112 protein-coding genes and 1 pseudogene (1 of these 113 cut by a window edge) are annotated in these 111,517 nt (G+C 62.9%); 44 read left to right on the forward strand and 69 right to left on the reverse strand.

Annotated features, from left to right (window positions below; translation table 11 throughout):
- The first annotated feature begins 219 nt into the window (after window positions 1-219).
- The 6 genes from QZV93_RS03290 to QZV93_RS03315 all read left to right on the forward strand — a co-directional run bounded on the left by QZV93_RS03290 (window position 220) and on the right by QZV93_RS03315 (window position 4,527).
- Complete coding sequence (locus tag QZV93_RS03290; protein WP_295555939.1) at window positions 220-426, forward strand: hypothetical protein; 207 nt, start codon at window positions 220-222, stop codon at window positions 424-426.
- 120 nt (window positions 427-546) lie between these two features.
- The gene (locus tag QZV93_RS03295; RefSeq protein WP_295555940.1) at window positions 547-969 is read left to right on the forward strand and encodes a c-type cytochrome; all 423 of its coding nucleotides are present in this window, start codon (window positions 547-549) and stop codon (window positions 967-969) included.
- A 337-nt stretch (window positions 970-1,306) separates the two neighbouring features.
- Window positions 1,307-1,984, forward strand: coding sequence for a response regulator transcription factor (locus tag QZV93_RS03300; RefSeq protein ID WP_295555942.1), 678 nt, complete (start codon window positions 1,307-1,309; stop codon window positions 1,982-1,984).
- Window positions 1,971-3,371 (forward strand): HAMP domain-containing sensor histidine kinase, encoded by a 1,401-nt coding sequence (locus QZV93_RS03305; RefSeq protein ID WP_295555943.1) that lies wholly within the window; start codon window positions 1,971-1,973, stop codon window positions 3,369-3,371. Before QZV93_RS03300 ends, QZV93_RS03305 begins: the two co-directional genes overlap by 14 nt.
- 7 nt (window positions 3,372-3,378) lie before the next feature.
- Window positions 3,379-3,768, forward strand: coding sequence for a DUF4186 domain-containing protein (locus tag QZV93_RS03310; protein ID WP_295555945.1), 390 nt, complete (start codon window positions 3,379-3,381; stop codon window positions 3,766-3,768).
- A 156-nt stretch (window positions 3,769-3,924) separates the two neighbouring features.
- On the forward strand, window positions 3,925-4,527 hold the full coding sequence (locus QZV93_RS03315) for a L,D-transpeptidase (RefSeq protein ID WP_295555947.1): 603 nt from the start codon (window positions 3,925-3,927) through the stop codon (window positions 4,525-4,527).
- A gap of 120 nt (window positions 4,528-4,647) precedes the next feature.
- Here QZV93_RS03315 and QZV93_RS03320 read toward each other — a convergent pair whose 3' ends face one another.
- Window positions 4,648-6,576: an acyltransferase family protein gene (locus QZV93_RS03320; RefSeq protein WP_363156477.1), complete on the reverse strand. Its 1,929-nt coding sequence runs from the start codon at window positions 6,574-6,576 to the stop codon at window positions 4,648-4,650.
- Window positions 6,577-7,117: 541 nt separating this feature from the next.
- On the opposite strand from QZV93_RS03320, the gene QZV93_RS03325 reads away from it, so the two are divergent.
- Window positions 7,118-7,717: a hypothetical protein gene (locus QZV93_RS03325; RefSeq protein WP_295555950.1), complete on the forward strand. Its 600-nt coding sequence runs from the start codon at window positions 7,118-7,120 to the stop codon at window positions 7,715-7,717.
- Between the two features lie 143 nt (window positions 7,718-7,860).
- Here the strand turns inward: QZV93_RS03325 and QZV93_RS03330 are convergent, their stop codons facing one another.
- The 7 genes from QZV93_RS03330 to QZV93_RS03360 form a co-directional block, all read right to left on the reverse strand.
- Window positions 7,861-9,486 carry a methyltransferase domain-containing protein gene (locus QZV93_RS03330; protein ID WP_295555952.1) on the reverse strand — a complete coding sequence of 542 codons (1,626 nt, stop codon included), beginning with the start codon at window positions 9,484-9,486 and terminating at the stop codon, window positions 7,861-7,863.
- Window positions 9,487-11,262, reverse strand: coding sequence for an ABC transporter ATP-binding protein (locus tag QZV93_RS03335; protein ID WP_295555954.1), 1,776 nt, complete (start codon window positions 11,260-11,262; stop codon window positions 9,487-9,489).
- Window positions 11,255-12,052 (reverse strand): ABC transporter permease, encoded by a 798-nt coding sequence (locus tag QZV93_RS03340; RefSeq protein WP_295555956.1) that lies wholly within the window; start codon window positions 12,050-12,052, stop codon window positions 11,255-11,257. The genes QZV93_RS03335 and QZV93_RS03340 overlap by 8 nt, the downstream gene beginning before the upstream one ends.
- Window positions 12,053-12,060: 8 nt before the next feature.
- Window positions 12,061-13,281: a glycosyltransferase gene (locus QZV93_RS03345; protein ID WP_295555958.1), complete on the reverse strand. Its 1,221-nt coding sequence runs from the start codon at window positions 13,279-13,281 to the stop codon at window positions 12,061-12,063.
- Between the two features lie 47 nt (window positions 13,282-13,328).
- The gene (locus QZV93_RS03350) at window positions 13,329-14,528 is read right to left on the reverse strand and encodes a glycosyltransferase (protein ID WP_295555959.1); all 1,200 of its coding nucleotides are present in this window, start codon (window positions 14,526-14,528) and stop codon (window positions 13,329-13,331) included.
- A gap of 265 nt (window positions 14,529-14,793) precedes the next feature.
- The gene (locus QZV93_RS03355) at window positions 14,794-15,837 is read right to left on the reverse strand and encodes an NAD-dependent epimerase (protein WP_295555961.1); all 1,044 of its coding nucleotides are present in this window, start codon (window positions 15,835-15,837) and stop codon (window positions 14,794-14,796) included.
- Between the two features lie 203 nt (window positions 15,838-16,040).
- Window positions 16,041-16,247, reverse strand: coding sequence for a hypothetical protein (locus QZV93_RS03360; RefSeq protein ID WP_295555963.1), 207 nt, complete (start codon window positions 16,245-16,247; stop codon window positions 16,041-16,043).
- Window positions 16,248-16,827: 580 nt separating this feature from the next.
- On the opposite strand from QZV93_RS03360, the gene QZV93_RS03365 reads away from it, so the two are divergent.
- Genes QZV93_RS03365 through QZV93_RS03380 form a run of 4 tightly spaced genes read left to right on the forward strand, consistent with a single transcriptional unit; the run spans window position 16,828 to window position 20,932 of the window.
- Window positions 16,828-18,123: a nucleotide sugar dehydrogenase gene (locus QZV93_RS03365; protein WP_295555965.1), complete on the forward strand. Its 1,296-nt coding sequence runs from the start codon at window positions 16,828-16,830 to the stop codon at window positions 18,121-18,123.
- An 11-nt stretch (window positions 18,124-18,134) separates the two neighbouring features.
- Complete coding sequence (locus QZV93_RS03370) at window positions 18,135-19,190, forward strand: Gfo/Idh/MocA family oxidoreductase (RefSeq protein WP_295555967.1); 1,056 nt, start codon at window positions 18,135-18,137, stop codon at window positions 19,188-19,190.
- A 4-nt stretch (window positions 19,191-19,194) separates the two neighbouring features.
- A complete protein-coding gene (locus QZV93_RS03375; RefSeq protein ID WP_295555969.1) occupies window positions 19,195-19,779 on the forward strand; it encodes an acyltransferase in 585 nt (194 codons plus the stop codon).
- Between the two features lie 7 nt (window positions 19,780-19,786).
- The gene (locus tag QZV93_RS03380; RefSeq protein WP_295555971.1) at window positions 19,787-20,932 is read left to right on the forward strand and encodes a DegT/DnrJ/EryC1/StrS family aminotransferase; all 1,146 of its coding nucleotides are present in this window, start codon (window positions 19,787-19,789) and stop codon (window positions 20,930-20,932) included.
- A 25-nt stretch (window positions 20,933-20,957) separates the two neighbouring features.
- On the opposite strand, the gene QZV93_RS03385 is transcribed toward QZV93_RS03380, so the two are convergent.
- Complete coding sequence (locus QZV93_RS03385) at window positions 20,958-22,253, reverse strand: D-glucuronyl C5-epimerase family protein (protein ID WP_295555973.1); 1,296 nt, start codon at window positions 22,251-22,253, stop codon at window positions 20,958-20,960.
- Window positions 22,254-22,461: 208 nt separating this feature from the next.
- Here QZV93_RS03385 and QZV93_RS03390 point away from each other — a divergent pair, with 208 nt between their 5' ends.
- Window positions 22,462-23,595 carry a glycosyltransferase family 4 protein gene (locus tag QZV93_RS03390; RefSeq protein ID WP_295555974.1) on the forward strand — a complete coding sequence of 378 codons (1,134 nt, stop codon included), beginning with the start codon at window positions 22,462-22,464 and terminating at the stop codon, window positions 23,593-23,595.
- A 13-nt stretch (window positions 23,596-23,608) separates the two neighbouring features.
- On the opposite strand, the gene QZV93_RS03395 is transcribed toward QZV93_RS03390, so the two are convergent.
- The 4 genes from QZV93_RS03395 to QZV93_RS03410 are packed head-to-tail and all read right to left on the reverse strand — an operon-like array spanning window position 23,609 to window position 27,270.
- Window positions 23,609-24,784 (reverse strand): DegT/DnrJ/EryC1/StrS family aminotransferase, encoded by a 1,176-nt coding sequence (locus tag QZV93_RS03395; protein ID WP_295555975.1) that lies wholly within the window; start codon window positions 24,782-24,784, stop codon window positions 23,609-23,611.
- A gap of 4 nt (window positions 24,785-24,788) precedes the next feature.
- Window positions 24,789-25,448 (reverse strand): NeuD/PglB/VioB family sugar acetyltransferase, encoded by a 660-nt coding sequence (locus tag QZV93_RS03400; RefSeq protein ID WP_295555977.1) that lies wholly within the window; start codon window positions 25,446-25,448, stop codon window positions 24,789-24,791.
- On the reverse strand, window positions 25,445-26,050 hold the full coding sequence (locus tag QZV93_RS03405; protein ID WP_295555979.1) for a sugar transferase: 606 nt from the start codon (window positions 26,048-26,050) through the stop codon (window positions 25,445-25,447). The genes QZV93_RS03400 and QZV93_RS03405 overlap by 4 nt, the downstream gene beginning before the upstream one ends.
- Entirely contained in the window at window positions 26,044-27,270 is a 1,227-nt protein-coding gene (locus tag QZV93_RS03410) for a glycosyltransferase family 4 protein (RefSeq protein ID WP_295555981.1), read from the reverse strand. Before QZV93_RS03410 ends, QZV93_RS03405 begins: the two co-directional genes overlap by 7 nt.
- 466 nt (window positions 27,271-27,736) lie before the next feature.
- Here QZV93_RS03410 and QZV93_RS03415 point away from each other — a divergent pair, with 466 nt between their 5' ends.
- From QZV93_RS03415 to QZV93_RS03445, 7 genes are all read left to right on the forward strand, one after another.
- Window positions 27,737-28,780, forward strand: a complete 1,044-nt coding sequence (locus QZV93_RS03415; RefSeq protein WP_295555983.1) for a FliG C-terminal domain-containing protein — start codon at window positions 27,737-27,739, stop codon at window positions 28,778-28,780.
- Window positions 28,780-29,736 carry a flagellar motor switch protein FliM gene (locus QZV93_RS03420; protein ID WP_295555985.1) on the forward strand — a complete coding sequence of 319 codons (957 nt, stop codon included), beginning with the start codon at window positions 28,780-28,782 and terminating at the stop codon, window positions 29,734-29,736. Before QZV93_RS03415 ends, QZV93_RS03420 begins: the two co-directional genes overlap by 1 nt.
- A gap of 440 nt (window positions 29,737-30,176) precedes the next feature.
- Complete coding sequence (locus tag QZV93_RS03425; RefSeq protein ID WP_295555987.1) at window positions 30,177-30,479, forward strand: hypothetical protein; 303 nt, start codon at window positions 30,177-30,179, stop codon at window positions 30,477-30,479.
- 39 nt (window positions 30,480-30,518) lie between these two features.
- The gene (locus tag QZV93_RS03430; RefSeq protein WP_295555988.1) at window positions 30,519-33,152 is read left to right on the forward strand and encodes a chemotaxis protein CheW; all 2,634 of its coding nucleotides are present in this window, start codon (window positions 30,519-30,521) and stop codon (window positions 33,150-33,152) included.
- A complete protein-coding gene (locus QZV93_RS03435; protein ID WP_295555990.1) occupies window positions 33,149-33,649 on the forward strand; it encodes a chemotaxis protein CheW in 501 nt (166 codons plus the stop codon). The genes QZV93_RS03430 and QZV93_RS03435 overlap by 4 nt, the downstream gene beginning before the upstream one ends.
- An 18-nt stretch (window positions 33,650-33,667) precedes the next feature.
- The gene (locus QZV93_RS03440) at window positions 33,668-34,033 is read left to right on the forward strand and encodes a response regulator (protein WP_295555992.1); all 366 of its coding nucleotides are present in this window, start codon (window positions 33,668-33,670) and stop codon (window positions 34,031-34,033) included.
- A gap of 69 nt (window positions 34,034-34,102) precedes the next feature.
- Complete coding sequence (locus QZV93_RS03445; protein WP_295555994.1) at window positions 34,103-35,026, forward strand: protein-glutamate O-methyltransferase CheR; 924 nt, start codon at window positions 34,103-34,105, stop codon at window positions 35,024-35,026.
- Window positions 35,027-35,064: 38 nt separating this feature from the next.
- Here QZV93_RS03445 and QZV93_RS03450 read toward each other — a convergent pair whose 3' ends face one another.
- Complete coding sequence (locus QZV93_RS03450) at window positions 35,065-35,856, reverse strand: lysozyme (RefSeq protein ID WP_295555996.1); 792 nt, start codon at window positions 35,854-35,856, stop codon at window positions 35,065-35,067.
- Between the two features lie 150 nt (window positions 35,857-36,006).
- On the opposite strand from QZV93_RS03450, the gene QZV93_RS03455 reads away from it, so the two are divergent.
- Together QZV93_RS03455 and QZV93_RS03460 are read left to right on the forward strand one after the other, a co-directional pair.
- Window positions 36,007-36,279, forward strand: a complete 273-nt coding sequence (locus QZV93_RS03455) for a hypothetical protein (protein ID WP_295555997.1) — start codon at window positions 36,007-36,009, stop codon at window positions 36,277-36,279.
- Window positions 36,280-36,487: 208 nt separating this feature from the next.
- Entirely contained in the window at window positions 36,488-36,712 is a 225-nt protein-coding gene (locus tag QZV93_RS03460; protein WP_295555999.1) for a hypothetical protein, read from the forward strand.
- A 387-nt stretch (window positions 36,713-37,099) separates the two neighbouring features.
- On the opposite strand, the gene QZV93_RS03465 is transcribed toward QZV93_RS03460, so the two are convergent.
- The 19 genes from QZV93_RS03465 to QZV93_RS03555 all read right to left on the reverse strand — a co-directional run bounded on the left by QZV93_RS03465 (window position 37,100) and on the right by QZV93_RS03555 (window position 54,569).
- Window positions 37,100-38,635, reverse strand: a complete 1,536-nt coding sequence (locus tag QZV93_RS03465) for a flagellar hook-length control protein FliK (protein ID WP_295556000.1) — start codon at window positions 38,633-38,635, stop codon at window positions 37,100-37,102.
- Window positions 38,632-39,945, reverse strand: coding sequence for a hypothetical protein (locus QZV93_RS03470; RefSeq protein ID WP_295556002.1), 1,314 nt, complete (start codon window positions 39,943-39,945; stop codon window positions 38,632-38,634). Before QZV93_RS03470 ends, QZV93_RS03465 begins: the two co-directional genes overlap by 4 nt.
- Complete coding sequence (locus tag QZV93_RS03475) at window positions 39,942-41,162, reverse strand: MotB family protein (RefSeq protein WP_295556003.1); 1,221 nt, start codon at window positions 41,160-41,162, stop codon at window positions 39,942-39,944. The genes QZV93_RS03470 and QZV93_RS03475 overlap by 4 nt, the downstream gene beginning before the upstream one ends.
- Window positions 41,159-41,767, reverse strand: a complete 609-nt coding sequence (locus QZV93_RS03480) for a hypothetical protein (RefSeq protein WP_295556005.1) — start codon at window positions 41,765-41,767, stop codon at window positions 41,159-41,161. The genes QZV93_RS03475 and QZV93_RS03480 overlap by 4 nt, the downstream gene beginning before the upstream one ends.
- Window positions 41,764-43,461, reverse strand: a complete 1,698-nt coding sequence (fliF, locus tag QZV93_RS03485; protein ID WP_295556007.1) for a flagellar basal-body MS-ring/collar protein FliF — start codon at window positions 43,459-43,461, stop codon at window positions 41,764-41,766. Before fliF ends, QZV93_RS03480 begins: the two co-directional genes overlap by 4 nt.
- 161 nt (window positions 43,462-43,622) lie before the next feature.
- Window positions 43,623-44,573 (reverse strand): flagellin, encoded by a 951-nt coding sequence (locus QZV93_RS03490; protein ID WP_295556008.1) that lies wholly within the window; start codon window positions 44,571-44,573, stop codon window positions 43,623-43,625.
- 178 nt (window positions 44,574-44,751) lie between these two features.
- Entirely contained in the window at window positions 44,752-45,678 is a 927-nt protein-coding gene (locus tag QZV93_RS03495; RefSeq protein ID WP_295556010.1) for a flagellin, read from the reverse strand.
- Between the two features lie 244 nt (window positions 45,679-45,922).
- Entirely contained in the window at window positions 45,923-46,843 is a 921-nt protein-coding gene (locus QZV93_RS03500; protein WP_295556012.1) for a flagellin, read from the reverse strand.
- Window positions 46,844-47,074: 231 nt separating this feature from the next.
- Window positions 47,075-47,818 (reverse strand): flagellar type III secretion system pore protein FliP, encoded by a 744-nt coding sequence (gene fliP, locus QZV93_RS03505; RefSeq protein WP_295556014.1) that lies wholly within the window; start codon window positions 47,816-47,818, stop codon window positions 47,075-47,077.
- Window positions 47,815-48,312 carry a flagellar basal body-associated FliL family protein gene (locus QZV93_RS03510; RefSeq protein WP_295556016.1) on the reverse strand — a complete coding sequence of 166 codons (498 nt, stop codon included), beginning with the start codon at window positions 48,310-48,312 and terminating at the stop codon, window positions 47,815-47,817. The genes fliP and QZV93_RS03510 overlap by 4 nt, the downstream gene beginning before the upstream one ends.
- Before the next feature lie 10 nt (window positions 48,313-48,322).
- The gene (gene flgH, locus QZV93_RS03515) at window positions 48,323-49,096 is read right to left on the reverse strand and encodes a flagellar basal body L-ring protein FlgH (protein ID WP_295556018.1); all 774 of its coding nucleotides are present in this window, start codon (window positions 49,094-49,096) and stop codon (window positions 48,323-48,325) included.
- A complete protein-coding gene (locus QZV93_RS03520; protein ID WP_295556020.1) occupies window positions 49,093-49,767 on the reverse strand; it encodes a MotE family protein in 675 nt (224 codons plus the stop codon). The genes flgH and QZV93_RS03520 overlap by 4 nt, the downstream gene beginning before the upstream one ends.
- A 347-nt stretch (window positions 49,768-50,114) precedes the next feature.
- Window positions 50,115-51,227: a flagellar basal body P-ring protein FlgI gene (gene flgI, locus QZV93_RS03525; RefSeq protein ID WP_295556021.1), complete on the reverse strand. Its 1,113-nt coding sequence runs from the start codon at window positions 51,225-51,227 to the stop codon at window positions 50,115-50,117.
- The gene (gene flgA, locus QZV93_RS03530; protein WP_295556023.1) at window positions 51,224-51,703 is read right to left on the reverse strand and encodes a flagellar basal body P-ring formation chaperone FlgA; all 480 of its coding nucleotides are present in this window, start codon (window positions 51,701-51,703) and stop codon (window positions 51,224-51,226) included. Before flgA ends, flgI begins: the two co-directional genes overlap by 4 nt.
- A gap of 65 nt (window positions 51,704-51,768) precedes the next feature.
- Entirely contained in the window at window positions 51,769-52,557 is a 789-nt protein-coding gene (gene flgG, locus QZV93_RS03535) for a flagellar basal-body rod protein FlgG (RefSeq protein WP_295556025.1), read from the reverse strand.
- A gap of 19 nt (window positions 52,558-52,576) precedes the next feature.
- The gene (locus tag QZV93_RS03540) at window positions 52,577-52,918 is read right to left on the reverse strand and encodes a flagellar hook-basal body complex protein FliE (RefSeq protein ID WP_295556027.1); all 342 of its coding nucleotides are present in this window, start codon (window positions 52,916-52,918) and stop codon (window positions 52,577-52,579) included.
- Entirely contained in the window at window positions 52,918-53,337 is a 420-nt protein-coding gene (gene flgC, locus QZV93_RS03545; protein ID WP_295556029.1) for a flagellar basal body rod protein FlgC, read from the reverse strand. Before flgC ends, QZV93_RS03540 begins: the two co-directional genes overlap by 1 nt.
- A gap of 3 nt (window positions 53,338-53,340) precedes the next feature.
- Window positions 53,341-53,721, reverse strand: a complete 381-nt coding sequence (gene flgB / locus QZV93_RS03550) for a flagellar basal body rod protein FlgB (protein WP_295556031.1) — start codon at window positions 53,719-53,721, stop codon at window positions 53,341-53,343.
- A 209-nt stretch (window positions 53,722-53,930) separates the two neighbouring features.
- The gene (locus tag QZV93_RS03555; RefSeq protein WP_295556033.1) at window positions 53,931-54,569 is read right to left on the reverse strand and encodes a MarC family protein; all 639 of its coding nucleotides are present in this window, start codon (window positions 54,567-54,569) and stop codon (window positions 53,931-53,933) included.
- Between the two features lie 208 nt (window positions 54,570-54,777).
- Here QZV93_RS03555 and QZV93_RS03560 point away from each other — a divergent pair, with 208 nt between their 5' ends.
- Entirely contained in the window at window positions 54,778-55,023 is a 246-nt protein-coding gene (locus tag QZV93_RS03560) for a protein usg (RefSeq protein ID WP_295556177.1), read from the forward strand.
- A gap of 27 nt (window positions 55,024-55,050) precedes the next feature.
- On the opposite strand, the gene QZV93_RS03565 is transcribed toward QZV93_RS03560, so the two are convergent.
- From QZV93_RS03565 to motA, 4 genes are all read right to left on the reverse strand, one after another.
- Window positions 55,051-55,524, reverse strand: a complete 474-nt coding sequence (locus tag QZV93_RS03565) for a hypothetical protein (RefSeq protein ID WP_295556035.1) — start codon at window positions 55,522-55,524, stop codon at window positions 55,051-55,053.
- Window positions 55,525-55,534: 10 nt separating this feature from the next.
- Entirely contained in the window at window positions 55,535-56,617 is a 1,083-nt protein-coding gene (gene flhB, locus QZV93_RS03570) for a flagellar biosynthesis protein FlhB (RefSeq protein ID WP_295556036.1), read from the reverse strand.
- Window positions 56,618-56,697: 80 nt separating this feature from the next.
- Window positions 56,698-57,075: a flagellar motor switch protein FliN gene (gene fliN / locus QZV93_RS03575; RefSeq protein ID WP_295556038.1), complete on the reverse strand. Its 378-nt coding sequence runs from the start codon at window positions 57,073-57,075 to the stop codon at window positions 56,698-56,700.
- 54 nt (window positions 57,076-57,129) lie between these two features.
- Window positions 57,130-58,008 carry a flagellar motor stator protein MotA gene (gene motA / locus QZV93_RS03580; protein WP_295556039.1) on the reverse strand — a complete coding sequence of 293 codons (879 nt, stop codon included), beginning with the start codon at window positions 58,006-58,008 and terminating at the stop codon, window positions 57,130-57,132.
- 231 nt (window positions 58,009-58,239) lie between these two features.
- Between motA and flgF the strand changes: the two genes are divergently transcribed.
- The 3 genes from flgF to QZV93_RS03595 all read left to right on the forward strand — a co-directional run bounded on the left by flgF (window position 58,240) and on the right by QZV93_RS03595 (window position 60,798).
- On the forward strand, window positions 58,240-58,965 hold the full coding sequence (flgF, locus tag QZV93_RS03585) for a flagellar basal-body rod protein FlgF (RefSeq protein ID WP_295556041.1): 726 nt from the start codon (window positions 58,240-58,242) through the stop codon (window positions 58,963-58,965).
- Window positions 58,966-59,008: 43 nt separating this feature from the next.
- Complete coding sequence (fliI, locus tag QZV93_RS03590; RefSeq protein WP_295556043.1) at window positions 59,009-60,421, forward strand: flagellar protein export ATPase FliI; 1,413 nt, start codon at window positions 59,009-59,011, stop codon at window positions 60,419-60,421.
- Between the two features lie 74 nt (window positions 60,422-60,495).
- Window positions 60,496-60,798, forward strand: coding sequence for a hypothetical protein (locus QZV93_RS03595; RefSeq protein ID WP_295556045.1), 303 nt, complete (start codon window positions 60,496-60,498; stop codon window positions 60,796-60,798).
- 32 nt (window positions 60,799-60,830) lie between these two features.
- Here QZV93_RS03595 and QZV93_RS03600 read toward each other — a convergent pair whose 3' ends face one another.
- The 14 genes and pseudogenes from QZV93_RS03600 to QZV93_RS03665 all read right to left on the reverse strand — a co-directional run.
- Window positions 60,831-61,289 (reverse strand): hypothetical protein, encoded by a 459-nt coding sequence (locus tag QZV93_RS03600; protein WP_295556047.1) that lies wholly within the window; start codon window positions 61,287-61,289, stop codon window positions 60,831-60,833.
- Window positions 61,286-61,687, reverse strand: coding sequence for a flagellar protein FlgN (locus tag QZV93_RS03605; RefSeq protein WP_295556048.1), 402 nt, complete (start codon window positions 61,685-61,687; stop codon window positions 61,286-61,288). The genes QZV93_RS03600 and QZV93_RS03605 overlap by 4 nt, the downstream gene beginning before the upstream one ends.
- A 3-nt stretch (window positions 61,688-61,690) precedes the next feature.
- Window positions 61,691-62,089 (reverse strand): rod-binding protein, encoded by a 399-nt coding sequence (locus tag QZV93_RS03610; protein ID WP_295556050.1) that lies wholly within the window; start codon window positions 62,087-62,089, stop codon window positions 61,691-61,693.
- 41 nt (window positions 62,090-62,130) lie between these two features.
- Window positions 62,131-62,538, reverse strand: a complete 408-nt coding sequence (locus tag QZV93_RS03615) for a hypothetical protein (protein WP_295556052.1) — start codon at window positions 62,536-62,538, stop codon at window positions 62,131-62,133.
- Between the two features lie 6 nt (window positions 62,539-62,544).
- A complete protein-coding gene (locus QZV93_RS03620) occupies window positions 62,545-63,300 on the reverse strand; it encodes a flagellar biosynthetic protein FliR (protein WP_295556054.1) in 756 nt (251 codons plus the stop codon).
- Window positions 63,297-65,384 (reverse strand): flagellar biosynthesis protein FlhA, encoded by a 2,088-nt coding sequence (flhA, locus tag QZV93_RS03625; protein ID WP_295556055.1) that lies wholly within the window; start codon window positions 65,382-65,384, stop codon window positions 63,297-63,299. Before flhA ends, QZV93_RS03620 begins: the two co-directional genes overlap by 4 nt.
- Before the next feature lie 141 nt (window positions 65,385-65,525).
- Complete coding sequence (locus tag QZV93_RS03630) at window positions 65,526-65,792, reverse strand: flagellar biosynthetic protein FliQ (protein WP_295556057.1); 267 nt, start codon at window positions 65,790-65,792, stop codon at window positions 65,526-65,528.
- Window positions 65,789-66,226, reverse strand: coding sequence for a flagellar hook assembly protein FlgD (flgD, locus tag QZV93_RS03635; protein ID WP_295556058.1), 438 nt, complete (start codon window positions 66,224-66,226; stop codon window positions 65,789-65,791). The genes QZV93_RS03630 and flgD overlap by 4 nt, the downstream gene beginning before the upstream one ends.
- A complete protein-coding gene (locus QZV93_RS03640; RefSeq protein ID WP_363156497.1) occupies window positions 66,223-66,750 on the reverse strand; it encodes a flagellar biosynthesis repressor FlbT in 528 nt (175 codons plus the stop codon). The genes flgD and QZV93_RS03640 overlap by 4 nt, the downstream gene beginning before the upstream one ends.
- Window positions 66,651-66,998 carry a flagellar biosynthesis regulator FlaF gene (gene flaF / locus QZV93_RS03645; protein ID WP_295556060.1) on the reverse strand — a complete coding sequence of 116 codons (348 nt, stop codon included), beginning with the start codon at window positions 66,996-66,998 and terminating at the stop codon, window positions 66,651-66,653. Before flaF ends, QZV93_RS03640 begins: the two co-directional genes overlap by 100 nt.
- Before the next feature lie 34 nt (window positions 66,999-67,032).
- The gene (locus tag QZV93_RS03650) at window positions 67,033-68,076 is read right to left on the reverse strand and encodes a flagellar hook-associated family protein (RefSeq protein ID WP_295556062.1); all 1,044 of its coding nucleotides are present in this window, start codon (window positions 68,074-68,076) and stop codon (window positions 67,033-67,035) included.
- An 11-nt stretch (window positions 68,077-68,087) separates the two neighbouring features.
- Window positions 68,088-69,554: a flagellar hook-associated protein FlgK gene (gene flgK, locus QZV93_RS03655; protein WP_295556064.1), complete on the reverse strand. Its 1,467-nt coding sequence runs from the start codon at window positions 69,552-69,554 to the stop codon at window positions 68,088-68,090.
- A gap of 31 nt (window positions 69,555-69,585) precedes the next feature.
- Complete coding sequence (locus QZV93_RS03660) at window positions 69,586-70,875, reverse strand: flagellar hook protein FlgE (protein WP_295556065.1); 1,290 nt, start codon at window positions 70,873-70,875, stop codon at window positions 69,586-69,588.
- Window positions 70,876-70,985: 110 nt separating this feature from the next.
- Window positions 70,986-71,651 (reverse strand): annotated as a pseudogene (locus QZV93_RS03665) (response regulator transcription factor); the annotation flags it as partial.
- Between the two features lie 357 nt (window positions 71,652-72,008).
- Here QZV93_RS03665 and QZV93_RS03670 point away from each other — a divergent pair.
- On the forward strand, window positions 72,009-72,419 hold the full coding sequence (locus QZV93_RS03670) for a hypothetical protein (RefSeq protein ID WP_295556067.1): 411 nt from the start codon (window positions 72,009-72,011) through the stop codon (window positions 72,417-72,419).
- A 5-nt stretch (window positions 72,420-72,424) separates the two neighbouring features.
- On the opposite strand, the gene QZV93_RS03675 is transcribed toward QZV93_RS03670, so the two are convergent.
- The 4 genes from QZV93_RS03675 to QZV93_RS03690 form a co-directional block, all read right to left on the reverse strand.
- Entirely contained in the window at window positions 72,425-72,868 is a 444-nt protein-coding gene (locus QZV93_RS03675; protein WP_295556068.1) for a hypothetical protein, read from the reverse strand.
- Between the two features lie 90 nt (window positions 72,869-72,958).
- Complete coding sequence (locus tag QZV93_RS03680; RefSeq protein ID WP_295556069.1) at window positions 72,959-73,804, reverse strand: protein phosphatase 2C domain-containing protein; 846 nt, start codon at window positions 73,802-73,804, stop codon at window positions 72,959-72,961.
- A 13-nt stretch (window positions 73,805-73,817) separates the two neighbouring features.
- Window positions 73,818-74,591 (reverse strand): FHA domain-containing protein, encoded by a 774-nt coding sequence (locus QZV93_RS03685; protein ID WP_295556071.1) that lies wholly within the window; start codon window positions 74,589-74,591, stop codon window positions 73,818-73,820.
- 67 nt (window positions 74,592-74,658) lie between these two features.
- Complete coding sequence (locus QZV93_RS03690; RefSeq protein WP_295556073.1) at window positions 74,659-75,318, reverse strand: FHA domain-containing protein; 660 nt, start codon at window positions 75,316-75,318, stop codon at window positions 74,659-74,661.
- Window positions 75,319-75,610: 292 nt separating this feature from the next.
- Between QZV93_RS03690 and QZV93_RS03695 the strand changes: the two genes are divergently transcribed.
- Window positions 75,611-77,992: a serine/threonine-protein kinase gene (locus QZV93_RS03695; RefSeq protein ID WP_295556075.1), complete on the forward strand. Its 2,382-nt coding sequence runs from the start codon at window positions 75,611-75,613 to the stop codon at window positions 77,990-77,992.
- A gap of 70 nt (window positions 77,993-78,062) precedes the next feature.
- Here QZV93_RS03695 and QZV93_RS03700 read toward each other — a convergent pair whose 3' ends face one another.
- Complete coding sequence (locus tag QZV93_RS03700) at window positions 78,063-78,620, reverse strand: tetratricopeptide repeat protein (RefSeq protein WP_295556077.1); 558 nt, start codon at window positions 78,618-78,620, stop codon at window positions 78,063-78,065.
- A 70-nt stretch (window positions 78,621-78,690) separates the two neighbouring features.
- A complete protein-coding gene (locus QZV93_RS03705) occupies window positions 78,691-79,236 on the reverse strand; it encodes a tetratricopeptide repeat protein (RefSeq protein ID WP_295556078.1) in 546 nt (181 codons plus the stop codon).
- A gap of 276 nt (window positions 79,237-79,512) precedes the next feature.
- Between QZV93_RS03705 and QZV93_RS03710 the strand changes: the two genes are divergently transcribed.
- The gene (locus tag QZV93_RS03710) at window positions 79,513-80,868 is read left to right on the forward strand and encodes a thermonuclease family protein (protein WP_295556080.1); all 1,356 of its coding nucleotides are present in this window, start codon (window positions 79,513-79,515) and stop codon (window positions 80,866-80,868) included.
- A 317-nt stretch (window positions 80,869-81,185) separates the two neighbouring features.
- Here the strand turns inward: QZV93_RS03710 and QZV93_RS03715 are convergent, their stop codons facing one another.
- Window positions 81,186-82,580: an FAD-linked oxidase C-terminal domain-containing protein gene (locus tag QZV93_RS03715; protein WP_295556081.1), complete on the reverse strand. Its 1,395-nt coding sequence runs from the start codon at window positions 82,578-82,580 to the stop codon at window positions 81,186-81,188.
- Between the two features lie 136 nt (window positions 82,581-82,716).
- Between QZV93_RS03715 and QZV93_RS03720 the strand changes: the two genes are divergently transcribed.
- The 3 genes from QZV93_RS03720 (at window position 82,717) to mutL (ending at window position 85,903) form a co-directional block, all read left to right on the forward strand.
- Window positions 82,717-83,517: a hypothetical protein gene (locus tag QZV93_RS03720; RefSeq protein WP_295556083.1), complete on the forward strand. Its 801-nt coding sequence runs from the start codon at window positions 82,717-82,719 to the stop codon at window positions 83,515-83,517.
- An 83-nt stretch (window positions 83,518-83,600) separates the two neighbouring features.
- Complete coding sequence (locus tag QZV93_RS03725) at window positions 83,601-83,960, forward strand: hypothetical protein (RefSeq protein WP_295556084.1); 360 nt, start codon at window positions 83,601-83,603, stop codon at window positions 83,958-83,960.
- Window positions 83,961-84,100: 140 nt separating this feature from the next.
- Window positions 84,101-85,903, forward strand: coding sequence for a DNA mismatch repair endonuclease MutL (gene mutL, locus QZV93_RS03730; protein ID WP_295556085.1), 1,803 nt, complete (start codon window positions 84,101-84,103; stop codon window positions 85,901-85,903).
- A gap of 3 nt (window positions 85,904-85,906) precedes the next feature.
- Here the strand turns inward: mutL and rsmD are convergent, their stop codons facing one another.
- Window positions 85,907-86,476 carry a 16S rRNA (guanine(966)-N(2))-methyltransferase RsmD gene (gene rsmD / locus QZV93_RS03735; RefSeq protein WP_295556086.1) on the reverse strand — a complete coding sequence of 190 codons (570 nt, stop codon included), beginning with the start codon at window positions 86,474-86,476 and terminating at the stop codon, window positions 85,907-85,909.
- Complete coding sequence (locus tag QZV93_RS03740) at window positions 86,476-87,318, reverse strand: pseudouridine synthase (RefSeq protein ID WP_363156505.1); 843 nt, start codon at window positions 87,316-87,318, stop codon at window positions 86,476-86,478. Before QZV93_RS03740 ends, rsmD begins: the two co-directional genes overlap by 1 nt.
- Window positions 87,319-87,590: 272 nt before the next feature.
- On the opposite strand from QZV93_RS03740, the gene QZV93_RS03745 reads away from it, so the two are divergent.
- Window positions 87,591-88,055, forward strand: coding sequence for a nucleoside deaminase (locus QZV93_RS03745; protein ID WP_295556088.1), 465 nt, complete (start codon window positions 87,591-87,593; stop codon window positions 88,053-88,055).
- Here QZV93_RS03745 and QZV93_RS03750 read toward each other — a convergent pair.
- Window positions 88,052-88,969, reverse strand: a complete 918-nt coding sequence (locus tag QZV93_RS03750) for a patatin-like phospholipase family protein (protein WP_295556090.1) — start codon at window positions 88,967-88,969, stop codon at window positions 88,052-88,054. The two genes, QZV93_RS03745 and QZV93_RS03750, sit on opposite strands and share 4 nt — an antisense overlap.
- A gap of 174 nt (window positions 88,970-89,143) precedes the next feature.
- On the opposite strand from QZV93_RS03750, the gene QZV93_RS03755 reads away from it, so the two are divergent.
- Entirely contained in the window at window positions 89,144-89,554 is a 411-nt protein-coding gene (locus tag QZV93_RS03755; protein ID WP_295556092.1) for a hypothetical protein, read from the forward strand.
- Between the two features lie 84 nt (window positions 89,555-89,638).
- Here the strand turns inward: QZV93_RS03755 and QZV93_RS03760 are convergent, their stop codons facing one another.
- Complete coding sequence (locus QZV93_RS03760; protein ID WP_295556093.1) at window positions 89,639-90,607, reverse strand: D-glycerate dehydrogenase; 969 nt, start codon at window positions 90,605-90,607, stop codon at window positions 89,639-89,641.
- 283 nt (window positions 90,608-90,890) lie between these two features.
- On the opposite strand from QZV93_RS03760, the gene QZV93_RS03765 reads away from it, so the two are divergent.
- A complete protein-coding gene (locus QZV93_RS03765; protein ID WP_295556095.1) occupies window positions 90,891-91,250 on the forward strand; it encodes a hypothetical protein in 360 nt (119 codons plus the stop codon).
- Between the two features lie 117 nt (window positions 91,251-91,367).
- On the opposite strand, the gene QZV93_RS03770 is transcribed toward QZV93_RS03765, so the two are convergent.
- Window positions 91,368-93,818, reverse strand: coding sequence for a TonB-dependent receptor (locus QZV93_RS03770; RefSeq protein WP_295556097.1), 2,451 nt, complete (start codon window positions 93,816-93,818; stop codon window positions 91,368-91,370).
- 732 nt (window positions 93,819-94,550) lie between these two features.
- On the opposite strand from QZV93_RS03770, the gene QZV93_RS03775 reads away from it, so the two are divergent.
- The 5 genes from QZV93_RS03775 to QZV93_RS03795 all read left to right on the forward strand — a co-directional run bounded on the left by QZV93_RS03775 (window position 94,551) and on the right by QZV93_RS03795 (window position 97,259).
- On the forward strand, window positions 94,551-94,991 hold the full coding sequence (locus QZV93_RS03775; RefSeq protein ID WP_295556099.1) for a hypothetical protein: 441 nt from the start codon (window positions 94,551-94,553) through the stop codon (window positions 94,989-94,991).
- 15 nt (window positions 94,992-95,006) lie between these two features.
- On the forward strand, window positions 95,007-95,717 hold the full coding sequence (locus QZV93_RS03780) for a MotA/TolQ/ExbB proton channel family protein (RefSeq protein WP_295556100.1): 711 nt from the start codon (window positions 95,007-95,009) through the stop codon (window positions 95,715-95,717).
- Window positions 95,717-96,160, forward strand: a complete 444-nt coding sequence (locus QZV93_RS03785; protein ID WP_295556101.1) for an ExbD/TolR family protein — start codon at window positions 95,717-95,719, stop codon at window positions 96,158-96,160. Before QZV93_RS03780 ends, QZV93_RS03785 begins: the two co-directional genes overlap by 1 nt.
- Window positions 96,161-96,185: 25 nt before the next feature.
- Window positions 96,186-96,866 carry an energy transducer TonB gene (locus QZV93_RS03790; RefSeq protein WP_295556102.1) on the forward strand — a complete coding sequence of 227 codons (681 nt, stop codon included), beginning with the start codon at window positions 96,186-96,188 and terminating at the stop codon, window positions 96,864-96,866.
- Between the two features lie 240 nt (window positions 96,867-97,106).
- On the forward strand, window positions 97,107-97,259 hold the full coding sequence (locus QZV93_RS03795; protein WP_295556103.1) for a hypothetical protein: 153 nt from the start codon (window positions 97,107-97,109) through the stop codon (window positions 97,257-97,259).
- A gap of 62 nt (window positions 97,260-97,321) precedes the next feature.
- Here the strand turns inward: QZV93_RS03795 and QZV93_RS03800 are convergent, their stop codons facing one another.
- The 3 genes from QZV93_RS03800 to QZV93_RS03810 form a co-directional block, all read right to left on the reverse strand.
- The gene (locus tag QZV93_RS03800) at window positions 97,322-100,813 is read right to left on the reverse strand and encodes a mechanosensitive ion channel domain-containing protein (RefSeq protein WP_295556104.1); all 3,492 of its coding nucleotides are present in this window, start codon (window positions 100,811-100,813) and stop codon (window positions 97,322-97,324) included.
- A gap of 253 nt (window positions 100,814-101,066) precedes the next feature.
- Complete coding sequence (locus tag QZV93_RS03805) at window positions 101,067-101,849, reverse strand: hypothetical protein (protein WP_295556105.1); 783 nt, start codon at window positions 101,847-101,849, stop codon at window positions 101,067-101,069.
- 65 nt (window positions 101,850-101,914) lie between these two features.
- Window positions 101,915-102,763 (reverse strand): fumarylacetoacetate hydrolase family protein, encoded by an 849-nt coding sequence (locus QZV93_RS03810; RefSeq protein ID WP_295556106.1) that lies wholly within the window; start codon window positions 102,761-102,763, stop codon window positions 101,915-101,917.
- A gap of 56 nt (window positions 102,764-102,819) precedes the next feature.
- On the opposite strand from QZV93_RS03810, the gene QZV93_RS03815 reads away from it, so the two are divergent.
- The 4 genes from QZV93_RS03815 (at window position 102,820) to QZV93_RS03830 (ending at window position 106,755) form a co-directional block, all read left to right on the forward strand.
- The gene (locus QZV93_RS03815; protein WP_295556107.1) at window positions 102,820-103,698 is read left to right on the forward strand and encodes an alpha/beta hydrolase; all 879 of its coding nucleotides are present in this window, start codon (window positions 102,820-102,822) and stop codon (window positions 103,696-103,698) included.
- Window positions 103,699-103,795: 97 nt separating this feature from the next.
- A complete protein-coding gene (locus tag QZV93_RS03820; protein ID WP_295556108.1) occupies window positions 103,796-105,259 on the forward strand; it encodes a DUF4332 domain-containing protein in 1,464 nt (487 codons plus the stop codon).
- 151 nt (window positions 105,260-105,410) lie between these two features.
- On the forward strand, window positions 105,411-105,971 hold the full coding sequence (locus QZV93_RS03825) for a hypothetical protein (protein WP_295556110.1): 561 nt from the start codon (window positions 105,411-105,413) through the stop codon (window positions 105,969-105,971).
- Window positions 105,972-105,975: 4 nt separating this feature from the next.
- A complete protein-coding gene (locus QZV93_RS03830) occupies window positions 105,976-106,755 on the forward strand; it encodes a cobalamin-binding protein (protein ID WP_295556111.1) in 780 nt (259 codons plus the stop codon).
- A gap of 21 nt (window positions 106,756-106,776) precedes the next feature.
- Here the strand turns inward: QZV93_RS03830 and QZV93_RS03835 are convergent, their stop codons facing one another.
- Both QZV93_RS03835 and QZV93_RS03840 read right to left on the reverse strand, forming a co-directional pair.
- On the reverse strand, window positions 106,777-107,970 hold the full coding sequence (locus QZV93_RS03835) for a L,D-transpeptidase family protein (protein ID WP_295556113.1): 1,194 nt from the start codon (window positions 107,968-107,970) through the stop codon (window positions 106,777-106,779).
- An 80-nt stretch (window positions 107,971-108,050) separates the two neighbouring features.
- Window positions 108,051-109,436 (reverse strand): amino acid ABC transporter substrate-binding protein, encoded by a 1,386-nt coding sequence (locus QZV93_RS03840; protein ID WP_295556115.1) that lies wholly within the window; start codon window positions 109,434-109,436, stop codon window positions 108,051-108,053.
- A gap of 151 nt (window positions 109,437-109,587) precedes the next feature.
- Between QZV93_RS03840 and QZV93_RS03845 the strand changes: the two genes are divergently transcribed.
- Window positions 109,588-110,895 carry an MFS transporter gene (locus QZV93_RS03845; RefSeq protein WP_295556116.1) on the forward strand — a complete coding sequence of 436 codons (1,308 nt, stop codon included), beginning with the start codon at window positions 109,588-109,590 and terminating at the stop codon, window positions 110,893-110,895.
- A 14-nt stretch (window positions 110,896-110,909) separates the two neighbouring features.
- On the opposite strand, the gene QZV93_RS03850 is transcribed toward QZV93_RS03845, so the two are convergent.
- Window positions 110,910-111,517 carry the final stretch of a VIT domain-containing protein gene (locus QZV93_RS03850; RefSeq protein ID WP_295556118.1) on the reverse strand. It continues 1,558 nt past the right edge of the window, so the window shows 608 of its 2,166 coding nt (coding positions 1,559-2,166); the start codon falls outside the window, past its right edge — the gene reads right to left on this strand; the stop codon is at window positions 110,910-110,912.

Below are 111,517 nucleotides of genomic sequence, written 5' to 3' on the forward strand. Positions count from 1 at the left end.
TCCTAGCGCAACGTGCGCCGGCGTCGATCGATAGAGCCATAACGACTTGTCGGTGCGCATCACCTACGCCTCCGTTTGCAACGTTCTCCTTTGCAAACAACCGGTCATCCGCGTGGCGCGTTCCATCAATTGCACGCGGCGCGCGTTTTCGGGCCTCGGAACAAACATCAGCGTTCGGAATTCTTAAGACAAGAAGAACAACAAAACCGGAGCCGTCTGATGTATGAGCTCATTTTCACGGTCTGCTCGGTTGTAGCCGGCGCCGCGTGTCGCGAAGCCAACCCCATTCCTCTCGAACAGCATGTCGGATTGATGGGGTGCCTCATCGCCTCTCAAGTCGAAGGCGCGAAATGGGTCGAGACGCATCCAAACTTCTACGTCTCGAAATATACCTGCCAGCCGGCCAGGACATTCGCCCGCATTTGATGTCCGCGCGCTTCGCGAAGACCCGGGTTACCCGTCCACCTCGGTAATCGGTTCCCGGGAACTGGTCCCGGACGGTAGCGTTTCAGCGCCAAGCTCCTCTCTTAGAAAAGGACGCCGCGAATGAAACATCACACGACTAAGCACCACGCCGTTCGTTCGGCTGTAGCCGCAGGATGTCTCGCACTCCTCCCGCTGCCGGCGGCGGCTGGAGGCGCTGCTCCGACTGACAACGGCGAAGACGCCGGGCAGGTCGCATTCAACACCCACTGCCGCAGCTGCCACTCCGTGAAACCCGAAGACAATCGCCTGGGTCCAACGCTGCATGGCATTTTCGGCGCATCCGCGGGACAAGTAAAAGGTTTTGCCAATTACTCCGGAGGCCTGACGCCCGAGATCAAATGGGACGAGGCAACCCTCGACAAATTCCTGACCGACCCCAAGGCCCTAGCGTCGAATACCACCATGACGCCGTTCGGCGGTATCAAGGACGCCGATCAGAGAAAACTGATCATCGACTATTTGAAGACACAGGGCGCATCCTGACCTCGAAGGTCCGCGTCCCCGCTCGGGTGAATTCCGTCGCCTGTTGATGCTTACCGCAATTGTAAGGAAGCGGACATGCGCAGGTAATCTTGCGTGCCTAGGGTGCGACTCGGACAGTCAATGAGAGTGTGCGTCGCTCGCGGCGCTCACAGCCAGCTCCTGAACAATGGTCCCCCCTCAAGGGCTGTCCCTGGTTGGTACCCACCCCTTGCTGGGTATCTGGAGCCCGAACGCCTCGTGCGTTCGGGCTCTTTTCACCTTCGCCATCCGATCTCGGGGCGTGATTTTGGTGCTATAGACCGATAAACCGGATCATGGGCCTGAAGGGAGCCAAGGCATGCGCCTGCTGCTCGTCGAGGACGACAAGGAGACCGCGAAATTCATCGCCAAAGGCCTCGTCCAAGCCGGGCATACCATCGACGTCGTGGCGGATGGTAAAGACGGGCTCGCCCTCGCGATCCGCGAGGACTACGACATCGTCATTCTCGACCGCATGCTGCCCGGATTGGACGGGCTTTCCCTTGCACGCACGCTGAGGACCGCCGGCAGCCGCGTTTCGATCCTCTTCCTGACGTCGCTCGGCGGCGTCAACGACCGCGTGCAAGGCCTCGACGTCGGCGGCGACGACTACCTCGTAAAGCCGTTCGCCTTCGCCGAGCTTCTGGCGCGCGTCAACGCGCTCGGCCGCCGCTCGCCTCTGCGTTCGGACGGCGACATCCTGCGCGCCGGCGATCTCGAGCTCGACATCGAGAACCGCAAGGTCACCCGCGGGCACGAGCGCATAGAGCTGCAACCCAAGGAATTCGTCCTCCTCGAAACGCTGATGCGCAACAAGGGCCGCATCGTCACCCGCACCATGCTGCTCGAGCGCGTCTGGGGATTTCACTTCGATCCGCGGACCAGCGTCGTCGAAACGCACATCTCGCGCCTGCGCGCAAAAATAGACCGGCCATTTGCAAAGGCGCTGATCCATACGGTTCGCGGCAGCGGCTACTCCATCCATGACAGTCCGTGACCTGTTCAGGCGCACGCAGGTCCGCTCTGCGCTCGCATTCACGCTAATCATCACGGTGGCCGTCTCTGCGCTCTTCGCTGTCCTCATCGTACGCCTTGCAGATGGCATCGAGGACGGCGCACGCGCCCGCGTCATCAACACGCGTGACGCGCTCCTCGCCATCGACCGCCGCTATGGCTTCGACGAGCTCGTAAGCGTCGTCACCGACGAGGCCGAATCCGTGCGCGATGCCGACAGCATCTTCGCCGTCGTCGATGCGAAAGGTGCCTTTGTGGCCGGCAACATCCGCACCGAGCACCCCTTTGAAGGATGGCGGGAGCTGAAGCGGTCCAAGCTGCCGGACATTGCCGACGACGGCACCGGCCGCGACCGCTTTTTCGCCGTTTGGACTCCCGTCTCCAAAGGCATGCTGCTGATCGGCCGTTCGGATCGCGAGGTGCGTCAGGCGCGCCTCATCCTCACGCGCTCGCTGGGATGGGGACTTCTTGCAACGGCCATTCTTGGCGTAGGATCGGGCATCTACCTCGCCCGCGGCGCCCAGAGGCGCATCGACGACATCGCCGGCACATTGTCGGCCGTCTCCGCCGGAGAGCTCGACCGCCGCATTCCCGTTGTCCAGCTCCCCCATCACGACCTCGACGAGGTGGCCGAGCGCATCAATGCCATGCTGACTCAGCTCGAACGGCTGGTCCAGAACGCCAACCAATCCTCGACCGACATCGCCCACGATTTGAAACGCCCCATGACGCGCTTGCGCCAGCAGCTCGAAAGCGCAAACGAGATCGCCGATAAAAATCCGGACATCAAGGAGGTGCTTGAGGACGCCATCGGGGAGGTCGACAGCATCGTATCGACGTTCGAAGCGCTGCTCAATATCGGCCAGCTCGAGGCCGGCGACAGACGCGCCCGCTTCGTCGATATCGATCTCGCCAAGGCCCTGTCCGACACCGTCGAAGCCTATGCCCCCGTCATAGAGGACAGCGGCTTTTCGCTGGTCTGGAACGCAACGCAGGCATCCTCACTCGTCGTGCGCGGCGATCACGAGCTTCTGGTGCAGCTCTTCGCCAATCTCATCGAGAACGCGCTCCAGCATTGTCCGGCCGGCACATCGATCGAGCTGACGCTCTCCGGATCGACGCGTGGCCCCGTCGCCAGCATCGCCGACAACGGTCCCGGGATCCCCGAGCACGAGCGCGAGAACGTATTCCGCAGGTTCTATCGCCTCGAACGCGAACGTTCGAGCCCCGGGCACGGCCTCGGCTTGAGCCTCGTACGCGCCATCGCCGATCTTCACGGCGCGAGCGCCACCCTGGCGGACAACCAGCCGGGCCTTAAAGTATCGATCGGGTTTCCGCAGCGCCTCGCCGTTCCCCGTCACAGCGCCTGAGCGTCCGATGAAGAATATCGACGATGTGCTGACGGCACTTTCCAGATCGGCGTTTCGTCGTCGTTTCACGCTCTCGGAAAATGACCGCGCCTACGTGGCGGCGAAGGGTTTGGACACGGTTCTCGCCCACGCCCGCGGATTTATCGGCCAGCGCCTTGGTCCAGCCGAACCCGCACGCGATGGCAAGCAGACTCCGTTTCGCGGTCACCCGGTGTTCGTCGCCCAACACGCCACCGCCACCTGCTGCCGCGGATGCCTCTCGAAATGGCATGGAATCGCCCGTGGCGCGCCCCTCGACTCGGCCGAGCAGGATTACGTCGCAGCCGTCATCGAGCGCTGGTTGAGGCGCGAGATCGGTACCGACGACATTGACCCTCAGGAGCCGCGCCTTTTTTGAAGCGCAATTGCTTGTTTGTCTCAAAGCGAGCGATGCAGAAAGGCAACAGTTATTAACCGTCTCGTCGCGTTACGGAACAGCCCGAGCTTGCGCGGGACGGGCGTCGAATGCACCTTACCGCCAACGACGCAATCGAAAATTCTGGGGGCTTCTCGCATGACGATCGAGCGTTCCATCAAGCGCAGTGCGCGTAAGCTGGAGCCTAGTCGCGGGATCGCGCTCGCCCTTTTGGCGACGATTTTTGCCGCGATTGCTCCGCTCAAGGCGTGCGCACAGGAAGACCTCTTCTCCTTCCTGTGGGATGGCGGATCGCGCTCCGTGATCAGCTTCAGCTCGAAATATACCCCGCGCCAGATCATCGTCTCGTTCGGTGACCGCAAGCTCTACTGGATTCATAAGAAAGGCGAAGCGATCAGCTATCCCATCGCCGTGCCGAGAGAGCAAAGCCGCTGGGCCGGCGTGACGAGCGTCTCCGACAAGCGCGTCAACCCGGCTTGGACCCCGACGCCGACCATGTTGCGCGAGAACCCGCGGCTCCCAAGCTGGGTGCCGGGTGGCCATCCCATGAACCCGCTCGGCGTGCGCGCCCTCTACCTCGGCTCGTCGGCGTACCGCATCCACGGCACCGACGCCCCCTGGACCATCGGCACCGCCGCCTCCAAGGGCTGCATCCGCATGTATAACGAGGATGTGCTAGACCTTTATCCGCGCGTTCCGGTGGGCACCAAGGTGACCGTCACCTGGCAGCGTTTCAGCTAATCCGAAGCTCGCCGCGCACCCCGAGCCGTGAAGCTCGTCCGCAATCATCGCGACAAACTGCAGCGCAGAGGTGCGGCTGGCGAACGCGCATTGCACACATGCAGCATCCGAAACGTCCGATCATCGAAAAGGAGGCGGTAAGCGACCTGCCTCGCTGAGAATGTCGAAAACCTTCTTCGCGCCGTCGTAGCTGAGATGACCGCTGTCTCGATAGAGAATGACGCCATCAATGAGAGTGTGGCAGACCGTCTCGTTACACGTAACGTCGGAAAGCCTGACAACCGCGGCTCCGGCTTTCGAAGCCGAATCCATGAGGCGGCCGACTCCGACTGAGCCGGCGAAATACAATTCGGCCGACTGCTCGCATTGATTGGCGTAGGACGCCACTCGCTTCGTCGCCAGACGTTCGTTGCAGACAAGGTTCTCCTCATCGACTCCGGGCGGAGGCGCAACAACGACCACGTGCTTGCCCGCAAGGCGCAAGCGATGAATCTCGTCGACCAGAATTCTTTCCGTCGTATCGAGATCGGATGCTTCAACACGCGCGGTTCCGGCGCCGTCGCGGCGCATCATCTTGAAGCCGGGAACGGTGTATTGCCAGAAGGAAGCAGCGATGATCACGGTTCGGATCGAGCGCTCCTGAAGCACGAACTTCTCGACGCCATCGTTGAAGGCAATGCAATATTTCGAGACGAGATCGGCGTCATCGCGCGCTGGCGCGTACGGCGCATATCCAATGAACGGCGGGCATGCGCTATATGTCGCCTGCACGAGTCCGTCGGGCAGATGATACCTCGCGCCGGAGGCGACCGCCATCGCGTATGAATCGCCCCAGATCAGCGCCGTCGGCGCGGCCGATGTTCGACACTCATTTCGGTTTTCAAAGATGTAATTGTCGCACGCAATATCAAGCCCGTAATTGGGTCGCTTGAGGTGCGCCAGATCTACGCGTCCACGGGCATATGCTTGCGCCGCAATCTGGACAGCCGCCGCCATCAAGCCAATCAGCATGGCCGTAGAAGCAAGGCGCAGTCGCCGCAGACTCAGCCGTCTGCCTGGCTCCTCAACTGCCAAATGGAGGCCGGTCGCCAGCGCGATCGACACCACCAGGCCCGAGGCTCGAATTGCAATCGGGGGCTCCATGCCAAACGCGTTGTTCAGGAAAGCGACAACCGGCCAATGAACGAGATAGAGCGAGTATGAGATGTCGCCCAGCTTCTGGAGGGTCATTCTGCTCGGATAGGTCTCGACGATTTTCCCCCTCTCCGCCAGGATGATGACCAGGGTCGCGAGGCATACGAGAGCGGCGTCGATGCCCGGGTGCGGCATGCCTGTGCCGACGATCGGCACCGCAACAAGGACACCGAGGGCTGGCCAGTAGGCCACGGACGTCCACCTGGGCCGCGTGGCAATGAGGGCGCCGAATGCACCCAGCATCAATTCCCATGCTCGCGTCGGGAGCAGATAGAACGCGGTCGTTGGACTGAACGATACGACGCAGAGGCAGGCGATGAAGCTCAAGGCTGCCGCAAGCGCAATCGCGCGGTGCCGATGCCTCTTGGGAACCAGAACCAGGAAAGCTGGAAATATGATGTAAAACTGCTCTTCGACCGCGAGCGACCAGAGATGGAGCAGTGGCTTGAGACCGGCGGCAACGTCGAAGTAGCCGACCTGGCTCCAGAGCACGAAGTTGATAGTGTATGTGATCGCGCCCCATGTTTGAGCCGTGAGAGACGCCATCTCGACGGAATCGAGAAACCAGATCGAGGCGACGGACGTCAGGATGATCGTGACATACACCGCGGGCAGAAGGCGTTTGGCACGGCGGCTATAGAACTCCGCGAACGAAAATTTACCGGCGTCGATCTCGCTCGTGACAATCCTGGTGATCAAGAATCCGGATATGACAAAGAATATATCGACGCCGAGAAAGCCCTGGTGAAACGGGCCGATCTTGAAATGGTCCAGCACGACGAGGCCGACCGCGATCCCGCGGAGCGCCTGAATATCTGCGCGAATTTTGGTCCTCGCCCCCATTTGGCTGAGCATAAAATCTCAACCTGCGCCGGCCCGCAAGTGGACCGCCGGCGCGGCAGCCGTCAAGGTTATTCTCGGATCGCCCCCTATTGCACGGCGGAAGCTGGAGTTCCGCATCGATGACCTTCGACGGATGCCATATGCATAGTGCCATAATGGCTTTTCGGCAAAAGGCCCACCCGTGCGCTCAGGCACCACTGAAATAGGATCGTTTGCGATGCACTTGGCCAAGGCACGGAAGAGATCAACCGATCTATCCCTGCTCATTTGCGTGTGCGCATCCGCATGTGCGATGGCAAGCGCTGCACCTCTCGCCGATGACATCGAACGTCGTCTCGAGCCGGCCATTCTCGGTGTCGGTAACGAGCAGATCCCGCTCCGAGCTATTTCAGAGACGCTCGCAGCAAGGCAATAGGCAAATACTTCTCGCGTACACAGGAGTTGAGTGGCGACCTTGCCGAACATTGATCACCGATCTGTATTCTGTGGATTTGTCGCTCGGGACATTTGCCGATCAGTCGCTGCGGCGCCAATCTCTAAGCTGACGAAAACCATGGATCGCGCGATGTTCAGATTCTTGCGGGAAGCCAAGTGCCGGATGCAGATCCGGCCATTGATCGAACAGGCAAAATATCTCCTGGCCCACCATGCGATCCAAGCGTCACCAGGCGACTGGGACGATCCCTATTTGCTGGGCTACTACAATGGGGCAACGTTAGGCCTGCTTCAGGCAGGGTCTGAAGGCCTCGTGGACGCCAAAAGCATCGGAGTCGTTCAAGCTTGGGGTTGGGAAGAGCTGACGACTTTGCCGAGAGACCGGTTCCTCGTGCTCACCGCGAGTTTGTTCCGTACGCACCCCGATGAATGGAACGCCGGGTTTCAGGCTGGCATTCTGTGGTCGACGCTATCGACCGAAGGCATTGACCAATCGGCTCCGAAGGTTCGGGAAGCACTCGAAGCGAGCCGGACATTGGCAATTCTATCCAGAGCGGGTGGCGATGAACTGCGCAACGCCGCAGCCTTCGTGTTTCAGAGAGATTGGTTTGGTTACCTTGCAAACAAGGTGGGGGAGTCGGCTCTCTCCGTAGACCTGTTCAAGGGCGAACGGGGCCACGCTCCAATTCCGTTGCCCAGGCCTGCGGCTCGCGCTTAGGGGTGGTGGCGGCCACGGTTTGTACCTGGCAACCTGTGAAGTATTCCGTCGCCGGTCAAGCGGCGCCGACACCGCCGAAAGCAGCCGACACAAGATCCTTTCGTGGCGTCACAACCCATGTGATGGGTCCGCATCTCCGATGCTCAAGACGAGCGGTCGCGCTCACTAAGTGCCTTGAGATACTTTTCCTCTGCGTTTGAACGCTTTTCTTCCAGCGTTCGGTTCTCTTGCATGAGTTGCGCAATGCGCAGCTCATAGTCTGAACGACGCGCCTCGAGATCTTCGCTCAGCGCCAGTAAGTCGGCAATGCGTGCTCCATCACTCTGTTGACGGGCCTCATAAGATCCGACTTGCTGCTCCAGCCGAAAAATTTGCTCTTCGTGAGACGCGCGACACGTTTCAAGCCTTTGGGTCAAAGCCAGCAACTCGTGGATGCGCCGCTCGCCAGCGGCCCTCGCCGTCTCCAGGGACTCATTTGTCTCTAGCAGCTCGCCGGTGCGCGTTTCAGCCCGAGCACGCTTTTCCTCGAGCAAGTTCGCAAGCTCGCTCAGCGATTCAACACGCATGACTTCTTGCGCCCCTATAGAAGCGGAAGGTTTGGCGAGCCTTCTCCAGACCGCGTCTCCTTCTCCTTCAAGTTCGACCTGCTTGATGTCGTGCAGGGGAGAGTGAACACGAACAGCAAAGCCGAATTTCGCCGGAGCGAGCGCGGGCAGGGTGGCCCAGCCATCGTCGTCCCATCGCAGAGCAATGCTCTCCTGCGAAAGAAAATCGTACGCAGCAGCATCAGCGTTGGGCGTCACGCGAAATCTTCGTGGTAGCCGCGGAAGCAGGAAGACTGTCGAGCCTGATGGCTCCGAGATTACGCGCACGTCACGCCCATAAGCGTCAGGATCGACGAGTACGGGCAAAGCAGAGACCGCCAACGCTTGCTGGGGCTCATGCGGTGGAGCCGAAGCGTCCTCTTCCGCCAACATTGGCGCCCGGGACGACAACTGCTTGTCGAACAGCACGACAATCTCGGAACGCTTCGGCCACTTGATGCGTCCTTCGATTGCAAGACCATAGTGCATGGCCTCGAACAGGCGCTCTATCGCGCCATCCATGCGGGCCGGAGAAGGGCGATGGGCAGTTCCGCAACGCGGACATAGTGCATGCTCAAAGGCATAGTTTCGTCCATTGGCGAGATGAAGCAGCGCAACCACTTGCTCCGAGCTGAAGACCCATCGTCTGCCGCAGAATGCGTGAGCTGCCACACCGGCACGCCCTTCCCACAAGCGGGCGACGCTGGCCGCGGAGAATGCGCGCTGATGCCAGTGGACGTGATAGCAATGACCGCAACCCGAACACTCGACGGTCGCTACGTCGAGGATTTCATCGTACGGAACCGCGACCAGCAGCCAACGCGAAGAAACCCTGAACAGTTCATCGAGAGCCTTCCCGTACATGGCGTCCGGAAGGTGCTCCAGCACGTCGGTTGCCAACACCAAGTCGAATTCTTCATCTTCAAATGGAAGATCATGCAGGCTTGATATGCGCGTCTCGCGGCGGACGTGCTTGAGGGCTTCTTCTGAGATGTCGCAGCCGACCACGCGGCGATCGGAGGGAAGGATATTCGTTATGAAGCCGTTGCCGCAGCCCGCGTCGAGAATGCTTTGAGCGCCTGCCGGCAGAAGGCCGATCACCTTGTCGCGCATCTCCACGCTGGAGGAGTCGACCTGGGCGTCGTCCCACAGACTGGACTGCTCATAGTAGGTGCTCGAGTTCATTCAGGAAAGTCGCCTCCAGTTGGCCTCGTGCAAGTAATCGCCGGTCTCCGTGAAAAAATCCGGCGGCTGGACAACTTTCAAACGAAATCGCCGATCCAAAACGTGCAATGGCTCTGTTCCGTTTCGATGTTCGTTTTGCAGATTACGGAAGATGCCAACCGAAATAATATAGTCTTTCGGACCGAGGCGTACAGGCTTGAGATCGACCCGATCGAGATGGGGCCCGCGGTCTCTCGATGACACCGGACTGATGAGTTGTGCGGCACAGCGGCCGTCCATTGTGTAGATGGCGACCACCAGGCGGCAATGGACAATCCGTTCCTCGGCCGTCCACTGAACCTCGATTGACAGAGGTTCGCCACAAACAACAACTCTTTGCTCGCTCTTACTCGCATCATCCGGCGCGAAGAACCGGACACTTCCGATCTGAACCGCCCCCTCTCCGTAAGCATCGCCTTCGACCAAATTGTCTTCAGGGTGTGGGGAAGGAGCATGGGGAGGCCCAAACACCTCAGCCAATTGCTCAGGGAGATGGAACGTCTCGACCCGCCAATTCCCGGCCTCCGTAGGCGCCAGGACGCCAGCGCAAAAATACGCCTCGCCCGTCGAGAATTCTATGCGAACTTGATCATCGATCGTGGCGCCGTGCTCAATTTCGACTGTCAATGCCCTGTAGTTGTTGAGCAGCTTCGGCAACCTTATGGCAAACGGTGCGTGATGGTACGCGCCCCCCTCATCCCTAAATTCTCTCCACGACGGGCTGTCGTTCGAGGACTGGGACGCAGACCAATTTGTGTAACCTGACACGGCTATCGCGTGGAGGTCCTCCTCGGGATCGTTGTCGCGGGCATCGCCTAAGCGAACGCTCGCTCTTTCCTCGTCGTTGTGCAGCAGCCTCAGCGACCTGATCGGATGCCTTCCCTTCGGCGGAGAAGGTGCGCCCGTCACAAGCCGCCCGGTAAGGGTTATGAATTCTCCATCTGATTGAGGTATGCCATGCCCAAAACCCGTTTCCGATGCTTGAAGGCGAATGTTCTCCTGTTTCCGCGTGGCGGCGACGTACGCCTTGCACACGCTCAACGTATCGCCCTCATCGACAATTCGACCCCGATCAATCCATATCGCGCGATCGCACATCATCTGGACTGAGGCCAGATCATGGGAAACGAACAGCAGCGTTATTCCATTGTCGGTCAAGGCCCTCATCCGGGCCACGGCCTTGAGTGAAAAATACGCGTCACCGGCACCAAGTATCTCGTCGACGATGAGGATCTCAGGCTCAATAGTCGTGGCAACGGTAAAGGCCAATCGGGCCTGCATGCCCGAGGAATACGTGCGGAACGGCTGCTCGATGAACTCGCCCAACTCCGCGAACTCCAGCACCTCCCGGGTTTTGACCTGCGCTGCAGCCCCGGTTACGCCCAGATAAGCCAGCGCTGCCCTTACATTCTGCAGTCCCGTAAGATCGGGATGGAAACCCGTTCCCAGTTCCATCAGGGCTGTCACGCGGCCATTGGCCTGAAACTCGCCGCAAGTTGGACGCACCAAACCTGCGACAATCTTCAGTAGCGTGCTTTTGCCGGCGCCGTTGCGCCCGATGAGGCCGACGCGCTCTCCCCGCCGGACCACCAGATCAATGTCCTTGAGAGCCCAGAAATCCGAGCTCACGTTGTTGGGTACTGGCAAGCCCAACGCTTCCGCAACGCGCCAGCCCTGAGATCGAAACAAGCGGTATCGCTTGCCCAAGCCGCGCATCGCTATGGCATTGTCAGACATAATCTGCCGCCAGCGTCTTCAATCGGGAAATGAGATGGAAGCCGGCAACAAATAATAGCAGTGAGAATGACCCAAACAGGAAGCCGTACTCCCAAGGTATGACCCCGTGGTGGATCACGTCGCGATAAATCGAAATCATGTAATATAAGGGATTCACCGCAAGAATAGGCATCATGCTGTCCGGCACCATGTCCTTGGTATAGCCGATAGGGGACACGAGCATCAAAAACAGGATGAGCGGCGACACCAGATTGCCGAGATCGCGAAAAAATACGTTCAAGATCGACAGCGCCCACACCAGACCTATCGAAAAGAGCCATTGTATTGCAATGGCAAAAGGCAGCGCGACGATCGAAAGGTGCAACTCGCCGCGAACGCCCAAAATCAAGATCAAAATGCAAAGACCGACCACCATCGTCACGGAGGACACGATCACCGTTTTTACTGCGATGAGCTCGACAGGGAATATCGCGCCCTTCAAGAACGACCTATTCTCTATCAGGCTGCCTACGCCCGAGGAAAGAGACTCCGTAAACCCAAGAAACGGAATGAGTCCCGAGAAAATAATAAGAGTGTACTCGAATGAGCTCTTTTCCGGCACGCGAACTTGCAGAATGAGCGTAAAAACCAGACTATAAAGTCCCAAAAAAATCAGCGGAAAGAGGAACGTCCACAGCAATCCGAACGTGCTGGCTTGATACCTTTGGCGCAAGTCGTGAAGACTTGTGGCGACCACAACTCCGCGCTTGTCCCAAATGAGCCGAAAGGGCATCGCGATCGCCATAATCATATGCCGCATCAGTGCACCCGCTCGCCACGCCGAATATTGCCGTACGCCGTAACAAGCTTTCGACCTTCCACGCCCCAATTTAACAGCTCTGCCGCACGCCGGGCGGCGGCACGCAGCTCGGAAATGCGCTGATCGTCCCTCACCACATTGACGATCGCGGCCGCCGCTGATTCAGGCGTGCTGAGATCAGCGATAGCTCCGAAGCCGTACGTATCGACGACTTCTCTCAGGTAGGGCAGATCGTTGGCCAGGAACGGAAGCTCGGCGACCGCATATTCGAAAAGCTTGTTGGGACTGCAATAGAGATGGTTCAGATCGACGGCTTTGTAGGGAATGATCCCCAGATCGGCCTGCGCCGTGAGAACCGACAACTCCTTCGGTTCCATTCGCCCCAAAAATAGAACGCGCCCGTCGTCCGTTCCTTGTTGTCGACTGATCGACACCAAATCCGCTTCGCAAGCACCGTAGCCGACAAGCACCAATCGGACGTCATCGGGAAAATGCCTGGCCGACTTCACGAGAACGTCGATACCGCGCTCAGGTGACATCCAGCCCTGATAGAGCACGACACGATCGGTAGACCGAATTCCGAAGTGCTGCCTCAACTCGGCATCTCGCTTGCCGATTTTGGGAGCTTGAGGAGCCGCGTTTAAAATGACCATCGGCGCCTTGCATGCATAGTCGCGCGCCATGATGCCCGCAATGTAGGGGTTCACCGTTATCGATAGGTCCGCAGCCCCTATGAACTTGCGCTCCAAGCGCCGATACCGTCGGCGGATGGCAGATGGAAGCTGGGCTTGCGCATGATAAAGTTCGTGAGCATCGTAGACAAGGGCACACCCACGCCGCTTTTTGACCTCCGCCCCAACGCGCAACAACGGAAAATCATGCACGTGGAGAATGTCGAACTCTCGCCGCATGACGTGGCTCAGGACAAAGTGTTCAAAGCTTGAGATGCCCGTCGCCAACGAGACCGCCCGACGCGTACCGCGCCAGAGATATGGCCACCACCAAGCGGTTCGCGCGGTAATAGAGTGTAAGATGCGGGCGACGCGGGCATCGCTCCAATCGAACACAAAGCGGGAGATTGGGATGCCGTGATGGTCATAGCCGGAACTCTGCGCGCATTCGAAGCCAGCAAGAATCTCGACAACGAAACCCGCGTCTCGCAGGCTTTCTGCTTCTTGAAGGATTCGCCGATCGATCATGAGGTGATCGGTCGTGATCATTAGGACCTTCAAGCGACACCTATCGGACCGTTCTGCAGACCGTGGCATTACGACAATAACAACTCAGCGTAGATCTGGAATAGACGCTCAGCAACCGCGTCCCAAGTGCGACTCTGCAAGACCTCCTCTGCGATCGAGCGCCCATCATAGCCAGAATAGGTCTGGCTCATTCTTAGTATTCCGTCGAGCAGGCCGCCTTCGGTGTTGCCGACAATCATGCCGTTGTGCCCTGACACCACGTAATCCTCGGGGCCCCCGCAAGTCGTTGTCAACACAGGGCGCCCGCACGCCAGAGACTCGAGCCCGGACAAGCTGAAGGTTTCCTTGTAGCTCGCCACAACGATAAAATCGTGATCGGAAATCGCCGCTGAAATACCTTTCCTATCAGCCATGGGAAGGAAATGAATGGTACCCGCGGCTCCTCCCAGCTTTTCAAATTCGACAGCGACCTCCCGATGCACGGACGGCGATCCAAGAACACTTAATTCAACCGATGCTCCTTGTTTGAGTGCAGCAGCGAAAGCTGCAACCAGCCTTTTCCCGCCCTTGACTTCGCCTCCCGCGCCGGCGAGCCAAAGCATCTGTGCCGGGCGATGGACCCGGACGGGATGAGTCCGGAGTTGAAAAATCTGCGGGTCGAACCCGTTGCCGAGAATTTGCACCTGCTCGGCGTCCGATCCAAGCTCGGCCAGCATGTCCCTTTTGAGGGCGTGGCTCACTGCGAGAACACGGTCGGCTGAACGAACAGACTTTCTCGTGAAATGTTTCAGGATCCCATTGCGCGTGAGTAGAGAAAATGGGCCCATGTGCTCGGTCAAGACAACCCTGCGGCCGAATTTCTTCCCGAGTTTTATTGCCGAGTACCCGTCCAGAAAAGATGTGTGGGCGTGAACGATATCGAACGGAAATCGAGCCCTTATCATCTCGATGACGCGTCGGACCCCGTGCCAATAACTCAGCGCATGAAGGGGATGACGAAAGTAACCGCCTACGCAGTAAGGGAAGTAGACGATTGGAACGCCCTCTCTCACCCGCCAACGAAATGGTTCTTCCAAATAAGCTTGAAGAGCCCGCGACACCTTCCGGAAATCATATGTCGATATCCAGAACGGCTCGCCACTCAGAACTGCAACACTTGCGCCTCGCCTTATGAGAGCTTTGGCTTGTTCTTGAACAAAAACCCCACCCGCTGGGTAATATTCGCGCGGATACATGTGCGAAAGCACGAGCACTCGCAGGCCGTCCATCTAATACTCCACGTCCCCCGTCCCCGCGCCAATCCGCACAGAATGGTTTGGCCAGCGAGAGTCGCCGCTTGCCCACAGCCTTTCCTTCAAGACCAATGGTTGCAAGTGCAGCGCACTGACGAAGTCCTATTAGGTGAGATGCAGGAATGTCAACTAGTTGAATGAAACTGTAAAGGTTCGCTACGAGGACGGTCAGACTCGCGCGTCCTGCCCCGGAAAGTATTCGCTCCATGGCCGATTTTAGCTGCCAAGATTAGACGCCGGGTCAAACGCGATAGTAGTCGCGATACCATTTGACGAACCGGCGCACGCCCTCCTCGATCGGCGTTTGCGGCTTGAAGCCCACGTCGCGCACGAGATCGTCCACATCTGCGCACGTTTCCGGCACATCTCCCGGCTGCAACGGCAGCATGACTTTCTGCGCCTCCCGGCCGAGCTCCGCCTCGAGGCAGCCGATCAGGCTCATGAGTTCGACGGAGTTGTTGTTGCCGATGTTGTAGATCCGATAAGGCGCGGAGCTCGTGCCCGGATCGGGCTCTTCACCATCCCAATGCGGGTTCGCATCCGGGATCGTATCGCTCGTCCTCAGCACGCCCTCGACGATGTCATCGATGTACGTGAAATCCCGCCGCATCTTGCCGTGATTGAAGACGTCGATCGGCTTCCCTTCGAGGATCGCTTTCGTGAACAGGAAAAGCGCCATATCCGGACGACCCCAGGGGCCATAGACAGTAAAAAACCTGAGACCGGTGGTCGGCAGTCCGTAGAGGTGGCTGTAGCTATGCGCCATCAGCTCGTTGGCTTTCTTTGACGCCGCATAGAGGCTGACGGGATGATCGACGTTCTGGTGCACCGAGAACGGCATGCTCGTATTGGCGCCGTAGACGGAACTCGAAGAAGCGTATGTGAGATGCCGGACACCGTTGTGCCGGCACCCCTCCAGAACGTTCAGAAACCCGACGAGATTGGCATCTGCATAGGAATGCGGATTGATGATCGAGTAGCGCACACCGGCTTGAGCAGCGAGGTGGATGACGTAAGCCGGCTTCAGCCGCGCGAACAGCTCGGACATGTCGTCCCGCGCGGCGATATCGATCTTTTCGAAGGAGAACCCGTTGCGCCCCGAAAGCTGCGCGAGACGCGCCTCCTTGAGCGCCAGGTCGTAATAGTCGTTGAGGTTATCGATGCCGTAGACTTGGCTCCCGCGGTCCAGGAGAGCGCAAACCACATGAAAGCCGATAAACCCGGCAACGCCTGTTACGAGAACGGGACCGGAGCCCGGCGATTGCGCCATGTCTGTCAAAACCATCCACCCGGATCATCGGGTTCGATGATCCCCGCTGCACGGATGTGAAGACAAACCGGTGCGAGCCGCTGAAGATCAAGTCGCATCCGCCGGTCCCATCAGGACAGCGGCCACTTGGCATCGGCCGTACGCCGGCCGCGCAAAGATGCAACATCCTCCGCACGGATTGCAAACGCTTTATCGGGCAGGCGACCCGCCGGAGCAGCTCAGGCCCGGCTGGTCTTTTTGACTCTGATCATCTCGTTGGCGCGATCCACGAACAAACGGAAGCCGTTCTCCTCCGCCCATCGATCGAGCACAGCAGCGCCGGAATCGCTATCGACATTAATCAAAGTAAACATCTGCAGATCTTCGAAGGACAGCACGCCGACTCCAGCGTCGTTGATCAATTGCTCCAATTCGATGAGATCCATCTTTACCCCCCAAAACATCGCACAACTGAAACACGGTCTTTTTTGGCGGATCGTAGTGTCAATCTGACTCGAGGAAACTGACGACGAGCAGCCTCCGTCACATGGGAAAAAGAAAATTACATCCGCACAATTCTTCAAAATGATCTCGCGAGAGTACAACTTCTGCCGACGAACAGCTGATGGCGTCGTGCTGGCGAAGCCAATTGAACTCCCACTGTGTCGTCCGGAGCACACGCCACGGACGATGTCTTTCAAGCTACGTCGACGACGTACGACTCTCGGCCTCAGTATTATCAGAATACGGCCGAGAATATATGGGCAGCATCCAGCCTCGTCCCCAAAAGAATGGGATATGGGTTCGTCACCAATCACGGCTGCAGTTTGCTCGGCGCATCGTGAGCGGTTCGGATCTTCCGGCGACACCAAACCGACGCCGGCCACCGATTCCCCAGGCCGCACGCAGGGTTACGGCAAAGGGGCTGGATCGCGGCCCACGCCCTTGCTATGAAGCCCTGCCGCAACGGGAAATTGCGCTCGGAGGCGGGCTTGGGGACCCAAGCGGGAGGACCGCGATATCGTCATGAATTTGGACAAAGAAGTAATTTCCGTCATTGGCCTCGGCTATGTCGGACTGCCCCTGGCTGTTGAGTTCGGCAAAAAACGCCCTGTCGTAGGATTCGACATCAACACGGCACGCGTCGCAGAGCTTAAGAGCGGTCACGATCGCACGCTCGAAGTGGAGGACGCCGAGCTGTCCGCCGCCGGTCAGCTCACCTATACGAGCGACCCCAAAGACCTCGGCCGCTGCAAGGTGTTCATCGTCACCGTGCCGACGCCGATTGACGAGGCGAACCGGCCGGATCTCACGCCCCTCATCAAGGCTTCCGAAGCCATCGGATCCGTGATGCCCAAGGGATCGGTCGTGATCTACGAATCGACGGTTTACCCCGGCGCAACCGAGGAAGTCTGCGTGCCCGCCCTCGCTCGGGCATCGGGCCTCACCTTCAACAAGGACTTCTTCTGCGGCTACAGCCCGGAGCGCATCAATCCTGCCGACAAACAGCACAAGCTGCCGACCATCAAGAAGGTGACGAGCGGTTCGACGCCTGATGTGGCAGAAGCAGTCGACAAGCTCTACCGCGAGATCATCACCGCCGGCACCCACAAGGCCAGCAGCATCAAGGTCGCCGAAGCCTCGAAGGTGATCGAGAATACCCAGCGCGATCTCAACATCGCACTGATGAACGAGCTGGCGGTCGTATTCGCCCGCATCGGCATCGATACGGCCGAAGTGCTGGCAGCCGCCGGCACCAAATGGAACTTCCTGAACTTCCGGCCCGGCCTCGTCGGCGGCCACTGCATTGGCGTCGACCCCTACTATCTGACCCACAAGGCCGAGCAGCTTGGCTACATCCCGCAGGTCATCCTCGCCGGACGGCGCATCAACGACAACATGGGCCGCTACGTGGCGCGCAACACCGTGAAGCTCATGCTGAAGCAGGGCATTGACGTCGCGCGCAGCCGCATCGGCGTCATGGGCATCACCTTCAAGGAGAACTGCCCGGACATCCGCAATTCCAAAGCCGTCGACATCGTGAAGGAGCTTCGCGACCACGGCGCCGAGGTGTGCGTCACCGACCCGAAGGCAGATCCCGACGAAGTAAAGCACGAGTACGACATCGCCCTTGGTGAGATTTCCGCCAAGGCGCCAGTCGATGCGCTCATCGTCGCCGTCGGCCACGACGAATATCGCCGCATGACGCCTGACGAGCTGCGCCGGCTGGTTCAGGGCGAAAAGCCGCTGCTCGTCGACGTGAAAAGTCTGTTCGATCGCCATGCCTGCACCGACGCGGGCTTCAAGGTCTTCCGGCTATAGAGGCAACAACCATGACCCATCCGGCCATCAGTGGACGAAAGGTGAGGTTTGCATTGGTCGGCGCCGGCCGAATTGCAGCCAACCATTTCGGGGCCATCGAGAAGCATGCGGACCGCTGCGAGCTTGTCGACGTCTGCGATGTTGTGCCCGACGCTCTCAAGGCCGCCACAGAGCGCACGAAAGCGACCGCTCACACGTCGCTCGCCGGGTTGCTTGAGAAGACCACCGCCGACTGCGTCATCCTGACGACCCCCAGCGGCTTGCACCCGAGCCAGGCCGTTCAGGTCGCGAGAAGCGGGCGCCACGTGATGACTGAAAAGCCGATGGCGACCCGCTGGAAAGACGGTCTCGCCATGGTGGAAGCCTGCGACGCCGCGGGCGTGCACCTCTTCGTCGTCAAGCAGAACCGCCGCAACGCCACGCTACAGCTCGTCAAGCGCGCCATCGAGCAGGGCCGCTTCGGCCGCATCTATTCCGTCGCCATCAACGTCTTCTGGACGCGCCCACAGGACTACTACGACAGCGCCAAGTGGCGCGGCACATGGGAGTTCGACGGCGGCGCCTTCATGAACCAGGCCAGCCACTACATCGATCTGCTCGATTGGCTGATCGGCCCCGTGGAAAGCGTGATGGCCTTCACCGCCACGTTGGCGCGCAATATCGAGGTTGAGGACACGGGCGTGGCGGCGTTGCGCTGGCGCAGCGGAGCGGTGGGAACGCTCAACGTGACCATGCTCACCTATCCGAAGAACCTCGAGGGCAGCGTCACCATCCTCGGTGAAAAAGGCACCGTCCGCATCGGCGGCCTCGCTGTCAACGAGATCCAGCATTGGGAGTTCGCCGACAAGCGCCCCGAGGACGAAAGCGTAAAGCAGGCCAACTACGAGACGACCAGCGTCTATGGTTTCGGCCACCCGCTCTACTACGACAACGTCATCAAGACGCTGCGGGGCGAGGCGGAAGCCGAAACCGACGGCCGTGAAGGCTTGAAGTCGCTCGAGTTGCTGATCGCCATGTATCTCTCGGCGCGAGACGGCACGCGCATCTCTCTTCCGTTGGAGTATTGAGGTCGTGACCGCCGCAACCGTTCACCCGACCGCGATCGTCGATGCTGGCGCCACGATCGGCGACGGCACGCGCATCTGGCATTGGGTCCACGTAAGCGGCGGCGCTCGCATCGGACGCGACTGCTCGCTCGGACAGAACGTTTTCGTGGGCAACAAGGTCACCATCGGCAACAACGTCAAGATCCAGAACAACGTCTCCGTCTACGACAACGTCACGCTCGAGGACGACGTGTTTTGCGGCCCGAGCATGGTCTTCACCAACGTCTACAATCCGCGCTCTCACGTCTCGCGCAAGAGCGAGTACCGGGACACGCTTGTGAAACGCGGTGCCACGCTCGGCGCCAACAGCACCATCGTTTGCGGCGTCACCATCGGCGAGTTTGCCTTCATCGGCGCCGGCTCCGTCGTCAATCGCGACGTTCCCGCCTACGCGCTGATGATCGGCGTTCCAGCTCAACGCATCGGCTGGATGAGCGAGCACGGCGAGCGCTTGAACCTGCCCGCTGAGGGCAACGGCGAAGCCACCTGCCCGGCCACCGGCCGGCGCTACGTTCTCGAAAACGACATCTGCCGTCCCCATTCGGACTAGGGATCCAATGCAGTTCATCGATCTGAAGGTGCAGCAAGCGGCCATCAAGCCGGATCTGGACAGGCGCATCGCTGCCGTGCTCGCACACGGCCAGTACATCATGGGGCCGGAGGTCGCCGAGCTCGAGGCGGCACTCGCCGCCTATGTCGGCGCCAGGCACTGCGTCACGGTCGCGAGCGGAACCGAAGCACTTCTCATAGCGCTGATGGCGCTCGGCGTCGGACCAGGTGACGAGATCATCACCACGCCCTTCACGTTCGTCGCCACCGTCGAGGTCATCGCACTGCTCGGTGCCACGCCCGTGTTCGTCGATATCGAGCCCGCAACGACCAACATCGATCCGGCCCTGATCGAGGCCCGGATTACACCGCGCACGAAGGCCATCATTCCGGTCAGCCTTTACGGTCAGGTAGCGGATATCGAGGCCATCAATGCGGTCGCAGCCCGCCACGGCAACATTCCCGTGATCGAGGACGGCGCACAGAGCTTCGGCGCCACGGCCGATGGGCGGCAGAGCTGCGGGCTCTCGACCTTCGGCTGCACGAGCTTCTTCCCGTCGAAGCCCCTCGGCTGCTACGGCGACGGCGGCGCGCTCTTCACCAACGACGATGATCTGGCGCGCGCCTGCCGCGAGATCCGCGTGCACGGCCAGAGCAAGCGCTACGTGCACACGCGCATCGGCGTCGGTGGGCGTATGGACACGCTCCAGTGCGCGATCGTGCTCGCCAAGCTGACGCGCTTCCCTTGGGAAGCCACCCAGCGCAGCGCAATCGGCGGCCGCTATACGACGCTCATCCATGAACGCGTTCCCGGCGCGAAGCCGGTCGAGACCCGCGATGTCGGCCAGCCTCTCAGCGGCGTGAGAACGCTCATCCTCAGGCCGGAACGAACGAGTGTATACGCCCAGTACACCGTGCTCGTGCCGCAGCGGGAGAATGTGCAGGCCAAGCTGCAAGCAGCCGGCATCCCGACCGCTGTTCACTACCCTGTGCCGCTCAACCAGCAGCCTGCCTACAAGGATCTGGCGCCGGGCGACGCCACCCCGATCTCCGCATGGGCGGCAGAGCACGTCATGAGCCTGCCCATGGGACCTGATCTCTCGGAGAGCGACCAGGACCGCGTCGTCGCCGCCTTGGCGACCGCCGTCGCCTAGACCCGAACGACCGCAACATCGGCGATCAGTTTCGGATGATGGACAACGCCTTCATCGCATCCCTGTAGGTCGATCGATGATGGGCCGGGATATGGCCCTTCGTCGCCTTGAGCGAGATCGCCCCGGCGTCCGTGGAGAAGGACACGCGAACGAAACGCGCGAAGGGAAGAGATACGGTGCCGCTACCCTTGATGGTGCCGATTTGGCGCCAATCGCCGAAACGATCGGACACGGACACATCGAGCGCACCCGGGCCTGTGGCCGAGAACGCCACCTCCGTGGCGGTTCCGCGCGCGAAAATGAGCCAGCCGTCGCAGGACACGCGAAATTCGCCCTCGCCCCTGACCGCGGCGACATGTGTAAGCGCGCTTCCGAGATTGCAGCGGTTCACGATCGGCGCGTATCGCGCCGAATCCGACCTGTTGATCGGATCGATGAGATTGAACAGGAAGCGCGAAGCCCACTTGACGAAGATCTCGTCGCCGGTCGTATCCGCGAGCCACAAGAGCTGGTTGATGTGCCCGAAATGGTAGCTGTCGCGACGCGCACGCAACGGCGCGTGCACATATCCCAGCGCATAGAGCGACGTATAGCCGATATCGAAGTCGGCGATATCCTGGCGGACCGCCTCGACGCCACGATCGAAGATATCCTTCCACACGGCAGCGCCGGTGATCTGATAGAAATCGAGGATACCGGCCAGTCCCGAGATATGGCCGTTCAGGATCTTGAACGAATGGCCTGAGGGATCCGGCGCCTCCTCGATCCAGATCGTATGGCCGACCGGCGTGGCCACGCCGCCCTGCTCGAGAGGCTTGAGATACACGCCCATCGCCTTTTCGGCAGCGTCGCGGAACTCCTCGCGGCCCGTCAAGGCATGCGCCCGCGCCAGCACACCGGCAATCCACGATTGGCCAATCCCCGAAATCCATCCCTCCGCCAGGTCGTACTCCTTGTTACGAAAGGGATAGGTCCAAACTAGCGTATCCCCGCGCTTGGTCGCGGAATGCAGCAGAAAATCCGCCTGAATGAGAAAGAGGCGCTTCTTGTCGTCGTCCTTGCTTCTCAGCCATTCGCCGTAAAGAAAATGCGCATACTTGGAAATGAAATACGGATTAGGCCACTTGCCGAGGCCGCCGTATTTTTTTCCGTAGTCATAGACAAGGACGCCATCCTCACGCACGGAAAAGCTTTTCGATTTCGCGAAGGCTTCGGCGGATTGCTGCCCGAGATAGGGATGAACACCAATATCGGCAGCGCTGGCGCATTCGGTCAACATGCATAGAGAGAGCAAGAGGGCGGAGATATGACGCCAAGCCACTGCAAATACCTTCTGCTGAGAATGACGCCCCATCATTCAGGACCGCCATGGAAAAATCAACGACAACCCGTCCCTCGGGCTCCCACGCCGGGAACACCTAATACCTAGGGCGCATGAGCAAACGCCCTTGTGACGGCATGACGTTTTCGGATACCCATCGGCAGCGGAGGCCCGGAGCCGAGCGGCACCGCAAGCTAACGAGCACGGAATGCGCACACCTCAACCCTTCGTTCACGTGACGACCGTCCATCAGCGACGCGACGTCCGGATCTTTCACAAGGAAGCCCAATCGCTGCGCGCGCTCGGCCAGCGTGTGATTCTTGTCGTTGCCGACGGCATGGGCGACGAGACCGACGCGCCCGACGGCGTAAGCTTTATCGATATAGGACCCTTTCGGGGGCGCTTGGCGCGTGCCGTGCTCGGAAACTGGCGCGCGATGAGAACCGCGCTGCGGATCGATCCGGAGATCGTCCACTTCCACGATCCGGAGTTGATCCCCATGGGGTTGCTCCTCAAGCTCCTCGGCCGCAAGGTCGTCTACGACGTGCACGAGGACCTTCCGCGCCAGATCATGAACAAGCACTGGATCGCGCCGCCGCTGAGGTTCGCTGTTTCCCGGGCCGTCTCGGCGGTCGAGCGCATTGCGAAATGGTCGTTCGACGCCTTCGTCGTCGCCACGCCTTACATCGGCACGAACTTTCCCCCAGGCTCCACTGCAGTCGTCCAGAACTTTCCGATCCCGTCGGAGATGATCTCGCCGCAACAGACCACCTACGCGAGCCGACCCCAGAGCTTCGCTTATGTTGGAGGGCTCTCCGAGGCGCGCGGCGCACGCGAGATGGTCGCCGCCGTGGCCCTGCTTACCGATCGACCGGACGCGCGCTTGCACATCGCCGGCAGCATCTCACCGAGCGCCCTCGAGACCGAGCTCAAACGGCGGCCGGCCTGGTCCCGCGTCGTCTTTCACGGCCAGGTCGGAAGGCCGGCGGTGGCCCAGCTTCTGGGATCTGCCCGCGCCGGAATGGTGGTCTTCGGTCCGGCGCCCAACCACTTGGAAGCCCAGCCCAACAAACTGTTCGAATACATGGCGGCAGGCCTTCCGGTCATCGCATCGGATTTTCCGCTGTGGCGGGAGATCGTCGCGAAAGCGCAATGCGGACTGCTGGTCGACCCGCGCGACCCGGCTGCCATCGCCGATGCCATGCGATGGATCCTCGATCACCCCGAGGACGCCCAAGCCATGGGGACCGCTGGACAGCACGCAGTCGCCACCACCTATTCCTGGCAGAGCGAAGCCGAAAAACTTCTAAAGCTCTATAGGACGCTGCAATCCACGCCGTGAGAGCAACAGCGCCCTAGCGCACGGCGCGTCGCATGACGGCGCGCAATGCGGCGCACGTGCGCGAAATGTGCTCGGCCTCGAGCGAAGGGTGCACCAGAAATGCGAGACTGGTCTCTCCGAGTTCCTTGGCAACGGGCAAGCGCTGTACCGGCCGCCATGGCGTGCCATCGAACGCCTTCTCGAGATAGATCTCACTGCACGACCCGACGAAGCACGGCACTCCCTCCGCTCGGATCTCATGAATGATGCGGTCACGCGTCCAGCCCTCGGCGAGTGCGTCCGGCTGTACGAAGACGTACGAGCGATAGGCGGCCGGCTCTGCCCAGTTCGGCACGCCCGGCACACGCAACCCGGAAATGTCGCGCGCCGCCGCGCTGATCTCGTCGGCATGGCGGCGTCGCAACGCCGTCCACGCCTCGATCTTGCCGAGCTGAATGCGGCCGACAATCGCCTGCATCTCCAGCATCCGGCCATTGGTGCCGAACCCCTCGTGCACCCAGCGAAAAGTGGCCTGCGGCTCTTCGAGAGCCATGGCCGCTTCGCTCTTGCCGTGATCCTTGAACGACCACATCCGACGCGCGAGCTCCGGGTCGTTGGTCGTGACCATGCCGCCCTCGCCGCCCGTCGTCATGATCTTGTCCTGACAGAACGACCACGCCCCGATATCGCCGATGACGCCAACCGAGCGGCCCTTATAACGCGCGCCGTGCGCCTGCGCGCAATCCTCGATGATGGCGATCCCATGAGAGCGCGCCAATGCCATCAACGGATCCATATCCGCCGGCATGCCGCCCAGGTGCACGACGACGATCGCTTTGGTTCGGGACGTGACAAGAGGCGCCACCGTATCCGCGGAGAGAGCCTGCGTCTCGCGATCCACGTCGGCGAACACCGGCGTCGCGCCCGCCGTGACCACACTCGACACGGACGCGATAAAGGATCGCGGCGTCACGATCACCTCGTCTCCCGGACCGATATCGAGCGCCCGCAACGCAACCTCGAGCGCAACCGTGCCGTTCGACAGAGCAATGCCATGGTTCGCCCCCGACCACGCCGCGAACTCACGCTCGAAAGCGCGCCCTTCTCCTCCCGTCCAATAGTTCACCTTGTTCGAGGCGAGAACGCGCGCCACGGCCTCCGCTTCCTCCGGCGAAAAGGACGGCCAAATCGGAAACGGCGCGCTCACCACGGCGTCAATCCTTGTCCAATGTGCGCGCCGGATTGCCGGCGACCGTTACACCCGGTAGCACGTCGCGCGTCACCACGGCTCCCATGCCGACCACCGCGCCGCGCCCGATCGTCAGCGGCGCACCCGGCCGCCCCTGGCGCAGCATTGCCCCGGCACCGATGTAGGCGTGATCCTCGATGCGCACGTTTCCATTGCAGATGACGCCGGGCGCGAAGGTCACGAAATCCCCGATGACGCAATCATGCTCGACGATGCTGCCGATGTTGGCGTGAAACTGGCGGCCGATGCGGATGTTGGATGTGATGGTTACGGTCGGACTGAGAAGTGCGCCGTCACCGAGAACGACGTCGTCCATGATGACGACACTGCTCGCACGCACCGACCACGGTTGCACATCGTCCGCTTGGCACTTGTCCGCGAGTTTCTCCCGCACGCCGCTGTCGGCGACGGCGAGCGCCGCGAAGCGCTCCGGCGCCGGAATCGCCAGGAACGCCTGGTACGTCAGAACACGATGGCCATTCAGCACTTCGGCCGGCGGCTTGTCGTCGATGAACACCAGACGATCGGCTGACACGCCGGCCGCGGCAAGCATCTCGCGCGCGAGCGGAAGGATGCCTCGCCCACAACCACTCGCGCCGTAAATGCCATAAAAAGGACCCGTCATGCGGTCGTACCGTCATTTCCCCCGAAGCGCCCCACCGTGGCCTCGCCGTCTCCCGTGATCCCTTTGCGCGACAGGACCGCAAGCACGGTCATGAACAGGATGCGCACGTCCAGCCACAACGACTGATGGTCCACATACCACACATCGTAGCGAAACTTGTCAGCCCATGTCAGCGCGTTGCGGCCGTTAACCTGAGCCCACCCGGTCACGCCGGGCCGCACATCGTGACGGCGCGCCTGCTCGCGCGAATAGAGCGGAAGGTATTCCATCAGCAGTGGACGCGGGCCAACGAGGCTCATGTCGCCCCTGAGGACGTTCCACAGTTCCGGCAGCTCGTCGAGGCTGGTCGATCTCAAGAACCGGCCGAATGCCGTGAGCCGCTCGGCGTCGGGAAGCAGCGCTCCATCGGCACCGGTTGCAGTCGTCATGGTGCGAAATTTGACGAGATCGAACGGAGCGCCGTGGAGACCAGGGCGCGTCTGCACGAAGAAAACGGGAGACCCGAGCTTCGTGCGCACGACAAGCGCAACCAGCGCCAGAAGCGGCAGCCACACGACGGCGCTCACGAGAACGAGCACGATATCGAAAGCACGCTTTACCACGGCTCCCCCGACGAATTGAGCACGCCCGCGAGGCGTCCGGCGAGCGTATCGAAGTCGTAGTGCGCGGACACGTGCTGACGCGCCGCCGCGCCCATACGCACACGCTCGTCATGCGGAAGCCGCGCCATGGCGACGATGGCATCTGCGAGCAGCTCCGGACTTTCAGGCGCCACCGTGAGCCCAGCCCCGGCTTCGGCGACCGGATTGTTGAATGCTGCAGCTGCCATAATGATCGGTCGTCCCGCCGCCATGTAGTCGAACAGCTTGTTCGAGCTGATCCCGTACTTGAACACGGCAACATCAGCGAGATTGAATACGAACGCATCGGCCTCGGCCGCCAGCGCCGGAATGGCCGACTTGGCCACCGGATTCTCGAACTCTACGCTGGAAAGCTGCCAATCGCGCGCCATGGCCTGGAGCGACGCCTTCAACGGACCGTCTCCGATCAGCCGCAGGCGGATGGCGCCGGCTTCGCGGCGGTCCTTGAGGAGGCGCATGGCACGCAGCACGTTCTCGAGCCCGTTCGCCGCGCCATGGGCACCGAAATACATGAGCGTGAAGGTCTCCGACGGCACGGCCGGCCCGACGGACCGGTAGGTATCGAGATCGACTCCGTTGGGAATCCAGATGACCTTGTCCCGCGGAATCCCGAGGCTCTCGATGTAGTCTCCGGCCTTCGGAAGCAGAACCACAATGCTCTTGGCTTCGCGATAGAGCCGGGTCTCGAGACCGCGCAGAGCGCGCGTCACCGTGCTGTTCGGCTTGAGCCGCCCCATATCCACCAGCGTCTCAGGCCAGAGATCGCGCACTTCGAAAAAAAACGGCACGCGATAGCGCCGCGCAAGACGCGCTCCCGCCCAGGCAGCCAGAGGGTGCACGCTCGAGCCGATGATGGCATCGGGCGGCGCAAGCGCCTCCACAGCCGACCGATCCAGCGCACGTCGCGTGTAATCGAGCATGTTACGGACGCGCGCGATGCCATTGCCCGCGTAAGGCGTCGTCCTGAGCCACAGGAAAGGCGTCCCGGCGATCACGTCGAGGCGCTGCTTGACACCTGCGGGCAGCCGGTCTCGTCCGGTTCCGTGTTCGACGCTCGCAGCAATGATGGTCGCCTGCCAACCGTGCTTGGTTAACTTCTGGGCCAGCGAAAAATGCCGTGTCCCGCCCGGACCACCGGGCTCCTGGGCATAATGGTTGAGAATCCAGACAGTGCGCATCATCGGCGGTTTGCGCTTGAAGCGGCCACGGCAAGCCGAGCGGGGCGGGCTGACATGCCCCAGCAGTGACGTTGACCTGCCGTCTTTGTCAAGTCGGACGCCCGCCGAACCTGGATCCGCAAGGATGGCCGCGATCTTGCGGTGGCATGTCCATGACATCGCCCACAAGATGGCAATGCGCGAGCCCCTCGCGCGCCTACCCAGCACCAAGGCGTTGCCCCGCCCGAATGGGTGCAGCAACCATACGGTGGGGGATACCGGCCACAGAACGCCACGGATCGGTGTCCCCAAGTTGTAGCACACCTACATGCACAAGCTTCGCTCAAGGCAAATCGCGGAAGCCTTTAGGCTGGCCTTCAAGCGCAAAAAGCATTGGCAGCACATTGCGTTGTATGGCCCTGAAGCGATTTGAGCGACCGTACGCAGGCGGACCCGGCGACGTCTCCAACAATGGCACCTTGAGCGACGGATGACCCAGGCGCAGGCCGAGAGACGACCGAGCAGGGGCTCGGAGCCGCAAGAGCCGTTGGAGCTGAGCGGCCCCAAGAAGGTGGCCGCGCTCCTCCTCTCCATGGACAAAAAGGTCGCCTCCCGCATTCTGAAGCACTTCGACGAAGACGACATCAAGCTCATCGCACAGACGGCGACCGATCTCGGAGCAGTCACGAAGGACACGCTCGACGGCCTCATCGAGGAATTCGCTCAGCACCTGCGCACCGGCGGTGATCTCGTCGCGACCGCCCATGAGGTTGAGGCGCTTCTCGCCGGCGTCGTGCCGCCCGAGCAGATCGCCGAGATCATGACGCAGGTCCGCTCGAAGTCCCTGCAATCGATCTGGATCAAGCTCGGAGAGGTCCCCGAGCTCAGCACCGCCCAATACCTGACGAAAGAGCACCCACAAGTCTCGGCGCTGGTGTTGTCGCGCACGCCGCCGGCTTACGCCGCCGCAACTCTCAAGATGCTGCCCGCACCGCTGCGCAACGAGATCATGCGCCGCATGCTGGCGCTCAAGGTGGTGCTCGAACGGCCCATCCAGCTGCTGGAAGGCGCCGTCAAGGAGGAGCTGCTTTACAAGAGCGCCAAGAACACCGGCCCGACCATCCACGCGCGCCTCGCCGACATCATCAACAAGATGGAACGCAGGCAGATGGACGAGATCCTGACCGATCTCGATCAGCATCGGCCGAAGGAGGCGGAGCTTGTCCGCAGCCTCCTGTTCACGTTCGACGACCTCCAGCGCCTCTCGCAGCCCGCTCTTGTCACGCTGTTCGACGGCGTGCCGGCAGATCGCACGATCAATGCGCTGTTCGGCGCCGAGCCGAGAATGATCGACTTAATTCTCGAGGCGACCCCGGCCCGCGCGCGGCGCATGATCGAGCAGGAACTCGCGACCGGCAAAAAGCCGAGCACGAAAGAGGTTCAGAAGGCGCGGCGCGCCATTGCCGATGCGGCCATGGAGATGATCGAGAAGGGCATCATCGAGATCGGCAACAACGAGGAGGATGAGGAGTGATGCGCGAGGAGTATGCGGAAATCCGCGACTCCGGCGGACAGCCGGCGACAGACAAGCTCCTCGAGCCCCCGAAGCTCGAGGTGGAGCGCCTTCACGTGCTCAAGGGCGTTCTCGAACGCCTGGTTACAACATTGTCCGAGCGGTTCCGCGACTATTGCAACGTGCCGTCCTCCTTCTTCGTCAACCAGATGGAGAGCGGCAATTCCTGGGATGTGCTTGAGTCGTACGAAGACAGCATCGCCGGCATCTATTATTGCCGCCAATGGGACAGCAAGATCGTCGTCGGCCTCGACCGCCGCTTCATCTTCTCGCTGATCGATGCCGCCTTCGGCGGCGACGGCAGTATGCCGCCGTTCGAATCCGACCGCCCGTTTACATCCCTCGAAGCCCGTTTGGCGCGCAGTGTCTTTAGCATCGTCATTCCCGAGTTCGAAGATCTTCTCACTCCGATCACTCCGGTGAACTTCGATCTGGAAAAACTCGAAACCAAGCTCGATTTCCAGATTCTCGGCCAGACCGATATCCCCGTCATCGCCGTTCAGATTCTGTTTCAGATTCTCGACAACGGCGGACGCATGTTCATGATCATCCCGCAATCCGCGTTGCATCCGATCCGCAAGCAGCTCGAGAGAACGCGCGCTCTGGACGGCACGACCGTCGACCCGGAGTGGCAGAAGAAGATGCAGGATGGCCTCGCGTCATCGGACATGATGCTCAAGGGCACCCTGGAGGGACCCGAGATGACGCTGGACCAGATCGCCGCCCTTGAGCCCGGCCAGATTCTCCGGCTGAACCTCGATACCAAGAGCCTGATTGCTCTTGAATGCCAGGACGAGCGCATCTTCATGTGCCGCTTGGCCCAGTCGAAGAGCCAGTTCGCACTGGTCGTAGAGCATCCTGTCGATCGCCAGAAAGAGCTCGTCGCCGACCTCATATCCGGCTCTCAGACGCGCTGAATTAGGATCTCGTTAAAAATTGCCGCCACAACTCCGCGTCGGCGTCACGCCGAGCGAAGGGCTGTATCTCATCTCAGTCCAGAAGAGCGAGGCGCACCGGAAGTGGCGAAATAGCCAGGGGCTGGTCTTTTGTACCGACCGTAAACTGATTTTTAGCCAACGCCGTAGAGTATCGTCCATTAATTCGACGAAACTTCAAGCGCGGGCGGCAAAAAATGACAACCAATCAAGCGGGTATAGCATCACAAGAAAGCGGCAGCTTGGAAGAGCGTGCGGCGAGCTTGGTGAACCCAGCGTCCGGCATTGCAAACGACTATCTGAATCACTTCAACGAGGTCCTCCTTCTGATCGAGAACCTTCCGACCCTGCTGCCCGAAATGCTCGACGAGCTGCTCGAATAGCGCCCCGTCACCTATCGCGAATACTTCGCAAAGTCACTGTTGCCCGGCAGCGCGGCAGCGCTCGAGATCTACGAAGGCCTCGATGACGGCTTCCGTCGCGACTTCGAAAGCATCATCGACGGCGTCAACGCCATGGCCACCGCCTCGATCGATGTCATCCGCGCCCACCGTGGCCCCGATGGTGAGGTCGACCCGTCCCGCGTTTCCGACTTCTGCGAGAACGCCTCGTGCGCCATCCGGAGTGCTCTCAACCGCGCATCCGATCTCGTCAACAACGGACGGGAAACGGTAGGCGAAACGCCTCAGGGAATGGCCGATCGCCTGATTCCGTGCGTCGCGTAATGAAAGCAACGGACCGCTGGACGCCGAGGGGGACTTCCAATGGATGAGCTGCTGAGAGATTTTCTCACAGAAACGACGGAACATATCGAAGGCGCGGAGACGCAGCTCGTTCATTTCGAGCGCAACCCGAGCGACGCTTCGCTGATCACCAGCATTTTCCGTCTCGTTCACACGATCAAAGGTACATCGAGCTTCTTGGGTCTCGAACGCCTCGAGCGCGTCGGCCACGCGGCCGAATCTGTGATGGGCATGCTGCGCGACGGCGTCCCGCCGACGCAGCATTCGGTCAGCATCATTCTCGCCGCAATCGACCGCATCAAAACCATTATTGAGGAAATCGGCCGCCACGGTTCCGAACCGCCCGGCGACGACAGCGCCATCATCAACGCGCTCGAAGCTTATTACGCGGCGGGCTCTGAAGCCGCGACCGCAGCAGCGGCCGCAGAAGCCAGCGCGAAAGCCCCGGTGGCAGCCGCCCCCAGCCAGCCCGAAGCCCCGGCACCTGCCGTGCCGGCTCCGGCCGCACCTACCGCATCCGCTCCCGCTGTCGAGGCTCCCGCCAAAGCCGAGCCCGTCGCATCCAAAGAGCCTGCCAAATCCGCAGAGCCCGCTCAGCAATCCAAGTCTCAGGGCGGCTCGACCTCGAACCAGGAATCCATTCGCGTCTCGGTCGATACCATCGAGCGCATGATGCAGCTCGTGTCCGAGCTTGTCCTCTCTCGCAATCAGCTGCTCGAGCTTGCGCGCCATCGCGAAGACGACTCCATCAAGACACCGCTTCAGCACCTCTCGACGCTGACCAGCGACCTCCAGGACGCCGTCATGCGCGCCCGCATGCAACCCGTGGGCCGCCTCTACGCCAACCTGCCCCGCCTCGTACGCGAGCTTTCGACGAGCCTCGGCAAGAGCATCGATCTCGTGACCGAAGGCGCCGACACCGAGCTCGATCGCCAGCTCATCGAGGTCATTCGCGATCCGCTGACCCACCTCATCCGCAACTGCGCCGATCACGGCATTGAAAGGCCGGAAGAACGCGTCGCTAAGGGCAAGCCCGAGCGCGGCGAGATCCGCGTCTCTGCCGCCCACGAAGCTGGCCAGATCACCATCGACATCGCCGACGACGGCAAGGGCCTCGACACCGAGCGCATTAAGCAGAAGATCGTCTCCCAGGGGCTTGCAACGGAGCAGGATCTCCGTGCGATGAGCAACGAGGAGATCTATCGCTACATCTTCGAGCCCGGCTTCTCCACGGCCCAGGTCGTGTCCAACGTCTCCGGGCGCGGCGTCGGCATGGACGTCGTCCGCTCCAATATCGAGGCCATCGGTGGTTCCGTTTCGCTCTCCTCCATAGAGGGCAAGGGCAGCCGCTTCTCGCTCCGCATTCCGCTGACACTGGCAATCGCACCCGCCCTCATCATTGAGGTTGCAGGCCAGCGCTTCGCCCTGCCGCAGACGTCCGTTGTCGAGGCGGTGAGCCTCGGCACCAGCTACAAGGATCTCATCCAGAACGTCCAGAACGCCCTTGTCCTCAAGCTTCGCGAGGAGGTCATTCCGGCCGTCGAGCTGCGCGAAATGGTCGGCCTTGCTGCCGAAGGCGACGAGACGAGCGAGAAGCTGGCCGTCGTCATGCGCGTTGGCACGGAATCTTTCTGCATCATCGTCGACGGCGTCGCCGACATCCAGGAAATCGTGGTCAAGCCGCTCTCCGCCTCGCTGGCGCACCTCAAGGTGTTTAGCGGACACACGATCCTCGGCGACGGATCGGTCGTGCTCATCCTCGATCCCTCGGGCCTCGCCGCCAACCTCGGCATCGAGAAATCCACCGACAAGAAGCGCTCCGAGGCCCGCGATCAGAACGCTCTCGAGCGTCGCCGCCTTGTCATGTTCAAAGCCGGCTCCGGCGCCTCGAAGGTTCTGCCGCTGTCCCTCGTCTCGCGCATCGAAATGGTCGAGACCAATCGCATCGAGAGCTCGGATGGCCGCTTGATGGTCCTTCTCCAGGGCCGCCTGATGCCCATCGTTCCGATCTCCCCCGAGATCGACATGTCGCGCCCCGCATATCCGGTGCTCGTCGTTGCCAACGAAAGCCGCGCCATCGGCCTCATGGCCGACGAGATCGTCGACATTCTGGAAGAGAAGCTCGAGATCCAGCTCGCCAGCTCCAATTCCGAGCTGGTCGGCTCCGCGGAAATTCGCGGCGAGGCGGTCGAGCTCATCGACGTTTCGCACTTCATCCGCCTCGCCGATCCCGGCAAGGGCAGCGCGACGCCGCAACGGATCCTTTTCGCCGCCGACGACCAGCTTGTCCGCGATATGTTGTGTCCCGCTCTCTCGGCCGCCAGCTACAACCTGGTCGCTACAGCGATCCCCGACGATATCGGCGAACTGATCACTCAGATCGCATCGTTCGACGCAGTGATCCTCGATGCCGACGCTCCGGCCCTGTCGTCACCCGCCTTCCTTCGCGCTCTGAAGGAGAGAAAGGACGCGGCGCGCATACCCGCTATCGGCGTCAGCAGAAACCCGACACCGCGCACGTCTCGCCTCGCGACGGAGAACGGTATGACTTCGCTCGTCAGCAAGCATGACCGCCATACTCTGCTCGAAACCATCGCCTACGCCCTCGACGCCGCGGCTGACGCCAAAGCCCAGAGCATGGAGCTCGCCGCATGACCAGCATGCCGAACATGAACAGCATGAGCTCTGCGGTTTCCATTCAGTCGGCCTCCGACGTCCCGACCGCCGGCGAGGAAAGCTACTTCACGGTTTTTGCCGGAGGCGAAGCTTTCGGCCTTTCGGTCTTGCACACGCAAACGATTTTCCGCATCGCCAGCGTGACCCCGATTCCGCTCGGACCGGCCGACATCGTCGGCCTGGTTAACCTTCGCGGCAAGATCGTGACGGCAGTCAGCCTGCGCCGTCGTCTCGGCATCCCCGTCGACGAGGTGCAGAACTCTCTCGCCATCGGAATCGAGCACAAGGGCGAGAACTTCGCACTCATCGTCGATGAGGTAGGCGATGTTCTCACGCTTGACGCTTCGATGAAGGTTCCGATCCCGGCCCACTTCGATGCGACGCGCTCGCGTTTCATGGCCGGCCTCTACAAAGTCGGCAATCTTCTCGTCCCTGCTCTCAACATCGGTGCTCTCTTCGACTTTGGTGTCCATTAAGCGTAATAGGTGAGTGACATGAAAAAAGCGCTCGTCGTGGATGACTCTGCTTTCATCCGCAAGATCGCACGGCAGATCCTCGAGAACATGGGCTTCGAGGTCACCGAAGGCAAAGACGGGGCCCACGCGCTCGAGCAGTGCGAGCTCGGCCTCCCGGATCTTGTTCTGCTCGACTGGAACATGCCCGTCATGAGCGGGCTCGAGTTTCTGACCAAGCTTCGAAAGATGCCGGGCGGAGAAGAGCCTCAAGTGGTCTTCTGCACCACCGAGAACACGCGCGACAAGATTATGACCGCGCTTGAGGCCGGTGCCACCGAGTACATCATGAAGCCCTTCGACCAAGAGATCATCCGCTCGAAACTCGAGCAGATCGGAATGGTCTAAGTACTTCGAGGCTCGGCGGGCGTTTTTCGCCGCAATCGGCCCAACCATTTTTAGGTAGTGACCTGTATCATGTCCCAAGCGTTCGATACACTTTGCGAATACCTGCGCCGCAACTCCGGCCTCGTAATGGAGCAAAGCAAGAAATATCTAGTCGAAAGCCGCGTCATGCCGATCGTCAGGCGCGAGAAGCTATCTGGGCTCGAAGAGCTCGTCGCTCTGCTTCAGAAGGGACAGTCCCCGAAGCTCGCCAAGGACGTCATCGAAGCGATGACGATCAACGAGACCTACTTCTTCCGTGACAAGTCGCCCTTCGACCAGTTCCGCACTGTCATGCTGCCGGCTATGCTGGCCGCGCGCCAGAACGAGAAGCGTCTTCGCATCTGGTCGGCCGCTGCCTCGACCGGTCAGGAGGCTTACTCCATCGCCATGATCCTCGACGACTTCGCCGCCCGCATACCGGGGTGGAAAGTCGAGATCGTTGGTACCGATCTTTCCGAGCAAGTGCTCGAGAAGGCGCGCAAAGCCACCTACTCGCAGTTCGAGGTCCAGCGCGGCCTGCCCGCGCCCATGCTGCTTCGCCATTTCAACCAGATCGGCGAAAGCTGGCAGCTCTCGGACCACATCCGCTCCAAGGTCACCTTCCGCCCGCTCAATCTGCTCGCGGACTTCACGACCCTCGGCCGCTTCGACATCATCTTCTGCCGCAACGTGCTGATCTACTTCGACGCCGTCCGCAAGACGGATATCCTCGCGCGCATGACGCGTGTCCTTGCCCCCGATGGCTTCGTGACCCTCGGCGCGTCCGAAAGCCTGATCGGCCTCAAAACCGACCTGGTGGGCCACGGCGAGCACAGGGGCATCTTCATGCGGGCAGGGGCTGCACCCGCGGTTGAGCAATCAGCCATGCGCGTGGCACCACAGCCGAGTGCGACATTGCCGATCGGCTTTGGCGCGGCCGCCATGTCGGCCAGCCGTCTCCGGACGACGGGTTAGCCGGAAAATCTCTATGACCGGGACGGACGCGCGGCGGCTCACACCCGCCGCGTTTCGTTATCCGCCCTATCCCTGTCGGACCGGGCGAGCTCGCTGCCACGCCCGAGTTGGGCCAGCCGCACGACCTCCGCGGCCGCGGCACCCTTGAGATCGGCATCGACGAGAGCAGCCAGCGTTTCGCTCGCCAGCCGGCTGGAGAGCCCGCCGGAGAGTGTGGAGCGCTCCGTTGGCGGTCCCCGCTCGAACACCGCAGCTTCGCGTACGCCAGGCGCATTGACCGATGAGGGTGCCCCGCGCGCACGGATCATCTCGGCCACCTCGCGCACACTCTGATCCCGGTCGACGACAACCGGCGGCATCGCTACCCCGCCACCCTCGGAAGCGGCGGCGACAGCGAAAGTGTTTCCCGATCCGACAGCGTCCGGGTTGCCGATCCACTGCGCTTCCTGCGCACGCCTGTTGACAAGTCCGGGCAGCACCTCGCCACCCGCCTTGTTGTATTTCTGGAAGATGTCGCGGGCGGCATCGATATCGCCCCGCCGGACCGCGTCTCCAAGACCGCTCTCGATCCAGGACGTCCCGGCGTTGTATGTGAGCGATGTCAGCGCCGCCTTGGTACCGTCATCGACGTTTGGCGCCGCCTTCTCCACGATCGAGCGCGCAGCCGAGACCTCGTGCTGAAACCGGCGCTCCGCTTCGACTTGATCGATCACCTCGCCCTGAAAACGGGCTCGCGTGCCATATCCGTTCGAGAACTGCGCATAGTCCCAGGAAGCCTGGGGGGTGAAACCCTCGAAGTTGCGGATCGCATCCAGATAAAAGCTGTGCATGGCAGGGATCAATGGCCTCCGGCCAGCCTTGTTAACGCGAGGCCCTTGCGCAAAGCTGACCCCCGCTCGCCATCCTCGCCACAAGGCTTAAGGCCGCGGGCTTGGCACGCCAGTTGCGTAAAACGGATTGTGTCTTCGTTTGGTGCAACCATGCAGCTTTCCGCTAACCTTCGCGCAAGAATATCCGCCCTCGGCGAGCTTTCACGCCCGCTGGGAGATACCCGCGCAGCGGCGCTCGCCCGCGCGCTTGCCAATGCCGTCGCCGTGGACGTCGCCCAGGGCCGCAATCCCGACGCGACCATCGACGGTTGGATTCGCCGCATCGCCTCTGAGATCGCCGAGAAGGCTCCCGCCGAAGCCGCACCTGCCAGGAAGCCCGCCGGCACCCGCCGCATCGGCGACGTTCTGCCCGAGATCCACTGACCGCCGCCCCAAAGCAGGCCGCAGGACTGTCCAATATCTTGAAAATGGCTTGCGTTCCGTCCCACTGTGGAACGGTGAAACCCGTAAAATTTGAACTTACTTTTCGCAGGCCCTCTAAGCCGCCCTCAAGGCACCCTGCGGTACAAAGGCAATGCTCGCGCTTCCCGAAAAGCGGAGCCTAGAAAAGCAGGGTCAGGGTCAGTTCAGAATGTCGCAGAAATCAAAAGTGTCAGTGCTCCTTCAGCGTCGCGACAACATCCGCGAGTGGCTTGAGGAGGAAGCGCCGTATACCGAGGTCGACCAGCGTCACCTCGATGCCCACACGCCCGAGCGCGCCTATTGGCACCATGGGTATCAGTCTGCCCTGACCGACATCATGGCTATGCTCGCCCTTGAAGACGGAAAAACCGGCACCTCGGGCATTCCCAATTAGTGCCCGCGCTGCGGTCCGGATGCATGCGGTTTCCCGGCGGCTGGAAGTCGTGGAACAACTCGCACTCGGCGTGAAAGGCTGCTTCGCTCGTCGTCACGCATCTATACTTGAACAGATTGCCTGACCCGATGAGCGTTAGAAGCTTGTCTTTCACGTCGCTGTCCGCCCGCCCCACATAGTCGATGTAGAAGCGACCATCGGGGCCTTTGTGGCCGAGCACGAAGGCGCCGGGCGCAACACGCGGAATGGCGTTGCTGATATCGTCGTATGCGAGCCTGAAGGGCCCGAGAAGTCCTGTGCTGGTCATCGCTCTCGCCGCTCGTCTGACAGTCGATAGATAGATCACGCCCATAGCAAACTCACGCACGCGACAACTCTTACCCGGTCTTAGACATAGAGGCCTTCCGCACCTCTGCGAACACCGCCCGCGTTGGTATCCTTAGCATCGGCCGGAGCCCGCTGCCCGGAATATCCGGGCCCGGCATGGCCGGAACGCGCTTGCCCCCCCGCCGAGTTCCCCAGTCCCTGGCCCTGGCTGGCCTGTCCTGAAAGTCCGCCCTGCGTCGCAGAAGAGGAAGAATCCACGCCCGCGATTTGAGATCCGAGAGGCCGGCTCGCGTCGCTCTGCGGTGCCGCCGTGATGCCTTCGACAGAATAGCCGGCCGACCGCAACGCCCCCACAAGCGCTTCCCGCTCGCGCTCGATGACGGCAAGAGTGTCATGCCGCTGAGCTTCGAGATGAACGGTTACCGCGTCGTTCTTGAGGGCGATGCGAACCGTCACGCTGCCGAGATTGGCCGGCTTGAGCTCGATCTTGAGCACCTTGACGACACCGTCGGACGAGACCTCGCCGATACCGTCGGCCCGGAGCTCGGCCCTCACGTGCGCTGCGATTTGATCGCTGACCGGCTCGGCACCGAAACCGGCGTCCGCCACACCGGGCATGGTACCGGCGGCCTGAGACGACGCACCGGCAAGCATCGACATGAACGTTGCCGTACCCTGCTGCTGCGATCCGCCGCCGGACGAGCCTCGGCCTTCCGATTGCCGCCCATCCTGCCCGGCAATGCCCTGGTCGGCGAACGCAGCCCCGCCACGTTGGCTCCACTGGTCGCCGATGGACCCTGCGCGCCCGGCACCCGGTGCGTCGCCCTTGGCATTGGCCTCGACGCCGGAGATTCCATCGCGCGTCCGCTGGTGCGGCTTGGCGGGCTCGTTGGCGGCTTGCGAGAGCGCAGCGCTGAGAGCAACCACCTTTTCTTCGCCCTCGACCGGAGCCGAAACGGGGGCCGCGTCCTGGGCCCCAGCGAACATCGTCGCGACATCCGCCCGCGCGGGTGCGAGAGCAAGATGTGTCTCCTGGCCGGCAACGGTGACCTTGACGTCGACTTTGTCGATACCGGCACCTTGAGCGGCAGCTCTACCTGACTTCAGCAGAAGCATGAGCTTGTCTGTATCCAGCGGCGCGCTATCCGTGTCTGTCTGTCCGGGGAGAACCGGCCCTGCCTCGACAACCACCTCTGCGGGAGAGACATCGGAAGATGCCGTCCGCGCCGGAACCATGAATGGTGCTTCTTCCTCGGCGCTCGCGGACGCACCGCTGAGCTGAGCGAGAATCTGCGAAAGCTCGGCCGCTCCCGTGACGTCCGCCGCCGGCTGCCGGACGCGCTCGCCGTCGCCCGATCGGCCTTCGTCGCGATCGCCGTCAGACGTCTCTTCTTTGCCGGCGCCGCTGTGCTCCCCAACCCTCTCGGCCGAAGAATCGCGTGACTCCCGTTCCGGCGATTCATTGGAGCGCGAGGCCTCGTCGAGCGTATCCCGGAACGACGTATCGCTGCGCTCCGCCGCCGACGCTCCGCTGGAAGAGCGCACGCTGGGCGAAGCAGACAACAATCCCGAAGCCAAGGCCTGTGCAGCGCTCATTGCGACGGTTCTCCCAGCAGGGCGTTTACCTTTGTTAGAAGCTCCTGCGCGCGGCCGACGGATTCCGGCTCAGGCTCCTCGTTCTTTGCGGGCGGCACCGGCCATCGGCCGACGGCACCAGCAACCGCGAGCGCAGACTCGCGAATGTCGCGATCGGAAGTATCGATCTTCGAGGAATCGACTTCATTGAGCAGCGCGAGACCTTGCTCGAAATCCGGCGTTACCGCGAGCGCTGCACCCTCAAACAGCTTGGCCCGCTGCAGCGTCCGGCTGTCGGCACGAGAGAGTTCCCGTGCCTTGCCGGCCGCATAGCGCGCGATGTCGATGTTTCCGCCCCGCGTCGCTTCTTCCGCGATCGCCAAATAAAGCCCCACACGCTCCGCCACCGGCACCTTCATCAGCTCCGTCTCGGTCCGGGAGATCCATTCGGACGCTCGCTTGAAGTTCTGCCGTGCGACACCGGCGAAGAACTGACGCCGGAAGCTGCGCGCAAACAGCGAATTGGGGAACCGGCGGGAATATTGGGCTGTCAGCAGATCGAAGCGTTCGAGCTCTCCTTCCCGCGCCAACAGCAGGATCTGCTGTCTTAAAGCCGATTCCTCGATCAACGTTCCGGGTGCAAGAAGACGCGCTTCGTCAAAGAAGCGAATGGCCTTTACGGGATCTTTCTTGGTGATAAGCGTTCCTTGTATCAGCGCCACGATACCCCCGAGCAGCGGATCAAGCGACCGCGCGTCGAGCTTCTGCAACAGCCCGAGCGCATCGACGACACGCCCCTCGCCATAGGCCAGCGCCCCGCGAACCGCGCGCCGCTCCACCGTGGGCAGCATGGCACGCTCGGTAATCGGGCGGAGGACAGTCGGGTTGCCGCCGGACAGCACGAAGAAGATTGCCGCCCGCACGTTGCGCACATCGTCCCACACGGCCACCGGCATCGCGACCATCTGCGCGCCAAGATCCCGCATGAGGTCCCGCTGCTGCTCGTGTGCGCTCGTGCTGCCTCTCGCGACCTGGTCCTGCACCGATCGCAGCGACCGGACCAGTATGTACGGCTGCTTATCCGCCTCGACCGCCGGCATTTCCGGCCAAAGCTTTAGGGGTGCGGGCGCTTCACCCTCGGCACTCTCCGCACTTTCTGCAGGCTTGGGCGCTTCCGCAGCGTGCCCATGCGCATCCGCGGGCGTGTCAGCGGCAGCCACGTTGATCAGCGCTATCCCGTCATGGAGTTCTCCCGCGAGCACCGTTCCGGGCGCCCCGGCCGCAAAAGCGGCAGCGATGACCAGCGCGCGGGATGGCAGGAGCGCGATCACGGCTTCGGCCTCAGCATGATCTCGATGCGGCGGTTCTCAGCCGCATTCGGGTCCGCGGGCATCTTGAGGTCGCGATCGGCGCGACCCTCGATGCTATCGAAGCGCTTCTCGTCAATTCCTCCACGGGTCAGCATGTAGTAGGCCATCTGCGCACGCGACATCGAGAGCCGCCAATTGTTGTTGCGCTCGGATTTGAACGGACGCGCATCCGTATGGCCCCGGACGACGATCTTGCCTTCGTGCGAGGCGAGCACTTTGGCGATCTTGTCCATCACCACCACCGTTTCCGGTCTGGGCTCGGCCGACGAGAGGTCGAACATGCCGAAGCGGAAATCGTCCGTAAGGCTGATCAGAACGCCTTCGCTGACACGCTTGACCTCGATATTGGGTTTCTTGTCCGGAGAGATGGCAGCGAGCGCTTTGGCAAGCTCGCCTTCGAGATTCTGGATCTCCTTGTCGCCCTTTTCGGTTTGTGCCGCCTCGTTCGGCTTCTCTGTCGGTCCAGGCTTCACCTCCGCAACGGCCGGTGGCATATCGGCGGCCGTATCCGGCTTGATCTCGAGCGGCTTTTCGATTGCAGGCGGTTGCGGATGCGCGCCGGGCTCGTCGAGCGTCATCTGCTCGTGGTCGCTCTGCGCCGTCTTGGGCTGCGCGACCTTCTGGTCGGCGAACGGCTCGAAGGGATTGCTGTAGCTGTCGCCACCCGGCAACGCACTGTCGCTCGTCGGCGCGTCGGGTTGCTGCGACATGGAGGTCTCAGCTTGCGTAGCGAGCCGCGACAGCACGCCATAGGGATCGTTGAACAGCTCCTCTTCGGCGGTTTTCTCCACGCCTTCGGGGAGGTCGCCATCACCACCGCGCTTGGAGAAACCATGCCGCTTTCCATCGCTGTCGATATCGCTGGGCTCCGCGCCGTCGACGGGACCGTCGCTCTTTTTTGCAGCTTTTGGGGTCTCATTCTCCTCTTCCACGCCCTTCACGGTCGGCCGCTTGGAATTGAGCTTGAGCGGATTGAAGTAGGTGGCGATCTGCTGGATCTTCTCTTTGTCAGAGACGTTGAGCAGCCACATCACGAGAAAGAACGCCATCATGGCCGTCATCAGATCGGCGAATGCGATCTTCCAGGCACCACCATGATGTCCGTCGTCGCCCTCACCCCCGCGTCTGCGGACGATGACGACCTCATGCGGCGTTGTGACTTCGCCGTCCGAGCTCACGGGCCTGCTCCCTTGATGACATCGATCCAGGCGCCGATCCGTGTGGCGAGAATTGTCTCATCGGCACTCACGGTGAGATCGCTTCCGGAAGACGCGACGAACGACACGCCGCCGTGACCTGTGTCGATCTGCTTCTCCATCGCCTCGAGAAGATCCGCGGGTCCGGAAACGACGATTTTCGCGTAGTCGCCCTTGGACACCATCTCACGCAGCGATTGCGCGAGTTCGGTGACGGCCTTGTCCTTTGCCTGCTCGCTCAGGAATGATTTCAACACCTCGCCCACGACATTCGAGATCCGCTGCTCGAGATCGTCGAGTCCCGCGGAGATCAATCCACCGAGACGTTGGCCTTCGTCGCTTGCCCATGTCTGCCGCTCGGACGCAAGCTTTTGCTCCGAGGCGGCCGCCTGAGCCTCGGCGGCGGCGCTGAATTCGGCTTGAGCCGCAGCGCGGCCTTCGAGCACGCCTCGCGCGTGCGCCTCTTCAAGCTGCGCTTCGATGTCCGACGCCCCATCGTGGCCGAACGCACCAAGAGCACGTCCACCGCGACGCGATACCTCTCCCGAAAGCTCCTTGAGATAGTAGGCGACCGGAAGCGCCGTCATGCGACTCGCTCCCGCATCCATTGCTTAAGGATGTTGGCGGCCTGCTCCTCATCGAGAGCAACCATCTGCTCGAGCCGCTTCTGCGAGAGGCGCAGCACATCGCCGGTGATGTCCTCGATCAGATTCGGTTCGCGCCGCTGCTTGATGCCGAGAAGCTCGGCCGTCGCAGCAGATTCTATGGCGGCCACGTCGCCGTCGTCGCTCGACGCCAGCAGCGAGCCGTCGTCGGCCGCGCCCACGCCTGCGGCGGCCGAGGCGGAGGCGAGCGCTCCGCCCGCAACCTGCTCCTCGCGCTGATCGAGCAGTACGCGCGTCACAGGCCTCAAGCCGAATGTCACGACGATGAACACGAGACCGAGCACCGTCAGGGCCTTGATCAAACCCGTGGCGAGACCGATCAGCGGACCCATCAGGCTGGCCGAGGAAAAGCCTTCGCCAGCTTGCGAATTCTCGGCAAATTCCACAGCAACGACACTGATCTGATCGCCGCGTTTCGTGTCCACGCCCGCCGCCGTGCCGGCCAGGCGCTCGACCTCTTTCACACGCGCCTGCACCGCCTCGGGAGTGGCGGACTCGCCGAGCGTCTCGAGCAGCCGCTTGCGATTCAACACCACGGCGATCGTCAGCGCCTCGATACGGTAGCCCTCGCTGGTGGTTGAGACGGTCTTCGTATTGAGCTCGTAGTTCGAGAGGTCTTCGCGCTTCTCGTTGGTCCGCTTGGACTGGTCTCCACCCGAGCCCTCCGCCCCCTGGTCCGGCACGTTTTGTTCGACACCGACCGGGCTACGGCTTGCCGAATTCTCCTGCTTACCCGACTCCTTCACCACGCGCAGCGAGCGCTCGACCTTCGAATCCGGGTCGAACGTCGTCTCGTTGGTCTGCCGCTTGTCGAGGTTCAGGCTGGCCGCAACGCTGACCTCGAAGTTGTCGAGACCGAGGTAAGGCGCCAGCGTCTTCCTGACGTTGTCGCCGAGGTCCTTGCTGACGGTCTTCTCGAGCTCGATCTTGCGACTGGAGGTCGACGAGCTCGCGTCCCCCGCCGAGGCGAGAACCGTACCGTCCGTATTGAGAACGCTGATATCGTCCACCGTCAACCCGGGAACGGCCGCCGAGACCAGGTGCCGGATGGCTTGGGCGGTCGAGGCGTCTGCCGCCATTTCGGTGCGGATGACGACGGAAGCGGTGGCCGGCTGGCGGCCGCGGCGGAAGGAACCCGTCTCCGGCAGCACGATATGAACTCGCGCCGCCTTGATCCCCTTCATCGCCTGGATCGTGCGAGCGAGCTCGCCCTCGATGGCGCGGACGCGCGTCACTTCCTGCATGAAGGAGGTAAGGCCGATCGGACCCAGCTTGTCGAATAGCTCGTAGCCCGCACTCGAGCTGGAAGGCAGGCCCTTCTCGGCCAGGAGCATGCGGGCTTCGGCCGTCTGCTCGCGGCGGACCATGACCTTGGTCCCCTCCGCGTTGACGTCGAAGCCGATGCCGGCGTCCTTGAGCACAGCGCCGATTCGGCTGACGTCCTGTCCGCTGAGACCGGCATAGAGCGTGTCGTAGTCGGACCGGCTGAGGTAGTAGCTCCCGAAGCCAACCGACGCGAACACGGCAGCACCGACAAGACCGAGCGCAGCGAGCCGCTTGGTCCCGAGGGCCAGCAGATTGCTCCAAAGTTTTTCGAGCTGTTCGAGACCGAGCATCGCCAACTGCTTTGCGCCTGTTTGGAATTGTGCCGATAGGAGTCTGGAAAATTAAGCTTGCGCGGGTATTGCCGCGCTCGAGGGAAAGCCGGAATTTGGACGAAAAAACAAAAGGCCACGCCGAGGGCGTGGCCTGCTTGCTACTCGGGTCTTCCCGAGGCCTAGTTCTGGAACAGTCTCAGAATCATCTGCGCCGACTGGTTGGCGATGCCGAGGGCTTGGACGCCGAGCTGCTGGCGAACCTGCAAGGCCTGTAGCCGCGTCGATTCCTCGTTCATGTCCGCATCGACGAGCTGACCGATACCGGTGTCGATCGAATCCATCAGCTTGTTCACGAAATCCTTCTGCAGGCTGGTTCGTGACTTCGCCGCGCCGAGCAATGTGGCCGCGTCCGTCATCGTCTCCATGGCCGCGTCGACGCCATCGACAAGGTCCTCGAGACCGGCAAGGTCGAGGGGATCGTCGGTGATCGAGGCGATGTTGATGCCTGTCGACAATCCGGCAATGGAGAAGGATTGCGTGCCACTGGCAAACGCATAGCCGGTGACGGTGTCGAGAATGCCGGCAGCACTACCCGTTCCCGTGTCGAACAGCATCGTTCCGGTGGGCCCGATGTTGACTTCGATCGTGCCGATTGTGATCGACCCCGTGCTGTCGCGCGAGAACGAGGCCACGATGGTCTTCGTGAGCGGCCCGGCCGAATCGCCTTGCAGCCAGTTTTCACCGGAGAACACCGCCGAACCCGCGGTATTCCGCAACTCAGCCTGCAACTCGTTGATCTCACTCTGGATCTTGGTGCGATCCAGGCCCGGCGCACGCGCCGCCACCAGCTTCGCCTTGATCTTGCCGATGGTCTCGATCGCGCTATTCAATGCAGTAACCGCCACCTCGATGGTGGCGGCGCCCAGGCCCAGCGCATCTTCGACCGTCGAGACGGCCATCCGATCGCTTCGCATTGTCGTTGCAATCGACCAGTAGGCGGCGTTGTCGGAAGCATCCTTGACCTTGAGACCCGTCGAAACACGGTTCTGCGTGACCAACATCTCTTTGTTGGTCTGGTTGAGGGTCTGCAGCGCGGTCATGGCCGCAATGTTGGTATTTAAGCTGCTCATCCCAGCGCCCTTCTACCGATTCGAAGGACATTCTTTATGTCGAACCTTGTGTGGGGATTACGGAAGGAGGACGCGGCCAAAAGGGCGCTCGAAAGCAGCCCAGCGAATCAAAAAAGCAAAGCCGCGATCCCGAGCGGGATCGCGGCTTCGCCTTTGGAAGCGGGAAGTGAAGCGCGGCTTACTGGAAGAGCCGGAGGATGAGCTGCGCCGACTGGTTGGCCATGCTGAGCGCCTGCACACCGAGCTGCGAGCGGACCTGCAGGGCCTGGAGCCGTGTCGATTCCTCGTTCATGTCCGCGTCGACCAGCTGTCCGACGCCCGTATCGATGGCATCCATCAGGCTCTTTGCGAAGTCCTTCTGGATATCGATGCGCGTCTTGACCGCGCCGAGGCTGGTGGCCGCGTCGGTCATATCCTCGATCGCCGCATCGACCGTGTTCACCATGTCCACGATGAGGGCCAGATCGGCGGTATCGTCCGTTAGCGCGGAAATGTCGAGGCTCAACACCGTGTAGGTGGTGGAGCCGGTCGTCGTCGGCGTGTCGAGAATGCCGCTGGCGCTGCCGCTCGCGGCGGTATCGACGAGCCGCATGGCGTCGAGGTCGACAGTGATGGTGCCGATCTCGATCGTGCCGTCTGCCAGGCGCGAGAAAGCCGAAACCAGCGTACGGGTCGTCGTCGCTGCCGTCGCATCCGTGCTCAGCCAGTTCTGGCCGTTGAAGGTTGCGCCATCAACCGTGCTCTGCAGCGAGGCCTGCAGCTCTTCGATTTCGCTCTGGATCTTGCTGCGATCGACGCCCGGCGTGCGTGCGGCGAGGAGCTTGTCCTTGATCTTGCCCGCGATCTCGATCGCGCTTTCGATGCCCTTGGCGGCGATCTCCGCGGTGGCCGACCCGAGGCCGAGCGCGTCAGCAACCGTAGAAAGCGAAGAGCGGTCCCCGCGCATCGTGGTGGCGATCGACCAGTAAGCAGCGTTGTCCGAGGCGTCGTTAACCCGGAAACCGGTCGAAACGCGGTTCTGCGTGATCAGCGTTTCTTTGTTCGTCATGCTGAGGCTCTGCAGCGCAGTCATCGCCGCAATGTTGGTATTGATACTTGCGCCCATCGTAAAATCCCCTTCCGACTCGTCTGACCCGCTCCAAGTCGGGCTTCCATGGTCGAAATTAGGATGTGTTGCTTACCGAACAGTTAAGCTGTGTTTCAAAATCACCAAACGGGGGGTCGTCCGCCTAGGGAACGGGCATCGATCAGCTTCACACAAGCCTGACGTAAGCTTCGGACGGGAAATGAAAAAAGGCCGCGCCCGTGGGGCGCGGCCTCGTGACCTGAAAGTCGGAAGAAAAACTCGACTATCTGAACAGCGACAGGATCGACTGAGCCTGCTGGTTGGCGATGCTGAGCGCCTGGATGCCCAGCTGCTGGCGAACCTGCAGGGCCTGCAGCTTCGTCGATTCTTCGTTCATGTCCGCGTCGACCAGCTGTCCGACACCCTTGTCGATGGCGGACTTCATGGCGTCTGCGAACTCTTTCTGGATATCGATTCGCGTCTTGATGGCGCCGAGGCTGGTAGCGGCGTCCGTCATGTCGCTGATGGCCGTATCGACCGTCGACAGCATGTCATCGATCACGTCCAGGTCGGCCGTGTCGTCGGTCAGCGACGAGATATCGAGGCTGAGAACCGTATACGACGTGGAACCGCTCGTCTGCGACGTGTTGAGGATGCCGCTGGCGCTGCCGCTCACCGAATCAACGAGACGGGTGTCGTCGAGGTCGACGGTGATCGTACCGACCGAGATCGAGCCGTCCGAGCCGCGCGTAAACGACGACACGATCGAGCGCGTCGTGGTGGCGTCCGTGCTGTCGCCCGTCAGCCAGTTCTGGCCGTTGAAGCTTGCACCGTCGACGACGCTCTGCAGAGAGGACTGCAGCTCTTCGATTTCGCTCTGGATCTTGGCGCGGTCAACGCCAGGAGTACGTGCGGCAAGCAGCTTGTCCTTGATCTTGCCGGCAACGTCGATAGCAGTTTCGATGCCCTTGGCAGCGATCTCGGCAGTGGCCGAGCCGAGTCCGAGAGCGTCCGAAACCGTCGAGATCGAGCTTTTGTCGCCACGCATGGTGGTGGCGATGGACCAGTAGGCAGCGTTGTCGGAGGCGTTGGCAACTCGCAGACCCGTCGAAATGCGGTTCTGCGTGGTGAGCATTTCGGAATTGGTGTTCCGAAGAGTCTGCAACGCGGTCATTGCCGCGACGTTCGTATTCAGGCTACTCATTGTGATACTACCCTTACGCTACGCGATAACGGCCGTTACACCGGCCTAGCTACACCGCGGCAGCGCGCCCGGGCTTACTCCCCCCGAAACCCTATCTGCCACTCCGCAACACATTAGCCCCGATATATTGATCCCGAGTTAAACGGGGCTTGCCGGGCTCGATAAAATCGTCCGCGTCGTGAGGACCGGTCGGAAGTATCTGCATCTCGATGCCGAGAAGCCGTCCAGCGCCTATGGGAACGACCGCACCAGCCCTCCAATGAGGAGGTTCCAGCCGTCGATGAGCACGAAGAACAACACCTTGAACGGCAAGCTCATCACTGTCGGCGGCAGCATCATCATGCCCATCGACATAGTGAGTGTCGCCACGATGAGATCGATGACCAGGAACGGCAACACGACCAAAAAGCCCATCTCGAAGCCGCGCCTCAGTTCCGAGATCATGAACGCGGGAATCAACACCCTGAGCTCGATCTGCGCGTCCGCCGGCCGCGGCCCGAAGCGCTCCTCGGCGAGATCCTGGAACAGCTCGAGATCTTTCGGCCGCGTATTGGCCTGCATGAACTCACGCAACGGCTGCGTGATTTGCGTATAGGCCTCCTCCTCGCTGATCTTGTTCTCGGCAAACGGCTTGAGCCCGTTCTGCCAGACGCGGTCGAAGGTCGGTGCCATGACGTAGAAGGTCATGAAGAGCGCTAGGCTGACGAGGATCATGTTGGCGGGCGTCGTCTGCAACCCGAGTCCCGAGCGCAAGAGCGACAGCACGATCACGAAGCGGGTGAAGCAGGTGACCATCATTAGCAGGCCCGGCGCCACCGACAGCATGGTGATCAATATCACCAGCTGAACCATGCGCCCGGTCACGGTCTGCTCTCCCGCGGGCAACAGCCCCTCGAGATTGAACCCCTGCGCCAAGGCCGCGCTTGGAAGCAGGACGAGCAGCATCAGCAATGAAAGGCCGGCCAGCCGCTTCATTCGACCACGATCCCGTGAATGACGACGTCCTTGATGTGCTCGCGATCGCGAATAGCCGCGCGGTCGAGGAAGTCCTCACGCAAGTTCTGGAACCCGCTCGGCCCCTCGAACTCGGAGAGTGATGCGGTCCTGAGATAGGCAACGAAATCTTCGGCAAGCTGCGCTGCCAGAGAGTCCGTGCCCTGCACCATTCCCTCCACCAGCATTGAAGCCTCGATGCGAATCCAAGCATCGCGCGGATCGGCGAGATTGACGACGATCGGTGTCAGAGCGACGAGCTTGGCATCCGCACCTATTGCCTTCTCGCCGGCCTTTGCCGCCGTGGCCTCTTTGTCTTTCGCTTCCGCGACTGCTTCGGCGGGCGCAGGCGCCGTATCGACGAACATGCCGAAGCCTGCGCCCAGGCCCAAGGCGAGAAGCGTAACGACGACGAACCCGATCAGTCCGCCGCCGCCGCCACCTTTTTTCCCCTCGGTTTCGCCATCGCCGGCCACGGGATTGCTCCTAGAAGGGCGTCAGCAGATCGAACAGTTGCTGGCCCACGGCCGGCTGCTGCACTTCCGTGATGCGCCCCCGCCCGCCGTATGAAATGCGCGCCTCGGCCACTTTGTCGTAGTCCACGGAGTTGTCGGTCGAGATATCGCGCGGCCGCACGATACCGGCGACGCTGAGCTCGCGAACCTCGAAGTTGACACGCACCTCTTGGCTGCCGCTGACGATCAGGTTGCCGTTCGGCAGCACGCCCGTCACGATGGCGGCGATCAGCAGCTCGATCTTCTCACTCCGCGTGATGCCGCCCTTGCTGTCGGTCGAGGTCTCGCCTTCCGCCTCCACATCGACGGAAAGATCACCCGTATGATTGAGTCCGCCCGAGGTCTGGAAATCATAACCGAGCTTCGGCTTGAGCTTGGTCGTCGAGTCCCGTGAGCGCTTGGAATTGTTATCCAGTGTCGCCTTGTCCTTGATCGAGATCTTGACCGTGACCACGTCGCCAATCTTACGCGCCCTGGGATCGCGGAAGAGATCCGCACTGGCATCCTGCCAGATCGAATTGCCCGGACGATAGGCAGGCTGCGGCAACGGTTCGGCCGGCAGAGGCACACGATCGGCGAGCAGGCCCGAACCGACGGCGCTGAGTGCCGGCTGGCGGTTGAAATCCGTGATCTCGTTGGCGCAGCCGCCGGCGGCGAGCGCAAGGCCCGCAATAACGGCAAATGCCGACGCCTTCCAATGCGCCGGCTCGGTCCGGAGGCTGAGCGTCCGGTTGGTCCATCTCATGATCGCGGGCCCTCCGGAGCTGGCGCATCGCCCTGCGGCTGAGACGCCGCGTTGGCTGGCGCATCGGCAGGCGCGGCCGGAGGAGCCGGCGACCTCTTGTTGGCCGGAACGTGTCCCGCGCCCGAGATGATCTCGGCAATTTTCGCGGCACGCTCGGGATCCATCTCTCCCATGATCGCGCTCGCCACCTTGGTCTGCAATTTCATCACCACCGCCGCTGCCATCTCCTCGTCAACGGTCGCGAGTTGCACCGCCGCCGCATCAGGACGCATGCGGGTATAAAACCCCACCAGCTTTTCGTGAGCCTTACGCGAGAAGTCGTCGCGCCGTTCCAGCCAGCGCTTGTATTCCTCGGTTTTGGATTCCAGTTCCCGCGCCTTTTGATCGAGCGCGGCTTCCATGTCCTGGATTTTCTTGGCCTGCCACGCGAAACGCGCATCCGCCGCGCTGTCCGCCGTATTGAAGCAGTATTGCTGCGCAGCGCTTGCGTTCGGCGGCAGCGCATCCAGCGGTCCTGGCTTCTTGAACAGCGGCTCGTCCTCCGAAACGGCAGGCGAGGCGCCCGGCGTCGCGCCCGCTTTGACCGCTTCAGCCTTTTCCGGTTCACCTGCAGCTGGGGCAGCAGCCTGGCGTGGCATCGGTCGCACCGGACTGAGGTCGAGCGGCGCCACAGGGACCCCGGGCCCCCGGGCAGCCGGCCTTTGGGCAGCATCCGCGCCATCGCCCGCCTTCGGCAATGCCCCCGTCACGATCGGTGACCAAGCGCCTTGGGGAAGAGTATGGCGCACGGGCGGGACTGCTGACCGCGGCGAGGGAAAGTAGCGGGGATCGATCTTGGTCGGAGCGCGGTTGAGCGCGCCCGGCATCGGCTCGTTAAGCGTCCCGCCCGGCGAAGTCGCAACCGTCGGCATCCAGTCCTGCTGTGCGACGACCGGCGAAACGAGAGGCCCCACAGTGAACGCGGCCAGCGCCGCGGCAAGACCCGAAATTTGTATTAGCGATTTGCAGCCCTGAGCTGTCATTGCACGACCAGCTCCGCCTGCAAGGCCCCTGACGTCTTGATCGCCTGCAGGATGGCGATGATCCCCGTCGGTTTGAGGCCCATCATGTTGAGCCCGCGCACCAGCGTTTCGAGGTTGGTTCCCCCCATGATTGCGAGGTTGGCGCCTTCCTGGTTCACAGTGACGAAGCTTTCCGGAACCACCACGGTCTCACCGTCCGAGAACGGCTCGGGTTGCGAGACTTTGGCGCCTTCCGTGATGCGCACCGTGAGGCTGCCGTGCGAAACCGCGACGGTCTGGATCTGCACATCCCGGCCGATGACCACCGTCCCCGTCCGCTCGTCGATGACCACCCGCGCCGGACCATCGGCTTCCGTGTAAAGCTCGCCGATCTCGGCCAGGAACCGGGCAGCGCTGACATCGACGGGCCGTTGCAGCGACACGCTTCTGAGATCTTGCTCCCGCGCGACGGGACGCCCGAAGCGCTGCTTCGCGAACGCATTGATGGTATCGGTGATGCGCACCGCCGTGCCGAAATCCGGATTGCGCAGTTCGAGCACCAGCGCGCCCTCGTCATCGAGGGCTCCTGCGACTTCCCTCTCGACCAGCGCGCCGTTAGGAATGCGTCCCGTCGTCGGCACGTTCTGGCTGACGGATTCCGCCCGCCCCTGCACGCCGAAGCCGCTCACAGCGACCGGACCCTGACCGACCGCATAGACCGCTCCATCCGCGCCGGACAGCGGCGTCATGACGAGTGATCCGCCGGCGAGAGACGACGCATCGCCAAGCGAGGATACCGTGATATCGATCCGCGAGCCCGCCCCCGCAAACGGCGGCAGATCCGCGGTGACGAGCACCGCCGCGATGTTGCGCGTACGCGGATTCGCCGTGCGAATATTGACGCCCATCTGATCGAGCATCGATTGCAAGGATTGCTGGGTGAACGGCGAGTTGCGAAGGCTGTCGCCCGTGCCGTTGAGACCGACCACGAGGCCATAACCCACGAGCTGGTTGGCCCGCACGCCTTGCACGGCCGTGATGTCCTTGATGCGAACGCCGGTGCTACCGCCGGCGAGTGCCGGCAGGCTTGCCGCAATCGAAATAAGGAGCAACGCGAGGGCGCGGTTCATGGCAGCCCCACCCGTACCGTACCATCGGATTGCACGGTGCCGCGGATCGTCGTCCCGCTTTCCGTGTTGCGCAGACTGATTAAGTCACCGGCCGACCCGGCCTGCAACGGAACTGCCGTAGCGGAGATGATGAGCGCTCCCGACTGGAAGTAGACGACCGCCGGCTGACCTTGCTGAATAATGAACGCATCCCGGACAGCGCCTGGATTCACGGGCACGTTGGGCAGCAGCGTTGACCGGGCGACCTTCCCGAGCAAGGCCTCGCGCGTCGCGGCAATACCCGCCTTCTCGTAATCGCGGCCACGAAACACTTTTTCGACGAGCATGCTCTCTGTGATGACATCGCCGGGATAGACGGTGACGCGCGGCACGGGCAGCACGACATCGCGCGCCAGCGCGGCCGCCACCGGCAGAAGCGCGGCAAACACCGTCGCCGCTAGCACCCCACACGTCAGAAGCGCGAGCCGTCTCAGCATTTTCATCGTGACGGGCCCCGTCCCGTGTGCCATCGGCATCACACTCCCAAGCTAACCGAGCTGCTTTACCGCATATTGTTGGCAACCGTGCCGTACATCGCATCGACGGTCTGGATCACCTTTGAGTTCATCTCGTAGGCACGCTGCGCGGAGATCAGCTGCGTGATTTCCTTCACCGCGTCGACGTTGGAGTTCTCAAGATAACCCTGATGGATGCGCCCGAATCCGGGATCTCCCGGCACGCCCGTCACCGGATCACCGGACGACTGCGTCTGCCGGTAGAGATTGCCGCCCATGGGTTCGAGACCGACTTCGTTCACGAAGTTAGCCAGCGTGATCTGACCCAGGAGCTGCGGATCGACCTGGCCCGGGATCGTGGCGTACACTTCACCCGTCTCGTTGATGGTGACCTTGGTCGCGTCTTGCGGCACCGTCATCGCTGGCTGCACTTCGTAGCCATCGAGCGTGACGATCACGCCCTGGTCATTCTTGTTGAAGGCGCCGGCGCGCGTATAGAACGTCTCGCCATCCGCGCCCGTGATCTGGAAGAAGCCGCGACCGTTGATCGCGAGGTCGTAATCGTTGGTCGTTTGCGCAAGCGAGCCCTGCTGGTGCAGGTTGCGGATGGCGGCCGTGCGCACACCGAGACCGACATAAGCGCCTTCCGGCACGTTGGCTTCGCCACCTCGGGACGGCGCACCGACGGCCCGCTCCGCCTGATAGAGCAGGTCCGTGAACTCCGCGCGAGCGCGCTTGAAGCCGGTTGTGTTGATGTTCGCGATGTTATTCGCGGTCACCTCAAGGTTGGTCTGCTGCGCATTCATACCCGTCGCAGCTATCGAAAGCGCTCTCATGGATTTGCCCTGCCTGCCGCTAGATGCTCATGCGGCTGATTTCGAGATACGCGGAAACCACCTTGTCGCGAATGGCGATGCTGGCCTGCAGCGTCTGCTCCGAGGCCATGACCGCTTCAACCACCTGCTGCGTCGTCGCCTGCCCGCGCACGCCTGCGATAGCTGTTTGCTCGCCCTGCTTGAGCGTGCTGATGGCTTCTAGAGTCATCCGGCCCAGCACAGTGCCGAAATCGGTGGGCAGCGGCTCGGTTCGCAAGGCATTCGGCGTACTGGTGACCGGCGCCGGCTGCGAAAGCGCGTCGGCACCGCCGACGCCACCGACGGAACCATAGGGCGAAACCTTGTTGACGCCGTCGAGCATCACGAGCTCCTCAGAAGATCGATGGTCATCGACGACAGCGCCCGGGCCTGCTTCACCACCTGCAGGTTGGCCTCATAGGAGCGGTTCGATTCGCGCATGTCCGCGAGCTCGACCAGCATGTCGACGTTCGGCAGCTTGACATTGCCGTTCGCATCCGCAGCCGGATGGCTCGGATCGTATTCGATGCGATAGGGCTTCTTGTCCGTGTCGACCCGGTCGACCTTGACGAGATTTGCCCCCGACATATCGTCGATGACCGACTCGAAGCTCACCGTCTTGCGCGTGTAGGGCTCGGCGCCCGGCGTGTTGCCCGTCGATGTCGCGTTGGCGAGGTTCTCGGACACGACGAGCATGCGCCGCGACTGCGCCTCGAGTCCCGAGGAGGCCACCTGGATCGCGACTTTGATCGGATCGATCATGGATTATCCCCGAGACGATGCCAGAAGCATGCGATGGAACGTCTTCATCACGCCGGTATTGCGGGCATAGGCACCGGAAACCTCACTCGCCTTCAGCATCTGCTCTTCGAGGCTGACGCTGTTGCCCGAGTGCACGACCTGCCATTTCCCTTTTTCTTCGGTCTCGGCATCGCTTCCCGCTCCGCTGACCGGGCTCATGTGCTGAGCCTCGGTCTTGCTCATCTCGACGCCGGTCGAGTTGAGCACCGCCTCGAAAGGCTCAACGTCGAGCGCCTTGTAGCCGGGCGTGTTGACGTTCGCGACGTTCTGCGCCACCACCGACTGACGTACCGAAAGCCAGCGGTTCTGCTGCGAAGCGAGCGAGAAGAAATTGATCGGTTCCATGGAAGCGGAGGCTCCACCTAGGCCGCGATCGCTTCTCACCCTAAGGGTTCGAAGTGGGAATCGCCGACCCCATCAAAACTCTTGTGCCTCCATCGGTTGTAGGTCTGTTGCCTTGTCCGAAGCTTGTGATTGTCGCCCTGGATGCGCCAAGGCGAGGCGAGAAAGCAACGGTTCCTGAAAGTGTTAACGCGACGCCGCTTCCGGTAGGCTCACGCGCCGGGCCCGATCAGTCCGCTCGCCCCGATGCCGTCGAACAGCGCCTGCACCGCGATCGCCGCCAGCAGAATGCCGAACACGCGCATCAGGACGCGTTGTGCCGTCACCCCGAGAAAGCGGGTGAGGTCATGGGCGACGAGCAGAAGCACGAGCGTCAGCGCCATGACGGTGGCGAGCGCCGCGACCGTCGCCGAGAGCTCGAGCGCATTGCCGTGCGCGTTGGCGGCGAGCAGGATGCCGGCGCTCATGGCGCCCGGCCCGGCCAGAAGCGGCGTCGCCAGCGGAAACACGGCAAGGTCGTCCTTGCGCTGCGCCTCGGCACCCTCCGAGGGCGTGAGCTTGAAGGCGCTCGTCGGCCTGGCGAACACCATGTCGAGCGCGATCACGAGCAGGATGATCCCGCCGGCCGTTTGCAGCGCCGGAATCGACACCCCGAGTTGCTTCAGCAGCGGACCGCCGGCAAGTGTCGAGCCGAGCAGGATCGTGCTTGCGATCAGCGTCGCCCTCAAAGCAATGCGCTGCCGCTCCTGAGACGAGACACCGGGCGTGAGCGTCGCGAAGATCACCGCCGCCTCGATGGGGCCGACGGTCGCGAAAAATGTCGTGAAGCTCGTGAGCGCAGCACCCAGCATCGTCCCCGCTCCGATTGATCGTTGAGCAATCTAAGGAGAGCCGCTGCCCATCCGCCAGTCAACTTGTTAGCAACGAATGGATATTGCTGCTAAGCATATGATTTTAATGGAAATATTGAAATTTTTCGCGGCTCGCTATACGCTCTTCTTGTCAACATTGCAACCCTCGGAGCCACCTTTGAGCACCGCCGACACCGATTTCGTCCGCATGCTTGCGGGCTACAGCTTGACCACCGCAGAGATCATCTATCGCCTGCCCGATCATCCTCATCTGATGCAGAGCTACATCTGGCAGGACTATGACCTCCACCCACGTCTTCCCAAGCTCAAAGGCTTTCTCGATTTCTGGGCGCAGAACCTCGAGGGCAAGCTGCATCAGGTGCTGGTCGCGCATGCCGGTCTGATCAAGCCTCGCGAGCTGCGCCTGATCGGTGCGGAATTCAAACTGCACTGAAGCCACCGCTACGGGGTTTCGCCGCCCCTAGCCGCGGGCGTCCGCGCCCTTCTCGGTCTTGGAGCGCTTTTTGCGCGAGACCGGAATGATGCGCGCGTCGTCGATGGCCTCCACCAATCGGGCCGTATTCCGGTCGGGATCCTGCGCGCCGCCCTCGAACGAAAAGTAGCTGATCTCGATACCGGCATCCAGCGACCGCAGCACCAGCCTGAAGTAGGCCGAGACGTTGAGGTGATGAAACTCCATATCGAGCGCGATCGTCGGCGCGCATCCCCATGGCAGATCGACCTCGCCGGACAGGCCGAACGTGATCGTGCCCGGCTTGAAGAACATCTCCGTCGACGAATTGACGAGCGTGCGCAGGTTGCCGAATTGCTCGGTTCGGATATAGGCGATGAAATCGGCGGGATCGATCAGCCTCAATTCCGATGCGACGTCCCGCAAGCCTTCGGCCAGCGCTTTTTCTCGCTCGCGAGAATAGTCTCTGCCCTGCTTCAGCATATCTCGATCCTCACATGGCCCGTCGCGATTGCTGCCCGCGCTGCGCGAGGAACAGAATGATTCCGGCGACGGCCTTGTAGAACTCCGGTGGAATCATCTTATCCACCTCGACGCTTGCGTAGAGCGAACGTGCTAGAGAACGGTCCTCGTAGATCGGTATTCCGTTCTGCTCGGCAATGAACCTAATTTTTAGCGCGATCAGGTCTTTACCCTTGGCAACAACTACCGGTGCGCCACCCTCCTCGCGCACGTAGCGCAACGCCACGGAATAGTGGGTCGGATTGGCGACGATCAGTGTCGCCTGCGGAACGGCCGCGATCATGCGTCGCCGAGCACGATCCCTCTGCAGCGATCTCAAGCGCATTTTGATCAGCGGATCGCCTTCGACCTGCTTGTGCTCGTCCTTGACCTCTTGCTTGGTCATGCGCAGATCGCGCCGCCAGGAGAACCGGCTCCACGCAAGATCGGCCGCGACCAGCACCGCCGTGGCCGCCACCACCGCGCTGAGAAACCGCACGCTGAGATTCTTCATCAGCTGCGGAATGGCGCCCGGTTCCATGAACAACGCGTTGTAGATGTCCATGTAGGAGCTGCTGAGCGCGAGATAGCCGGCGAAGGCGACGATCGACAGCTTGAAGAAGCTTTTCAGGAACTCGACCTGTCCCTGCAGGCCGAAAATGCGGCTCCATCCCTTGATGATCGAGATGCGATCGAACTTCGGTTCGATGCGATCGAACACGAATTGGGGCTGATGCTGCAGCACGGACCCGGCGATGCCGGCCGCGCCGAGCACGACGACGATCGGCGCAATGAACTTCGCACTCTCCAGCGCGACAACCAGCAACAGCGCCATCGCGTCGGCGCCGTTGGAAACGGAGAAGCTCTCGGGTCGATCGATGAAGCTCTCGAGCGTGAAACTGAGGTTGGCGACGCTGTCGGTGAGCATGAACACGACGGCGATCAGGATGGCAAGCATCGACGCCAGCGTCCCGGCCTCGCGCGAATGCGGGACCTGACCCTTGTCCAGCGAGTCGCGGATTTTCTTCTCTGTTGCCTCTTCTGTTTTACTCTCTTTGTCCGGCGTGTCTGCCATTTCGGTAAGACCTGCTCAGAAGGAGTAAACCAAGTCTTGGGCAACAGAAGATCGATTGAACGCTCGGGCGGGGCGAGACGCTAGGCGACGCGCGTCGGCGCAGCGCCGGCGCCGAGAACCTCCGTGAGCGAGACGCCGAAGCGAGAGTTGTCCTCGTCGAGCACGACCACCTCACCTCTTGCGATGATGCGCCCGTTGACCACCACGTCCACCGGCTCGCCGACCTTGCGATCGAGAGGTACCACCGCGCCGCGGCCGAGCTTCAGCACGCTCGCGACCGGCATCGTCGCCGATCCGAGGACGACCTTCACCGACACGGGAATCTGCAGCACGGTCTCCAGATGGCGCGGCTTCTGCCCCGCCTTGGCTCCGCCGTCTGTGGGAGCGGTCTCGCCCTGGATTGCATCGCCGATCGTCTGCAATTCGGCTGCGGCAGGGCGGATATCTTCTTGGCTCATCTGGGCTGACCTGGTTCGCTGCGAATGGGGCTCTGTGTTCCTGAAACGGGCGTTTTAAGCGGCTTTCTTGGCCTCGCCGCCTCCGCCGCCGACTGTCTCGGCTTCCACCTCGTCGATGGTCGGCCGCTCGTAGGCCGAAATCGTCTTGCGTCCATACTCCACGGCCACCTGCGGCATGGCCCCGTTCATGAAGGCGAGCAGCGTCTGCTTTGCGACGATGTATAAACGCATCTGCTTTTCGCGGCCGGATTTCACCTTGGTAGCGATCGGGCCGAACACGCCGTAGGAGAAGAAGATGCCCGCGAACGTGCCGACGAGAGCAGCGCCGATCAGGTGCCCTAGCACCTCCGGCGGCTCCGTGATGGCACCCATCGCCTTCACGACGCCGAGCACGGCGGCGATGATGCCAATCGCGGGAAGTCCATCTGCGATGTTGGTAATGGCGTGATAGGCCTTGAGCTTGTCGTGCCGTAGGGTCTGAATCTCCTCGTCCATCAGCGCCTCGACCTCGTGCGTGCGCGCGTTGCCGATAATAATCAGGCGGCAGTAGTCGCAGATGAAGACCATGAGGTCCTTGTTCTTCAGCACGGTCGCGAACTTCTGGAAGATCGGCGACTCCTCCGGCAAGTCGATGTGCTTCTCGACCTCGTTGCGCGGCTTACTCCTGAGCTCGCGCATCAGCGAATAGAGAAGCCCCATGACGTCGAGATAATGCCGCGACGTCGGCGCCGCATTGCCGAACGCCTCACCGAACCCCTTGCCCGTGTCCTTGATCACCTTCATCGGGTTGGCAACGATAAACGTGCCGAGCGAAGTGCCGAGAATGATCACGAACTCCCACGGCTGCCACAACACCTCGACGTGCCCGCCCATGGCCATGAAGCCGCCGAGCATGCAGCCGAGCATTACGACAAGGCCGAGAATGATCGTCACGAGCTTACCTCGCGTTAAAGGTTGTTAACGCATTTCTAGCGGCGAACGCCTTGCGCGAGCCTGATCTGCAGCCCAACCGCCACCAACTGTTTCCGGCCTCCCACAGCTCAGTTGCAGAACGAAGTGACGTCAGCCTGAGACAAGCCGGTCCGGCCAAACTGGCCACATGCGGCGGGCGTGCTGAAGCGCCGCCGAAAACTCATCCCACCGCCCCGAACGCCAGAGGCGCTCATGCAGCCAAGCTTGTATGTCTCCTTGTCCGGCCAGATGGCCCTGATGCGCCGCTTGGATACCGTCGCCCATAACGTCGCCAACGTCTCGACGGCCGGCTTCCGGGCCGAGGAGATCAAGTTTGACGAACTCCTGTCCGAAAAGACGGATTCGCCGACCGCATTCGTGTCCGCCGGAAGCACATACATCTCGCGCAAGGCTGGCGAGATCACACGTACGGAAAACCCCTTCGACGTCGCCGTCACCGGCGACGCCTGGCTCGCCTTTCAAGGTCCGGGCGGCCCCGTGTATACACGCGACGGCCGCATGACGATGACGCCCGAGGGCGAGCTGAGAACGCTCAACGGCTATCCTGTTCTGGACGTCGGCGGCGCTCCCATTCAGCTCAACCCCACCGCTGGTGCCCCCGCCATCGCCAGTGACGGAACGATCTCCCAAGGCCAGACCCGCGCCGGCGCCCTCGGCCTCTTCACGATTCCCGACCAGGCGAAGCTCGCGCGCTTCGAGAATTCAGGCGTCCTTCCCGATGTGGCCGCACAGCCGGCCTTGGATTTCAATCGCGTCGGGGTGATGCAGGGGTTCATGGAGCAGGCCAACGTCAATCCCGTCTCGGAAATCTCGCGCCTGATCCAGATCCAGCGCTCGTTCGATTCCATCAGCAACACGCTGACCCGTTCCGAGGAAACACTGTCGTCGGCCGTACGCGCCCTCGGCGAAACGAGCTGAGCGTGGATACGTTCGTGGTCGTTGGCCGGCCTGAGGACATGCGATGAGCGAGGCTTTGGCCAAGGTCGACGATCAACGACGCGACGCACTGCGGCCTCCAACCGCGCTCGAGCTGCTCGAGCAGCGCGTGGCCCATGCAGCATCCGCGCTCCCTTTGACCCGGATCGGCGGCACCGTGACCCACGTTACGCCCGCCTACGTTCAGGTCTCCGGTCTCTCCCGCCACTTGAAGCTTGGCGACTCCATTGCCTTCGGCCTCACCGCACAACCGCCGCTCGGCGAGGTCGTGCGGATAGACGAAAATGGCGCCACCATCAAGCCTTTCGATGCCAACCTCAAGATCGGCCCGGGAGAGATCGCCTGGCTGCAGGGCGGGCAATCCCTGCGCCCCGACACGTCGTGGAAGGGTCGCGTTTTGAACGCGCTCGGAGCGGCGATCGACAGCCAGGGTCCACTGCGCGAAGGCGCGCGCACCTACGACTTCGATGCCGAGCCTCCGGCCGCCATGAACCGCCAGCGCGTCCGCACGCCCTTGAAATCCGGGGTGCGCGTCATGGACCTTTTCACACCCCTCTGCGCCGGACAGCGCATCGGCATTTTCGCCGGCTCCGGCGTCGGAAAATCGACGCTCCTGTCCATGCTCGCCCGCTCCCACGGCTTCGATACCGTGGTACTCGCCCTCGTCGGCGAACGCGGCCGCGAGGTGCGTGAGTTTCTCGAGGATGCGCTCGCACAGAACAAGAGCCGCGCCGTGACGGTCGTCTCGACCGGCGACGAAAGCCCCATGATGCGCCGCCTCGCTCCCAAGACCGCGCTCGCCATCGCCGAATTTTTCCGCGACCAGGGCGACAGCGTGCTGCTCATCGTCGACTCCGTGACCCGCTTCGCCCACGCCACGCGTGAGGTCGCCCTCGCCGCGGGAGAAGCCCCCGTCGCACGCGGCTATACGCCCTCCGTCTTCAGCGAGCTCCCGAAGCTGCTTGAGCGCGCTGGTCCCGGCGCCGAGGGCGCGGGCTCGATCACGGGTGTCTTTTCAGTTCTCGTCGACGGCGACGACCACAACGACCCCATCGCCGATAGCATCCGCGGCACGCTCGACGGCCACATCGTCTTGGACCGAAAGATTGCTGATCAGGGTCGCTATCCCGCCGTCAATGTCCTGCAATCGGTTTCACGCCTCGCGAACTCTGTCTGGTCGGCGGAGCAGCGAAAGCTCGTCATGATGCTGCGCGCCATGATCTCCCATTTCGAGGACACGCGCGACCTCCGCCTCATGGGCGGCTACCAGAAAGGCGCGGACGCCGAGCTCGACAAGGCGATCGACATCGTGCCGAAGCTGTACGAGGTTATGAAGCAAACGCTGACCGACCCCCAGAGCGCCGATCCCTTCCAGGAAATTGCCCGCGCTCTGACCGAGACCAAGGACGACGGCCAGAAGGCGCCGCAACAGCGCTAGAGTTTCCACGGCCGCGCGGCTATATTCCACGGCTTCGATTTCGATGACGACTGGTGGCCCGCATGCGCGGACGAATGACCGTCCTGATGATCCTCGCAACCTCGGTCCAAGCCGGCGCCGAACCTGCATACTGCCCGGCCGACGAGACGGTTGAGGTGAGCGGCTACATCAACGAGATCGCGCTTACGGACCCCGCCGTCCCCGAGATCATTTTGGAGCAAGCATCGAGCAAATGCACGGTGGACGCCATTCGTATCGAAGGCGCGGTACCGGGAAATTGTGCCGAAGGTGGCAAAGTTGCAGCGCAAGGCATGATTCAGCAGTCCGGAGACGGCACGTGGACCTGGCTAAACGCCGATGGCGTCAAATGCGAGTAGAGATGTCGCGAGAGGCGACGTCCGCGTAGGCTTCAGCTCTTCCCGCCGCGCATATCCTTTTTTGGAATGTAGGAGAGCTGGTCGATGAGAACCTCCTTCACGACCTGCACGCCGAGGCGTTTGTTGACGTTCTCGCCAAGCTTTTTGGCCAACACCGGCAGATCCTGCTTTTTCATGTTCTGGAAGTTGACTTGCTCGCCCGCATAGATGGTCTTGAACGCCTCGTCGAGGACGTACACTTCGGGGTTCACCTGCATCTTCTTCATCGCTTCTGCATCGACGGTGAACACGAACTGCGCCACCATGTAGCCCTGAATGGTGCCTGCGCCGATGATCGGCACGTTGATGGCTTTCGTCCGATACTCCTCGAGTTTCGTTTCGCCGCCCCCCTCCGCGCCGACATCGCTGTGCTTATTCCATTGCAGCATCCCGAACGCCGCGCCGAGCGAGACGATCGAAGCCCATATTCCGACCATGAGAAACTTGATCATGAGCGCCGAGCAGCCGACGAGATGGCCTGCGTATAGGTCCCGTCAGACTCGGCATTCCGCATCGCATCCGAGATCGTCGTAGAAATCTCGCGCACGGCTTCGAGGTGGACCTTGAGCACCGCCTGGTTGATCGCCAGCTTGACCTTCAGGTTACCGACCCGAGCTGCCAGCTCCGGATCCGAGCCCGCGCCTTGCATATGACGCAGCGAGCGGGTGAGCTCCAGCAGCGCCTGGCTCTTGCGATCGTTGAATTCCTTGAGATTGACCGCTGTGCGGGTTCTGAGCGCCAGCGTCTCCTGGTCGACGATCTCCTCGAGCCTCTGAATCGCCACTTCGAGCATCGGCGCCGCGGCGCTGCGCTGTGCGGCTGAGGGTGGCAGTGAGGACGGCTGCAACATGGCTTACTCTCCGTTTACAGGTTTGACGTCGAGCATACCCGCGACGTCGTTCGTCGCCGTGGTGTGGCTCATCACATCGAGCGGGTTGAACCCGCCGGGCCGAACGGGCACCGCGTGGCCAGCTCGTATGGTGTCGGCGATGCCGATGTTTCCGCGTGCGGCAACCTGATCGGCAATCTTTTCCGCCATCATGGACTTCCAGAAATCACCCGAGATTCCCGCCCCGAACACGCTTTCCTGTGTCTCCGGCATCATTTCTTGAATGAAGCTCTGCAGCACGAAGGCTTCGAATTTCTGCGCCGCGTCCCCTGTCTTGCGCGCAGGCGCCGCGCGGCTTGCAAGCGCTGAGGCACTTGGCGCCTGCGCATCGGAAACGGGACGGACTGTCAGATCTGCGGGCAAAATGTGCCCTCCGCAGGATTTCTATGCATGCGATTAATGACTCAGCGGTCTTGCTTGGAGCTTGCGCCCTGCTGCGCGAATCCCGCTTCGAGCAGGTACTCGAGCTCCCGCCGCTCGTCGTCGCGGCGCACCTCCACCGCAAGCTCCTCCGCCAAGCGCTCCGAGTTGCGCATGCGCCCCCCGTGCTCGACTAAAATCCGCGCCTGCGCCTCGATCAACGGCCCGAGCCGGGCCTCTTCCAGCCGCAACGCCTTTAAACGCCGGACCGTCACATCCATAAACAAGCCGGCGAGCGCACCTTCCGCGGAAAGCGCCTCCGCAATCTCCCGCTGCTCGGTCTGGCAGACGGTAAGATCCTGCTTGAGGCGCGCGAACTTGAGCTCCTCGAGGCTATGCAGGTGCCGCTGGACCTCGAGAATGCGTTTGAGGCTACGGGCGCGGTCGCGCATGCAGGATCACCCGTTGGCTAGAAACATCTGAAACCCGGTCATGAACAGCGTCAGTGCCTCGCCGAACGTGAAGTAGAGGAGGAACAGCCCTCCCGCCATGACGAACGGCGCCGAGATGAAATAGACGGGGATCACCGGCGTCATCTTGTTCATGATCCCGAACAGGAAGTTCACGATCATCGAATAGGCGATGAACGGAGCCATGAGCTGCGCGATCAGAATGAACGAATTCGACGCCGCGTCTGTCACTTTTGCGAGGGCGAACTGCGGATTGAAAAGATCCGTAACCGAGAGAACGGCATACGACGCCAAAAGCGCGCGCATGACCTCGATGTGGAGACCGGTGGAAAAAATCAGCACCGTCGCGGTGAGCGTCAGCAGGGTCGCAATCGCGGGCGCGGGCTCGTTTTCCTCGATCGGTGCGTCCGCCATGCCGCTGAAGCCGGTAAACATGGTCGCCGCCGTACCCATGAACTGCAGCGCCAGAAAGAAGAGTCGCGCCATGACGCCGATCATCGCCCCGATCAGCGTTTCCGACGCGATGAGCTGAGCGACTGTCGGAGGTGTGGCCTTGGCAAGATCACCCTCGACCTGCGGGATCACTAGCGGCGCCAGTGCGAGCGTAATCGAAACCGCGAGAAACAAGCGCACCTGCATCGGAATACGCTGACTGCCGAAGCCCGGCATCAGCATCAGACATCCGCCGATGCGGCAAAACACGAGGAAGGTCAGAAGGACCATTCCTGGCGTTATGACGGTCATGAGATGTTTCCTAGCGCCTTCACCTGCACGCCTCGCGCGATCTCGAGGTGCGACAGCACCGGCAGCGTCGGGAACAGCCGCTCGGTCACCATACGCACGTAAGGCCGCGCATCCGGGGCCGAAACGAGCACGAACTGATGCCCTTGATCCAAAAGACCGCGGATGACCTTCGAAGCATCGGCGCCGAACTGCTCGATAAGCCGCGGGTCGATATCGAACTCAACCACCTCGCCTTTTGCGTCTCGCTTGAGGCTTTGATGGAACGCCAGATCCCAGCGGTTTCCGAGCCGGAGCACCTTGAGCACGCCGGCGTCCGAAAGATCGCCGCAGATCTGCTGCGCCATGCGCATGCGCACATGCTCGGCAAGCTGCTCCGCGCGGCGCACATGAGGCGCGATCTCGGCAATGCTTTCCAGGATGAGATGCAGGTTGCGGATCGAGATGCGCTCGGCGAGCAGCAGCTTGAGCACGGCCTGCAGGCCCGAATAGGAAAGCTGCGACGGGATGATCTCGTCCACCAGCCGCTTGTACTCGGGTTCCAGCCTGTCGATCAGCGAGCGCATGTCCTTATACGACAGGAGTTGCGCCAGATTTCCGCGGATCACCTCGCGCAGATGCGTCAGCATCACCGACATCGGATCGACGGGATTGAAGCCCTCGCGCTTCACCGCGTTGGCAAACATCTCCGAGACCCACAGCGCCTTCATGCCGAACGCCGGCTCGCGCGCCTCGTCGCCGGGGACATCGGGCACCGGTCCATCGCCCGTGATGACGAGCACGTCGCCGATCCGCAGTTCCTCCGATGCCACCACCGTCCCGTGGATCTTGATCTGGTAGGTCTTGCTCTGGATCCCGAGGTCGTCCGAAATGCGGATGTCCGGGACCACGAAGCCGTATTGCTTGGCGAACGCCCGACGCATGCGCCCGACGCGATGGGCAAGCTCGCCTTGCGAAGCAAGCAGGCCGGTCGAGAGTTGCTTGCCGAGCGCGATCTCGACTTCGGCGGTCTTGAGCTGCTCCTTGACCGAGTCCCGCGTCTCCTCCTGGGTCAGCCGATCGGCTTCCGCCTTGAGGGCTTCCTCGGCGGCCTTGGCCTCCGCGAGCTTCTTCGGGATCGAGATGGCGATGAACATCAATCCGCCCGACAGGATCGCGAACGGCAGGAACGGCAATCCCGGTGCCACGGCCAGCGCAAGCAGCACCGCGCTTGCGACGCCGAGAGCGCGCGGATAGTTGCCGAGCTGAGAAAACACCGTCATTTCCGCCGAGCCGCGCGTACCGCCCTTGGAGACGAGCAGGCCCGCGGCCAGCGAGATGATCAACGCCGGGATCTGCGTGACCAGACCGTCACCAACCGACAGCCGCACGAACACGTCAGCCGCGTGTGCAAGGTCCATCTCGTGGCGCGTCACGCCGATGATGATGCCGCCGAAAATGTTGACGGCCGTGATGATTAGGCCCGCGATAGCATCGCCGCGCACGAATTTCGACGCGCCGTCCATCGAGCCGAAGAAGGCGCTTTCCTCCTCGAGCTCGCGCCGGCGCCGCATGGCCTCCTTCTCGTCGATGTTACCCGCGTTGAGATCGGCATCGATGGCCATCTGCTTGCCGGGAATCGCGTCGAGGGTGAAGCGCGCGCCGACTTCCGCGATACGCGTCGCGCCCTTGGTGATGACGAGAAAGTTCACCGTGATCAGGATCACGAACACGACGACGCCGATGACGAAGTCGCCGCCCATGACGAAATTGGCGAAGCCCGCAATCACGTGCCCGGCCGCCGTATGCCCTTCCGCGCCGTTCGAAAGGATGAGGCGCGTCGTCGCCACGTTGAGCGACAATCTCAGCATGGTGGCGATGAGGAGCACGGTCGGGAAGGCAGAGAACTCGAGCGGCCGGTGGATCCACAGCGACACCATGAGGATCAGCACGGCGAACGCGATCGAAAACGCGAGGCCGATGTCGATCATGATCGCCGGCAGCGGCAGGAACAGCACCGTCAGGATGATGACGATGCCGATCGCGAAGCCGATATCGCGCGTGTAGCTTGTTCCTACCCCACCCTGAACCGCAACGCTCGTAGCCATCGATCCTCTCCAGGGCGCAACAGCCCTTGAGGAGTTTCAACGATCAAGCTTGCGCGAGGATCACCGCAGCCGCGCGGAAGCTCGAAAAAATCGAGCGCGGCATCATTTGAAAAAGCCAACCCGCCCAATCCTTAGGGGCGCTCAGAACCCGTTTGGAATGCGCGCATAGGTCTGCTCGGCGAAGGCAAAGATCACCGCCCCGACGAACGGAGCCGTCAGCGCCGTCACGAGCAGGATGGCGAGAATCTTCGGCACGAAGGTCAGCGTGATCTCCTGCACCTGCGTCAACGCCTGCAAAAGCGCGATCAGGATGCCGACCAGCATGGCGGTGATAACGCCCGGCGAGGATGCGACCACCACTGTCCAGATGGCCGCCTGCCCGATATCGAGAGCGTCGGCTGGATTCATGACGTGGTCCCTGTGGTCTCGGGCGGCGTCGCGGAGAGTTTGACGCCCGCGTCGAGCAGAAGCTCCGTGCCGTCGTTGAGCGCGACCACTGTGCCGTTTGAATAGATATGCACCTCCTTGACCTGGCCGGTGATCTTGCCGTCCATGGAAGTGACATACTTGCCGATCAACCCGTCCACCTGGCCGAGCGCTTGAGAGACCAGCAAGGAATCGAGCTTGCTATTGGTCTTGATGGCCTGCTCAACGTTGGAGAACGAGGCGAGCTGCGCCACGAACTGCGTCGCATCCATTGGCTTGGTCGGATCCTGGTACTGCATCTGTGCCGTCAAAAGTTTCAGGAACGAGTCGTAGTTCATCCCTGTGCTCTGTGACGTCGAGGACTGGCCCGTGTTCTGCGTGCCGGTGGCGCTCGTAACCGAAGGAACTGTCGTCATGCGCCGCCTCCAACAACCTTGAGTTCCGTCTCCGACGACCCGCCGAGGATCGAATCTTCTATCGGAATGAGGATTCTGAGCGTTTTCAGCGCCGCAAAAGGCGAACCTGCCTCAACCTGATTGTGAACCATTGTCAGCCCTTCGAGCACAGCGATGTTGGAGAAGGCCTTTGACAGCCCCCGCATGGAGTCCTCGAAGACCTTGCGCGCAACCGCCATAGCGGACGGTTCGATGATCATGGTCTGCAGGACATAATAAAGCTGGCGCAGCGGCGTCACCGTCTGCTGCGCATGCATGATTTCGTGCTCGATCAGGTATGGCACGTCGTTCAGGATCTCGAACGACATGCGGCCGTCCGCCTTCAGCACCGCGCCGTTGATGAAAATGCGCTCGCCCGGGCGAAGCGAGACACGCGTTGTCATGCTCATCTCAGTCCCTCTGATATCGTTCGCGACACATCGATCAACGCGTTGAAATTCTTGGAACGCCCCTGCCGGATTTCCTCGGTCTCGCGCATGACCCATAAGCCGACCGACACCAGATCCGCCCTGAGCTTCTGCGGCAAACCGTTGTCCGCCTTGGCGAGATCCTCGATGAAGATGCCCCAAAGCCTGCGCACGAAGTAGATCGCCTCGATGGCCTCGCGGGAGCCTGCGCCGCTCTTTTCCGCCTGCTGCAAGAGGTCGATCGAACGTTCGAGCGCGGTGCGCTCGTTCTCTCTCGCCGTCTTGGGCGATTCGTCGAGAACCTCGTTGTAGTAGAACTTGTACATTCGTCTTCCCAGGTTTGGGCGCGCAAAGCGCTCGCTAGATGTGGTTGAGCAGGGTCAAATTCTGAAGGCGCGCGGTCAGCGCGTACGCGGTTTCGATCTGCACAAGAAGACCGTTCACCTTGGCGGTCGCCTCGTACGGATCGACATTCTCGAGTTGTCCAATGTGCTCCTTGAGCAGGTTCATCTGCAGGTCCATGCGGTTGTTCGCATCGGAGATGCGCTCTTCCGCCGTACCGAGCCCTGCGCGTAGCTGCGTCAGGTCCGCTGAGGCCTGCCCGACGATCTCAATCGCCTTGTTGACCACCGCCTGATAGGCCTCCGAATTCAGATTCTGGACGCCCAGGTCGGCAATCATCGTGTAGGCCTGCGCGAGCGCGCGGAACGGCCCTTCATTGGCGTTCGTCGAGGTCTCGATCCGCTCGTTGGTCGAGATTCGGCTGGTTATGTTCTGGTCGGAGGCGGAGGACCAGTTGGCCCAATTCGGATCGGCAAACAGGTTGGCGAAGTCACCGTTGAGGAACGCATCCATCTGCGCCCCGGTCATGTCCCCGATGCTGGGGATCGATTGCGCCGTCATATAATTGGAAAGCGCGGTGGACGTCGCCGTCTGAGCCGCCGACGGCGGCGTGGTGAAGTACGAGGAGATCGGCTTTACGTCGGTGTTCACACCCGAAAAGATGTGCGTTCCGTTGACGGTGGTATTGAGGGCAGCTTCGAACGACGTGAGCTTGTTCTTGGCATCGGTGATGGCAGTACCCGCCGCCGTCGGCGAGGCGCGGGCCGCCATCAGCGTGGTAAGAAATTCCTGCGCAGAGCTTGCCATTCCGTCGAGCGTCGTCTGCGTCAGATCGAGACGCGACGAGGCGACGATATTGCTGTCCTTGAAGGTCTGCGCCCGATCGTAGTCCTGCCTGAGCGACACGGTTCTCTGCGTGAGATAGCCGAGCGTAAGTCCCACGTCCGCATAGCGGCCAGTCGACGATTCCTTCTGCGCCTCTACCAGTTTCGCCTGCAGGTTCGTACGCGTTTCGCGCGTCGCGTTGACGATGGCCAGAGTCGAGATGGACGATGTTTTCATGAGCGTCTCACCTAAATGGCCCCGAGAAGTGTGTTGTACATTTCATCGACGACGCCGATCAGCTTCGATGACGTTGCGAAACTGCGCTCGATCTCGAGCATCAGTGAAAGCTCTTCGTCGAGATTGACCCCCGTCGTCTTGGTGTAGGATTCGAACGATCGCTGGTAGAGCGTGCTCTGATAGGTATTGTTGTCGTCGGCGACCTTGCGCTGCTCCTGCAGCCAGCCGGCGGAGATCGCGGAGTAGTTTCCAAGCGTTCCGGTCGTCGCCAGCTTCGCCGCCGGATCGTAGGTATAGCTCTGCCCCATCTTGTCGATGAGTTCGTCGATGCGATCCGTGAAGCTCGCCTCGCTACCGGCATTATAGGCGTAGTCCGGGTCGCCCGAGATGGCGCCGTCCCTCAAAAGGTTTGCGTTGCCGCCTTGATCGGGATCGACGCTGGCATTGACTCTCAAAGCCGCAGCGAGGCCGGGAATGAGCGTGCCGGCCGGCGGAATGCCCGTAGCGCCGGAATAGGTGAAGAGCCCCGGCAGATCCGCTCCTCCACCGCCCGACTGATCGGATTCGGCGAACGTGGTGACCAGCACACGTGCCATCTCGTCGAGCTGGGCTTCGTAGGTCAGCGAAAAGTCGTCGCGCGCCTGCATCAGACCGACGATCCGGCCCGACTGCAACGGCATCGTCGCGTTGGCGCCCGTCACCTGCACGCCGTCGATGTAGAGCGCATTGCCCGGAACGCCCGGCGTGAGATTGAGCGTGCGATTGAACACGAGCGTGCGCGGCGATTTATCGAAAAGCGTCACACCGCTGTCGGTGTAGATCGCCATGTCGTTGTTCTCGCGCGTGACCGTACGAATGCCGATCTCGTTCGAGAGATCATGCAGGACCTGGTCGCGCTGATCGAGATAATCGGTAACGTCCCGCCCCGTGAGCGTTCCCTTCACGATCTCCTGGTTCGCGGCCTGAAACTGCGCGAGCAGGGAGTTCACGCGATCGACGGAGGATTGGATACCGGTATCCGCCTCGTTGCGCACGGATTGCACGGTCGCCGCCGCGGTATTGATGCCGGTTGCGAGGTTGCGCGCCGATCGTACGGCCGCCTCCGCCGCGAGCTGGTTGTGCGGCTGAGCGGAATAGCTCTGCAGCGCGCTCATCAGCTTGTTGATCAGCGCCGCGGGCGAAGAGTCGAGCTCGACGTCGTTGATGGTGCCGTTGAGAGTATCGAGGGAATCGAGTGCGGCCGAATACTTCGCGCCCTGCGAGTTGGCGCCCAGGATCTTCTTGAAGAGAACCGGCTCTTCGACGCGAACGACCGCCGAGCTCCGGACGCCGGATCCCGGCACAGTGATAATCTCGATGGACTTGCGCGAGTAGAACGCCTTGTCGGCGTTGGCGATATTGCGCGATACGAGGCTCGTCCGCTCGCTGGATACGAAGAGGGACGAATTCGCGTTTGACAATGTGGCCGTAAGGCTCATCGCGCGTCATCCCCCCAGGCCTCGAAGCGCATTACCGCTTGAGGTTGACGAGGACCTCCATCAGCTCACCGCCCGTCTGAAACACCTTGGAGTTCGCCGTGAAGGCGAACTGGGACTCGATCATCGTCGTCAGCTCGTTCGCCGTGTCGACGGTCGACTTCTCGAGCTGCGAGGAGCGGATTTCGCCGAACAGCGACGATCCGGCAAATCCGATCTGCAGGTTGCCCGAGTCGGCGCTGATTGAGTAAACGTTGCCGGGTTGCGGCGTGAGGTTGTCAGGGCTGGGCACGGTCGCCAGCGGGATCTGGAAGATCGGAATGCGCGCGCCGTTGCCATACACGGCATAGAGCACGCCCGTCTTGTCGAACTCCTGCCCCTCGACCGCACTCGGCTTGTTGCCGTTGATGGTCGGGGCCAGCACCTGGAAATCTTCCGCAAGCTCGGTCGACTGCGAAACGTCGATGTCGACGGCCTGGCCGTTCGGCACCGGAATGGTGATGGAGGTCGGGCTCGCCGGGATGACGGGCGGCCCCACCGGATCACCCGGATGCAGCTTGCCGGTCGACGGATCGAAGGTCAGCGTCGTCGTCACGAGCGCGCCGCTGCTGTACGGGAAGGGATCCGTCGATGAGTTGGCGCCGGCAGCATTGAAAACAGAGACTTCCCACGTGTTGGTGGCGGTCTTCGTGTAGTAGACGTCGAGCGTCACCTCGCGGCCGACGTTGTCGACTGCGGTCATCGAAGACTTTGCCGTATAGGTCGTGGAGTTGAGGTTGTCCGCCGGCGTATCGCCGGTTATGGCCGTGGCATCCTCCGGCAAGTTCGCGTGGAAGGTGCCGTTCGTAGACGGCGTCGCCTCGAGCGACATGGTGGCGATGTTGACCTCGGCCAGACCCGCGGTCCCGTTCGAGGCAGCGGCGGCTGAGCCGTTGATGATCGGATAGCCCAGCAGCTTGAACCCGGCCGCGTTGACCAGAAAGCCTTCGCTATCCTTCACGAACGAGCCCGCGCGCGTAAGGTAGGTCGCATCGCTGCCGTCGCTCACCAGGAAGAACCCATTGCCGCTGACGGCAAGATCGGTCTTCGAGGTCGTATAGTCGAAGCCGCCCTGCTGCGAGATGCCGTAGCGGATCGTGGTGTCGACACTGCCCGGCACGTAGGCGCCGTTACCGGACTCGAGCACCACCGTAGAGAATTCCGTGAAAGCCCGCTTGTAGCCATGCGTACTGGCATTGGCGATGTTGTCGGAAACGGTGCCAAGGCGGGCCGATTGTGCAGCCATGCCGGACGCACTCGTCCGCATCATGCCGGAAATGCTCATACGACAGGGTCCTTCTCGAAAAGCTCTGACCTTTCGAGTAGACCATCTGCATCTTGCGTGAGGCTGGACGGAGCACAAGTTTCGCCCTGCCGTTCGGACGTTACGTCGACCACAAGCCGGTAGCCGAGATAGCGCTTGGAATCGATCGGGTCGTAGCCCATTCGATGGCGAAGCCGCTTCCTGAGCTTGCTGATGTGGCTCTCGACGACGTTCTCGTCGATGTCCTCGCTGAAGAGCCCGTACACCGAGTTGAAGATCTGCGTCTTGTTGATTCGGCAACCGCGGTTCGAGACGAGATACTCGAGAATGCGCCTCTCGCGCCTCGGGAGCTGCAGAACCTCGCCCTTCACCTCGGGATCGCGCCCGTCGAAGAAGACGCGCATCTCGCCGACGTCCGTATAGTCCGGCGCCCCGCTCGCCCGGCGTCGGATCGCCTTGACGCGGGCGATGATCTCCCGCACGTGAATCGGCTTGCGGACCACATCGTCGACACCGGCCGCGAACAGATCGAGCGTCTCCTCGAGCGACCGGTTCTCATTCATGGCGATGACGGCGGCCGTTGCCGAACGTCGCCGAATGATCTTGGCTAGCGCACTGCGGTTCCCGCAGTCACCGAGCAGGAACGCCTCCACGGACCTCATGTCCGCCTCGGAAACGGCGCTCACCCAGCTTTCGAACTCCCCCGGCGCCAGTCCGCAGGCGGAGATTCCCTCTCTATCGAACCAGGACGCATAGCCCTCGGTAACGGTCGCGCGCTCGTCCACGACGACGATCATGTGATAGTCCCCCGCCCATCGGCACCCCCGAATCACAAACGCAACCCCACCTAACCGGGATGCAGTGCGTCGCCATTTCGATCAACGATTTGTTGAGGATTTCTCGGGCGATGCTCCGATTCGCTCTTGAAGTGTTGCGTAAAGAGATCACCTCGCAGGCGCGAGCGGACTTGCCAAACGGCGGATACCGATGGGTTACGCCGTCAGAACCCCCTCAAGCCTGGCGCAAGCCGGTCCGGCTCTAATTCCTCACGTTTTACCTACGCCCCTGGATTTGCAGACAAACGCCTTTGAATTGGGACGGCAATTGACATGCGGCCTCGCGTGCCAGCCCGGATAGGAAGCCTGAGCCTTGCATTGGCTCTGGTTGCGGCTATCTGCGGAACACCAAACGAATCGCTGAGCCGATCGAGGTCCTTCACCATCGACGAGCAGGCACCGTTCGCCATCGCGCTCGTGGGACCGGGCATGAACCGCACCGAGCTCACCGCTGTCCTAGGCCCGCCGAGCTACATCCAGGCCAACGGCCTTCGCGAAGCATGGCAATATTGCCCCGGACGCTCCTTGATCCGCTTTCTGAAGGACATTCTCCGCCAGGAAACGCTCCCCCCTCTCTACGTCACCGTGTGGTTCAACGAGGGGCGCGTCGAGCACATGCGCGCCTACCCGACCCGGGTCATGGGAAGCTGCGAGGACTTTCTCGCGGCGTTCAGCTGGCAGGACGTCATCGAAGGCGGCGATTTTGAAGGCGGCTATAGAATAAAGTAGGCCGTTCAAACGGGCGGGGCGCGCTTCAAGGCCCGGTCGATCACGGCATTCACGTCCGCCATGGCGGCAACGGCCTCCGTGCGTAGATCCTCGGCAACGCTATCCGGGTGGTGCAGGGCTGCAAAACGGCGCCGCAGCGCCTTGAGCTCTTTCGCCGAGTGCTCACGCTCCACGAGCGCCGCCTTGAGCTTTTCCGCCGCCTCCGCCGGCCTCTGACGGACAACCTCCTCCGCCGGCCCCGTAACGGATCCGTACGCACGCGCCAGCGATGCCGGGGCCACGTAGCCGGAGGCGACCGTTATATCGCCGAGGCTCCCGACAGCCGGGGCCACGAGCGACGGCTCGTCGAACAGCGGCCCCCCGCCATCCGGATCGAGACGGGCATCGTCCAGCGCCTCCTCGAAGGCATGCTTGCGTTCCGGGTGCCGAACCCGTGTTGGCCACACCACGATAGATCTCCCTGCGGAATCGATCCCGCATCGGAAGTGTGTTGCCGATACCTTGTTCGGGCCTTGTGCGAGCGCGCCGACGCTGGACCTTTAACGGTCGGAGCCGCGGCCGCCTTGCGTCGTCTCGACGGCCGCCGTCTCCCGCGCCGGCTGCGGCGCAAGACGCACGGCGATCACGGTCGCATTGTCCTGATGCGGGTCCTTGATGGCCTCGACGGCACGGATCAACGCATTGGCAACAGCAACCGCACCATCGTCGGCATAGGCCGCGACGATGCGCTGAATCTCCGCCGACTCGAGGGTCTGCAACCCGTCGCTGGCAAGAATGATGTAGTCGCCGGGCTCGATCTTGAGCGGCCGCGCCGAGAGATCGATGAGATCGATCTCGTCTCCCGTCACCGCCGAGCGCAGCATGTGCCGCCGGGGGTCGCGCCGCGCCTCGTCCTCCGTGATGGCACCCATCGCCGCCAGCCGGTCGAGTTCCGGCGCCAGCGAATGGTCGTCGTTGAGAAGAGCGATTTCCCCGCGCCGGTAGAGCATCAAGGGACTGTCGCCAACACTGACCCATTCGATGCCTTCGGCCCCGAACGTGACGCCTACCAGGGTCGAGCCCATGCCCGCGAGCATGGGGTTGGTGCTCACCGTATCCGCGATGGACTTGTTGGCGGCCTCAAGCGACTCCATGAGCCGATCCTGCGTGGACCCGTGTTGGGTCGCATAGGCCTTGATGAAGCTCTCGCACGCCATGCGGCTCGCAAGTGCGCCGCCGGCGTGCCCGCCCATGCCGTCGGCAAGCACAGCCACCACGGCAGCGGACCCGTTCGCCTCGGCGGAGGAGGGCTGCGGCGCAGCCTGTCCGCTCCAGAAGAGGGCCGTGTCCTCCTGATAACTCCGCGCCCCCTTTGTGGCGCGGCTGGCGTGCTCGAAAACTTGCATACGTGTTTGGATCTTACGCCTGTTCCTGGAGAGCTGCCCAATCGAAATCCGGGCCGCAGAACGGCACGAACACGAGTTGCGTCCGGCCCATGGTGATGACGTCCATCTGGGCGAGCTCGACAGCGCCCGTCGGCCGCTTTTCGTTGAGGGAAACGACGTTGGTCTTAGCAAGGTTCGGCACGAAAAGGAAAGACCGTTCCGCCGAATCGTACCGGATGTAGGCTTGCTCCTCTGCGGAGATGGCATCGTCGCCGAAATCGATGGCGATGCGATTGCTGGGCGCGCGCCCCATCGAGTTGTTGCCTTCGAAGATGGGACGGTACTGACCGATGCCGGGACCGCCCACCACCACGAGCCATCCTACGACCGGGTCCTGCTCGAACGCGCCCCGCGTCACTTGCGACTTTCCGCGCACCAGCGTCGTGCGCGAGGCGGAGGGCTCGGGCTGCTTGCCTGCCGAGGCGCGCACGACGCGCGTCGTCGGCGGAGCGTCTGCCTCGAGATGCTTGCTCTCGGCCGTAACACGTGGAGTGCGTGCTTCCCGTGCCGCTTCCGCCGCGGAAGGCGTTCCGCCCTCGGCGCGCGGAGGCGGCAACTGTGCCGCAGTCTCCGGCGCAGGCACCGCGATCACAGCGTCGCTGGCGGCCGCTGAAGCGGCAGCCACACGCTGCGCGACAACCGCCTCCTGTCGCCCGGTATCCTCGCGGCTGGCTGCGACGAGCGCATCCTTGAGAGAGCCGAGAAACCGGCCTGAACGCTGCCCTTGTCCTCCACCGCTCGCTGACATGTTCGTTCTCCTCTGCTCTGCTCTGTTCGTTCGGGCGGAACCGTGCGCCCCGTGTCAAGGACCGCCCTCAGGGAGAGGTGGCGGAAAATTTCAATCGCGCATTGCCGAGCTCGATCATGTCACCGCTCGCGAGCCGCGCCTCCGCGACCGCCCGGCCATTCACCACCACGCCGTTGCCGCCCGCACTTGAAAGATCGGTGATGACGAACTCGGCGTCCTCGGTCCGGTGTATGGCCGCATGATAGCGATGCACGGTGATGTCCTGCAGGCAAATGTCGTTATCTGTTTCGCGCCCGATCCGAAGCAGCGTACGCGCTAGACTGTAGCGCTGGTCCGGAGCGTCCGACACAACCTCGCCGACAACCTCGACCCAAGCCTCGAGCGGCCTCAGCGGAATATGGCCGGTGCGGACCCCGTCGCGAGGCTCGGCGGTCGATGTCGTGCGCCGTACGCGTTGCACGCGCGTTTGCGCTTCCGAGATTTCCGCCGTGACGTCCGCCTCGCGGCCCCGCGCCCAAAGCCCGATCAGCGCCAGGGGCGGCACGAGCAGCAGCGCCGCGAGCCCCAGCACGAGCGCCGGCGCCCGTGCATAGCTCGCCGCCACCCAATCCGTGAACCCGGCCCACGAATCTCCGACGACACCCGCTGCGGCGACGGACTCGCCTGCCACCGCCGGCACCACTGAGCTCAACACGGCAAATGTCAGCGCGCCGCCGAAAATCCGCATCGTCGGACCTTGCACAAGCGGCCTCCGGAACGCATCCGGTGAGAAAAGTTGCATGGATATGCTCAGGCTCGAATCTGCCGTACTTTTGGTGGCGTTCTGCGGCAGCAACATGGCCACGCGCGGAGTTCCCCGGTGAATTGCAGCAAAGTTGACCACAACGCGCACGCGCCCGCCACATTCCTGCTTCACAAGAGACACCGGAGGTGATTTGCACACAGAGCCAGGATCAGGAAAGTTGAGCGACCGTAACGACTCGACACATGCCCCGAGCTAACCTAGAGCCCGAGAGCTGATGACCAATTTGATTGCGCTAAAGAACGGGACCGAGCTCGTCGGTGATTACCGGATCGAGCGCGTGCTTGGCGCCGGCGGGTTCGGGATCACCTACCTCGCCGAGGAGGTCGCGCTCGACCGCAGCGTCACCATCAAGGAGTATTTCCCGTCCGATTTTGCCGCCCGCACCTCGACGGCGGACGCCGCCCCCCGCTCGCAGGACTGCGCCAGCGACTACCGGTGGGGCCTGGATCGTTTCATCGAGGAAGCGCAGACGCTTGCCCGCTTCTCGCACCCGAACATCGTCCGCGTCTACCGCTACTTCAAGGCCAACAACACGGCCTATATGGTGCTCCATTTCGAAGAGGGGCAAAGCCTCAAATCCTGGCTTAAGGGCCTCGGCCGCGCCCCCCGCCAGAAAGAGCTCGACGCCATCGTCGCTCCGCTTCTGGACGCCCTCGAGCTGATCCACAAGCAGGACTTCCTGCACCGCGACATCGCCCCCGACAACATCATCATCCGCAAGGACGGCTCGCCTGTCCTGATCGATTTCGGCTCCGCCCGGGGCGAGATCGTGGCCCACTCGAAAACGGTGTCCGCGCTCGTGAAGCCTGGCTACTCGCCCTACGAGCAGTACGCCGAGACGAGCCGGCAGCAGGGCCCCTGGACCGACATCTACGCCCTCGCCGCCACGCTCTATCATGCCGTAACGGGCAAGCGGCCTGCCGACAGCCCCTCGCGTATGGTCAAGGACGACTTGATCCCGGCCCGGGACGCAGCGCTCTCGGCCTACCGCGCAGGCTTCCTCAAGGCCATCGACCACGCGCTGACGTTGCAGATCGAGCAGCGTCCGCAGTCGATCGCCGCCTGGCGCGGCGCCTTGCTGGCGCCCGACCCCGCCAAGCCGGGCTGGTTCGCCAAGACACCGCACAAATCCGACGACGCTGCAAACGCCAAGCCCGAGAAGGCCGCTGCGAAAAAACCTGCAGCCACCGTGAACCCGCCGCCGCCCGACGCGCCGGGCCCGAAGGGCGGCATGCTCGATTTCCTCGACGGCTTGAAGAAGAAGCCTGCCTCGTCCGAGCCGTCGCCCGCAAAAGAGGCGGCCAAAGCTGCACCGCCCCAGGCCGCAGCACCGGCCGGCTCTCAGGCCGGGACGCAGAAAGTCCTCGAGCCGCCCGATCCGATCAAGCTCCCCCGAGTCCTGCGCAAGAAGGAGCCCGGCAAGGAACTTGTCGTCGTCAAGGAGCCGAAGAAGGCTGACGCCAAGGAAAAGCGCAAGCCGGCGAGCCGCCCGCGCCCCATTCGCACGCGGCGCGGCGTCGGCTGGCGGCCGATCTTGTTCAAGCTGCTCGTCGGCGTCGGCGTTGCCAGTGCCGCCGTTGCCATGCAGGAGCGCTTCCCGCAGTTCGAGAGCCGCGGCAGCGGCGAGACGTCGGCCGGCACCTCGACATCCTCGGCAATCCGCACCGCGTCCCTGCAAGAGGTGCCCGTCATTCGCCCGCTCGCCGAGCTGGCGGGCCACGTCGGCCCTGTGACGGGCGTCGCCTATGCGACAGACGGCGCGTCGCTTGCCACTATCGGGGCCGACGCGCGCCTCAAAATCTGGAACACCGCCTCCGGCACGCTCACGCGCACCATCGAGCTCGACAACGGCCCGGCAACCGCGCTTGCCGTTTTCGGCAACAACGCACTGACCGGCCACGCTACAGGCGACGTCGTGCTCTGGGACTGGCAGCGCGCGGAAAAGGTTGCCGCCTTCAAGCGCAACGACGCCCAGATCTGGTCGCTGGCCTTCGCCGGGCGCGCCGATCGCTTCGTCGCCGCGAGCCATGACTGGAAGGTCACGCTGTGGGACACGGCGACGCCGTCCGGCCCGGTCCAGGTCATCGATGCGCATGAGAATGCCGCACAAGCGGTCGCCTATGTCACGACCGAAAAAGGCCCGCGCCTCGCCTCCGGCGGCGCCGACAAGACCATCAAGCTCTGGAATCTCGACACCCTCGACCGCATCCGCACCTATCGCGGCCACAGGGACTTCATCACCGCCTTGAGCTTCTCGCCCAACGGCAAGCTGCTCGCGTCTGCGAGCCTCGACGGCAATATTCGCATCTGGTCGTCGTCTTCCGGCCGGCTGTTGAGGCGTCTCTATGGCCATCGCGGCCGCGTCGGCAGCCTGTCGTTCGCCCCGGACGGAAAGACTCTGGCCTCGAGCGGAGCCGACGGCCAGCTTCGCATCTGGGATGTCGAGCGCAGCCGCACACTGCGCACCATCACCGGCCACGCAGGCGCGGTGAACGCGGTAAGCTTCGCTCCTGACGGCGAGCGCCTCGCCTCAGCAGGCGAGGACGGCGTCGTGCGCATCTGGGCCAACCCCGCCGCCCATCCGGCCACAAACTGATCTCATGCAAAGACAATGGCCGGGCGACAGCCCGGCCACGATCGATTCCACTGCTTTGGAGACTGCCGGGTCAGCCCTTCGAGGCGGCCGCCTCGTAGTCGGCGATGTGGCTCTTGAGATCGACGTAGGCCGGACAGCTTGCCCCGCACCGCTGCGCGATCTCGTCGAGCTCCGCCCGCGCCCTGCCCGGCTCGCCCTTGGTGAGGAACGCTTCACCGAGATAGGCCCGCGCCACCACATAATTGGGGTTGATCGCCAGCGCGCGGCTGTAAAGCGGTAGCGCCTCATCCACACGGCCGAGCTTGCGCGTCGCAAAACCGATGTACGTGAGAACCCGCTCGTCTTTCGTCTGCGCCAGCGTGAGATATCCGAGAGCCTGTTCGTACTGACCGTTCTTTGCCAGCCAGTAGCCGGCATAGAACCGCTCCTCGTCCGACATCTTGGCGCTTGCTGCACCCACGCAAGCCGTCCAGGCCACCGAGCCCTTGGCATGCGCATCGCACGCCGCACTCGTCGGCCCCGTATCCTTGGATAGGCGTTGATCCGCCCGCAGCGGCGAGCTTGCAAGCGCGGCAGCCAAGCCGGAAACCGCGAGCAGCGCGGCCATCTTGGATACGAAGTTCGTCATGCGTAGGTCCCCTTGGGGGCGGCGCGAGACGCCACCCCATTCCGTCATCCACTTTTTGCGGGCAAAGGCGTCAGCCGCGCACCGCGCTCTTGACCTCGAACGCCGTGATCTCGCGCTTGAGGTTCGCAAACGACACCGAGCCGGCCCCGGCACGCCGCTCGATCTCACCGAGCTGCGCACGCGCGCTCGCCAGATCGCCCTTGGCCAGGAACGCCTCACCCAGGTATTCGCGGGCCTGAACATAGTTGGGTTCGAGAGCGAGTGCACGCGCGTAGTAGGGCAGCGCACCATCCACATCGCCGAGCTTGCGCGTAGTGAAACCCATGGCGTTGAGCGCGCGAGGATTTTCCTTGTCGGCGAGCGTCGCGAGCAGCGCCTGTGCGTCCGTGTACTTCCCGGCGTGTGCCAGCCAATAGGCGCCGTTGATGATCTCGTTGTCCGCGGCGCTGTGACTGTCTTTGCACTCCGGCTTGCTCTTGTTCTTGGGTTTGCTGCAGTCGACGCGAGGTTTCGGCGGACCATCGTCGGCCAAGGCCTGCAGCGGAGCCGCGAGCAACGCCACGGCGCCAAACGACAGGACGAGAGACCTCACAAGGCGCGTTTGTACCTGTGTCATGAAACCCTCCTTAAGGTGCGCCCGGCACGCAACACGAGGGAAATCTAGCCGCCGGAAATGTGGAAGTCCATCCAGGCGTCCCTGGGGATTCTTTACATTTTTGTCTCAGTCGGCCAAAGCCCTGCCATCATTCGAGTACATGGGTCCGACGGGTATCTCGTGCCGCATAGGCGCAAGAGAGACGCCCCCCTTTCGAAACATGTGAAGCAACACCGCGCGGGGAAGCACGTGTTCTGGCGGCGAAAACGCAATGAAGGGTTCGAATGGCGTGACTACGTGCGCACCACGATTCTGGTGCGTCGGGAGCAACGCCGTCAGCGGATCAAGGACGTGCAGGCCGCCGCCGCGGAAAAGGTGAAGGATGCGGGCAAGCGCGGCCTCGATGCCGGTCTTGCAGGAGCCAAGAGTGCTGGAGCGGGGCTTGGGCACGGCGCCAAAAGCTTGGGCTCGACGATCTTACACGCGTCCGTCAGCTTCGGCAGCACCGCGGCGGCCGCGATCGCACGCGGGGCCGCGGCCTTGGGATACGCGACGGCGAACGCAGCTGGCATCCTTTGGTCCGCATTGAGCGCGTTCACCCAGCGCATCGGCGAGCCGCTTGCCCCGCATCTGGACCCGCTCCTCGCCTGGGTCCGCGAGCCGAAACCTAATCTGGCCCTAAAGATCGTGGCCCTCCTCGCCGGCCTGGGCGCCGCCTATCGCACATGGACCTTCGGCTTCGACAGCGATGTGCTCGTCGTCGTGACGCTTGGCGGTTTGGCGGCGGCCGTTCTCCTGCTGGCCCACCTCGGTGATCCCCGCCGCAATCGCTATGCGAGCGAGCGCGAAAGCCTCCTCGAGCGGCTGCGCGGCCACGAATTCGAGCTTCCGGGCCACCGGCGCTTTTCGGCAGCACAGGCCGGGCTCACCATTCTCGGTCTGGTCGCGATCGTGACCACGGGCAGCGCCCTCTACCATTATGGATCGCCGATCTCGCTGGCCGGCCTCTCCTCCCCGGCTCCCGTGACCACCGGCGCACTCCCGGAAAACGACGCCTCACGCATCGAGGGACGCGCGGTGGCCGTCAGCGGTGACACGCTGCGCATTGCCGGAAAGAATGTTCTGTTGGACGGCATAGAAGCACCCGAGCCCTCGCAATCATGCCAGCGAGCAAGCGGATCGTGGAAATGCGGCACTGCCGCCAAGGATCAGCTCGCAACCCTGGTGCGCGGCCGCCGCATCACCTGCGATATCCTAGGCGAGGAAAGCAGCGCAAAGCGGGCCCGCTGCTATGCGGGTGGAGAGGACATCGCCGAACAACTCGTAAGCAGCGGCAACGTATTTGCTGATGGCGGCTTCTGGGGCAGCTACGCCGGCGTCGAAGGCCAGGCGCAGGAACGCAAGCTGGGCCTCTGGGCGGGCGAGGCCGAGCGCCCCCAGGATTATCGCGAAAAAAGGTGGCAGGAAGCCAAGAAGACCGCGCCCGAAGGCTGCCCCATCAAAGGCGCCATCCGCTCGGGAACGCGCACCTACGTCTTGCCCTGGGCGGCAAGCTACGAAAGCACCAAGGTCAGGGAATCCCGGGGCGAACGCTGGTTCTGCAGCGAGAGCGAGGCCGAAGCGGCCGGCTGGTCTCGGGGCTCGCAGTCCTAGCGCACAGACCCTGAAAATAGAAAGCCCGCGACCGGGGGGGCAGGTCGCGGGCTGAAGAACTATGACGCCCCTAGGGGGGATAGGTGGGACGGCGCCACGTTCGCACCCACATAGAAACCCGAAACAACCACGCTGCGCAAGACATGCCGCAGATCAATTGCGAGCGTTGTTTAAGATTTATGCTAACAAATAAGAAGAACTGTACGCGAGAGAATGAAGAACTATCTATTAAAAGTCGTATTATAAGAATACGGCGAATTTCGCCAGGCCCGATTGCTCTGCACCTTAATATCCGAAAAGCATGAGACGCACCGTCGTCACCCCATCTCGGGAAGCATCTTTCCCGGATTGAGCAAGCCTAGAGGGTCGAGGGCCCCTTTGATGGCGCGCATCGCCTCCACTGCGGGACGCCCGAGCTCCCGCTCCAGGTAAACCATCTTGCCCTGCCCCACGCCATGCTCGCCGGTGCAGGTGCCACCCAAAGAAAGAGACCGCTCGACCAGACGATCGAGCAACCTCCGCACGCGCGCGACGGCGTCGGGATCGGCCTCGTCGAAAACCGGGATCACATGGAAATTTCCGTCTCCGACGTGTCCGACGATCGGCGCGGGAACACCGGCCTCCGCGATATCGGCGACCGTCTCCTCCACGCAGCACGCGAGCGCAGTGAGCGGCACGGCCACATCGCTGACCAGCACGGTTTTGCCGGGCCACATCGTGCGCACCGACCAGTATGCATCGTGCCGGGCCCGCCAGAGCGTGCGCCGTTCGTCCGCTCCGGCAGCCCACGCGAACGAAAGCGCCCCATGGCGAAGCGCGATATCGCGAAAGGCCTCGAGCTGTTCTTCCGTCGCGGCCTCTCCGCCCGCGATCTCGATAAAGAGATGCGGCAGCTCCGGCAGAGCGAGCTTCGAATGAAAATTCACGGCACGGATCTGCACCGCATCGAGCAGTTCCACGCGCGCAAGCCCGAGCCCGGACGCATTGGCCTCGATGGTCGCCTCGCACGCCCCTCCGATCGACCCGAACGGACAAGCCGCCGCAAGCACGCGCGCCGGGATCGGATGCAGCTTCAGGGTGAGCTCGGTGATGATTCCGAGCGTGCCCTCCGATCCGACCAACAGCCGCGTGAGATCGAGCCCGGCCGCAGACTTCCGCGCGCGTCCGCCCGTCGTCAACACATCTCCGTTCGCCATCACCGCCTTGAGCGCAATGACATTGTCGCGCATGGTCCCATAGCGCATGGCGTTGGTGCCGGAAGCGCGCGTCGCCGCCATACCGCCGAGCGTCGCCTCTCCCGCACCGGGATCGACCGCAAAGAACAGGCCGAGGTCGCGCACATGCGCGTTTAACGCGCCGCGTGTCACGCCGGCCTCCACCGTGCAATCGAGGTCGCCTGGTCCCACCGCCAGAATGCGCGTCATTCTCGAGAGATCGACGGAGATGCCGCCGAGCGGCGCATTCACGTGGCCTTCGAGAGACGTACCCGCACCGAACGGAATGAGCGGGGCGAGATGGCGTCGCGCCAGATCCATGATCGCCACCACCTCGTCTGTCGTCGAAGGCCACACCACGGCATCCGGCGGCTCGGCCGCGATCCAGGTCAGGGTGTTGGCATGGGCGCGGCAAACGGCTTCCCCCGTGTCCACACGGGGACCAAACAGCGCTTTGAGCTCGGAAATCGCCGCAGAAATACCTGCAGAGTTGCGCATGCCGACGTCTCCCCCGCGCGCTGCCTGATCCGCATATCGAAGACCGCCGTAAAGGCAGCAACTTCTTTTTGTTTGTCCGATGCAGTAACACTGGCGCGTTCGCCGGGCTTCGCATATCCGCACACGGGAGTAAATCATGCTTCGCAACGCGCGCTTGGCGAGCCTCGCCCTGATCGCGATCTGCGCTGTCGTCGCCGGCATCGCCCCGGCACACGCGGACGACCGCGATGTCATGTTCGGCCACCGGGATCTGGAGCTCGGCATTGATCGCGATGTCATCAAGGTCGGCGACGATCTCGGCAAATTCAATCGCATACGCCTGCGCGTCGTCGGCCACGACGTCCACGTATCGGCGCTGCGGATCGTCTTCGTCGACGGCTCCCAGCAGGACATCGCCGTCGACGCCGAGATCAAGGCCGGCGCCCGCTCCGGCTGGTTCGGCGTCGACGGCGGAAAGTTCATCCACGAAATTCAGCTGAGCTACCGCGCCCAGCCCGGCATCCGCGATGAGGTCCGCATCGAGGTCACCGGCGAGTACGCAAAGGACTGGCTGACCGCCGCAGGTGAAGGCCGGAATTACCACGAAGGCTGGGTGCTGCTCGGCGCTCAGACCGCGGGCTTCACCGGCTTTGACCGCGACATCATTGCGGTGGGCGAGAACCAGGGCGGCTTCACGCGCCTTCGTGTCCAAGCCGTGGACCGCGCCATCACACTGAAGGAGATCCGCATCAAGTTCGCCAGCGGTCCCGACGAGGTCTTCGCCATGCGCGAGCGCATCGACCCCGGCAAACCCTACGGTCCGCTCGAATTCAAAGGCGGCAAAGCGCCCATAAAATCCATCGAGGCAACGTACCGCTCGCGCTTCGACCTGGCCAAGGGACTGAAGAACGCGCTCGACGGCCGTCCCGCCGTCGTCCAGATCTGGGGTCAACACTGACCAAGCATAGACAGAGCCGAACTTTCACCTTTGCCGCGACGTGGGCAACAGGGCGTGTCCGCCGATGGGGGCTTGTCGCTGCGATGGCGACGCTGGGCGCAACTCTGCCGCGCGCCGAGCAGGCGCTTGACGTCCTCGCCACGGCCCGTACCAACAACCGCACGCAGAGCCTGACGTTTCGCGTGCCGGCCCATCAGAGCCGTGTCTCCGAGCTTCGCATCCGTTCGGGAAGTCTCGCCATCACGCTCGTCGGACTCGAAATCGCATTCAGGGATGGCGGCACCGAACGCTTTGTCCTGCAGGGGGCTCTGGCGCCAGGACACCAGAGCCAGCCGATTCCCGTCGACCCCAGCCGAACGATCCGCGAAGTCCTCGTCACCAAGCAGCCCGGCCTGCGCCCCGGCGAAACCGCGATCCAGCTCCTCGGCAAGGTGCAACCATAGGCGCACGCATCCGACGCCAAATGGCGACGCTGCATCCCTCTGGGATATTGAGGACAATTCGCACAGCACGCGCCCTTCCTCGCCTTGCTGCGCCGGAGTACCCTTCCGCACCGTAGAGATTCGGGGATTCCCACGCCGCGATGGCCATTCGTCAGCTCAGCCCAGAGACCGTCAACCGCATCGCCGCGGGCGAGGTCGTCGAGCGCCCGGCCAGCGTCGTCAAGGAGCTGGTCGAGAACGCCCTCGACGCCGGCGCAACCGAGATCGAGATCGTGACTGCCGCCGGCGGACTGTCGCTGATCCGCGTCACCGACGACGGCTGCGGCATGGACGAGAGCGACCTCGCACTTTGCGTCGAGCGTCACGCCACCTCGAAGCTCGACAGCGACGATCTGCTGGCGATCCGTACGCTCGGCTTCCGCGGCGAGGCGCTGCCCTCCATCGGTGCCATCGCCCATCTCGCGATTGCCTCGCGTCCGCGCGGCACGCGCGACGCACTCGAGATCGCCGTCGACCGCGGCACGAAGCAACCCTTGAAACCCGCAGCCCTCAATCCCGGCACGCGCATCGAGGTGCGCGACCTCTTCTCCGCCACCCCCGCGCGCCTCAAGTTCCTGAAATCCGAGCGCGCGGAAAATCTTGCTGTCTCCGAAACCGTGAAGCGCCTGGCCATGGCCCATCCGCACGTCGGCTTCTCGCTCACCATGGGTGAGCGGACCGGTTTGCGGCTGCCGCGCTCGACGGCGAACCCGGATGGCATGCTCGAGCGCCTTGGCCGCATCATGGGCCGCGAGTTCATGACCGATGCCGTGCCGATTGCGGGCGAGCGTGACGGCGTGAGCGTCAAGGGCTTCGCGGGCCTGCCGACGTTGCATCGCCCCGACGCAACCTATCAGTTCCTGTTCGTCAACGGCCGCCCCGTGCGCGACAAACTCGTCGTCGGCGCCGTGCGCGCAGCCTACGGAGACCTCGTGCCGAAAGGGCGTCACCCCCTGCTCGCGCTCTTCGTCGAGCTGCCCCCCACCGACGTCGATGTCAACGTCCACCCCGCCAAGGTTGAGGTACGCTTCCGCGACAGCGCCGCAGTGCGCGGCCTTCTGATCGGAGCCTTGCGCCACGCCCTGGAAGGCGCAGGCTTCCGGGCCACCGCCCAGGGCGGCGCGCGCACCCTCGAGACTCTGGCGCGCGCACAACCATCTGCATCACGATACGATGAGCCACGCCCAGACCTCGACTTTGCGCGCGCCGGTGCCGAAACCGGTTTCGCGGAAGAGCGGCAAACGCCATTTGCCGGTCTCGACATGCCCACCGCCGATGCGACCGCGCATGAAGAAGCCGTCTCCGCGTCGTCGGCCAATGAAAGCCGCCCACTCGGCGCCGCACGTGCCCAACTGCACGAAACCTACATCGTCGCCCAGACCGAGACCTCCGTCGTCATCGTCGACCAGCATGCCGCCCACGAGCGCCTTGTCTACGAGCGCCTGAAAAAGGCCCTCGCCAACGGCGGCGTCGCGCGTCAGGCCTTGCTCATTCCCACCGTCATCGAAGTCGGGGAGGATGAAGCTCTCGCCCTCGACGAGAAAGCGGCGGAGCTGGCGGAGCTGGGTCTCGTGCTCGAGCGCTTCGGCACAGGCGCTGTCGCCGTGCGCGAGACGCCCGCTCTGCTCGGGACCTCCGACATCCAGGGACTGGTCAGGGATCTCGCGGCCGATCTCCTGTCGGAGGGCGCGGGCGCACCGTTGCGTGAGCGTCTGGAATCAGTGGCATCGCGCATGGCCTGCCACGGCAGCGTGCGCGCCGGTCGCCGTCTCACTGCCCCGGAAATGAATGCACTTCTGCGCGAAATGGAGGCGACGCCGTTCTCCGGCCAGTGCAATCACGGCCGGCCGACCTACGTCGAGCTGAAGCTCTCCGACATCGAGCGCCTCTTCGGCCGCAAGTAGCTCTCAGCCTCCGGAACCATTGAAGCCGCCGAACACCGCCTGCGTATCGCCCCAACTGCGCCGGTCGATCTCCGTGAAGCCGTCCGGCAGCACGACGTCGGCGCTCGCACGCTCCTCCAGCACGACCACCGCACCGGGCGCGAGCCACCCCCCGTCTCTGAGCACGGCGAGCGCCTTCTCGCCCAGCCCCCGGCCGTAGGGAGGATCGAGAAACGCCAGCCCATAGGGTTCCATGTTTCCGGCCGGACCGAGATCCGTCGCATTACGGCGAAAGATCCGCGTCGCACCCGTCAAGCCCATGGCTTCGATGTTGGTACGGATCAGCGCCCGCGCTTCCGGCGCCTCCTCGACGAACAGACAGTAGGCCGCCCCCCGAGACAGCGCCTCGATACCGAGCGCACCCGTGCCCGCGAAGAGATCGATCACCCGCACGCCTTCAACCGAAAAATCCGGCACGCCGTGCATCAGGATGTTGAACACCGCTTCGCGCACGCGGTCCGAGGTCGGCCGCAGACCCTCGTGCTGCGGAGCGGCCAAGGCCCGCCCGCGAAAAGTGCCGCCGACAACGCGCATCAGGTTTCCTGCTTGCCCTTGGATTTCTGAGGCCGATGGGGCTTTCGGCCACCGCGCTTGCCGGCCGCGTCATCGTCCTTGTCGGTAAGCCCGAACTCGGCTGCCAGCTCCGGGCCGAGCTGATCGGCCAGCACGCGCCGCCGCACGACCTCCGCCTCGCCGGGCTTGAGATCGAGAAGCTGAAATGGCCCGAACGAAATGCGGATCAACCGATTGACGTCGAGGCCGAGGTTGGACAGCACTTTTCGCACTTCGCGGTTCTTACCTTCCCGAATACCGACGGTCAGCCACATGTTGGCGCCCTGCGTCGTGTCGACCACCGCCTCCACCGGCCCATACCGCACGCCTTCGATCTCGACACCCTCCTTGAGCTTGTCGAGATCGGCTTGCGTCACGCGTCCCTTGGCGCGCACGCGATAGCGGCGCAACCAGCCCGTTGCCGGCAGCTCCAGGTGCCTCGCCAGCTCTCCGTCGTTGGTGAGCAGGATCAGCCCCTCGGTGTTGAAATCCAGCCGCCCGACCGAGATCACACGTGGCAGCCCCGGCGGAAGATTGTCGAACACCGTCGGCCGCCCCTGCGGATCGTTATGCGTCGTGACGAGCCCCTTTGCCTTGTTGTAGCGCCAGAGCTGTGACGGCTCCGCCACCGGCAGCGGCTGACCATCGACCAGAACACGGTCGCGAGGGCCCACCTCTATGGCCGGCGTCTTGAGCACTTTGCCGTTGACGTTGACCCGCCCGTCCGCGATCCAGCGCTCGGCTTCCCGCCGCGAGCAGAGACCGGCCCGCGCCATGGCCTTCGCGATCCGCATCGGCTCGGAGATCGACGCGATCTTCTGCACCACCCTCTTGCCGGCGGGCCCGCCGGGGCGTTTGCGGAAATGCCCGCCTGCGGGGGAGGCCGCCTTCTCCCGCCGTTCGCCCCGGTCGTCTCCGCCCTCGCGCGGCTTCCCGGAAAAGGCGCGCGAGCGGGAGCCTCTACCGTCTTGCGGCTTGCCCCGAGGTGAGCGATGTCCGAATGATGATTTGCGCATGGGCTTGGGCTCACGAGTGCTTCCCGAAAATGGGAACCGGTTTTCGAACAAGAAGCACGAGAAACAAGGAGGAGCACCTTATGACACTGCCGGCCCGCCTCGGCCACATGGAACGTGCGCTCCATGAAGCCCACGCCGCTGCGGCACGCGGCGAGGTTCCGATTGGCGCCGTCCTCGTAAGCCCGGAGGGCGAGGTTGTGGCAGCCGCCGGCAACCGCACCCGCGAGCTGTCGGACCCGTCGGCCCATGCCGAGATGCTTGTGATCCGCGAAGGCGCGGCGAAACGCGGCAGCGAGCGCCTCATCGGCCACGACCTTTACGTCACGCTCGAGCCTTGCCCCATGTGCGCAGCCGTCATCTCGTTTGCCCGTATCCGCCGCCTCTACTATGCCGCGCCGGATCCGAAAGGCGGCGGCGTGGAGCAGGGACCCCGCGTTTTCAGCCACGCCACCTGCCACCATCGCCCCGAGCTCTATCCTGGCCTCGGCGAAAGTGAAGCGGCGGCGCTCCTCAAATCCTTTTTCGCCGTCCGCCGTGAGGACTAACGCGGTCTTTGCACGGCCGACGAAGCGAGCACGCGCTCGAGCTTGGCACGAAGCTGCGCTTTCGCCGGCTCCGCCGCCGCAAGGATCTCGCGCACCTTGAGAAACTCCAGCGCCTGATAGTGCCCCGTTCCTGCGTCGATGTAGATGTCCGGCTGATGCGCCTTGAGCTTCTCGCGCACGATCGAGCGCTCGAAAAGGAACGGCGAGGCCATCAAGGCTTCGATCGCCGTCGGCCGTGGGCGAGACGCCGAAGGGACCGTTGTCCCCGACACGTCGATGGCGACCACAACATCCGCTTCGCTTGCCACGAGATCGAAGGGGAGCGGGTTGGTGAGCCCGCCGTCGATCAGGCTCCGGCCATTGATGAGCACCGGCTCGAAGATGACCGGTAGCGCCATGCTTGCCCCGACCGCCGGCCGGAGCGGTCCGGAAGAGAACACCGTCGCTTCGAGCGCATAGAAATCGCTCGCCACCACATTGAGCGGGATCGCGAGATCCTCGAACGACTGCGGCACGCCCGCGGGCAGCACGAGATCGAGAAGCGTGGCTGGAGCGAGAAACGAGGCACGCGCCGAGACGAGATCCCAGAACCGCCCGGCACCCTGCACGCGAGCGGCGAACAGATCGCGCACGAGTCCCACGCGTTTGGTTAACATGTCTTCCGTATGCGAACGGATCTCGCGCGCCGAAAGTCCGGCCGCATACGCCGCCCCGTAGATCGCGCCGATCGATGTCCCGGCAATGATTTTCGGTTTGATTCCAAGCTCGTCGAAGGCTTCGAGCATAAGAATGTGCGCAAGCCCCCGCGCCCCGCCCCCACCGAGAACGAGGCCGATTGAAGGCGCGCCACCGTCGACCGACGGAACGCCCTGGTCGCGTTTTGCCGCAATGCGCGGGGCTGCCGCGTCTGCCATGATCAAGCCTCAGAGATAGCTTCTCTGCCCATCATAGGCAGGTCCGGCGCCGGACAAAATCCGTTCGAGCGCGATTTCCCTGCCTCAGTTCTGTGACCGCTCGACGAGCTTGGCCCACGATCGCGGCCGAAAAAGCAAGACCACCTCGCCGGTCATTTGACGACGGAGATGATCATGACGACCCAATGGGCCACCCGCGCCTCGACCCTGCTGCTCGGCCTTGCGATGGCAATCTCACACGGTGCCGATGCGCACGCCGAGCGCTGGCCCGGCACGACGGCTTCCATCGCCGGCGCGATTGCCGCGCGCATCATTGCCGTGAAATGCAGTGGCCCGCTGACGCCTGCCGAAATCGCCGAGCTCGACGCCTATATCGACGAGCGCCAGACGGCGTTCATGATGGAAAGCGAAGCCAACCAACGCATCAGCGAGGCCGTTTTCCCGCAGCTCGCACGTGATTACAACAAGAGCTATTCGAAGCGCGAAGCCTGCGATGCAAATGCCCGCGACATGGCGAAGGATATGCTGCAGCGGGTGCGCGACGCACAGGCCGAGCTGAAGAAGCGCGCCGAAGTCAAACAGTAGCTTTGCCGGGCACTCTTGAATCGATCGGGGCAGGCTGCGTCTGGCAGTCTGCCCCGAAATCTTTTCAAAGACTGGCCTCGGCCGTCAGGCGAGCTTGAACGGCATATCCTTGCCGGCGAAGAACGCGTCGATGTTGTCGAGCGCTTCGAAGCCCATCTGATTGCGCGCTTCCACGGCAGCCGAGCCGAGATGCGGGAACAGGAACGTGTTGGGCAGATCGTAGTAGCCCTCGTTGATCTTGGGCTCGCCCGCGAACACGTCGAGCCCCGCGTAGCCGAGTCGGCCCGACTTCAACGCCGCGATCATGTCCCCGTCGTTGACGAGGTCGCCGCGCGCCGTGTTCACGACAATAGCCCCCTTGGGCAGCTTCTCGATGGTGGCCTTGTTGAAGAAGCCGCGCGTCTCCGGCGTCGAAGGCGCATTGATCGAGAAGAATTGCGAGACCTTGAGCAGGCTGTCCAGGCTGTCGTGGTAGGTCGCGTTGTACTTCGCCTCGACCTCGGGCTTTGCCCGGTAGATATCGTAGTAATGGATCTCCATGTCGAAGCCGCGCGCGCGCTGCGCCAGTGCCTGGCCGATCTTGCCGAAGCCGTAGATGCCGAGCTTCTTGTTGTCGAGCCGCTGACCAACGAGCTGCAGCGGCTGCCAGCCGGGCCAGGAGCGCGTGCGGATCATATTTTCACCCTCACCTGCGCGGCGCGCGGCGCCGAGCAGCAGCAGCATGGCGATCTCGGCCGTGGCGACGGTGACCCCGTGCGGAGCATTGCCGACCTTGATGCCGCGCGCCTTGCAGGCCTCAAGGTCGATATGGTCGAAACCGATCGAGAACGTCGAGATGCACTTGATGTTCTCGGGCACGCGCTCGATGACGGCCTTCGGGCACTTCTCATTGAGCGTCAGCAGGATGGCGTCCACAGACTTCGCGGTCTCGAGCATCTCGTCGACCGTGATCTTCGGATTGTCGCCGTGAGCGATGACGTCATAAGACTCGCGGGCCCGCGCCATGACGGCCTCCGGCAGGGGCCAAGTGATGAGGATCTTCTTCTTTGCCATGGGTCGCGTGTCCTTCCCCGAGTTAGACTTTCGTGTGAGGCTGGCCGCGATCCATGCCGCATGGAGCGCGCGCTGACAAGCCTTTCGAGATGGTTTTTGCCGGCGCTTACCCCTTGCCGCAGTGCGGAAAATCCCGCCCCCGCCTCCTGACTTCCGCCGCTGCGCAAGGCCCCGCGTAACCCTTTGTTCACCATGAGGCCGCACTGTCGAGCGGCTCTGAGATCAAACGCCGCGGGCAATTTCGCGCCGCGCCGCACCTCGTCGACCTATCGAAATGTGAACCATGCGCGCCCTCGTTGTCGCCCTGGCGCTGCTCGCCGGCCTCAAGATCTGGATCCAGGATAGCGCCTACCGCAGCGCCACCGAGGACGCGCTTCTGCTCGCCTATCGGGCCAAGGCCGCCGACGCCTGCGCTGCAATCTCGGGGGCGGAAGCACGAAAGAGCGCGGCGGACTTGTCGACTGGTCCCGAGCCACGCGTGACCGTCGGCAACACGGCGCTTTCCGTCCACATCTGGGACTTCGATAACGCACTCTGGAATGCACGCTTCCGCCAACCCTATCTGGTGCTGTCGGCACCTGGCGCGTCATTGTCGTGCGCCTACGACATCCTGGCCGGCACCGCCACCATCACGCACTCGTAGCTGAGCGCAAGCCGAGCAGCAGCCGCCAATGAAAAAGGCGGCTGGCTGTAACGCCGGCCGCCTCTAATCTTGTGAGTGGGATTGCACCCGGCCTCATGCGGGCCGTGGCGGCCGCTCCTAGAACTTGACCTTCACACCGCCATAGGCCGCGAACGGCATTGCAGGAGAGATCGTCCGGGAATCGGCGAAACCAGGGCCGCCAAGCACCTCGTCGACATCCTCGCCGACGTCGTCAGCCTCGAAGTACGTTCCGTAGAGACCGTACCGCTGGTTGAACAGGTTCTTCACGAGACCGTAAATTTGAATGTTGTCCGTGATGTCATAGGACGAGTGCAAATCGATGCGCGTATAGCCGGCAAGCAGGTTCGGAACAGGATTGGCCTCCTCGGTGGCCTCGTTCTTGAACAGAGGCTGCTTGGTGGCCGCCACGAGATCCGCACCGAACTTCCACTTGGGCGTCAGCCAGTATTCGAAGCCCGCCTTGAAGCGCTGGCGCGGAATACCGGGCAGCCGGTCGCCGGATTCGAGGAAGGCGCACTCCCCGCTCGGATCTTCGCAGGAGTCGAGCGTCGCATCGACATATGCGTAGGAACCGTACACGCTCCAACGGCGCGTCTCGTACGTTGCCGTAAGCTCCACGCCCTGACGCAGAGTATCGCCCGCGTTGATGAAGTAGACCCGGCCCGCGGTGTCGGTGATCGGCAGGATGTCGTCGGACGCCAGCGTGCGGAACAGACCGGCGCTCCAGGTATATTGACCGCCGTAGTAGTTGCCTTGTCCCCGCAGACCGATCTCCGACGTGTGCCCGACCACCTGCTCGAGCGGCGGATCGTCCGTCAGGAAGCCTTCGACGAGGCACGGAGCATCAGGCTCGGCGCAACCGAGTTCCGCAGGCGTCGGCGCGCGGTTCGATTCCGAATAGCCGCCGTACACCGAGAGACCAGGCAACAGCTTGTAGTTTCCGCCGATCTGCGGATTGAAACGCTCGTAGGTGTTGGTGGCGTTGAGCTCGGGGAAGTCGCCCGTGTTGTCCTCGAGCTTGATGCGCGCGTAGTTGTAACGTCCGCCGACGGTCACCGTCAGCTGATCCGTGACGTCGAGCGCGTTGGAGAAGTAGAGACCCCAGTAGGTGTTTTCGGAGTCGAGATCGCGCGGCGAGACCTCGTTGTCGTCGTCGGTGATGATGATGCCGGAGCCTTCGACCACGTACTTGGGCTGAATTTGCCCAATCTCGCTCGACGTCGTGTAGTTCGAGCGCCCATGGTCATACGAAAGACCGGCGATCAACAGGTTCGGACGCCCGAACAGCGGCGACTTGTCCTGCCCTTCGAGCACGCCGCCCCAGCTCTCGCTGTCGGTGTTGAGACGATCGAGCGTACCGAGCGGTTCGTCGAAATCGGCGGGGTTCAGGAAAGCGCCGTTGGCTGCATTCTGAATGAAGTCGGTCGGATTATCTTCCGGACAGAAATTGGCGCCGGCGTTGCAATCCTCGAGCTCCGTGACGTTGCCGTCGATCACGCTGTTCTTGTAGTTGCGGTAATAGCCGACGCCGGAAACGGTCAGCGTGCTGGTCGCCTTCACCGTCGCCGAGATCGTCGGCATGTAGACTTCGAGATCGGTCGTCTGCGGCGTGGTGAAGGTGTTGCTCCAGCTCCGCTCGAGAAGCTCGACGGGCGCCGCAGCCGAAGCGCCGAACTCGTTTTTCGCGGCCGTCAGGCTGAAATGCACTTCAGCCAGGCTGCCCTTGAGGCCGATGTCGCCGTAGAAGCGCTTGACCTCGCTATCCGAGAAGTCGCGGAAGCTGTCGTCCTTCATGGCCTCGGCGGCGACATAAATGCTGGCGTTGCCGCTCGACCCGCCGGCCTGTACGCCGACCTGTGCGCGCCCGAACGAGCCCGCCATGATGTCGAGCTCGCCGCCTTGATAGCTGAAGCCGTCCTTCATGAGAATGCTGACGGCGCCGCCCAAGGCGTTCAGGCCGAACGAGGGGTTGTTGCTGACCACCGACATGGAGGAGATGGCGTTGCTCGGGATCACGTCCCACTGCACCGTATCGCCGAAGGCCTCGTTGATGCGCACGCCGTTTTGATAGACGGCGAGGCCCTGCGAACGGCCGCTGACCGGCGAGGCGTCGAAGCCGCGATAGGAAACCTCCGCGCGGAGCGGGTTGCCGGCAGCGTCGGAAATGATGATGCCCGGCACCTGCTGCTGGAGGGCCTGCTGCACCTGCATGGTGCCTTCACGGTCGATGTCGGTGTCCGTAACGTTCGTCACCGCGCTCGGCACCGTGATCGGGGCCGGCAGTCCGGCGCCTGCGCCCTGCGAACCGGCGCTGCCGCCACCTGCGCCCTCGGTCGCAACCGTGGCCGGCGCATTGCTGAGCGGCGACACGGCCGGAGCCTTTTTCTTGGCACGCGCGGCCTTCTGAACCGGCGTCTCCTGCACGACATCGACGGCAGGGAGCTCCGTCTCGGGCGCGGCAGGCGCTCCCCCCGTCTGCTGTGCGCCGGCCATGTGCGGCACCAGCACGAGTGCGCCCGCAACCAAAGTAATCCGTCCGAAATTCATTCCCCTGCCTCCCAGTAAAGACACGGCAGACGCATTGTGAGCGCCTTTGCCGATCCTCCCCCGTACGCGCCCCTCCAGGCGATTACCGATGAATGACTATGGGGCCCACCACAATTGGGTCAACTTTGTAACAGCACACCAAGACTGGTTCCCGGCAGTTTTCCGCGCCGATGTGACCATATCGCATCGGGAATATTTCCCGATTTACTAGGGAATTATTCCCAACCGCGGAAATGAGGTCGAAACCGGGAGAAATTCCTTTAGTATCAGGGCCGTTTTCCCCATCCGGACCGTCCCGGAGGGATTCCGCGAAGCGCCCGGGAATTCCTCCACCCCACCTGGGATCGCAGACACCGATGAACTCGAATCGCCGACACGGACAGAAGATGGAATCTAGCATCATTCGCCCGCCGCGAGACGCCTGCTCTCAGTTGATTCCCGCCCCAATTTGGGGATAGTGACCGTCGGGCACGGCACACGGGAATTGCCGGGCCGGAGTTGAGGAGATTACGGACCGGTTCGCACCCAGGCCCTAGAAAAAGATTATCCAAACCAACACTTTATCGAGGCCGTCTTGTACACGGCGACATCTCGCGAGTGTGTGTGGCACGGAAACCGGCGTTGTGTCAGGTTATAATAGAACCAAAACAAGGCGAGCGTCCCGTCGGCGGGTCCTGATGACATCCGGCGCGTCAAGCAAAGCCAGGAAATATGAAGTCTAGGAGGCAGTACTTGATCCGCGAAATCTACGCCGCATGTAAAGTCATCGGCACCGTCGCCGTTGCTTGTCTGTCCCTCGGTATTTTGCCGGCCTTGGCAGAACCGAAGGCTCTGTCGGTGGAGCTGAACAAGCTCGAGCCCCAGGGTGCCGGATGCCGGGCTTATGTCGTCGTTCAGAATGACGACACCACGGCCTACAAAACTTTCAAGCTGGACCTGGTCCTGTTCCAGCAGGACGGCGTCATCGGCCGGCGGTTCGCCATGGATCTTGCGCCGCTGAAAGCACAGAAGCGCACTGTGAAGCTGTTCGATCTCGACAATATTGCGTGCGACAAGATCGGCAGCTTTCTGATTAACGACGTCGTCGAGTGCGCGACGGACACTGGCCCGGTCGAGAATTGCCTCGCCGGTGTAACGGTCAAGTCGCTGACAAGCGTGCAGTTGACGAAGTAGCGTAAGGGGAAGTTCGTGGAGCAGATTACCGTCGCGGCCGGACACGATTTTTCGTTCTACGGCCTAGTCTTGCAGGCTGACCCCGTCGTCAAGACGGTCATGCTGTTGCTGGTCCTCGCTTCGGTGGCCTGCTGGGCCATCATTCTCGAGAAAGCCGTGCGCCTCAGCAAGCTTGGCCGCGATCTGAAGCGCCTCGAGCGCACGGTGAGCGACGAAACTCCCACCGAGGCTCCGCGCGGCCTGGTACGCAATCTACTCTCCGCAGCCCACCACGAGGCCGAGGACGGCGGCCGCAACGAGCCTCGCGCCGAGCTGCGCGCCCGTCTCGAGCGCGCCATGCGCCTATCGCTGAAGGGCGAACTCCAGCGGCTCGAGGTCGGCTTGCCGTTTCTCGCCACCGTCGGATCCGCGGCACCATTCATCGGACTGTTCGGCACCGTCTGGGGCATCATGAACAGCTTCACGTCGATCGCTCAGCAGAAGGATACCTCGCTCGCTGTCGTTGCGCCGGGCATCGCCGAAGCGCTCTTCGCCACCGCGCTTGGACTTGCTGCCGCGATCCCGGCCGTTATGGCCTACAACATGATCTCGGTTTCGCTCGGCCGCGGGGCGAACCGTGGATCGTCGACGATCGTCGAGCTCGCGAAGCGTCTCTCGCGCCCCCAGTCTGAGCCGTTCGCCCGCCCCGCCGGCACCGAGCCGCTGCGCGCAGGAAAGGCCTCCTGATGGCGATGGCGGTCGGAAATGGCGCGCCGCAGGGCGACGAGGACGATGCCGGCTATCGCCCGATGGCCGAAATCAACATCACGCCCATGGTCGACGTGATGCTCGTGCTGCTTATCATCTTCATGGTGGCGGCACCGCTGATGGTCGCCGGCGTGCCTCTCGAGCTGCCGAACACCTCCGCCGCCCGCGTCAGCCAGTCCAAAAAGGCGATGGTGGTGTCGCTTGCCGGCGACGGCGCACTCTACATCCGCGAGGAGCAGGTATCCGCCGACGGCCTCGTTCCACGCCTGCGTGAGCTAAGGGCGTCGGAAGGCGACTCCGTCGTCTACGTGCGTGCCGACAAGAAGAGCAGCTACGGCGACGTCATGGACGTCCTGGGCCGTGTCGGCGAAAGCGGATACGGACGCGTCTCGCTGCTTTCGCAACCGAAGCCGAAGCCGTAGCGAGCCACGGAGTTCTGTGCGTAAGATGTCGCTTCGCACCGTCACATGGATGATCTCGTTCGCGCTGCACGGCGGCATCGCGGCATTTTTCCTGACGACGCCCGGAGGAGCCTCTCTGGAAGCGGGCGCAGGCGATGACGTCTTCGTCGTCGAGCAGGGTGTCTACCAGGAGCGCGTCGAAGCTGTTGAGGCGCCGCCCCAGGTGCTCCAGTCCGCGCCTCCCGTCGAAGAGATAAAGCCCATCGAGGAAGATGCGCAGGCCGTCATCTCATCCGAGAGCGGCCCCGAGCAGGAAAAGGTCGTCGAGGAGCTCAAGGAAGAGGTCAAGGAGCCGGTCGAGAAGCAATTCGCAGCCGTCCAGCAGACCGAACTCGCCGTCGAGGAGCAGAAAGCCAGGGAGGAGGAAGGGAAGACGGGCGGCAACACCACCGCGCTGTCGGCCTATCGCGGCCAGCTCTTTTCTCACATCTCGAAGAAGAAGATGAACCCGCGCTCTAGGCTCGCGGGCACCGCCATTGTCCGCTTCACGGTCGGCCCCGGAGGCGAGCTGTTGTCGCGCGAGATCACGTCGAGCTCCGGATCCAAGCTGCTCGACGACGCCGCAGTCGCCTCGATCGACCGCGCCGCTCCGTTCCCGGCCATGCCGAAAGATGCCGGCGACGAGCCCATGGTCGTGTCCGTCCCGTTCAAGTTCTCGGTGCGCTAAACGCGCCTCGGCTCGAACAACCACCCCAAAATCGAGACGTTTTCAAACAGCGCGCCGTGTCCCGCTGCCATCGGCTTGCGCCATAGCCGGCACCTATAGATTTGACAGGCCATCGATATTTCTCAAGCCCCGCTGCTGGCGCGTAAGTCCTTGCCTACGGCCGGCGCCCCGCCAGCGAAACGCAGGCGATCCCCCAACGACGGCCGCCAACCGAAGCAGAGCAAATCTACGGAGACCATCATGAGAACGCTTCTTGCGACCGCAGTCATGGCGGCAAGCCTTGCCGCAGGCGCACTTGCCGCTCAGGCAGAGCCCACGTGGCACTATCCCTACAAGGCAAACCCCTACGCAACGCAGCAGAGCACATCCTCGACCGCAACTGCTCAACGTTGATCGGAAGCAGGGTACGGAGCGATCATCGCTCCGTACCCTCTTTGCGGTACGAGTAACGCCCTTCAAGACATCGCTATTTCCTTTTCGCGCAGCGCCCGCTCGATCGCCACGTGAAGATCGTTGATCACCGTTGCGCGATGGGCGAGCTGCAGCACGAAGGCGCGCACCTCGAACTCGAGAGCAGACGCGCCGAACCCGATGAAAAACACGCTCGGCGGTGGCGTATCGAGCACGTGCGGCGTCGATTTGACGGCTTCGAGAATGAGCATCTGCGCCCGCAGGGTATCGGTTCCGTAGCGCACGGAAACCTTGAGCGTCACGCGCGTGATGCTGTCGGTCAGCGTCCAATTGATGACCTTGTCGGTGATCAGCGACTTGTTGGGGATAATGATCTCTCTGTTCTCGCCATCCGTCATGCTGGTCGCGCGGATATGGATGCGCGACACGGTGCCGGTCAGATTGCCGATCGTCACCGTATCGCCGACACGCACCGGCCGCTCGAAGAGGATGATCAGGCCCGAAATGAAGTTGGCAACGATCTCCTGCAGTCCAAAGCCGACACCGACACCCAGCGCCGCCACGATCCACTGCACTTGGCTCCAATCGAAGCCAATGCTGCGGAAGGAAAAGATGATGCCGACGATGGCGATGAGATAGCGGCTGACGGCGCCCACCGCATAGCGAGTGCCGGCCTCGATGCGCAGCCGGTGCAGTGCCGTGATCTCGAGCAGCCCCGGCAGATTTACGGCAGCGATCCAGGTAATGACGCCGATCGCCAGCGCGACCAGAACGTTCGACACAGTGATCGGCAAGCTGCGCGTCGCACCGTCGACAGTGACCGTCTGCTGCCAGAGAGGCACGTCGAGCAACGCCAGTGAAGGCAGCGCCTCGCGCCAGAAGAAATAGAGCGCAGCAGAGAGCAGCAGAAACGCTCCCAGGCGGACGAGCTTGCGCGTCTGTTCGCTGATCGAGGCGATATCGACCTCGGGCTCGGCCAGTACCACCGGGGGCGGATCGCCGCCTGCCTCGGTCACCTGCTGTGCCGCGGCAGCTTGCGCGCGTGCCTTTTCACGCCGCTCGTAGGCGCGCCGGATCTCGAGCCGCCGCCGCGCCACCAGCACCTCCCGCATCACGACGTTGTAGCCGAGGAACGCGGCAACAACGATGGCGATGGAGAGCACGAGACCGTTCTGGAACTGCGTCGCGCCGTCGTAATAGCCCCAAAGCGCGAGCCCGGCGATCGCGAGCGGAGAGAGAGAGAGCACGGGATACCAGATATGGCGGGTGATCCAGGCCAGGCTGCCCTGGGACAGGCGCTCGGCGAAGATGCCGTGCCTGGGATGAAGGATCCGCAAGAGAAACACCGAGACCGCGAGGCCGCCGGCGAGAAACGCGAAACGGCCGAGGCCGTCGCGCAAATTCTGGGCGCTGCTGGCATCGATCATTCCGAGAATGAGTGCAACAGGAATGATCGCGAACTTCAGCCACTGGATGTTGCGATAGAGCACATCCCTCGCCCGCTCGCTCCATCTGAAATGCACGGCGAAGAGACCGTGTTCGATGCAGATGAACTGCACGAAGCGCAGGAAAGCGACAATCGAGGCGACAGACAGCAATCCGGCACCGACGCCGACCACGAAATCGTTTTCCTGGGGTAAGGAGGTCAAGAGCCACCCCGCGTACCCGAAGACAAGCGGCGTCTTGATCGCGAGAAGCGCTGAGATGACGAGCGCTTCCGGAGTGCGCCAATAGTTGTCTGTCGAATAGCGCCCCACGGCTTCCGAGATGGCACCCAGCCGGGCCCGCAGGCGCCGCGTGAAAAGACAGAGCCCGCCGAACACGAGCAGCACGAGCCCGGTCAACACAGGCTGCCCCACGGCGCGATCAACGAGCGCCTTTCCGGTCGCCATCCAGGCTTCGCCGTTGAACAGCCATCCGAAGCTCGCGCGTACCTGGTTGAACCAGCCGAACCCGATCGGATCGGCGCTCGGCAGCCACAACAGGCGGCTGTTCAAGAGCGTCCTCAGCTGAGTGGTTTGATTGAGAAGGTCGCGGTCGGTGACATTGAGCTCGGCAAGCTGGCTGATACGCGTGACCAGCGCATCGTGGAGTTGCACATAGAGGTCGCGCCGGGCCGCCACCAATTGCTCCAGGGCGGCGCGCACGCTTGCCGGAGGCGGGGCCTCCCCTTGCTTCAACGACGCCAGGAGCACGCGATCCGCCATGCCGCCGGTGTCGGAGAGCGCACGCCTGGCTTCCTCCGCATGCAAGCGCTTCAACCGGGCATCGACGATCGTCTGATCGCGGTCCCAGATCCGCCGCTGCAGCGTTGCCACGACGGGAAGCTGGGCGCGCATCGCCCGCAACAGCTCGCTGAACTCGCCGCCGATGCTGCCGATTTCCAACACCTGCTGCGCCGCCACCTTGCTATCGCGCACACGCGCGAGATCAGCCTGGATCTCTGCAAGCTTGGATTTGTTTTCGTCGATGCGGCGGGTTGCGGTGTCGCGCCGTTGCCGGATCGCGTCCGTGTCCTTGACATAGGCTTCGAGCACCGGATGCTGGGCGGAGAGCCGACGAGCCTCGCGGTCCACCTCATCCTGCTTCTTGCTGGCTTCCGCTTCCTTGAGGCCGTTGAGATGCGCCTCGATGATCGGAATGCGCTTGCCGAGCTTGTCGAGCTTGGCGGCGGCGAGATCCCGCCGCGCGGTAGCGGACGCTTGACGCGCCGGCAGACTGATCAATTCCTGTTCAAGAAGATTGAGCTTGGCGGATCGCGCACGCCTCTCCGCGCTTTGCAAAGTACGGCGCGCCTCAACGATCACAGGATCCTGATCGGCGGAGGGTGCCGCCTCAGGGTTGTCGAGCGCATCGAGAGCCTGCTTTTCCGCCGATTGCTCCTCGCGCGCAGCCGTCGAGCGGGTGCTCATATCGCGCAAGCGCGTCTCGAACTGACCCAACTCCGTCTTGAGCGACGCCGCTTCGCCGTTGGCCGCATCCAGGGCCTGCTGCGCCTCGCTGAGCGGGAGCTTGCTGATCCGCTTCGCGAACTCGTCTTCGCCGGGCTCCTTCTGCAACGCATCCAACTGTTGCTTGGCTTCCGCGACACGCTCGGGCGAACGCTGCGCGGATTCCTGAAACCGCGTAGCCGCAGCCGCGTTGGCCACCGCCGCCTCCGACTGACCGAGAGCGGTGCGAAGAAGCGTGAGAGCTTCCTCGCGGATCGCCGGCGCGACGTCGGTCCGCGCCTCGAGTTCCTGGATGCGCGCCTTCGCGCGCTCGATGGAGCGCTCCGGGCCTGAGGTCGCTTCGGCAGCCTCTTGTCCCTCCGGCGTACCGGCCGCCTTGTCCGCAGCGCCGTCCTTGGGCTGCTGTGGCGCTGCTGTAGGAGCAGCAGGAGGGGCAGGAGTAGGGGCAGCCTTCGCGGCCGGCGCAGCTCCCTTTGGCGCAGGCGGTGCCTGGGCAGGGGCCTGCGCATACGACGCGGCGGAGAAGACGAAAAGCGCGAGCGCAAACACGCCGCGACCGAGGCTCGAACGGGAGAATGTCATCATGGCGCCGGAGTAGCTGTATCGGTTGCGAATATCAACCCGCGGCACGCCGGACCCACAACGCCCTTGGCGCACGCTCGGAACGTAGAATTTGCCTCTTTCAGGCTTTTGTGCGGCATGGGGTGCGGAAATTGGAACACGTCGCGCTTTCTCGTTCGCCGGTCGACGCTACGAACACCGTTTCCCGCTACCAGATCGTGTTTGCGAGCGCCGGAATGTCATGCCGAAATCTCGTCCATCGGCACGCGCAGCGGCACTAGGGCAGCAGTTCGCCCGCCAGCAATCGGATGACCTGAGAAACCGAGCGCTGGCTCGCACGGACAAGCGCCAGTAGGTCCTTCCCCTGCGCGATCCATTTCCTGTCGAAAAGATTATGCGAAAGCCGAAGCTGCCAGATGGAAGGATGTGTGCCGATACCGTAGCCGAACACATCGAACAGCTCGCGTTCCTCGGCGATGAGCCACGCAGCCAGCGCTTCGAGCACATCGGTGTCAACGTCGAGCTTCGATTTCAGGGCGAGGAGAAGCAAGGCGACGCCCATATAGTTGCGCTCGCCCCACGTGCGGTCGACGCGCGGCAACAGCCATGCGAGCGCCGCCATGGCCTCCCGCGAAAGGTTCTCGTCAAGTTGCCCCAAACTCTCGACGAGCTGAATGCAGGTGGCACTCTTGCCGTCAGCGCTCGGACCCGTCTGCGGATCGCCGTAGGCCTTGAGGAGAACGGCGCAGCAGAAGGCGCGCACCCAATGCCCTTCGAGTCCGGGAAGCTCCTCTTCCCGGCGCGTTCGATCGGCGGCATCCGGCTCCGACCACCTTCTGAGCTCGAGCACCTCCATGGGCACCCACAGCAAGGGATCGTCGATCGGACCCCCATCTCGAATGGACCGGATGGCGGCGAGATGCGCCTCCGCGTCATGGCCGTAGTCCGCAGCTGCGACGTTTTCGAGCAAACGATCGCTGATCCGCCGCGAGATGCGCCGCAAGAGCCCATACGGGTTGGGGTTGAAGGCATCCAGCACGACGACGTCGAGTTCCGCCATGGCAGGCTCCCCGCAAGATCTTGAAGCCCTATCCGGCGAGCACAGTGGAAGTTCGGCGGACCCGCTTATCCGGGGAACGGCACCACGGTCTGCCGCTGCAAGCCGAGGCCGGCGATCTCGAGCTCCATCACGTCGCCGGCCTTGAGATACTGCGGCGGCTTCATCACCGATCCCACTCCCGGCGGCGTACCCGTCGTCACCACGTCGCCGGGCTCCAGCACGCAGAACTGCGTGATGTAGGCCACCAGGTACGGGATCGAGAAGATCATGGTCGCCGTCGTGCCCTGTTGCTTCACCTCGCCGTTGACCTTGAGCGACATGGCGAGATTGGACGGATCCGGAACCTCGTCTGTGGTGACGAGCCACGGCCCCAGGGGTCCGAAGGTCTCAGCAGCCTTGCCCTTGAACCACTGCCCGTTGCGCTTCATCTGAAAGCGCCGCTCCGACACGTCGTTGCAGATCGCATAGCCCGCCACGTAATCCAGAGCGTCCTTCTCCTCCACGTAGCGCGCCCGCTTGCCGACCACGAAGGCAAGCTCGAGCTCCCAATCCATGCGATCGGAGTTCTTGGGATAGATGACGTCGTCGAACGGCCCCGACACCGTGTTTCCGAGCTTGTTGAACAAAATTGGCTCGGACGGAATCTCGAGGCCAGCCTCCTTGGCATGATCCGCATAGTTGAGACCGACGGCAATGAAGCTCCACGGCCGCGCGACGGGCTGCCCGAGCCGTACCCCCTCGGGAGCAAACGGGAGGGAGGTCGGATCGATGGCCTTCAGCTTGGCGAGGCTCTCCGGTGCCAGCGTCTCGCCCGTGATGTCCGCCACATGCTGCGAGAGGTCGCGGACTTTGCCGTCCTTGTCGACGAGGCCGGGCTTCTCCGAGCCCTTGGATCCGAACCGAACGAGCTTCATATGGCTTCCCTCGATGTCACGCTTTGCTATCTAATGTCGGGGAGAGAGGTTCCCCGATGTTCGAAGGCTTTACATCACACACCGTTGCCGTCGGCAACGGCATTGAGATCGCAGCGGTAGTGAAGGGCGATGGGCCCCCGCTCCTCCTGCTTCACGGGTATCCCGAGACCCACGCCTGCTGGCGCAAGATCGCCCCCGAGCTTACGCGCCGCTTCACGGTGGTCGCAGCGGATCTGCGCGGTTACGGCGCCTCGAGCAAGCCGCCAGGCGGCGGCGACCACGCCGCTTATTCGAAACGCGCCATGGCCGCCGATCAGATGGCTCTCATGCAAGCCTTGGGCTTCGACCGCTTCCGCCTCGTCGGACACGACCGCGGCGGCCGCGTCGCCCATCGCCTCGCCCTCGATTACCCGGAGGCCGTGAAGCGGCTTGCGGTGCTCGACATTTGCCCCACGGCCACGATGTTTGCGGCAACCAACCAGGCGTTCGCCACCGCCTACTACCACTGGTTCTTCCTCATCCAGCCGGCGGACCTTCCGGAGCGTATGATCGCCAACAACACGCACTATTATATCCGCCAGACCATCGCCTCCTGGTGCAAGACGGAAGACGCCTTCGACGAGACGATCCTGCGCCACTACGTCGAGTCCTATTTCGATCCCGCTGCCATCCACGCCGCCTGCGAGGACTACCGCGCGGCCGCCACCATCGACCTCGTGCACGACACGCAAAGCGATGCCGCCGGCGCCAAGCTCGGCATGCCGCTCCTGGCCCTCTGGGGCGCGCGTGGCACGGTGGGAAAGATGTTCGACGTGCTCGCCACCTGGCGCGAAAAATCGGAGAGCTGGGTCAGCGGCCACGTCCTCGACTGCGGCCATTTCCTGCCCGAGGAAGCCCCGGACGCGACCCTGGAAGCGCTCCTCGACTTCTTATGACCCGCTCATGCACAGCCCCGCGCGCGGCGGACCTTCTCCAAGGCCCCCGACTCGGCCCAAAAGACACGCTACGGCCGCCCGGCTGGGGAGAGAGAGCATGTCGTTGCTGTTCCGGATCGTCTATGCCGCCCACGCGACAGGCACGCACCACAAGCTGGCGCTCGACGCATTGCGCCATCTCGAATGTCCGGAAGCCGAATACTGGCAGCGCCTGTTCCTGAAGCACGCCGAGCGCTATCTCGAAGGCTCCAAGGCGCCGGACAACAGCTTCAAGGACTTCAAGAACCACGTCCTGCATGTGCGCGACGGCTACTGGGGCGGAGCGCTCGGCAAGGCCGAGGAATGGTACGGCACGCTCTGCGCGGCGTTGGCGCGGGAGGACTGGAGTGAGGCGGCCTGGAGCGCCGGCGTCCTCTCCCACTACGTCACCGATCCGATCCAGCCGTTCCACACCGCCCAGTCGGACGCCGAGAACAGCATCCACCGCGCGGCCGAGTGGTCGATCTCGCGCTCCTATAACGCGCTGCGTGCCGAAGGGCTCGTGTCGCACGGCGACCCGGTCATCCCGGCGGGCAGCGGCGAGCGCTGGCTGCGCGAGCTGGTCGTCGCCGGCGCCGAGAAAGCCAACACGCACTACGAAACCCTGATCGCCCATTACGACCTCGATAAAGGCGTGAGCGATCCGCCGTCCGGCCTCGATATGCTGAGCCGGAAAATCCTGGGCGAGCTCGTGGTCTATGCAGCGGTAAGTTTCGCCACCGTGCTCGACCGCGCGTTCGAGGAAGCGGCCGTCGCCCCGCCCGAGGTCGACCTCACGCTCGACACCGTCATGGCCGCCGTCAAGATCCCGGCCAAGACACTCGCCAAGCGCCTTACCGATGCCGAGGATCGGCGCATCGTCACCGCCATGTACGACGAGCTGATCACCACCGGCCGCGTCGAGGCGACACTGCCGGAGGACGACCGCGTCGTCCGCGACGTCTACGCCGCCGAGGTCGAAGCCCCGCGGCAGGCCCAGCGCGCCCGCGAGCGTGTTGCCGCCGTCGCCGGCAAATCCGCGCCCGCCGCACCGGCTCCACCGGCCGAAGCCCCGGCAAAACCCGAACCGCTGCTCACCCTCGCCGCCACGCGCCCGAAGCACTATCTCGCCCTGACGGACGACATCGAGCGCGCGCCCACCATCGGCCCACGCTCAGCCAAGCGCCTCGAGCCGCTCGGCATCAAGACGGTCGCGGATTTCCTCTCCGCATCGGTTTATCTCGCCGCGGGCGCCTTCAATTCGAAGAACGTTTCTCCGGAAACCATCCTGCTCTGGCAGGACCAGTGCCGCCTCATGCTCGACGTTCCGGGCCTGCGCGGCACGCACACCGAGCTTCTGGCCGGCGCCGGCTATCGGACCGCGCAAAGCCTTGCCGCCGCCGAGGAAACGAAGCTCTGCGCCGACGTCCTTGCCTTCGCAGCGACGCCGGCAGGCCACCGCATCCTGCGCGACGGCGCCCCCCCGGACATCGAACGCATCAAGGCTTGGCTCTCGTGCGCCCGGACGGCCCGCGCCGCCTGAAGCCCGGAACGGCGGGCCGCGAGGCGCGAGACCTTCATGCCGCGCCCCTTTCCCGATTGACACGTCCCGGAAGACTACTATCCGTAGGGATAGAGAGGTCTTGGCGCAGCGCGCCATGGCCACATAAGGACGCGACAAGGGGATTAAGACCATGACCAACAGCACAAGCGCTGCAACCTCGGGCACGGCCGGCAGCGGCCTCTGGATTGCCCTCATCGCCGGGTTGACCGTCATCGGCAGCTTCGCTTTGGCCTGCGTGGCTCCCCTGGCCGCCGTCGCCGCTTTGGCCGCGCTCACGCTCCGTCGCACCGAGGGCCTGATCCTCGTACTGGTCTCCTGGATCGTCAATCAGGCCGTCGGCTTCGTGCTCCTTAGCTACCCGCACACGCCTGACACCTATGCCTGGGGAGCTGCCATCGGTGCGGCATCCGTCCTCGGATATTTTGCCGCTTCCGCCGTCGTCGGACGGACCGGATCGAGCCTGCTCGCCGCCGCTGCCGCGTTCGCAGCAAGCTTCGCCGTCTACCAGCTCGCGCTCTACATTTTCGGCGTTGCGACCGCCTACGCCGGCGACTCGTTCTCGCTTGCCGTCGTGGGCGAGGTGCTGGCCATCAACGCCGTGGCCTACGTGGGCTTCCTCGCCATCCACCGCGCTGCCGTCGCCCTTTCGCTCGTAAAGCCGCCGCAGCACACGGCTGCCGTTTCGGCCTAGCCGGTTGCGCCGCTTTCCGGCACAGCGCCTCGTCTGCCTAACCGAGGAGACCGTAGAGACCCTCTACCTCCTCGGTGAGCAGGACCGCATCGTCGGCGTCTCCGGCTATGCCGTGAGACCACCCGAGGTGCGCAAGGAAAAACCGCGCGTCTCTTCCTTCACCTCCGCCGACGTGGGCAAGATCGCGGCTCTGAAGCCGGATCTGATCCTCGCTTTCTCCGATATCCAGGGTCCGATCATCCCCGATCTCGCCCGCGCCGGCTTTGCCGTCCATCTCTTCAATCAGCGCGATCTCGCCGGCATATTCGCCATGATCCGCACGCTCGGCGCCTTGATCGGCGAACCCGAGAAGGCGGACGCCCTGGCACGCAAGCTCGAAACACGCCTCGGAGAGGTCGCCGCCGGCACCAAGGGTCGCCAGACCCGCCCGCGTGTCTACTTCGAGGAATGGAATGATCCCATGATCTCCGGCATCGGCTGGGTGTCGGAGCTGATCGAGATCGCCGGCGGCACCGACATCTTCGCCGAACTCAGCACCAAGCCCGAAGCTAAGGAGCGCATCGTTGCATCCGAGGACGTGATCGCCCGCGCACCCGACGTGGTGCTCGCCTCGTGGTGCGGAAAGAAGGTCAAGATCGACAGCTTCGCGGCGCGCGACGGCTGGAGCGGCGTGCCCGCGGTCAGAAACAACCGCATCGTCGAGATCAAGTCGCCGCTGATCCTACAGCCAGGCCCCGCCGCGCTGACCGACGGCCTCGACGCCATCTGCGCGGCCCTGCACTAGTCAAGGCAGGACCACACTTTGCTAAGGCGCGATCGTTGTCGGCATGGCACGCGCGGCCACATCCTCGCCGCCGTCGAACGCACTTTCGTCACGGTTGTAGAGATCGTTGCGGAACAGCACCGCCCCGTTCTGCACCCACGCCGTGAGGTAGATGAAATGCACGGGCACAGGCCGCGCCGCCTTGATCGTCTTCGCTCCACCCTGTGCCAGCGCAGCCTCTATCGCATCACGCGTCCAGCCGTCCTGACCGGCAAGCACCCACTCGGCGACACCGACGAAGTTCTCGAGCCGGACACAGCCGGCGCTGTAGGCGCGCTCGAAAAAGCCGAACAGATTCTTCATCGGCGTATCGTGCATGTAGACGATGTGCTTGTTCGGCATGTCGAAGCGCAGGAGACCGAGCGCGTTCTGCGGCCCCGGATCCTGCCGGAACACATAACGGTCCGCTTCCGGTCCCCACCAGTTGACGAGCGCCGGGTCGATCTCCTCGCCTCCGAACGATGAAAAAACACGGATCCGCTCGCGATAGAGATAGGACGGATCCTTGCGCACCTGCGGCACGAGCGCCGCCTTGGCGATCGTGCCCGGCACATACCAGTAGGGATAGAGATTGATGGCCTGCACCGTCGCGCTGACGACCGGCGTCGGCGTTGCGCGTTTGCCTGCAATGGTGCGGCTCACCACCTCGACGCGACCGCCCGAGATCCCCTGCAGCTCGAAGCTCGCCGAGTTCATGAGGATGTATCGCGGCGCATTGAGCTTCGGCAGCAGCTGCTGCATGCGGCCGAGATTGAGCTGCAGCTGCCGCAGCCGCGTGTCGGCCGGAACGTTGAGCGAGCGCTGCGTGATCCCATAGACGATGCCCGTCGGCTCGAGACCGTTGCGCAGCTGATAGCTCTTTACGGCGGCTTCGAGCTTGGAGTCGAAGGCGTATGCGTCGCCCCCCGGCCTGATATCGCCGCTGAGCTCGAGACGCCGACGCAGGATGGCGACATTGGCATCGCTGTCGCCGGGCCTCAGCGTGATGCGATCGGGCAACCGCGGCCAGCCACCGGCGGAAACGATGCGCTGATAGAAGCCGACGGCACTCTGCAACCCATCAAGGCCCGCCGGGCTGACCCAAGGCTCGGAGCTGGGTTCAGGCGGCGGGATTCTCTGCCGTTGGGCATACGCCGGCGCCGCCACGAGCAGAGCGAGCCCGAAACCGACGGCCACACTTTTGATCGTCGCAGATGCATTCCAGCTGAGACGCATGAGAGATTCTGACGTCGGAAAAAACATGGAGGGCTCGCTTCTCACCACATCGGCGGCGCGGTGAGAATTCCACCGCGCTTCCAGAGCGCATTGAGCCCGCGCTCCATGCCGAGCGCGCTTCCCTTGCCGACATTCGCCTCGTACATTTCCCCGTAGTTACCGACCGCTGCCACCACATCGCGCAACCACGACTTGCCGAGTCTCAGCTTTTCTCCGCTCGCACCAGCCCCATCGACCAGCCGCAGCTGATCGTCGCTCAGCGGATTTGTGGACGCCGCCGACGCCTTGTCGAGCCCGACCTCCTCGGCATTGATGAGACCCGCGAGCGTCCACCGCACGATCTCGGCCCACTCGTCGTCGCCCTTGAGCACCACCGGCCCGAGCGGTTCCTTGGAGATGACCTCCGGCAGGATGGCGTGCTTCGCCGGCTCCGCAAACGAGGCCCGGTCGGAGAAGAGCGCCGAGCGATCGCCCGAATAGGTATCGCACGCACCGCTCGCGTAGGCCTTGAGCATCTCCTCGCGCGTCGGAAATACCATCGTCTGCGCCTCGACCTGATGCGACTTGAAGAAGAAGGCCATGTTCTTTTCCGTCGTCGTACCGCCTTCGACACACACCTTCGAGCCCGAAAGCTGCTGGGCCGAGACGAAGCCGCGATCGTCGCTGGTCATGAAGCCCTGACCGTCGAAATAGAGGACGCCGGCGAACCTCAGGCCGAGATCGACCTCGCGGTTCATCGTCCACGTCGTGTTGCGCGAAAGAACATCGATCTTGCCGCTCTTGAGCGCGTCGAACCGCTCGTTCGTCTCGAGCGGAATGAACTCCGCCTTGTCGGCGCTGCCGAACACGGCGGCCGCCAGTGCCCGGCAGAAATCGGCGTCGAGCCCCGCCCACGTGCCGGATCCGCTCTGAGCGGAGAAGCCGAGCAGCCCGGTGTTCACGCCGCAAAGAAGCTTGCCCCGCGCACGGATCTCATCGAGCTTCCCGCCCGAAGCAGGCAGCGCCGCCGTGGCGGGAGGCAAAGCATCCGCGGGAGCTGCCGGCGCTTGAGCCGCAACCGGAGGAGATTGAGGGGCTTCAGCAGCCGGAGCAGGTGACGAGGGAGCCGCAGCCGCTGCGGCAGGAGGCGTAGCGGGGGCGGCAACGGCAGGCGCGGAAGTCCCTCCGGATCCGGGGGGCGTCGCAGGGGCCGCGGCAGCACCCGCCTTCGCGGCATCCGGCTGAGCGCTCTTGCAACGGCTCATGGGCACCACCGTGAACTGTCCGGCACCATCCCCGTCGTTCTTGCACGTGCAGGGCCCCCGCGGCCCATCGCGAAGCGCGCAGAGCTTGTAGGCGGCATCCGCCGGTCCAGCCAAAACGGCGAGCACAACGGCAACCACAGCGCCACGGAGACCGAGATCGGCTCTCATTCGAAGTCTCAGCATGGTCCCCTTCCGTCCGCCGATCTTTCCGCCGCATGACGACGCTACCGAACTTACCCCCTTTGCCGGGCCTGCCAAACAACCTTGTTGTGAGTTCTCATCTTCATTTTTATGAGATGAAGGGGCCGGGGACGCAAAGGGGGACCGGGAGCACATGACATCGGACGATGAAACGCAGCGGACGCCCGCGTCTGCCCTCGAGCTTCTGCGCCGCGTCGTCTCCATCGAGCGCAGCGAGGTCGCAACCGCTCTCGGCACGTTCTTAACCTTTGCGCTGGTTCTCGGCGGCTACTACCTCATTCGTCCCGTGCGCGAGAACGTCAGCGCGGAAGCCACGGCCGACCAGCGCCAGCTCTGGTTCCTCCTCGTCTTCGTCGTCATGCTCATGGCTGTGCCCATCTTCGGATGGATCGTGGCACGCATCCCGCGCCGGGCGGTGCTTCCCGCCATCTACGCCCTGTTCGTTGCCGTGATGGTCGTCTTCTGGCTTGGACTCGGCAGCACGAGCGGCGGGCATCTCGGCGGCGCCTTCTTCGTCTTCGCCAGCGTGTTCAACCTTTTCGTCGTCTCGCTGTTCTGGATCTTGATGTCGGACATCTACGACAGCGAGCAGGCCAAGCGCCTCTACGGCTTCATCGCGGCCGGCGGTACGACCGGCGCGGTTCTTGGCCCGTTCGCGGCGAACATGCTCGTTCCCGTTGTCGGAGGTGAAAACCTGCTTCTCGTGGCGGCCCTGGTATTCCTCGTCGCAGCTGCGCTCTCCATATGGCTGCGAACGATCGCGGGCTCGGCGCAGAAAAACGGCATCGCGGAGGCTCCGCCGACACTGCGCACCTTGCTCTCGGGCGCCGAGCGCGTCTTCCGCGACAGCTATCTGCTCCGCATCGCCGCTTACATCCTGCTCGCCAACCTGCTCTCGACTTTCTTCTACCTCGAGCAATCCCGCCTCGCCGGCGAGACCATCAAGGACGCGACCGAGCGCGTACAATTCTTTGCCGAACGCGACCTGATCACGAGCATCCTGACCGTACTCGTCCAGGTGTTCGTCGCCGGACGCATCATGGCGCGATTTGGCATCGGCGCCGCCGCTGCGGTTCTGCCCGTTTTCACGATCGTCGGGCTTGCCATCTATGCGTCCATGCCGGAGTTGCATGTCGTCGCCGCGATCATGGTCGCCGAGCGCGTGGCCGCCTTCGCGCTGGCGAACCCTGCGACCAAGGTGCTCTACACCGCCGTCGACGCCGACGAACGCTACAAGGCGCAGAACTTCATCGACACAGTCGTTTACAGAGGCGGCGACGCGCTCTCGGGTGCCATCTTCAACGGCCTCACCAAGTCCATGGGCTGGCCATTGGCACTGGTTGCGCTTGCCTCTATCCCGCTCGCCGGCGTGTGGCTCGCTTTGGCCCGGCAGTACGACAAGGCGCTCGCCGAGCGCCTTGTCGAAACGAAGTTGCGCTAGCCTGCATTGGCGTCCTACGCCGGACCTGCACCGCGGATGTCCGCGATCGAAAGTCCAAGCCGTTCCGCTACGTGCGAAATATCCCGCGTCCTCGCCTTGACGAGGATCGCACGATAGACGCGCTCGGCGTGGCGGTCTTTCCCCGAGGCCGCCCGCGCCATGAGCCCGATGACCAGCACGCGCGCCGAGATGCCGAGCTTCTTCGCCGTACGCTTCACCACCCCGACTCGCGCCGCGGCATCGATAGCGTCGGCAATATCGTGGGGAAGGCCGACCATATTGCCCTGCACAAGGTTCTGCCCCTCGCTCCGCCAGTCGATGCGCCGCGGCATCTGCGTCAGACGCGGCGCCTGCGAGCCGCCGTCGTCCGCCTCGGGTGCCGGCAGTTTCAGCGAGCGCTTCACCTCGACCTGTCGCGCTCTTCCGAAGCTGAACAGGCCATGAGAATGCGAAACCGATCGCGAACCTGCGCCCGGTCGAGCGCTTCGCGCAACCCGAATGCGGCCCTCCCCCGATTCGTCGTCGAAATCGGCCAGCAGGTTACAATGTGCATCCGGCACGTCGGCCTCCCGTATCCCGGACACGACTCCACCGAACCCCATGCGGGCAGGCGCGTATGTTG

This window comes from uncultured Hyphomicrobium sp. (genome assembly GCF_902826555.1).
In the GTDB taxonomy this organism is placed as follows: Bacteria; Pseudomonadota; Alphaproteobacteria; order Rhizobiales; family Hyphomicrobiaceae; genus Hyphomicrobium_C.

What these genes read in the sequence shown, in the direction of transcription:
- fliI (WP_295556043.1), top strand. Translation starts at nt 59,009, where the DNA reads ATGAGCGAGGCTTTGGCCAAGGTCGACGATCAACGACGCGACGCACTG.
- QZV93_RS03495 (WP_295556010.1), bottom strand. Translation starts at nt 45,678, where the DNA reads ATGGGCGCAAGTATCAATACCAACATTGCGGCGATGACTGCGCTGCAG.
- QZV93_RS03365 (WP_295555965.1), top strand. Translation starts at nt 16,828, where the DNA reads ATGAATTTGGACAAAGAAGTAATTTCCGTCATTGGCCTCGGCTATGTC.
- QZV93_RS03825 (WP_295556110.1), top strand. Translation starts at nt 105,411, where the DNA reads ATGACCAACAGCACAAGCGCTGCAACCTCGGGCACGGCCGGCAGCGGC.
- QZV93_RS03810 (WP_295556106.1), bottom strand. Translation starts at nt 102,763, where the DNA reads ATGAAGCTCGTTCGGTTCGGATCCAAGGGCTCGGAGAAGCCCGGCCTC.
- QZV93_RS03370 (WP_295555967.1), top strand. Translation starts at nt 18,135, where the DNA reads ATGACCCATCCGGCCATCAGTGGACGAAAGGTGAGGTTTGCATTGGTC.
- QZV93_RS03660 (WP_295556065.1), bottom strand. Translation starts at nt 70,875, where the DNA reads ATGAGCATTTCCGGCATGATGCGGACGAGTGCGTCCGGCATGGCTGCA.
- flgF (WP_295556041.1), top strand. Translation starts at nt 58,240, where the DNA reads ATGCAGCCAAGCTTGTATGTCTCCTTGTCCGGCCAGATGGCCCTGATG.
- QZV93_RS03770 (WP_295556097.1), bottom strand. Translation starts at nt 93,818, where the DNA reads ATGAATTTCGGACGGATTACTTTGGTTGCGGGCGCACTCGTGCTGGTG.
- QZV93_RS03415 (WP_295555983.1), top strand. Translation starts at nt 27,737, where the DNA reads ATGACCCAGGCGCAGGCCGAGAGACGACCGAGCAGGGGCTCGGAGCCG.
- flgH (WP_295556018.1), bottom strand. Translation starts at nt 49,096, where the DNA reads ATGAGATGGACCAACCGGACGCTCAGCCTCCGGACCGAGCCGGCGCAT.
- mutL (WP_295556085.1), top strand. Translation starts at nt 84,101, where the DNA reads ATGGCCATTCGTCAGCTCAGCCCAGAGACCGTCAACCGCATCGCCGCG.
- QZV93_RS03500 (WP_295556012.1), bottom strand. Translation starts at nt 46,843, where the DNA reads ATGAGTAGCCTGAATACGAACGTCGCGGCAATGACCGCGTTGCAGACT.
- QZV93_RS03720 (WP_295556083.1), top strand. Translation starts at nt 82,717, where the DNA reads ATGCTTCGCAACGCGCGCTTGGCGAGCCTCGCCCTGATCGCGATCTGC.
- QZV93_RS03805 (WP_295556105.1), bottom strand. Translation starts at nt 101,849, where the DNA reads ATGGCGGAACTCGACGTCGTCGTGCTGGATGCCTTCAACCCCAACCCG.
- QZV93_RS03410 (WP_295555981.1), bottom strand. Translation starts at nt 27,270, where the DNA reads ATGATGCGCACTGTCTGGATTCTCAACCATTATGCCCAGGAGCCCGGT.
- QZV93_RS03310 (WP_295555945.1), top strand. Translation starts at nt 3,379, where the DNA reads ATGAAGAATATCGACGATGTGCTGACGGCACTTTCCAGATCGGCGTTT.
- QZV93_RS03565 (WP_295556035.1), bottom strand. Translation starts at nt 55,524, where the DNA reads ATGCTGAAGCAGGGCAGAGACTATTCTCGCGAGCGAGAAAAAGCGCTG.
- QZV93_RS03725 (WP_295556084.1), top strand. Translation starts at nt 83,601, where the DNA reads ATGGCGACGCTGGGCGCAACTCTGCCGCGCGCCGAGCAGGCGCTTGAC.
- QZV93_RS03450 (WP_295555996.1), bottom strand. Translation starts at nt 35,856, where the DNA reads ATGCACAGCTTTTATCTGGATGCGATCCGCAACTTCGAGGGTTTCACC.
- QZV93_RS03620 (WP_295556054.1), bottom strand. Translation starts at nt 63,300, where the DNA reads ATGACCGTCATAACGCCAGGAATGGTCCTTCTGACCTTCCTCGTGTTT.
- QZV93_RS03700 (WP_295556077.1), bottom strand. Translation starts at nt 78,620, where the DNA reads ATGACGAACTTCGTATCCAAGATGGCCGCGCTGCTCGCGGTTTCCGGC.
- QZV93_RS03440 (WP_295555992.1), top strand. Translation starts at nt 33,668, where the DNA reads ATGAAAAAAGCGCTCGTCGTGGATGACTCTGCTTTCATCCGCAAGATC.
- QZV93_RS03815 (WP_295556107.1), top strand. Translation starts at nt 102,820, where the DNA reads ATGTTCGAAGGCTTTACATCACACACCGTTGCCGTCGGCAACGGCATT.
- QZV93_RS03755 (WP_295556092.1), top strand. Translation starts at nt 89,144, where the DNA reads ATGACGACCCAATGGGCCACCCGCGCCTCGACCCTGCTGCTCGGCCTT.
- flgC (WP_295556029.1), bottom strand. Translation starts at nt 53,337, where the DNA reads ATGATCGATCCGATCAAAGTCGCGATCCAGGTGGCCTCCTCGGGACTC.
- QZV93_RS03330 (WP_295555952.1), bottom strand. Translation starts at nt 9,486, where the DNA reads ATGAACTCGAGCACCTACTATGAGCAGTCCAGTCTGTGGGACGACGCC.
- flgB (WP_295556031.1), bottom strand. Translation starts at nt 53,721, where the DNA reads ATGGAACCGATCAATTTCTTCTCGCTCGCTTCGCAGCAGAACCGCTGG.
- QZV93_RS03845 (WP_295556116.1), top strand. Translation starts at nt 109,588, where the DNA reads ATGACATCGGACGATGAAACGCAGCGGACGCCCGCGTCTGCCCTCGAG.
- QZV93_RS03490 (WP_295556008.1), bottom strand. Translation starts at nt 44,573, where the DNA reads ATGAGCAGCTTAAATACCAACATTGCGGCCATGACCGCGCTGCAGACC.
- QZV93_RS03765 (WP_295556095.1), top strand. Translation starts at nt 90,891, where the DNA reads ATGCGCGCCCTCGTTGTCGCCCTGGCGCTGCTCGCCGGCCTCAAGATC.
- QZV93_RS03335 (WP_295555954.1), bottom strand. Translation starts at nt 11,262, where the DNA reads ATGTCTGACAATGCCATAGCGATGCGCGGCTTGGGCAAGCGATACCGC.
- QZV93_RS03445 (WP_295555994.1), top strand. Translation starts at nt 34,103, where the DNA reads ATGTCCCAAGCGTTCGATACACTTTGCGAATACCTGCGCCGCAACTCC.
- QZV93_RS03555 (WP_295556033.1), bottom strand. Translation starts at nt 54,569, where the DNA reads ATGCTGGGTGCTGCGCTCACGAGCTTCACGACATTTTTCGCGACCGTC.
- QZV93_RS03630 (WP_295556057.1), bottom strand. Translation starts at nt 65,792, where the DNA reads ATGAATCCAGCCGACGCTCTCGATATCGGGCAGGCGGCCATCTGGACA.
- QZV93_RS03400 (WP_295555977.1), bottom strand. Translation starts at nt 25,448, where the DNA reads ATGACGGGTCCTTTTTATGGCATTTACGGCGCGAGTGGTTGTGGGCGA.
- QZV93_RS03615 (WP_295556052.1), bottom strand. Translation starts at nt 62,538, where the DNA reads ATGCGCGACCGCGCCCGTAGCCTCAAACGCATTCTCGAGGTCCAGCGG.
- QZV93_RS03340 (WP_295555956.1), bottom strand. Translation starts at nt 12,052, where the DNA reads ATGATTATGGCGATCGCGATGCCCTTTCGGCTCATTTGGGACAAGCGC.
- QZV93_RS03300 (WP_295555942.1), top strand. Translation starts at nt 1,307, where the DNA reads ATGCGCCTGCTGCTCGTCGAGGACGACAAGGAGACCGCGAAATTCATC.
- fliP (WP_295556014.1), bottom strand. Translation starts at nt 47,818, where the DNA reads ATGAAGCGGCTGGCCGGCCTTTCATTGCTGATGCTGCTCGTCCTGCTT.
- QZV93_RS03460 (WP_295555999.1), top strand. Translation starts at nt 36,488, where the DNA reads ATGTCGCAGAAATCAAAAGTGTCAGTGCTCCTTCAGCGTCGCGACAAC.
- QZV93_RS03315 (WP_295555947.1), top strand. Translation starts at nt 3,925, where the DNA reads ATGACGATCGAGCGTTCCATCAAGCGCAGTGCGCGTAAGCTGGAGCCT.
- QZV93_RS03435 (WP_295555990.1), top strand. Translation starts at nt 33,149, where the DNA reads ATGACCAGCATGCCGAACATGAACAGCATGAGCTCTGCGGTTTCCATT.
- flgK (WP_295556064.1), bottom strand. Translation starts at nt 69,554, where the DNA reads ATGAGCCTTACGGCCACATTGTCAAACGCGAATTCGTCCCTCTTCGTA.
- QZV93_RS03785 (WP_295556101.1), top strand. Translation starts at nt 95,717, where the DNA reads ATGGCGATGGCGGTCGGAAATGGCGCGCCGCAGGGCGACGAGGACGAT.
- QZV93_RS03420 (WP_295555985.1), top strand. Translation starts at nt 28,780, where the DNA reads ATGCGCGAGGAGTATGCGGAAATCCGCGACTCCGGCGGACAGCCGGCG.
- QZV93_RS03690 (WP_295556073.1), bottom strand. Translation starts at nt 75,318, where the DNA reads ATGCGGATTTTCGGCGGCGCGCTGACATTTGCCGTGTTGAGCTCAGTG.
- QZV93_RS03695 (WP_295556075.1), top strand. Translation starts at nt 75,611, where the DNA reads ATGACCAATTTGATTGCGCTAAAGAACGGGACCGAGCTCGTCGGTGAT.
- QZV93_RS03605 (WP_295556048.1), bottom strand. Translation starts at nt 61,687, where the DNA reads ATGTTGCAGCCGTCCTCACTGCCACCCTCAGCCGCACAGCGCAGCGCC.
- QZV93_RS03540 (WP_295556027.1), bottom strand. Translation starts at nt 52,918, where the DNA reads ATGCTCGACGGCGTCAACAAGGTTTCGCCCTATGGTTCCGTCGGTGGC.
- QZV93_RS03320 (WP_363156477.1), bottom strand. Translation starts at nt 6,576, where the DNA reads ATGCTCAGCCAAATGGGGGCGAGGACCAAAATTCGCGCAGATATTCAG.
- QZV93_RS03790 (WP_295556102.1), top strand. Translation starts at nt 96,186, where the DNA reads ATGTCGCTTCGCACCGTCACATGGATGATCTCGTTCGCGCTGCACGGC.
- QZV93_RS03760 (WP_295556093.1), bottom strand. Translation starts at nt 90,607, where the DNA reads ATGGCAAAGAAGAAGATCCTCATCACTTGGCCCCTGCCGGAGGCCGTC.
- QZV93_RS03650 (WP_295556062.1), bottom strand. Translation starts at nt 68,076, where the DNA reads ATGAAAACATCGTCCATCTCGACTCTGGCCATCGTCAACGCGACGCGC.
- QZV93_RS03355 (WP_295555961.1), bottom strand. Translation starts at nt 15,837, where the DNA reads ATGGTTTTGACAGACATGGCGCAATCGCCGGGCTCCGGTCCCGTTCTC.
- flgD (WP_295556058.1), bottom strand. Translation starts at nt 66,226, where the DNA reads ATGACGACAGTTCCTTCGGTTACGAGCGCCACCGGCACGCAGAACACG.
- fliF (WP_295556007.1), bottom strand. Translation starts at nt 43,461, where the DNA reads ATGCTCGGTCTCGAACAGCTCGAAAAACTTTGGAGCAATCTGCTGGCC.
- flgI (WP_295556021.1), bottom strand. Translation starts at nt 51,227, where the DNA reads ATGAACCGCGCCCTCGCGTTGCTCCTTATTTCGATTGCGGCAAGCCTG.
- flaF (WP_295556060.1), bottom strand. Translation starts at nt 66,998, where the DNA reads ATGTACAAGTTCTACTACAACGAGGTTCTCGACGAATCGCCCAAGACG.
- QZV93_RS03290 (WP_295555939.1), top strand. Translation starts at nt 220, where the DNA reads ATGTATGAGCTCATTTTCACGGTCTGCTCGGTTGTAGCCGGCGCCGCG.
- QZV93_RS03800 (WP_295556104.1), bottom strand. Translation starts at nt 100,813, where the DNA reads ATGATGACATTCTCCCGTTCGAGCCTCGGTCGCGGCGTGTTTGCGCTC.
- QZV93_RS03455 (WP_295555997.1), top strand. Translation starts at nt 36,007, where the DNA reads ATGCAGCTTTCCGCTAACCTTCGCGCAAGAATATCCGCCCTCGGCGAG.
- flhB (WP_295556036.1), bottom strand. Translation starts at nt 56,617, where the DNA reads ATGGCAGACACGCCGGACAAAGAGAGTAAAACAGAAGAGGCAACAGAG.
- flhA (WP_295556055.1), bottom strand. Translation starts at nt 65,384, where the DNA reads ATGGCTACGAGCGTTGCGGTTCAGGGTGGGGTAGGAACAAGCTACACG.
- QZV93_RS03360 (WP_295555963.1), bottom strand. Translation starts at nt 16,247, where the DNA reads ATGGATCTCATCGAATTGGAGCAATTGATCAACGACGCTGGAGTCGGC.
- QZV93_RS03600 (WP_295556047.1), bottom strand. Translation starts at nt 61,289, where the DNA reads ATGATCAAGTTTCTCATGGTCGGAATATGGGCTTCGATCGTCTCGCTC.
- fliN (WP_295556038.1), bottom strand. Translation starts at nt 57,075, where the DNA reads ATGAGCCAAGAAGATATCCGCCCTGCCGCAGCCGAATTGCAGACGATC.
- QZV93_RS03465 (WP_295556000.1), bottom strand. Translation starts at nt 38,635, where the DNA reads ATGAGCGCTGCACAGGCCTTGGCTTCGGGATTGTTGTCTGCTTCGCCC.
- QZV93_RS03325 (WP_295555950.1), top strand. Translation starts at nt 7,118, where the DNA reads ATGGATCGCGCGATGTTCAGATTCTTGCGGGAAGCCAAGTGCCGGATG.
- QZV93_RS03350 (WP_295555959.1), bottom strand. Translation starts at nt 14,528, where the DNA reads ATGGACGGCCTGCGAGTGCTCGTGCTTTCGCACATGTATCCGCGCGAA.
- QZV93_RS03380 (WP_295555971.1), top strand. Translation starts at nt 19,787, where the DNA reads ATGCAGTTCATCGATCTGAAGGTGCAGCAAGCGGCCATCAAGCCGGAT.
- QZV93_RS03390 (WP_295555974.1), top strand. Translation starts at nt 22,462, where the DNA reads ATGCGCACACCTCAACCCTTCGTTCACGTGACGACCGTCCATCAGCGA.
- flgA (WP_295556023.1), bottom strand. Translation starts at nt 51,703, where the DNA reads ATGCTGAGACGGCTCGCGCTTCTGACGTGTGGGGTGCTAGCGGCGACG.
- QZV93_RS03680 (WP_295556069.1), bottom strand. Translation starts at nt 73,804, where the DNA reads ATGCAAGTTTTCGAGCACGCCAGCCGCGCCACAAAGGGGGCGCGGAGT.
- QZV93_RS03480 (WP_295556005.1), bottom strand. Translation starts at nt 41,767, where the DNA reads ATGACGGCGCTTCCGGTCGCCTACTATCTCAAGGAGCTTTCGGGAGAG.
- rsmD (WP_295556086.1), bottom strand. Translation starts at nt 86,476, where the DNA reads ATGCGCGTTGTCGGCGGCACTTTTCGCGGGCGGGCCTTGGCCGCTCCG.
- QZV93_RS03560 (WP_295556177.1), top strand. Translation starts at nt 54,778, where the DNA reads ATGCTTGCGGGCTACAGCTTGACCACCGCAGAGATCATCTATCGCCTG.
- QZV93_RS03305 (WP_295555943.1), top strand. Translation starts at nt 1,971, where the DNA reads ATGACAGTCCGTGACCTGTTCAGGCGCACGCAGGTCCGCTCTGCGCTC.
- QZV93_RS03715 (WP_295556081.1), bottom strand. Translation starts at nt 82,580, where the DNA reads ATGCGCAACTCTGCAGGTATTTCTGCGGCGATTTCCGAGCTCAAAGCG.
- QZV93_RS03345 (WP_295555958.1), bottom strand. Translation starts at nt 13,281, where the DNA reads ATGATCACGACCGATCACCTCATGATCGATCGGCGAATCCTTCAAGAA.
- QZV93_RS03595 (WP_295556045.1), top strand. Translation starts at nt 60,496, where the DNA reads ATGACCGTCCTGATGATCCTCGCAACCTCGGTCCAAGCCGGCGCCGAA.
- QZV93_RS03430 (WP_295555988.1), top strand. Translation starts at nt 30,519, where the DNA reads ATGGATGAGCTGCTGAGAGATTTTCTCACAGAAACGACGGAACATATC.
- QZV93_RS03705 (WP_295556078.1), bottom strand. Translation starts at nt 79,236, where the DNA reads ATGACACAGGTACAAACGCGCCTTGTGAGGTCTCTCGTCCTGTCGTTT.
- QZV93_RS03295 (WP_295555940.1), top strand. Translation starts at nt 547, where the DNA reads ATGAAACATCACACGACTAAGCACCACGCCGTTCGTTCGGCTGTAGCC.
- QZV93_RS03745 (WP_295556088.1), top strand. Translation starts at nt 87,591, where the DNA reads ATGACACTGCCGGCCCGCCTCGGCCACATGGAACGTGCGCTCCATGAA.
- QZV93_RS03820 (WP_295556108.1), top strand. Translation starts at nt 103,796, where the DNA reads ATGTCGTTGCTGTTCCGGATCGTCTATGCCGCCCACGCGACAGGCACG.
- QZV93_RS03685 (WP_295556071.1), bottom strand. Translation starts at nt 74,591, where the DNA reads ATGTCAGCGAGCGGTGGAGGACAAGGGCAGCGTTCAGGCCGGTTTCTC.
- QZV93_RS03640 (WP_363156497.1), bottom strand. Translation starts at nt 66,750, where the DNA reads ATGGGTCATGCGCGAGACCGAGGAAATCCGGCAGGGGCGTTCCAAGAA.
- QZV93_RS03795 (WP_295556103.1), top strand. Translation starts at nt 97,107, where the DNA reads ATGAGAACGCTTCTTGCGACCGCAGTCATGGCGGCAAGCCTTGCCGCA.
- flgG (WP_295556025.1), bottom strand. Translation starts at nt 52,557, where the DNA reads ATGAGAGCGCTTTCGATAGCTGCGACGGGTATGAATGCGCAGCAGACC.
- QZV93_RS03750 (WP_295556090.1), bottom strand. Translation starts at nt 88,969, where the DNA reads ATGGCAGACGCGGCAGCCCCGCGCATTGCGGCAAAACGCGACCAGGGC.
- QZV93_RS03840 (WP_295556115.1), bottom strand. Translation starts at nt 109,436, where the DNA reads ATGCTGAGACTTCGAATGAGAGCCGATCTCGGTCTCCGTGGCGCTGTG.